96 protein-coding genes and 4 pseudogenes (1 of these 100 cut by a window edge) are annotated in these 115,343 nt (G+C 64.9%); 60 read left to right on the top strand and 40 right to left on the bottom strand.

Annotated elements, in window-relative coordinates; all coding sequences use genetic code 11:
* The 7 genes and pseudogenes from FNL56_RS26370 to FNL56_RS26340 all read left to right on the top strand — a co-directional run.
* Positions 1-630, top strand: the 3' portion of a protein-coding gene (locus FNL56_RS26370; protein WP_143576395.1) for an ABC transporter permease. 129 nt of this gene lie to the left of the window's left edge; 630 of the gene's 759 nt are visible here — the last part of the coding sequence; its start codon lies beyond the left edge, outside the window; its stop codon occupies positions 628-630.
* A gap of 12 nt (positions 631-642) precedes the next feature.
* Entirely contained in the window at positions 643-1,680 is a 1,038-nt protein-coding gene (locus FNL56_RS26365; protein ID WP_143575758.1) for an NAD-dependent epimerase/dehydratase family protein, read from the top strand.
* Positions 1,667-2,488 carry a GNAT family N-acetyltransferase gene (locus FNL56_RS26360; protein WP_143578430.1) on the top strand — a complete coding sequence of 274 codons (822 nt, stop codon included), beginning with the start codon at positions 1,667-1,669 and terminating at the stop codon, positions 2,486-2,488. The genes FNL56_RS26365 and FNL56_RS26360 overlap by 14 nt, the downstream gene beginning before the upstream one ends.
* Before the next feature lie 4 nt (positions 2,489-2,492).
* Entirely contained in the window at positions 2,493-3,548 is a 1,056-nt protein-coding gene (locus FNL56_RS26355) for a dihydrodipicolinate synthase family protein (protein WP_143575756.1), read from the top strand.
* Positions 3,548-4,322: pseudogene (locus tag FNL56_RS26350) on the top strand (ABC transporter ATP-binding protein). Before FNL56_RS26355 ends, FNL56_RS26350 begins: the two are co-directional and overlap by 1 nt.
* Positions 4,323-4,506: 184 nt before the next feature.
* Complete coding sequence (locus FNL56_RS26345) at positions 4,507-4,833, top strand: (2Fe-2S) ferredoxin domain-containing protein (protein ID WP_143575754.1); 327 nt, start codon at positions 4,507-4,509, stop codon at positions 4,831-4,833.
* A gap of 10 nt (positions 4,834-4,843) precedes the next feature.
* On the top strand, positions 4,844-5,572 hold the full coding sequence (locus tag FNL56_RS26340) for a DUF2786 domain-containing protein (protein ID WP_143575753.1): 729 nt from the start codon (positions 4,844-4,846) through the stop codon (positions 5,570-5,572).
* 3 nt (positions 5,573-5,575) lie between these two features.
* Here FNL56_RS26340 and FNL56_RS26335 read toward each other — a convergent pair whose 3' ends face one another.
* Positions 5,576-5,776, bottom strand: a complete 201-nt coding sequence (locus FNL56_RS26335; protein ID WP_143575752.1) for a hypothetical protein — start codon at positions 5,774-5,776, stop codon at positions 5,576-5,578.
* Between the two features lie 281 nt (positions 5,777-6,057).
* Between FNL56_RS26335 and FNL56_RS26330 the strand changes: the two genes are divergently transcribed.
* The gene (locus FNL56_RS26330) at positions 6,058-7,038 is read left to right on the top strand and encodes a tripartite tricarboxylate transporter substrate binding protein (protein ID WP_441351317.1); all 981 of its coding nucleotides are present in this window, start codon (positions 6,058-6,060) and stop codon (positions 7,036-7,038) included.
* 26 nt (positions 7,039-7,064) lie between these two features.
* Positions 7,065-7,982, top strand: a complete 918-nt coding sequence (locus FNL56_RS26325) for an NAD(P)-dependent oxidoreductase (RefSeq protein WP_143575750.1) — start codon at positions 7,065-7,067, stop codon at positions 7,980-7,982.
* A 9-nt stretch (positions 7,983-7,991) separates the two neighbouring features.
* Here FNL56_RS26325 and FNL56_RS26320 read toward each other — a convergent pair whose 3' ends face one another.
* A complete protein-coding gene (locus FNL56_RS26320; protein ID WP_143575749.1) occupies positions 7,992-9,968 on the bottom strand; it encodes an AI-2E family transporter in 1,977 nt (658 codons plus the stop codon).
* A 77-nt stretch (positions 9,969-10,045) separates the two neighbouring features.
* Positions 10,046-11,902, bottom strand: coding sequence for a DNA helicase RecQ (gene recQ / locus FNL56_RS26315; RefSeq protein ID WP_246660799.1), 1,857 nt, complete (start codon positions 11,900-11,902; stop codon positions 10,046-10,048).
* A 162-nt stretch (positions 11,903-12,064) separates the two neighbouring features.
* On the opposite strand from recQ, the gene FNL56_RS26310 reads away from it, so the two are divergent.
* The 3 genes from FNL56_RS26310 to uvrA are packed head-to-tail and all read left to right on the top strand — an operon-like array spanning position 12,065 to position 15,291.
* The gene (locus FNL56_RS26310) at positions 12,065-12,406 is read left to right on the top strand and encodes a hypothetical protein (RefSeq protein ID WP_143575748.1); all 342 of its coding nucleotides are present in this window, start codon (positions 12,065-12,067) and stop codon (positions 12,404-12,406) included.
* 60 nt (positions 12,407-12,466) lie between these two features.
* Positions 12,467-12,760, top strand: a complete 294-nt coding sequence (locus tag FNL56_RS26305) for a hypothetical protein (protein ID WP_143575747.1) — start codon at positions 12,467-12,469, stop codon at positions 12,758-12,760.
* 2 nt (positions 12,761-12,762) lie between these two features.
* Complete coding sequence (uvrA, locus tag FNL56_RS26300; protein WP_143582465.1) at positions 12,763-15,291, top strand: excinuclease ABC subunit UvrA; 2,529 nt, start codon at positions 12,763-12,765, stop codon at positions 15,289-15,291.
* 119 nt (positions 15,292-15,410) lie between these two features.
* Here uvrA and FNL56_RS26295 read toward each other — a convergent pair whose 3' ends face one another.
* Positions 15,411-15,680, bottom strand: a complete 270-nt coding sequence (locus FNL56_RS26295; protein ID WP_143575745.1) for a SemiSWEET family sugar transporter — start codon at positions 15,678-15,680, stop codon at positions 15,411-15,413.
* Positions 15,681-15,822: 142 nt separating this feature from the next.
* On the opposite strand from FNL56_RS26295, the gene FNL56_RS26290 reads away from it, so the two are divergent.
* From FNL56_RS26290 to FNL56_RS26280, 3 genes are all read left to right on the top strand, one after another.
* Entirely contained in the window at positions 15,823-16,170 is a 348-nt protein-coding gene (locus tag FNL56_RS26290) for a RidA family protein (RefSeq protein WP_143575744.1), read from the top strand.
* Between the two features lie 5 nt (positions 16,171-16,175).
* Positions 16,176-16,991: a 3-keto-5-aminohexanoate cleavage protein gene (locus tag FNL56_RS26285; protein WP_143579240.1), complete on the top strand. Its 816-nt coding sequence runs from the start codon at positions 16,176-16,178 to the stop codon at positions 16,989-16,991.
* Between the two features lie 68 nt (positions 16,992-17,059).
* Positions 17,060-17,569 (top strand): NUDIX hydrolase, encoded by a 510-nt coding sequence (locus FNL56_RS26280; protein WP_143575742.1) that lies wholly within the window; start codon positions 17,060-17,062, stop codon positions 17,567-17,569.
* A 180-nt stretch (positions 17,570-17,749) separates the two neighbouring features.
* On the opposite strand, the pseudogene FNL56_RS26275 reads toward FNL56_RS26280, so the two are convergent.
* Both FNL56_RS26275 and FNL56_RS26270 read right to left on the bottom strand, forming a co-directional pair.
* Positions 17,750-18,272 (bottom strand): annotated as a pseudogene (locus FNL56_RS26275) (hypothetical protein).
* 107 nt (positions 18,273-18,379) lie between these two features.
* Entirely contained in the window at positions 18,380-18,832 is a 453-nt protein-coding gene (locus FNL56_RS26270; RefSeq protein ID WP_143575741.1) for a response regulator, read from the bottom strand.
* Between the two features lie 269 nt (positions 18,833-19,101).
* On the opposite strand from FNL56_RS26270, the gene htpG reads away from it, so the two are divergent.
* Both htpG and FNL56_RS26260 read left to right on the top strand, forming a co-directional pair.
* Positions 19,102-20,973: a molecular chaperone HtpG gene (htpG, locus tag FNL56_RS26265; RefSeq protein ID WP_143575740.1), complete on the top strand. Its 1,872-nt coding sequence runs from the start codon at positions 19,102-19,104 to the stop codon at positions 20,971-20,973.
* A gap of 258 nt (positions 20,974-21,231) precedes the next feature.
* On the top strand, positions 21,232-22,428 hold the full coding sequence (locus FNL56_RS26260) for an ABC transporter substrate-binding protein (RefSeq protein ID WP_143582464.1): 1,197 nt from the start codon (positions 21,232-21,234) through the stop codon (positions 22,426-22,428).
* A 198-nt stretch (positions 22,429-22,626) separates the two neighbouring features.
* Here the strand turns inward: FNL56_RS26260 and FNL56_RS26255 are convergent, their stop codons facing one another.
* Genes FNL56_RS26255 through FNL56_RS26240 form a run of 4 tightly spaced genes read right to left on the bottom strand, consistent with a single transcriptional unit; the run spans position 22,627 to position 28,085 of the window.
* On the bottom strand, positions 22,627-23,709 hold the full coding sequence (locus tag FNL56_RS26255; RefSeq protein ID WP_143575738.1) for a lipocalin-like domain-containing protein: 1,083 nt from the start codon (positions 23,707-23,709) through the stop codon (positions 22,627-22,629).
* Positions 23,699-26,161: an ABC transporter permease gene (locus tag FNL56_RS26250; protein WP_143582463.1), complete on the bottom strand. Its 2,463-nt coding sequence runs from the start codon at positions 26,159-26,161 to the stop codon at positions 23,699-23,701. The genes FNL56_RS26255 and FNL56_RS26250 overlap by 11 nt, the downstream gene beginning before the upstream one ends.
* Complete coding sequence (locus tag FNL56_RS26245; RefSeq protein WP_143575736.1) at positions 26,158-26,811, bottom strand: ABC transporter ATP-binding protein; 654 nt, start codon at positions 26,809-26,811, stop codon at positions 26,158-26,160. Before FNL56_RS26245 ends, FNL56_RS26250 begins: the two co-directional genes overlap by 4 nt.
* Before the next feature lie 50 nt (positions 26,812-26,861).
* Complete coding sequence (locus FNL56_RS26240; protein WP_143578424.1) at positions 26,862-28,085, bottom strand: MFS transporter; 1,224 nt, start codon at positions 28,083-28,085, stop codon at positions 26,862-26,864.
* 320 nt (positions 28,086-28,405) lie between these two features.
* On the opposite strand from FNL56_RS26240, the gene FNL56_RS26235 reads away from it, so the two are divergent.
* On the top strand, positions 28,406-28,669 hold the full coding sequence (locus tag FNL56_RS26235; RefSeq protein WP_143575734.1) for a hypothetical protein: 264 nt from the start codon (positions 28,406-28,408) through the stop codon (positions 28,667-28,669).
* 4 nt (positions 28,670-28,673) lie between these two features.
* Here FNL56_RS26235 and FNL56_RS26230 read toward each other — a convergent pair whose 3' ends face one another.
* Complete coding sequence (locus FNL56_RS26230) at positions 28,674-28,922, bottom strand: hypothetical protein (protein ID WP_143575733.1); 249 nt, start codon at positions 28,920-28,922, stop codon at positions 28,674-28,676.
* On the bottom strand, positions 28,922-29,188 hold the full coding sequence (locus FNL56_RS26225) for a transcriptional regulator (RefSeq protein ID WP_143575732.1): 267 nt from the start codon (positions 29,186-29,188) through the stop codon (positions 28,922-28,924). Before FNL56_RS26225 ends, FNL56_RS26230 begins: the two co-directional genes overlap by 1 nt.
* A 213-nt stretch (positions 29,189-29,401) precedes the next feature.
* Here FNL56_RS26225 and FNL56_RS26220 point away from each other — a divergent pair, with 213 nt between their 5' ends.
* The gene (locus FNL56_RS26220; RefSeq protein ID WP_143575731.1) at positions 29,402-30,451 is read left to right on the top strand and encodes a HoxN/HupN/NixA family nickel/cobalt transporter; all 1,050 of its coding nucleotides are present in this window, start codon (positions 29,402-29,404) and stop codon (positions 30,449-30,451) included.
* Positions 30,452-30,472: 21 nt separating this feature from the next.
* Here FNL56_RS26220 and FNL56_RS26215 read toward each other — a convergent pair whose 3' ends face one another.
* Entirely contained in the window at positions 30,473-31,279 is an 807-nt protein-coding gene (locus FNL56_RS26215; protein WP_246660798.1) for a class II aldolase/adducin family protein, read from the bottom strand.
* Between the two features lie 208 nt (positions 31,280-31,487).
* Between FNL56_RS26215 and FNL56_RS26210 the strand changes: the two genes are divergently transcribed.
* From FNL56_RS26210 to FNL56_RS26200, 3 genes are all read left to right on the top strand, one after another.
* Entirely contained in the window at positions 31,488-32,165 is a 678-nt protein-coding gene (locus FNL56_RS26210; protein ID WP_143575730.1) for a DUF938 domain-containing protein, read from the top strand.
* A gap of 120 nt (positions 32,166-32,285) precedes the next feature.
* Positions 32,286-33,521 carry an MFS transporter gene (locus FNL56_RS26205; protein WP_143575729.1) on the top strand — a complete coding sequence of 412 codons (1,236 nt, stop codon included), beginning with the start codon at positions 32,286-32,288 and terminating at the stop codon, positions 33,519-33,521.
* 185 nt (positions 33,522-33,706) lie between these two features.
* Entirely contained in the window at positions 33,707-34,921 is a 1,215-nt protein-coding gene (locus tag FNL56_RS26200; protein WP_143575728.1) for an MFS transporter, read from the top strand.
* 13 nt (positions 34,922-34,934) lie between these two features.
* Here FNL56_RS26200 and FNL56_RS26195 read toward each other — a convergent pair whose 3' ends face one another.
* Positions 34,935-36,248: an ActS/PrrB/RegB family redox-sensitive histidine kinase gene (locus tag FNL56_RS26195; RefSeq protein WP_143575727.1), complete on the bottom strand. Its 1,314-nt coding sequence runs from the start codon at positions 36,246-36,248 to the stop codon at positions 34,935-34,937.
* Positions 36,249-36,355: 107 nt separating this feature from the next.
* Between FNL56_RS26195 and FNL56_RS26190 the strand changes: the two genes are divergently transcribed.
* From FNL56_RS26190 to FNL56_RS26175, 4 genes are all read left to right on the top strand, one after another.
* Positions 36,356-37,141 carry an ABC transporter ATP-binding protein gene (locus FNL56_RS26190; RefSeq protein ID WP_143575726.1) on the top strand — a complete coding sequence of 262 codons (786 nt, stop codon included), beginning with the start codon at positions 36,356-36,358 and terminating at the stop codon, positions 37,139-37,141.
* A complete protein-coding gene (locus FNL56_RS26185) occupies positions 37,138-37,962 on the top strand; it encodes an ABC transporter permease (protein WP_143575725.1) in 825 nt (274 codons plus the stop codon). Before FNL56_RS26190 ends, FNL56_RS26185 begins: the two co-directional genes overlap by 4 nt.
* A gap of 123 nt (positions 37,963-38,085) precedes the next feature.
* Complete coding sequence (locus tag FNL56_RS26180) at positions 38,086-39,405, top strand: polyhydroxyalkanoate depolymerase (protein ID WP_143582462.1); 1,320 nt, start codon at positions 38,086-38,088, stop codon at positions 39,403-39,405.
* 241 nt (positions 39,406-39,646) lie between these two features.
* Positions 39,647-40,486, top strand: a complete 840-nt coding sequence (locus FNL56_RS26175) for a M48 family metallopeptidase (protein ID WP_143575723.1) — start codon at positions 39,647-39,649, stop codon at positions 40,484-40,486.
* A 283-nt stretch (positions 40,487-40,769) separates the two neighbouring features.
* On the opposite strand, the gene FNL56_RS26170 is transcribed toward FNL56_RS26175, so the two are convergent.
* Positions 40,770-42,983, bottom strand: a complete 2,214-nt coding sequence (locus tag FNL56_RS26170; RefSeq protein WP_143575722.1) for a transglycosylase domain-containing protein — start codon at positions 42,981-42,983, stop codon at positions 40,770-40,772.
* Between the two features lie 210 nt (positions 42,984-43,193).
* Between FNL56_RS26170 and FNL56_RS26165 the strand changes: the two genes are divergently transcribed.
* A complete protein-coding gene (locus tag FNL56_RS26165; protein ID WP_143582461.1) occupies positions 43,194-44,327 on the top strand; it encodes a histidine kinase dimerization/phosphoacceptor domain -containing protein in 1,134 nt (377 codons plus the stop codon).
* Between the two features lie 697 nt (positions 44,328-45,024).
* On the opposite strand, the pseudogene FNL56_RS26160 reads toward FNL56_RS26165, so the two are convergent.
* Positions 45,025-45,213 (bottom strand): annotated as a pseudogene (locus tag FNL56_RS26160) (transposase); the annotation flags it as partial.
* Between the two features lie 304 nt (positions 45,214-45,517).
* On the opposite strand from FNL56_RS26160, the pseudogene FNL56_RS26150 reads away from it, so the two are divergent.
* Positions 45,518-47,203: pseudogene (locus FNL56_RS26150) on the top strand (methyl-accepting chemotaxis protein).
* Positions 47,204-47,721: 518 nt separating this feature from the next.
* A complete protein-coding gene (locus FNL56_RS26145; protein WP_246661607.1) occupies positions 47,722-48,699 on the top strand; it encodes an IS110 family transposase in 978 nt (325 codons plus the stop codon).
* A 37-nt stretch (positions 48,700-48,736) separates the two neighbouring features.
* On the opposite strand, the gene FNL56_RS26140 is transcribed toward FNL56_RS26145, so the two are convergent.
* Positions 48,737-49,975 carry an ABC transporter substrate-binding protein gene (locus FNL56_RS26140; RefSeq protein WP_168204699.1) on the bottom strand — a complete coding sequence of 413 codons (1,239 nt, stop codon included), beginning with the start codon at positions 49,973-49,975 and terminating at the stop codon, positions 48,737-48,739.
* Between the two features lie 221 nt (positions 49,976-50,196).
* On the opposite strand from FNL56_RS26140, the gene FNL56_RS26135 reads away from it, so the two are divergent.
* Positions 50,197-50,511, top strand: coding sequence for a protein YbgS (locus FNL56_RS26135; protein ID WP_143575718.1), 315 nt, complete (start codon positions 50,197-50,199; stop codon positions 50,509-50,511).
* 201 nt (positions 50,512-50,712) lie between these two features.
* Here the strand turns inward: FNL56_RS26135 and FNL56_RS26130 are convergent, their stop codons facing one another.
* The gene (locus FNL56_RS26130; protein WP_143575717.1) at positions 50,713-51,075 is read right to left on the bottom strand and encodes a DUF1304 domain-containing protein; all 363 of its coding nucleotides are present in this window, start codon (positions 51,073-51,075) and stop codon (positions 50,713-50,715) included.
* A 204-nt stretch (positions 51,076-51,279) separates the two neighbouring features.
* Between FNL56_RS26130 and FNL56_RS26125 the strand changes: the two genes are divergently transcribed.
* Both FNL56_RS26125 and FNL56_RS26120 read left to right on the top strand, forming a co-directional pair.
* Positions 51,280-54,006 carry an ATP-binding protein gene (locus FNL56_RS26125; RefSeq protein ID WP_143578422.1) on the top strand — a complete coding sequence of 909 codons (2,727 nt, stop codon included), beginning with the start codon at positions 51,280-51,282 and terminating at the stop codon, positions 54,004-54,006.
* A gap of 276 nt (positions 54,007-54,282) precedes the next feature.
* Entirely contained in the window at positions 54,283-57,021 is a 2,739-nt protein-coding gene (locus tag FNL56_RS26120; RefSeq protein ID WP_143582457.1) for an ATP-binding protein, read from the top strand.
* Between the two features lie 175 nt (positions 57,022-57,196).
* Here the strand turns inward: FNL56_RS26120 and FNL56_RS26115 are convergent, their stop codons facing one another.
* The 3 genes from FNL56_RS26115 to FNL56_RS26105 form a co-directional block, all read right to left on the bottom strand.
* Positions 57,197-57,886, bottom strand: a complete 690-nt coding sequence (locus FNL56_RS26115) for a type 1 glutamine amidotransferase domain-containing protein (RefSeq protein ID WP_143575714.1) — start codon at positions 57,884-57,886, stop codon at positions 57,197-57,199.
* Between the two features lie 87 nt (positions 57,887-57,973).
* A complete protein-coding gene (locus tag FNL56_RS26110) occupies positions 57,974-58,786 on the bottom strand; it encodes a TetR/AcrR family transcriptional regulator (RefSeq protein WP_368039321.1) in 813 nt (270 codons plus the stop codon).
* An 89-nt stretch (positions 58,787-58,875) separates the two neighbouring features.
* Positions 58,876-61,665 (bottom strand): [protein-PII] uridylyltransferase, encoded by a 2,790-nt coding sequence (locus FNL56_RS26105; RefSeq protein ID WP_143575712.1) that lies wholly within the window; start codon positions 61,663-61,665, stop codon positions 58,876-58,878.
* A gap of 339 nt (positions 61,666-62,004) precedes the next feature.
* On the opposite strand from FNL56_RS26105, the gene FNL56_RS26100 reads away from it, so the two are divergent.
* Complete coding sequence (locus tag FNL56_RS26100) at positions 62,005-62,802, top strand: hypothetical protein (protein WP_143576392.1); 798 nt, start codon at positions 62,005-62,007, stop codon at positions 62,800-62,802.
* A gap of 1 nt (position 62,803) precedes the next feature.
* Here FNL56_RS26100 and mutS read toward each other — a convergent pair whose 3' ends face one another.
* On the bottom strand, positions 62,804-65,533 hold the full coding sequence (gene mutS / locus FNL56_RS26095; RefSeq protein ID WP_143582456.1) for a DNA mismatch repair protein MutS: 2,730 nt from the start codon (positions 65,531-65,533) through the stop codon (positions 62,804-62,806).
* Between the two features lie 107 nt (positions 65,534-65,640).
* Here mutS and FNL56_RS26090 point away from each other — a divergent pair, with 107 nt between their 5' ends.
* The 8 genes from FNL56_RS26090 to ispG all read left to right on the top strand — a co-directional run bounded on the left by FNL56_RS26090 (position 65,641) and on the right by ispG (position 72,310).
* The gene (locus FNL56_RS26090) at positions 65,641-66,018 is read left to right on the top strand and encodes a type II toxin-antitoxin system RelE/ParE family toxin (protein WP_246660797.1); all 378 of its coding nucleotides are present in this window, start codon (positions 65,641-65,643) and stop codon (positions 66,016-66,018) included.
* Positions 66,018-66,356: a helix-turn-helix domain-containing protein gene (locus FNL56_RS26085; protein ID WP_168203033.1), complete on the top strand. Its 339-nt coding sequence runs from the start codon at positions 66,018-66,020 to the stop codon at positions 66,354-66,356. Before FNL56_RS26090 ends, FNL56_RS26085 begins: the two co-directional genes overlap by 1 nt.
* 135 nt (positions 66,357-66,491) lie before the next feature.
* Positions 66,492-67,700, top strand: coding sequence for a 3-oxoadipyl-CoA thiolase (gene pcaF, locus FNL56_RS26080; protein WP_143575710.1), 1,209 nt, complete (start codon positions 66,492-66,494; stop codon positions 67,698-67,700).
* A 120-nt stretch (positions 67,701-67,820) separates the two neighbouring features.
* Entirely contained in the window at positions 67,821-68,522 is a 702-nt protein-coding gene (pcaH, locus tag FNL56_RS26075; RefSeq protein WP_143582455.1) for a protocatechuate 3,4-dioxygenase subunit beta, read from the top strand.
* Positions 68,522-69,100: a protocatechuate 3,4-dioxygenase subunit alpha gene (pcaG, locus tag FNL56_RS26070; RefSeq protein WP_143578419.1), complete on the top strand. Its 579-nt coding sequence runs from the start codon at positions 68,522-68,524 to the stop codon at positions 69,098-69,100. Before pcaH ends, pcaG begins: the two co-directional genes overlap by 1 nt.
* 208 nt (positions 69,101-69,308) lie before the next feature.
* Positions 69,309-69,806: a Fur family transcriptional regulator gene (locus FNL56_RS26065; RefSeq protein WP_441351254.1), complete on the top strand. Its 498-nt coding sequence runs from the start codon at positions 69,309-69,311 to the stop codon at positions 69,804-69,806.
* A 111-nt stretch (positions 69,807-69,917) separates the two neighbouring features.
* Positions 69,918-70,772 (top strand): DMT family transporter, encoded by an 855-nt coding sequence (locus tag FNL56_RS26060; RefSeq protein ID WP_441351316.1) that lies wholly within the window; start codon positions 69,918-69,920, stop codon positions 70,770-70,772.
* Between the two features lie 242 nt (positions 70,773-71,014).
* Positions 71,015-72,310 carry a flavodoxin-dependent (E)-4-hydroxy-3-methylbut-2-enyl-diphosphate synthase gene (gene ispG / locus FNL56_RS26055; RefSeq protein WP_143575705.1) on the top strand — a complete coding sequence of 432 codons (1,296 nt, stop codon included), beginning with the start codon at positions 71,015-71,017 and terminating at the stop codon, positions 72,308-72,310.
* 19 nt (positions 72,311-72,329) lie between these two features.
* Here the strand turns inward: ispG and FNL56_RS28905 are convergent, their stop codons facing one another.
* The 6 genes from FNL56_RS28905 to FNL56_RS26025 form a co-directional block, all read right to left on the bottom strand.
* Positions 72,330-72,623 (bottom strand): type II toxin-antitoxin system RelE/ParE family toxin, encoded by a 294-nt coding sequence (locus FNL56_RS28905; RefSeq protein ID WP_168203032.1) that lies wholly within the window; start codon positions 72,621-72,623, stop codon positions 72,330-72,332.
* Entirely contained in the window at positions 72,620-72,850 is a 231-nt protein-coding gene (locus FNL56_RS26045) for a hypothetical protein (protein WP_143575704.1), read from the bottom strand. The genes FNL56_RS28905 and FNL56_RS26045 overlap by 4 nt, the downstream gene beginning before the upstream one ends.
* A 46-nt stretch (positions 72,851-72,896) precedes the next feature.
* Entirely contained in the window at positions 72,897-74,174 is a 1,278-nt protein-coding gene (locus FNL56_RS26040; protein WP_143575703.1) for a mannosyltransferase family protein, read from the bottom strand.
* Positions 74,175-74,260: 86 nt separating this feature from the next.
* The gene (locus FNL56_RS26035; RefSeq protein ID WP_143575702.1) at positions 74,261-75,865 is read right to left on the bottom strand and encodes a Na+/H+ antiporter; all 1,605 of its coding nucleotides are present in this window, start codon (positions 75,863-75,865) and stop codon (positions 74,261-74,263) included.
* A gap of 251 nt (positions 75,866-76,116) precedes the next feature.
* On the bottom strand, positions 76,117-76,812 hold the full coding sequence (locus FNL56_RS26030; RefSeq protein WP_143575701.1) for a DUF1345 domain-containing protein: 696 nt from the start codon (positions 76,810-76,812) through the stop codon (positions 76,117-76,119).
* A 2-nt stretch (positions 76,813-76,814) separates the two neighbouring features.
* A complete protein-coding gene (locus tag FNL56_RS26025) occupies positions 76,815-77,738 on the bottom strand; it encodes a polyprenyl synthetase family protein (protein ID WP_143575700.1) in 924 nt (307 codons plus the stop codon).
* 169 nt (positions 77,739-77,907) lie between these two features.
* Here FNL56_RS26025 and mtgA point away from each other — a divergent pair, with 169 nt between their 5' ends.
* The 3 genes from mtgA to FNL56_RS26010 all read left to right on the top strand — a co-directional run bounded on the left by mtgA (position 77,908) and on the right by FNL56_RS26010 (position 79,968).
* Entirely contained in the window at positions 77,908-78,567 is a 660-nt protein-coding gene (gene mtgA, locus FNL56_RS26020) for a monofunctional biosynthetic peptidoglycan transglycosylase (RefSeq protein ID WP_143575699.1), read from the top strand.
* Between the two features lie 283 nt (positions 78,568-78,850).
* Entirely contained in the window at positions 78,851-79,036 is a 186-nt protein-coding gene (gene rpmF, locus FNL56_RS26015) for a 50S ribosomal protein L32 (protein ID WP_143575698.1), read from the top strand.
* Between the two features lie 209 nt (positions 79,037-79,245).
* Positions 79,246-79,968, top strand: coding sequence for a hypothetical protein (locus tag FNL56_RS26010; RefSeq protein WP_143575697.1), 723 nt, complete (start codon positions 79,246-79,248; stop codon positions 79,966-79,968).
* 4 nt (positions 79,969-79,972) lie between these two features.
* Here FNL56_RS26010 and FNL56_RS26005 read toward each other — a convergent pair whose 3' ends face one another.
* The gene (locus tag FNL56_RS26005; RefSeq protein ID WP_143575696.1) at positions 79,973-80,293 is read right to left on the bottom strand and encodes a hypothetical protein; all 321 of its coding nucleotides are present in this window, start codon (positions 80,291-80,293) and stop codon (positions 79,973-79,975) included.
* Positions 80,294-80,488: 195 nt separating this feature from the next.
* Here FNL56_RS26005 and FNL56_RS26000 point away from each other — a divergent pair, with 195 nt between their 5' ends.
* The gene (locus FNL56_RS26000) at positions 80,489-82,213 is read left to right on the top strand and encodes a bifunctional diguanylate cyclase/phosphodiesterase (RefSeq protein WP_143582454.1); all 1,725 of its coding nucleotides are present in this window, start codon (positions 80,489-80,491) and stop codon (positions 82,211-82,213) included.
* A 187-nt stretch (positions 82,214-82,400) separates the two neighbouring features.
* On the opposite strand, the gene phaR is transcribed toward FNL56_RS26000, so the two are convergent.
* The gene (gene phaR / locus FNL56_RS25995; RefSeq protein ID WP_143575694.1) at positions 82,401-83,009 is read right to left on the bottom strand and encodes a polyhydroxyalkanoate synthesis repressor PhaR; all 609 of its coding nucleotides are present in this window, start codon (positions 83,007-83,009) and stop codon (positions 82,401-82,403) included.
* Positions 83,010-83,324: 315 nt separating this feature from the next.
* On the opposite strand from phaR, the gene FNL56_RS25990 reads away from it, so the two are divergent.
* The 4 genes from FNL56_RS25990 to FNL56_RS25975 all read left to right on the top strand — a co-directional run bounded on the left by FNL56_RS25990 (position 83,325) and on the right by FNL56_RS25975 (position 87,749).
* Positions 83,325-84,503 (top strand): acetyl-CoA C-acetyltransferase, encoded by a 1,179-nt coding sequence (locus tag FNL56_RS25990; protein WP_143575693.1) that lies wholly within the window; start codon positions 83,325-83,327, stop codon positions 84,501-84,503.
* Positions 84,504-84,654: 151 nt separating this feature from the next.
* On the top strand, positions 84,655-85,380 hold the full coding sequence (gene phbB, locus FNL56_RS25985) for an acetoacetyl-CoA reductase (protein ID WP_143575692.1): 726 nt from the start codon (positions 84,655-84,657) through the stop codon (positions 85,378-85,380).
* A gap of 184 nt (positions 85,381-85,564) precedes the next feature.
* On the top strand, positions 85,565-86,431 hold the full coding sequence (gene yddG / locus FNL56_RS25980; protein WP_143575691.1) for an aromatic amino acid exporter YddG: 867 nt from the start codon (positions 85,565-85,567) through the stop codon (positions 86,429-86,431).
* Positions 86,432-86,810: 379 nt separating this feature from the next.
* Positions 86,811-87,749 carry an IS110 family transposase gene (locus FNL56_RS25975; RefSeq protein ID WP_143572486.1) on the top strand — a complete coding sequence of 313 codons (939 nt, stop codon included), beginning with the start codon at positions 86,811-86,813 and terminating at the stop codon, positions 87,747-87,749.
* Positions 87,750-87,808: 59 nt separating this feature from the next.
* Here FNL56_RS25975 and FNL56_RS25970 read toward each other — a convergent pair whose 3' ends face one another.
* Both FNL56_RS25970 and gloB read right to left on the bottom strand, forming a co-directional pair.
* Entirely contained in the window at positions 87,809-88,237 is a 429-nt protein-coding gene (locus FNL56_RS25970; protein ID WP_246660796.1) for a cupin domain-containing protein, read from the bottom strand.
* Positions 88,234-89,001, bottom strand: coding sequence for a hydroxyacylglutathione hydrolase (gloB, locus tag FNL56_RS25965; protein ID WP_143575690.1), 768 nt, complete (start codon positions 88,999-89,001; stop codon positions 88,234-88,236). Before gloB ends, FNL56_RS25970 begins: the two co-directional genes overlap by 4 nt.
* Positions 89,002-89,113: 112 nt before the next feature.
* On the opposite strand from gloB, the gene FNL56_RS25960 reads away from it, so the two are divergent.
* Complete coding sequence (locus tag FNL56_RS25960; protein WP_143576387.1) at positions 89,114-89,890, top strand: methyltransferase domain-containing protein; 777 nt, start codon at positions 89,114-89,116, stop codon at positions 89,888-89,890.
* A 118-nt stretch (positions 89,891-90,008) separates the two neighbouring features.
* On the opposite strand, the gene FNL56_RS25955 is transcribed toward FNL56_RS25960, so the two are convergent.
* Positions 90,009-90,917: a site-specific tyrosine recombinase gene (locus FNL56_RS25955; protein WP_210245544.1), complete on the bottom strand. Its 909-nt coding sequence runs from the start codon at positions 90,915-90,917 to the stop codon at positions 90,009-90,011.
* A gap of 243 nt (positions 90,918-91,160) precedes the next feature.
* The gene (locus tag FNL56_RS25950; RefSeq protein ID WP_143576386.1) at positions 91,161-91,307 is read right to left on the bottom strand and encodes a histidine kinase; all 147 of its coding nucleotides are present in this window, start codon (positions 91,305-91,307) and stop codon (positions 91,161-91,163) included.
* 206 nt (positions 91,308-91,513) lie between these two features.
* On the opposite strand from FNL56_RS25950, the gene FNL56_RS25945 reads away from it, so the two are divergent.
* The 3 genes from FNL56_RS25945 to FNL56_RS25935 all read left to right on the top strand — a co-directional run bounded on the left by FNL56_RS25945 (position 91,514) and on the right by FNL56_RS25935 (position 94,884).
* Positions 91,514-92,152 (top strand): shikimate kinase, encoded by a 639-nt coding sequence (locus tag FNL56_RS25945; protein ID WP_143575688.1) that lies wholly within the window; start codon positions 91,514-91,516, stop codon positions 92,150-92,152.
* 8 nt (positions 92,153-92,160) lie between these two features.
* Positions 92,161-93,303, top strand: coding sequence for a 3-dehydroquinate synthase (aroB, locus tag FNL56_RS25940; RefSeq protein ID WP_143575687.1), 1,143 nt, complete (start codon positions 92,161-92,163; stop codon positions 93,301-93,303).
* Between the two features lie 231 nt (positions 93,304-93,534).
* Positions 93,535-94,884, top strand: coding sequence for an HlyC/CorC family transporter (locus FNL56_RS25935; protein ID WP_143578418.1), 1,350 nt, complete (start codon positions 93,535-93,537; stop codon positions 94,882-94,884).
* A 233-nt stretch (positions 94,885-95,117) separates the two neighbouring features.
* Here the strand turns inward: FNL56_RS25935 and FNL56_RS25930 are convergent, their stop codons facing one another.
* Positions 95,118-95,390, bottom strand: coding sequence for a BolA family protein (locus FNL56_RS25930; protein WP_143575685.1), 273 nt, complete (start codon positions 95,388-95,390; stop codon positions 95,118-95,120).
* Positions 95,391-95,518: 128 nt separating this feature from the next.
* On the opposite strand from FNL56_RS25930, the gene FNL56_RS25925 reads away from it, so the two are divergent.
* The 3 genes from FNL56_RS25925 (at position 95,519) to FNL56_RS25915 (ending at position 98,761) form a co-directional block, all read left to right on the top strand.
* On the top strand, positions 95,519-96,175 hold the full coding sequence (locus FNL56_RS25925) for a J domain-containing protein (RefSeq protein WP_143575684.1): 657 nt from the start codon (positions 95,519-95,521) through the stop codon (positions 96,173-96,175).
* Between the two features lie 428 nt (positions 96,176-96,603).
* A complete protein-coding gene (locus FNL56_RS25920) occupies positions 96,604-98,079 on the top strand; it encodes a L,D-transpeptidase family protein (RefSeq protein WP_246661606.1) in 1,476 nt (491 codons plus the stop codon).
* 280 nt (positions 98,080-98,359) lie between these two features.
* A complete protein-coding gene (locus FNL56_RS25915; RefSeq protein ID WP_143582453.1) occupies positions 98,360-98,761 on the top strand; it encodes an endonuclease domain-containing protein in 402 nt (133 codons plus the stop codon).
* Between the two features lie 103 nt (positions 98,762-98,864).
* Here the strand turns inward: FNL56_RS25915 and secA are convergent, their stop codons facing one another.
* On the bottom strand, positions 98,865-101,708 hold the full coding sequence (gene secA / locus FNL56_RS25910; protein ID WP_143575682.1) for a preprotein translocase subunit SecA: 2,844 nt from the start codon (positions 101,706-101,708) through the stop codon (positions 98,865-98,867).
* A 363-nt stretch (positions 101,709-102,071) separates the two neighbouring features.
* On the opposite strand from secA, the gene FNL56_RS25905 reads away from it, so the two are divergent.
* Positions 102,072-103,019, top strand: a complete 948-nt coding sequence (locus FNL56_RS25905; RefSeq protein WP_143575681.1) for a peptidylprolyl isomerase — start codon at positions 102,072-102,074, stop codon at positions 103,017-103,019.
* A gap of 265 nt (positions 103,020-103,284) precedes the next feature.
* On the opposite strand, the gene FNL56_RS25900 is transcribed toward FNL56_RS25905, so the two are convergent.
* A complete protein-coding gene (locus tag FNL56_RS25900) occupies positions 103,285-104,247 on the bottom strand; it encodes an acetyl-CoA carboxylase carboxyltransferase subunit alpha (protein WP_143575680.1) in 963 nt (320 codons plus the stop codon).
* 198 nt (positions 104,248-104,445) lie between these two features.
* On the bottom strand, positions 104,446-105,102 hold the full coding sequence (locus FNL56_RS25895; RefSeq protein ID WP_143575679.1) for a DedA family protein: 657 nt from the start codon (positions 105,100-105,102) through the stop codon (positions 104,446-104,448).
* A 286-nt stretch (positions 105,103-105,388) separates the two neighbouring features.
* Here FNL56_RS25895 and cobS point away from each other — a divergent pair, with 286 nt between their 5' ends.
* The 3 genes from cobS (at position 105,389) to FNL56_RS25875 (ending at position 109,684) form a co-directional block, all read left to right on the top strand.
* On the top strand, positions 105,389-106,396 hold the full coding sequence (gene cobS / locus FNL56_RS25890; RefSeq protein WP_143575678.1) for a cobaltochelatase subunit CobS: 1,008 nt from the start codon (positions 105,389-105,391) through the stop codon (positions 106,394-106,396).
* Between the two features lie 218 nt (positions 106,397-106,614).
* Complete coding sequence (gene cobT / locus FNL56_RS25885; RefSeq protein WP_143578416.1) at positions 106,615-108,516, top strand: cobaltochelatase subunit CobT; 1,902 nt, start codon at positions 106,615-106,617, stop codon at positions 108,514-108,516.
* 184 nt (positions 108,517-108,700) lie between these two features.
* Positions 108,701-109,684, top strand: a complete 984-nt coding sequence (locus FNL56_RS25875; RefSeq protein WP_143575676.1) for an esterase-like activity of phytase family protein — start codon at positions 108,701-108,703, stop codon at positions 109,682-109,684.
* Between the two features lie 44 nt (positions 109,685-109,728).
* On the opposite strand, the gene FNL56_RS25870 is transcribed toward FNL56_RS25875, so the two are convergent.
* On the bottom strand, positions 109,729-112,434 hold the full coding sequence (locus FNL56_RS25870) for a bifunctional diguanylate cyclase/phosphodiesterase (RefSeq protein WP_143575675.1): 2,706 nt from the start codon (positions 112,432-112,434) through the stop codon (positions 109,729-109,731).
* 232 nt (positions 112,435-112,666) lie between these two features.
* Entirely contained in the window at positions 112,667-115,327 is a 2,661-nt protein-coding gene (locus FNL56_RS25865; RefSeq protein WP_143576384.1) for a bifunctional diguanylate cyclase/phosphodiesterase, read from the bottom strand.
* Positions 115,328-115,343 lie beyond the last annotated feature (16 nt).

Raw genomic sequence — 115,343 nt, 5'->3', positions numbered from 1 at the left:
ACGCTCGGCCAGTCGAACTATTCCTGGCTTTCCAACACGTTGGTCACGGCCGCAGAAATCGCCGGCGGCTTCGCCCTCGGCGCACTGGTCGGCGTCGGCATGGCGGTATTGTTCTGCTGGTCGCCGCTTCTCAGCCTCGCGCTACTGCCGCTGTTCGTCACGCTTAACATGATTCCGAAAGTGGCGCTGGGGCCACTGTTCATTGTCTGGTTCAGCTACGGCATCTTCCCCAACATCCTCATTGCCTTCAGTATCTGCTTTTTTCCGATCCTGCTGACCACCGCGCGTGGCCTCAACGAGGTCGAACCCGACCTGCTCGATCTCGTCAAATCTCTGCGCGGCTCGCGCTGGACGCTGTTCCGCAAGATCCAGTTGCCCGGCGCGCTGCCTTACGTGTTTTCCGGCATGAAGGTCGGCGCGGTGCTGGCGGTGGCCGGGGCCGTGGTCGGCGAGTTCATCGCCTCCGAACGCGGCCTCGGCTACCTGATGATCCAGGTGCAGGCCTCGCTCGATACGCCGGCAATGCTGATGGCGGTGGTGCTGCTGACGCTGCTTGGCGTCGCTCTCTACGGCCTGGTGCTCGGCTGCGAGCGGCTGTTCGTGGTGCGCGATGTCCGGCTACAACAATAATAGGAAGACGACATGCTGCTGACCCGCGACACGCTGCCCGACACCATCCCCGATCTCGAAGCGCTCGATGATCTGTTGTGCCGGCCGAGCCAGGCGCTGATCGACGATCTCGCCGGCCTCGACGGCGACATCATGATTTTGGGCGTCGCCGGCAAGATGGGGCCGACGCTGGCCGGGCTTGCCAAGGCCGCACAGCCGGACCGTCGTGTGATCGGCGTCGCGCGCTTCAGCGATCCCGAGGCGAAAGCCTGGCTCGAGGCGCGCGGTATCGAAACCATCAGTTGCGACCTGCTCGACGAGGACGCGATCGCGACCTTGCCCAAGTCCCCCAACATTATCTTCATGGCCGGCCGCAAGTTCGGCGCGGAAGGCGACCTCTCGCTGACCTGGGCGATGAACGCCTACGTCCCGGCCATGATCGCGCAGGCGTTTCCGAACAGCCGCATCGTCGCGTTCTCCACCGGCTGCGTCTATCCCTTCGTCCCAGTGACGGGCAAGGGCGCCGATGAAAGCCTGCAGCCCGATCCGCCCGGCGAATATGCGCAATCCTGCGTCGGCCGCGAACGGATGTTCGAGTATTTTTCGCGCAAGTTCGAGACGCCGGGCCGGCTGTTCCGGCTGAACTATGCGATCGACATGCGCTACGGCGTCCTGCACGACATCGCGATGAAGATCGTGCAGGGCAAGCCGATCGATGTCAGCCTCGGCCACGTCAATTTCATCTGGCAGGGCGACGCGGCCGCGCAGGCGCTGCGTTGTCTCGCGCATTGCGACGCGCCGACCACCCCGATCAATGTCAGCGGCCATGAGATTCTCACGGTGCGCGACCTCGCCACCCGGATTGGCGCGCGCCTGGGTCGTGCCCCGATCATCACCGGCAGCGAGCAGCCGACCGCCTGGCTCACCGACGTCTCGCTTGCGACAAGCCTGTTCGGCCTGCCGATCGTCGATGTCGACCAGATGATCGCCTGGACTTGCGACTGGGTAGCGAGGTCGATGCCAAGTCATGGCAAGCCGACCAAATACGAGGTCCGCGATGGCCGCTACTGACAGCGTTGCGATCGTCCACCTGCAGCCCGGCGATGCGGCGGCGGCATTGGCGTTGTCGACCGAGGCTCAATGGAATCAGAACGAGGCCGACTGGCGCTTCTTCCTGGCGAGCGGCATCGTGTTCGGCATCGTCGAGCGCGACGTCGGCCTGATCGCCACTGCAGCCCGTCTGCCCTATGCGCAGGGAAATGCGTGGATCAGCATGGTGCTGGTCACCGCAAGCCGTCAGCGCCGGGGGCTTGCCACCCGCCTGGTCGATGCCTGCATCGAGGAGGCGACGCGGCAGAGCCGCACCGCTTGGCTCGACGCAACGCCGGCGGGCGCGGCCGTCTACGGCGGGCTGGGTTTCACGCCGACGGGCAGGATGCTGCGGATGCGCCATGCTGCGGCTATGGCGACGAAAGTGCCGCTGCTAGCGGGAGACTTCGAGGAATTGGTGGCGCGTGATGGGCGGGCAACGGGTTTTGACCGCCGCGCAATGTTGCAGGAATTGTGTGGACGTGACGGCTCGCGCCTCGTCGCGCAGGGCGGCGCCATCGCGCTGATCCGCGACGGCCGCAGCGCGCGCCACGTCGGCCCGCTCCTGGCCGATGACGCCGCTTCCGCCGCGCGGCTGCTGGCGGCGATCGTGCAATCGGAGAATGTCGCGCTGCTGACCGACGTCAATGGCGACGACCACGGCTTCATCGACAACCTGACCGCGTCCGGCTGGAGCGCCGAACGTCCGTTCCAGCGCATGCGGTTCGGCCGCAGCAACGTCACAGCATCAGCGCCGGCCTTCGCCGGCGCCGGCCCGGAATATGGATAGCGCCATGCATCACAGCGAGATGAAGTCCGACGTCCGCGGCCTGATCGCCGAAGGCACGGTGATCCCCGCCCATCCGCTGGCGCTCGATGCGACGCGACAGCTCGACGTCTCGCATCAACGCGCGCTGACGCGCTATTACATCGACGCCGGCGCGGGCGGCCTCGCGGTCGGCGTCCACACCACGCAATTCGCCATCCGCGAGGTCGGGCTGTATCGGCCGGTGCTCGAGCTCGCCGCCGAAACCGCTGCGGCCTGGACGAACAACCCGCTGGCGCTGGTCGCCGGTCTGGCCGGTCCCACGGCGCAGGCCGTGGCGGAAGCGCAGACCGCGCGTGGCATCGGCTATCATGCCGGCCTGCTCAGTCTGGCCGCGATGAAATCCGCTTCGGAGGACGACATTATCGCGCATTGCGAGGCCGTCGCTCGCGAAATCCCGCTGATCGGTTTCTACCTGCAGCCCGCCGTCGGCGGGTTGCTGTTGAGCTCCGACTTCTGGCGCCGCTTTGCCGCGATAGATAATGTCATCGCCATCAAGATGGCGCCGTTTAACCGCTACCGCACGCTCGACGTGCTGCGCGGCGTGCTGGCGGCCGGCGCGCTCGATCGCGTCACGCTCTACACCGGCAATGACGACCACATCCTGCTCGATCTCACGCTGCCGTTCGACCTGCGCGACCAGGGCGTCACCACCCGCGTCAACATCCGCGGCGGGCTGCTCGGCCACTGGTCGGTGTGGACCGCCAGCGCGGTGATGCAGTTCAAACGCTGCCAGGCGGCGCGCGGGGGCGATCACCTGCCGGCGGATCTGCTGGCGCTCGATGCCCGCGTCACCGACTGCAACAGCGCCTTCTTCGACGTCGCCAACAATTTTCACGGCTGCATCGCCGGTTGCCACGAGATCCTGCGTCGGCAGGGCCTGCTGCAGGGCATCTGGTGCCTCGATCCGGCCGAGGGTCTCAGCCCCTGCCAGATGCAGGAGATCGATCGCGTCTGCCGCGAACATGCCGACCTCAGCGACGACGACTTCGTCGCGACCAACCTGTCGAAGTGGTTGTCGTGATGGCCGAGCGCGAGCCCTTCATCCGCCTGCGTAACGTGCGCAAGGTCTACCGTTCGCAGGGCAAGGAATTCCTCGCGGTATCCGACGTCACGATGGACGTTGCCGAGGGCGAACTGGTTTCGCTGGTCGGCCCGTCCGGTTGCGGCAAGACCACGGTGCTGAAAAATCCTCGCCGGCCTGCACAGCGCCGATGGCGGCACCATCGAGATTGGCAATGCGACCACGCCGTTCGATCCCGGCCGCGACATCGGCATGGTGTTCCAGCAGGCGCTGCTGCTGAAATGGCGCACCATCCTGGACAACGTTCTGCTGCCTGCCGAAATCGTCGGCCTGCCGATGAAGGCCGCCCGCGCCCGCGACCTGCTCAACATGGTCGGCCTGGCCGGGCATGAGGACAAATACCCGCAGCAGCTTTCCGGCGGCATGCAGCAGCGCACCGCGATCGCCCGCGCCTTCATCCATGATCCCAAGCTGATTCTGATGGACGAACCGTTCGGCGCGCTCGATGCTTTGACGCGCGAGCAGATGAACCTCGAAATGCTGCGGATCTGGCGCGAGAGCGGCAAGACCATCCTGTTCGTCACCCACAGCATCCAGGAAGCGGTGTTCCTCGCTTCGCATTGCGCCGTGCTGACCGCGGGGCCGGCGCGTATGGCGGAGTATTTCCCGATCGACCTGCCGGCGGAGCGCACGCTGGACATCAAGACCACCGACGCGTTCGGCGTCTATGCCCGCCGCATCTATGCCGGGCTGGGGATGAGTTCCGGACACTGACCTCTCCTCGTCATTGCGAGGAGCTTTTGCGACGAAGCAATCCAGTTCTTGTTGAATTCGCTGCTTTCTGGATTGCCGCTTCGCTTCGCTCCTCGCAATGACGAAGGATAGGGCGGGGCCAACCATTCGGGTTCCCCAACTTCCTGCCCTACCGAGAAGCGGCGCGCGTTCCTATATCCCGGCCATGCCCAAATCCTCTCTCGTCACCATCGCGCCGCGCCGTCCCCAGCCCATCTTCGTCTGCAAGAAATGCCTCGGCCGCATCGACGACGGCAAGGCGTTGCGGCGCGGGCTGAAATCCGAGGCCAAAAGGCTGGCGCAGGAGCGCGGCGAAAAGCCGGCGCGGGTGGTGTTGACGTCGTGCCTCGGAATCTGCCCGAAGCGCGCGGTTGTGGTCGCTAGTGCCGCGACGTTGCAGCGGGGGGAGTACCTGCTGTTGGCGGATGGCGATTCAGCCGCTAAGGCTGCCCCGATCCTGATGCCGGAAGCCGGCGCGCAGGGCGGCAAATAGGGGCTTGTCCGTGGACGCACATTCCGACCCCACCGCGCTCGACAAACTGCGCTCGCGGATCCAGGCGCTGCGCGCCAAGACCATCGACAATGGCTGCACCGAGGACGAGGCGCTGTCGGCCGCCGCCAAGGTCGCCGAGCTGCTCGACCGCTACGACCTGTCGCTGACCGATGTCGAGATTCGTGCGGCCGCCTGCGAGCGGCGCAGCTTCGAGACCTATCGCAAGAAGCGCATCCCGCTCGACGACTGCATCGGCGCCATCGCCAAATTCTGCGATTGCCGGGTATGGCGCGAAAAAAACGAGTCCGGCGAGAGCCGCTACGTGTTCTTCGGCCTGCGCGCCGACATCGAGGTCGCGCATTATCTGACCGAACTGGTCGACACCGCCGTGCGTACCGAGACCGGTCGCTTCAAGACCTCGCGCGAGTACCAGAAGTTCCGTCACAACGAGCGGCATCTGGCCAATTCGTCATTCTCGCTGGGCATGGTGGCGTCGATCGCCGACAAGCTGATGGCCATGAAGGCCGAACGCGACCATGTCGGCGAGACCACGGGTCGGGCGCTGGTGATGGTCAAGGCCTCGGTGGTCGAGGCCGAATTCGCCAAGCTCGACATGAACCTGAAGACGTCGCGCGGCGGTCGCCGCATGGTGTCGATGACCGCCTATGAAGCCGGCGGCGTGGCCGGCGCCTCGCTGGCGATCCATCCGGGCATCGGGGCGGGGAAATCCCGGAACTAGCGCTTACCGCACCGCCGAAGTGCCGGACGTCGTCACCATCACCGGCTTGCCGGCCTTGATGACCTTGGCGGTCTGGGTGGCGCCGTCCTGGTTGCCGCTGCGGGCGGCGACGCCGAACCCGGCGAGGGCGATACCGGCCACAACGGCCATCGCCACGATCTTCAGATGCGTGGAGCGGTCTGCACTGTGAAGCGAGTGGTTCATGGCGGCCTCCTGCCGTCTTCGCGGCGTCTATGGATGGATTCATAGAATTCGCCGGTTTCCGGCCGATGGCGTCCGGCTGCAAAAGTGTTTCGTTTGCGTGTCGTTCTGTTTCGTGTGTCGTGCGGCGCGCGCCGCCCGCGGTCCAGACGCGCGGTATTTCAGTGCGCCGATCTTCCCATCGACGATTTTCCCGCTACAACCGCCGCAAGAAATGCGGTGCGATAGGCACGGCCGACAACGGGAGAATGCGGACGGTGGCACATCGGAACAGAGTGATCGGCATGCTGGCGGTGGTCGCCGCGATCTCCTGCGCGGCCTTGTCGGCCCAGGCCCAGGCCCAGTCACAGGCCCAGTCACAGGCGCCGGCTTGGCCGAAGAAGCAGGTCACCTTCTTCGTGCCCTATGCGCCGGGAGGCGCCGTCGACGTGGTGGCGCGGACCATCGGCCAGTCGCTGTCGAAGAGCTGGGGCCAGACGCCGGTCGTCGAGAACCGGCCGGGCGCCGGCGGCACCATCGCCTCCAAGGCGCTGACCCAAGCCGCGCCGGACGGCTACACGCTGATCCTGGTCGCGTCGGGCCACCCGCTGAACCAGTTTTTCTATCCGAGCCTGCCTTACGACACCTTCAAGGATTTCACCGCGATCAGCGAAGTCGCCTATTCGCCGCTGGTCATCATGGTGTCGAAGGACAACCCCGCCAGGAACCTGCAGGAGCTTTTGGCGCAAGCGAAAGCGAAGCCCGACTTCCTGTCCTATGGCATGTCCGGCAACGGTACCTCGGCGCATCTCGCCGGCGAACTGCTCAACCACATGGCCGGCGTCAGGATCGTCTCGATCCCGTTCAAGGGCGGCGCGCCGGCGCTGACCTCGGTGATGGCCGGCGACATCCCGATGAGCATCAACCCGTTGCCGGAAGTGACCGGCCAGATCGACGGCGGCGCCGTGCGCGCGCTGGCGGTGACCACGGCAACCCGTTCAAAGGTTCTCCCGGAGGTGCCTACCGTCGCGGAATCCGGCGTGGCGGGTTATGACACCGCGGTCTGGTGGGGCTTTCTCGGACCCGCCGGCATGGCGCCGGAGGTAGTGGCCAGGATCCACGCCGATCTGGCAATCGCGCTGAAGGATCCCGCCGTGCTGGCGACGCTCGACAAGATCGGTGCTGTGCCGGTCGGCAGTTCGCCGCAGGAGTTCGACGCCTTTATGCGCGCTGAAGCCGCCAAATGGGGACCGATCCTCAAAGAGGCCAACATCAAGGCCCAGTAAGACGCAGCTATGGAAGAAATCGCATCATGACCCCGTCCAACCAATGGCATGTCGGCATCGTCGGCTATGGCGAAGTCGGCCGCATCCTCGGCGAAGATCTGCGCGCGCAAAACGTCCCTGTCAGTGCTTATGACATCAAGCTGGACGGCGAACAGGCGGGCGACTTGCGCAACCACGCCGCAGCGCACGGCGTGACCCTTGCGGCATCGCATGCGGAGCTTGCCGCGCGCGTTGATTTCATCCTGTCGGCGGTGACGGCCAGCCAGGCGGTGCCGGTGGCGCAGGCCTGCGCGCCCGCGATCCGGCCGGGCGCCTGGTTTCTCGATTTCAACTCCGCTTCGCCTGGAGCCAAGCAGCGTGCCGCTGCCCTGATCGACGGCGTCGGTGGCCGCTATGTCGAGGGCGCTGTGATGACCTCGGTGCCGCCCTATCGCATCCGGGTGCCGCTGCTGCTTGGCGGCTCAGGCGCAGCTGAGCTCGCGCCCCTGCTTGCGGCGCTCGGCTTCGATGCCAGGGTGGCGAGCGCCGAACTCGGTACGGCGTCCGCGACCAAGATGTGCCGCAGCATCATGATCAAGGGTCTGGAAGCCATGGTGATCGAGAGCTTCACCACCGCGCGTTTTTATGGCGTCGAGGACGCCTTGCTGGCCTCGCTCACCGAGACGTTTCCGGGCATCGACTGGGAAAAACAGGGCGCTTATTTCTTCCAGCGCGTCATCGAGCACGGCCGCCGCCGCAGCGAGGAAGTTCGCGAGGTCGCCGAGACGGTACGCGACGCCGGCCTGACGCCGTGGTCGGCCTCGGGCACCGCCGAGCGTCAGGCCTGGATGGCGGACCTCGCCGATGACGGGCTGTTCGGCGCGCGCGGGACGGATGATTTTGCGCGCAGCGCGGACTGGCGCATCGAAGCGGACCGTATCCTTGAGAAGCAGGGTGCGAAGTAATCCGATCCGTCATGCTGCGTTGACGATGCCGGCAGCGGGCTTCTCCAGCAGGCCATGCGTGGCGCCTGGGCTGACGGCCTCCAGACAAGCGGCCAGCGCCTCGACCAGACTTGGCGCGGTGCGATCCACCTTTGCACCGTCCAGCAACTGCTCCAGTTCGGCGTCTGTCATTTCTCGGCCGAAGCAGCACAGCACGATCTGGGCTTGCGGCGCCTTCCGGCGCATCCGCCGCACCGCGTAACGGACATGGGCCAGCGCCGTCGTGTCGAGACAGACCAGACAGATCATCGCGACCCCTGAGGTATCCAGGGCAAAGATGTTCTTGGTCGATAGCGCCTGCGCCGGCTCTACCCGCGCCGGCAGTCCGTGGGATGAGATCAATTGCGCCAGCAGAATGCCGGCGGCTTCGTCGAGCGTGCTTCGCGCGGCGATGCACAGCACCGGGTTCGCGCTCTGCCATTCGGCCGGCAGCTGCTCGCGTTGGAGAACCGGCAGGCCTGGCATCGGCACTTCCTCGATCGTGGAGTCCAGCGCGGCGTTGGCTTCCACATCGGTGGTTGCGTCCTCGGCAGGGGCCGGGCGGGGCTCCTCCTCCGCGAGGTCGCTGGCAAATTCGGCGACGGTATCGCGGATCTTGTCGAGCCGTTCTACCGTCAAGGCGCCGCGCTCGTGATCGGTCTGCGCCAGCCGCAGGCCAGCCATCGCGACCTGGTCATAATAGGAAGTGAGCGACTTGGTCTTGAGATATTCCTCGGCCTTGTCGGCGGCCTCGGTGGGATCGCCGGCGAGCATGCGCTGATAGAAAATTTCGGGCGGTGACAGCGCCGGTCGATCGCCGAACATGATGTCGAGAAACGCCAGCCTTTCTACGTGACGACCGATCACCACGAGGCACACCGTAAGAGGGGTGGCGAGCACCAGTCCGATCGGCCCCCACAGCGCCGTCCACAGCGTCGCGGAGGTCACCACGGCGATCGGCGACAGGCCGGTGTTGTGGCCATAGAGCATGGGCTCGATGACATGGCCGACGATCGGCTCGACCAGGATGAACAATGCCGCGGTCCAAATCACCATGGTCCAGCTCGGATCGACGGCGATGGCCAGGGTCAAAGGGAAGGCTGCGCCGATGAACGCGCCGATATAGGGCACGAAACGCAAAACGCCTGCGAGGATCCCCCACAAAATCGCGCTGGGTACGCCGATGGCCCAGAGTCCGAGGCCGATCGCGATTCCGAAACCGGAGTTGACCGCAAGCTGGATCAGGAAGAACCGGCTCAATCGGCGGGCTGCATCGTCCAGCGCCGCCGTGGTGCGCTGCAGGTCATGCGACCCTGCCAGCCGGATCAGCCGGTTTCGCAAGTCCTCCCGCTGCAGCAGAATGAAGATCACGAAAATGACGATGATGAACGTCGTCGCGAGCGGGTGGATCAGCGGTGAAATGAGCGTCCGCAGGCTTTCCAGCGCGCCGGGATCGGGCTGTCGGACCTCGACGGGCACGGGCTGGGCCGGAGGAGTGGCCGGGAGCGCGGCCGGCGTTGCGGGCGCGGTCGGTCCCGCTTTCGGCCGATCGAGTTCCTGTCCAAGATCCTTCAGCATTTCGGAGGCGCGCTCGAGCGTGCCGCGCCCTGCAGTCTGCTGCCGGAGCGATGAAATCTTCTCGCTGATGGTGGTCTGATATTTCGGCAGGTCGCCTGCCAGCTGGCTGAGCTGGCCGGCCAGAAGGCTTCCCAGCGCGAAGATGACGGTAAAGGCCAGCACGACGACGGTTACGACGGCGACGCCCCGTGGGGCTCGCAGGTGCTGCACCAGGCCCACCAGGGGCGCCAGCACGAAGCTCAACAGGACTGCCAGGGCGATCGGCACGAAGACTTCCCGACCGAAATAGAGAGTCGACAGGATCAGGGCGGCGATGATGCCGTTGGCGGCCATCCGAATGACTGATCGAAGATCGTCACCGTCCTGGTCCTTTGGCGTCCGCAACAGCATCTCGAGCATCCCACTCTATAAGACCCAACGGCCGATAATGGGATTGCGAGGATTTCGTTCCGGCCCGCGGGCGCCGACTAGACGGAAGCCTTCACCAGCGCGACGATCTCGTCGCCGTAATGCTCCAGCTTCTTGTCGCCGATCCCCGGGATGCCGCGCAGTTGCGCCAGCGAGACCGGCTTGGCGGTGGCGATGCCGTCCATCGTGGCGTCGTGCAGGATGACATAGGCCGGGACGTTGCGCTTCTTGGCCTCTTCGGAGCGCCAGGCGCGCAGCACTTCGATCAGGTCGGGATCGCCGCTGGCGCTGCGCGGCGCCGCGAGATCGCCGCGGCGCGATTTGGCGCGCGGCGCGCGGCCGACGCCCAGCGACTCTTCGCGCAACATGACTTCGGTCTCGCCCTTCAGCACGCCGCGCGCGGTCTCGGTCAGCTTCAGCGCGCCGTAGGCCTCGCCATCGGCATAGAGATAGCCGAGCGCCACCAGCTGTCGCGTAACCGCGCGCCACTGCTTCTCGTTCAGGTCGGCGCCGATGCCGAACACCGAAAGCTTGTCGTGGCCGAACTGCTTGATCTTGTCGGTGAGCCGTCCGATCAGCACGTCGATCAGGTGCATCGCGCCGAATCGCTGCCCGGTGCGGTAGGCGCAGGACAACAGCTTCTGTGCAGCGACGCTTCCGTTCCAGACCTTGGGCGGTGACAGGCAGTTGTCGCAATTGCCGCAACTGGTCGTCCCGGTGGTTTCCTCGCCGAAATAGCCCAGCAGCCGCGAGCGCCGGCAATGCACGGTCTCGGCGAGGCTGACCAGCGCGTCGAGCTTGGCGACCGAGACGCGCTTGAAGGCTTCCGCGCCGGTGGATTCGTCGATCATGCGGCGCTGCTGCACGATGTCGGACAGGCCATAGGCCATCCAGGCGTTCGACGGCTTGCCGTCGCGGCCCGCACGCCCGGTTTCCTGATAATAGGCCTCAATGCTCTTCGGCAGATCGAGATGGCAGACGAAGCGGACGTCGGGCTTGTCGATGCCCATGCCAAAGGCGACGGTGGCGACGATCACCACGCCGTCCTCGTTGATGAATCGGTCCTGGTTGCGAGCGCGCACATTGGCGTCGAGCCCGGCGTGGTAGGGCAGCGCCAGCACGCCGGCCTTGTTCAGGGCCTTGGCGGTGTCCTCGACCTTGGCGCGCGACAGGCAATAGACAATACCGGCTTCGCCCGCGTGGCGCTCGGCGATGAAGGCCAGGAGTTGCTTCTGCGCGTTGGTCTTGTCGACGATCTCGTATTTGATATTGGGCCGGTCGAACGAGGCGACGAAGCTCGGCGCGTCGGTGAGGCCGAGCCGGTGCACGATCTCCTGCCGCGTCAGGTCATCAGCGGTAGCGGTCAGCGCGATCCGCGGCACGTTTGGAAAGCGTTCGGCGATCACCGAAAGCCCGATATATTCCGGGCGGAAGTCATGGCCCCATTGCGACACGCAATGCGCCTCGTCGATGGCGAACAGCGCGATTTTCGCGCGGCCGAGCATGGCCAGGCAGCGCGGGTTCAAGAGCCGCTCGGGCGCGACATAGAGCAGATCGAGATCCCCGGCCAGGAGCCGCTGCTCGACCTCGTTGGCCTCGTCCCAGGATAATGTGGAGTTCAGCACCGCCGCCTTGACGCCGGCCTCCAGCAGGCCCGCGACCTGGTCGCGCATCAGCGCGATCAAGGGCGACACCACGATGCCGCAGCCTTTGCGCAGCAGCGATGGCAACTGGTAGCACATCGACTTGCCGCCGCCGGTCGGCATCAGCACCAGGCAGTCGCCGCCAGCGGTGACGTGGCGGACGATCGCCTCCTGCGCGCCGCGGAACCCGGGCAGGCCGAATACCGAATTCAGGACGGCAAGCGCGTCCGGTTCGGCGTCGGTCATTGCGGTGCGGGCGGGGGAAGCGGACATAAGGGGGGAGGGTCCTGATTCGTCGGTCCGGTATATCAGACGCCACGTCATTCGCGCGTCGCATCCTCCGCAAATCCGGTGTAGACTGCAATTGTTGCCGCTTCGCAGGGGCCTGTCCCACAGATCTTGCGCGCGCCGCCCAACAGATCGCCGAAGTCAGCTATGTCCCTCATCCTGCGTATCTTTTCATGGCTTCTCGGGCGCCGTCGCGGCGTCACCCCGCGCTGGCGCGCGGCCAATGAGAACGTGCTGTCGAAGTCCGCGCCGCGGCCCCGCAAATCAGGCGCCAAGCCGCCGAAATGGACCGTGATGGTGCATCTCATCGCGCACGATCCTAAGGTGAAGCTGCTCGGTCATCGCACCGCGCTGGAAGTCTGGAACCTGTCGGATCCGACCAGGCTGGCCTTCCTCTATCTGCAGCACGGCCGCCGCCTGCGGCTGCCGGCGCCGGCCGCGATCGTCGAATTCGGCAAGGCCGCGCGACGCAGCCGGAGCGCGGAATAGCCAGCGGAACCAACAGGCTTCCGGTAGATTGATGGGCAGCATCAACCCGAGAGGCCCGCCATGACCGACGACACCTTCATCGACGCAATTCCCGAAATGGCCGAGCGCGCCACCAACGGCGCCAAGAAAGCAGCCCGCGGTGCCGCCAGGAGTGCCGCCGGCAGTGCGTCCGAGGCCGGTGCGATGGTCAGCGACATGTTCTGCGCCGCGGTCGACAGACTGACCACCGTCGTCGACGACGCCCGCCGCCCCGGCAAGCCGCTCGACACCGTCTCCAAGATCACCCGCGACGCCCCGCTCGGCGCGCTGTTCGTGGCCTTCCTCGTCGGCGTCGCGATCGCGCGGCGGCGCTAGAAATGGACGCGCGCAGTCCCAACAAGGGCGCGCTGAACTTCGACGATCCCGAAAACTTTGTCCGCGTCCGCGGCGCCCGCGAGCATAATCTAAAGGACGTCTCGGTCGTGATCCCGCGCAACGCGCTGGTGGTGTTCACCGGCGTATCCGGCTCCGGCAAATCCTCGCTTGCTTTCGGCACGCTCTATGCCGAGGCGCAGCGGCGCTATCTGGAATCCGTCTCGCCCTATGCGCGGCGGCTGTTCAACCAGATGGCGATTCCGGAGGTCGACGAGATCGAAGGCCTGCCGCCGGCCGTGGCGCTGCAGCAACAGCGGGGATCGCCGACCACGCGCTCCTCGGTAGGCAGCGTCACGACGCTCTCGAACCTGCTGCGCATGCTGTATTCGCGCGCCGGCGATTATCCGCGCGGCCAGCCGCTGCTGTACGCGGAATCGTTTTCGCCGAACACGCCGGAGGGCGCCTGCGAACGCTGCCACGGCATCGGCCGTGTCCACGGAGTCACCGAAAAATCCATGGTGCCGGACCCCGCGCTGACGATCCGCGAACGCGCCATCGCGGCGTGGCCGACCGCCTGGGGCGGGCAGAACCTGCGCGATATCCTGGTGACGCTCGGGTACGACGTCGACACGCCGTGGCGCGACCTGCCGAAGAAGGATCGCGACTGGATCCTGTTTACCGACGAGCAGCCGACGGTGCCGGTATATGCCGGCTATACGCCCGCCGAAACGCGGCGCGCGCTGAAGCGCAAGGAAGAGCCGAGTTACCAAGGCACGTTCACCGGCGCGCGAAAATACGTGCTGCAGACCTTTGCCACGACGCAGAGCGCGATGATGAAACGCCGGGTGTCGCAGTTCATGCTGGGGAGTGAATGCCCGGTGTGCCACGGCAAAAGGCTGAAACCGGAATCGCTGTCGGTGAAATTCGCCGGCTTCGATATCGCCGAGCTGTCGCGGCTGCCGTTGAAGCGGCTTGACGCGATGCTGCGGCCCTATATGGGCGAGACCAACAAGGTTTCCGCCGACCACCCGGAAAAGGCGATGGTGATCCATCGCATCGTCGAGGATCTGCTGGCGCGGCTCGCGGTGCTGCTCGATCTCGGCCTCGGCTATCTCACCCCGGAGAGGAGCACGCCGACGCTGTCGCCCGGCGAATTGCAGCGGCTGCGGCTGGCGACGCAGGTGCGCTCCAACCTGTTCGGTGTCGTCTATGTGCTGGATGAGCCTTCCGCCGGCCTGCACCCCGCCGATACCGAGGCGCTGTTGCGCGCGCTGGATCGGCTGAAGGCGGCCGGCAATTCGCTGTTCGTCGTCGAGCATGAGCTGGACGTCGTGCGCCATGCCGACTGGATCGTCGATGTCGGTCCCGGCGCCGGCGTGCATGGCGGCGAGGTGCTGTACAGCGGCCCGCCCGATGGCCTGGCGGATATCGAGGCTTCGCAGACGCGGCGCTATCTGTTCGACGATGGCGAGCGAACAGCGCGCAAGCCGCGGCCGCCGCGCGACTGGCTGAAGCTGCGCAATGTCACCCGCAACAATCTCGACAAACTCGACATCGATATTCCGCTCGGCGTGTTCACCTCGCTCACCGGCGTCTCCGGCTCCGGCAAATCGAGCCTGATCAGCCAGTTTCTGGTCGAAGCGGTATCGGAGCGGCTCGGCCAGCGGCACGAGCCGATCGAAGAAGCTGCGGACGCGCTCGATGAGAGCGTCGAGACACTGGGCGGTGATATCACAGCCGGCATTGACAGCATCAAGCGGCTGGTGGTGGTCGACCAGAAGCCGATCGGCCGCACGCCGCGCTCCAATCTCGCCACCTATACCGGCCTGTTCGACCACGTGCGAAAACTGTTCGCGGCGACCAAGCAGGCCAAGGCGCGGCGCTACGATGCCGGACGGTTCTCGTTCAACGTCGCCAAGGGGCGTTGCGAGACCTGCCAGGGCGAAGGCTTCGTCAGCGTCGAACTCCTGTTCCTGCCGTCGGTCTATGCGCCGTGCCCGACCTGCCATGGCGCGCGCTACAATGCCAAGACGCTGGAGATCAGGATCCGCGACCAATCGATCGCCGACGTGCTCGGCATGACGGTGGACGCCGCCTACGACTTCTTCGCGGAGGATGTCGCCCTGCGGCGTTCGCTCGGCGTGATCCGCGAGGTCGGGCTTGGTTATATCCGGCTTGGCCAGTCCGCCACCGAATTGTCCGGCGGCGAGGCACAGCGCATCAAGCTGGCGACCGAACTGCAGCGCGCCCAGCGCGGCGCGACGCTTTATGTGCTGGACGAGCCGACCACCGGTCTGCATCCGTCGGATGTCGAAAAACTGATGAAACAGCTCGACGGCCTGGTGGCGTCGGGAAACACGGTCGTGGTGGTCGAGCACGACATGGACATGGTCGCATCGAGCGACTGGGTCATCGACATTGGCCCCGGCGCCGGCGACGAAGGCGGCCGCGTGGTCGCCTCGGGCCCGCCGGCCGACGTCGCTCGCGTGAAAGAGAGCCGCACGGCGAAGTATCTCGCGCGGGTGATTTAACCGATACGCGCGATCTCGGCCGTCATTGCGAGGAGAAGTTGCGACGAAGCAATCCAGTCTTCGCCCGTGGCTTCTGGATTGCCGCGTCGCTTCGCTCCTCGCAATGACGGCTGAAAGGCCTAAGCCTCCGCCCGCATGTCCCGCAGTTTGCACGCCAGCACCGTGCCGGACAGCGTGCCGCCGACGATGTTCGCGAGCACCAGGATCCAGTCGCCGTTGATCACGCCGTAGCAGACCCACAGTGCGAGGCCAGTGGTCAGCACCGCCAGCATCCTGACCGAGAGATCGCCGGTCGAGCCGCGCGGCAGCGCCTTGCGGACTTGCGGGATGTAGGAGAGCGAGGTGCAGGTTGCGGCGAGCGCGCCGATGAGCGACATGAGGCTGAACATCAAGGACATTCCCGAGGCTTGGGGCAGGTGACGTCCCCCTTCAACAGACTCTTTCGATGCGGGTTCCGGCGGCTTGACGGCGGCGGGCGCAGCGGGGAATGTGCCCGCCGTTTCCCTTAGCTTTCGAACGAAAGAATTCCGCATGATCAAGCGTCTCATCCCCGGCAAGCGTCTCAGCCAGGCCACCATCCACGGCAACACGGTCTATCTCGCCGGCCAGGTGCCGGATGATTACACCGGCAATGTCGAGGCCCAGACCACGCAGGTGCTGGCCAAGATCGACGCGCTGCTGAAAGATGCCGGCACCGACAAGACCAGAATGCTGTCGGTCACCGTCTGGCTGCCGAACATGGGCGATTTCGCCAAGTTCAACACCGTGTGGGACGCCTGGGTGCCGGCCGATGCCACGCCTGCGCGCGCCTGCGTCGAGGCCCGGCTCGCCGATCCCTCGATCAAGGTCGAGATCGCCGTCATCGCCGCGATCGGCTGACACCGATGATCCCGACAGCAATCGCAGTCGCCCCCAATGGCGGCCGCAAGATCAAGGCCGACCATCCCGCGGTGCCGCTGACGCCGGCGGAACTGGCGGTCACCGCCGCGCGCTGCCGCGATGCCGGCGCGTCGATGATCCACGCCCATGTCCGCACCGCGGACGGGCACCATCTGCTCGACGCCGATGCCTACAAGGATGCGATTGCGGCGATTCGCGGCGCGGTTGGACAGGATCTCGTGATCCAGATCACCAGCGAGGCGCTCGGTAAATACAGCCCGGCGCAGCAGCGCGCGGTGGTGCGCGACGTCCGCCCGGAGGCCGTATCGCTGGCGCTGCGTGAGCTGGTGCCGGACGCGACGGAGGAGGCCGCCTTCGCCGATCTGCTCGGCTGGATGAAGGCGGAGAACGTCACGCCGCAGATCATCCTCTACGAAGTGGCGGAAGCCGTTCGTCTGGCCGATCTGCGCCGGCGCGGCCTGGTGCCGTTCACGCATCTGCCGGTACTTTATGTTCTGGGCCGCTACACCGCGGGTCAGATCTCGGCGCCCTCCGACCTGCTGCCGTTCCTCGATTCCACCGCACCCGTCTTCGAGCACTGGAGCCTGTGTGCCTTTGGCGCCCGGGAGGCGGCCTGCGTCACCGCCGGCGCGCTGCTCGGCGGTCATATCCGGGTCGGCTTCGAGAACAATGAGTCGCAGCCGGACGGTACTCGCGCACAGGGCAATGAGGATCTGGTCGCCGCCGCCCGCCGCGCCATCGCGGCCGTCGGCCTCCGCGCCGCAACGGCTGACGAATTGCGTGCGGCGACTATGAAATAAGCCGCTTGGAACATGTCAAAAAATGACGAATTTAGGTGAATGTCACCATACATCTTTATATCTCCTGGATGGCCGATAAAATTATCAATATTTCAAAAGACGTTATTTCAGCAGCAGGCGGTATTGTCGTGCAACGGGGCGAGCCGCCACTTTTTGCAGTGGTATGCCTGCGCAAGCGCGGCGACTGGGTGCTGCCGAAGGGCAAGCTCGATCCCGGCGAAACGCCGCGCGCCGCCGCGCAGCGCGAGGTTCTGGAAGAGACCGGCCACGATACCGTTGTCGGCGAATTCCTGGGTACGCTGGCGTACGAAGTCGGCCTCCGCATCAAGGTCGTGCATTACTGGCGAATGGAAGCCGACGCCGAACCCAGCCGTTCGCTGATGAAGGACATCACCGAAGTGGAATGGCTGCCGCTCGACGAGGCTTTGGCGCGGCTTACCCGCAGTCACGAACAGGCGTTCCTGGCACAAGTCGGGCCGCTGGCCCTGCAGGCGCGGGCCGGCGTCCGCGGCAATGGCCCGACGGGCACGCCGCCGGCCGGCCTGCTGCAGAAGTTGCGACGCTGGCTGAAGGGTTAATCGCGCCGCGCTCTTTCTTCACCTCCCCCTCGTGGGGGAGGGTAACCGCGCGACAGCGCGGACGGGAGAGGGGAAGTGTTTGGCGCCGCCCCCTCTCCCGTCGCGGACTTCGTCCGCGCCACCCTCTCCCGCTAACCGCAGCTTCGCTGCGGCCGTGGGAGACGGGAAGAAAAGCCATCGCTACGCGCTGCGCAGGATCACGCCGTACCAGCCCAATCCGCGGTAGGTCTCGTAGCCGGGCGTCGCATGGAACGCGACCAGCGTGCCGGCGCGGTCGTGCTGGAAGCCGCTGCGGGGGCCGTTTGCGGCAAGCGCGACCTTCTCGGTCAGCAGACCCTGCCCATCGGACGCCGCGATCACGCGAAAATCCCTGTCGACCAGCAGCACGCGGGTCTGCGACACATGCGCCACGCTGATATCGTTCGGCGCGGCGGCGCAATCCACCACCGCCGAATCCGTCGCCCACCAGCGCACGTCGCAGGTCCGCTCATAGAGGTTGCGGTCGATCAGCTCGACGGCGTCCAGCGCCAGGTCGACCATGCGCTCGCCGCGCAGCATTCAGCGCCAGCATCTTCATCTGGTTGGTGATCGACTGGATCGACCTGGTCTTCTCGCAGGCGATCTGGTTGACCTCGGCCGTCAGCCGCGCGATCAGGGCCGAAATGTCAGAGGCCTCGTTGCTGCCATCGGTTGGGATTGCCAAACGAGTTGTCTCACCAGCGCCATCGTAAACCTCTTGCGTCCGGGTGGTGCCCCTCGCCGATGCAGGCGGGCGACCGTAACGGATTCCGCAAGATGGTATTTGAATGCTTAATTTGAGTTTAATTTTTCGTGTGGCGGGCATTCTTGCCCTGATCGGCCGTCGGGTTCGCGGCGCGCCTCTCTCTCCATCAGGCATTCCTCGACGATGGTCAGCAGGGTCTGCGGCTTGAACGGTTTGCGCAAGCATCGAGCGGCGCCAAGCCCCAGCGCCATGCGCAAAAAATCCGGCGCCGGCGACAGGCTCTCCGCGAAGGCGTAGCCGGAGATCGCAATCAGCGGCACCGCCGGCGCGCATTCGTGAAACCGCCGCACGGATTCGAAACCATTCATGTCGGGCATGAAGATATCGACGATCATCAAGTCGAAGTCGCCGCGTCTCAGCGCCGACAGGCCGGACGCCGCGCCATCCGCGGTCACGACGTCGAAGCCTTGCCGTTTGAGCCACAGCTGCATGGTCTGCGACACCATCGGATCGTCGTCGACAACAAGTAAGCGCAGCATCGCGCAGCTCCCAGCCGTGATCCCGGGAGGCGTCATTGTCGCCCGGGTTCCGCCGGATCCCGGCGAATCAACCCGCAATCTGGAAAATTACGCGACCGCGTGTCTGTATCAAATGGTGCATATTCAGGTTGTACGGGCGCGATTGTTCTGGCTATTTTGCGGCCGTGGTATCCAGCGACCCGCTTGTGGTATCCCCATGGAATCTTGCGGTTTCCGCCCGCCATGCCATATCCGGCTCACCCCCGCTCCATGACCTGATCGAGTGACCCATGACTGACACCGCGACCACCTCCGCCCCGACCTCACAGCCGTTCCAGGCCGAGGTCGCCGAACTACTGAACCTGATGGTGCACTCGGTCTATTCCGAGACCGACATCTTCTTGCGCGAACTGATCTCGAACGCCTCCGACGCCTGCGACAAGCTGCGCTACGAGGCGATCGCCAATCCCCATCTGATCGCCGAGGGAGCGTCGCCGAACATCACCATCGCGCCGGACAAGGAAGCCAGCATCCTGTCGGTGATCGACTCCGGCATCGGCATGGACCGCCAGGAACTGATCGACAATCTCGGCACCATCGCTCGCTCCGGCACCAAATCGTTCCTGTCCCGCCTCACGGAGGCCAAGGACGGCGTCGGGCTGATCGGCCAGTTCGGCGTCGGCTTCTATGCCGCCTTCATGGTCGCCGACAGGATCGTCGTGACCTCGCGCCGCGCCGGCGAGCACGACGCCTTCACCTGGACCTCGTCGGGCGGCGCCGGCTTCGAGATCGCCCAGCTGGAGGACGGCATGAGCCAGCCTGCCGGCACCCGGATCGACCTGCATCTCAAGGAAGACGCCAAAAAATATCTCGAGGCGCACGAGATCGAGCGCATCGTGTCGGCCTATTCCGACAACATCCAGTTCCCGATCCTGCTCAAGGACGGCGATACCGAGCCGCGCCAGATCAATTCCGCCAGCGCGCTGTGGCAGCGCTCGAAATCCGAGCTGACCGCGGAAGACTACACCCAGGCCTACAAGTCGATTGCGTCGGCCTGGGACGAGCCGGCGATGACGCTGCACTACCGTGCCGAAGGCCGCTATTCCTACGCCGTGCTGCTGTTCGCGCCGTCCGCCAAGCCGTTCGACCTGTTCGAGCCCAACCGCAAGGGCAAGGTGAAGCTCTACGTCCGCCGCGTTTTCATCACCGACGACGCCGATCTCCTGCCGACCTATCTGCGCTTCATCCGCGGCGTGATCGACGCCGAGGACCTGCCGCTCAACCTGTCGCGCGAGATGCTGCAGAACAATCCGCAGCTCGCGCAGATCCGCAAGGCGGTCGCCACCCGCGTGGTCGGCGAACTCGACAGCATGAGCGAGAAGGAGCCGGAGGCCTTCGCCAAGATCTGGGACGCGTTCGGCCCGGTGATCAAGGAAGGCCTGTACGAGGATTACGAGCGCCGCGAAAAGCTGCTGTCGTTGTCGCGCTTCACCACCACCACCGGCGAGAAGCGCTCGCTGAAGCAGGTGGTCGCCGACTTCAAGGAGAACCAGACCGAGATCTATTATCTGGTCGGCGACAGCATCGAGCGGCTGAAGTCGAATCCGAAGCTGGAGGCGGCAAAGTCGCGCGGTCTCGAAGTGCTGTTGCTGACCGACCACGTCGATGCGTTCTGGACTTCGGCGCCGACCGATTTCGAGGGCAAGCCGCTGAAGTCGCTGAGCCAGGGCGAGGTCAATCTCGACCTGATCCCGCGGATCGACGAGGAGCCGAAGGACGAGAGCGCGCCGGAGACCGACGAGGCTGCGACCATCGCCGTGATCAAGGACACGCTCGGCGAGCGCGTCTCCGACGTGAAGGCCTCGACGCGGCTGACGACGTCGGCGTCCTGCCTGGTCGCCGGCGGCTTCGGGCCGGACCGCGAGCTGGAGCGCATGCTGGCGATGCAGAACAGGGGCGCCGGCACCAAGCCGATCCTCGAGATCAACCTGCGCCACCCGCTGGTGGCGCGCATCGCCGGCGCCGACAAGGCCGCCCGCGGCGACGCCGCGGATCTGTCGTTCCTGCTGCTGGAACAGGCGCAGATTCTGGACGGCGAGCTGCCGGAAGACCCCGCGGCCTTTGCGGCAAGGCTCAACCGGCTGGTGCTGAAGGCGATGTAGTTTGTTCCCTTTCCTGCTAGCGGGAAAGGCAGGCAAGCCATTGACCCAACCCGTCATTGCGAGGAGCGAAGCGACGCGGCAATCCAGAAAGCCATAAGCGAAGACTGGATTGCTTCGTCGCAAGGGCTCCTCGCAGCGACGGGGGAGGGGCCGTTGCTTCCTTCCAAGGCTGTTCCCTTATCCGAAAGATTAGCTGTCCCTCCGCGATATTCTAAAATAGCTTCCCGGCAACGTTAAAAACCATCGGGAGGCTACCTCATGAAGTTCGGGCATTTGCTGTCGGCGGCTGCGCTGTCCAGCCTGTTCATTGCTGCACCTGCGATGGCGCAGGGCGTCAAGATCGGCATTCTCAACGACCAGTCCGGCGTCTATGCCGATTACGGCGGCAAGTACTCGCTCGAAGCCGCCAGGATGGCGATCGAGGACTTTGGCGGCGAGGTGCTCGGCCAGAAGATCGAATTGATCACCGCCGACCACCAGAACAAGCCCGATCTCGCCGTCTCGATCGCGCGCCGCTGGTACGACGTCGAAGGCGTCGACATGATCACCGAACTCACCACCTCCTCGGTGGCGCTCGCGGTGCAGGAACTGTCCGCGCAGCAGAAGAAGATCGATATCGTGGTCGGCGCGGCGTCCTCGCGCATCACCGGCGATGCCTGTACGCCCTATGGCTTCCACTGGGCGTTCGATACCCGCGCGCTCGGCGTCGGTACCGGCGGGGCTTTGACCGAAGCCGGCGGCGACACCTGGTTCTTCCTCACCGCGGATTATGCGTTCGGCTATTCGCTGGAAAAGGACACCGGCGACATCGTCAAGGCCAAGGGCGGCAAGGTGCTCGGCGCGGTGCGCCATCCCTTGAACTCGTCGGACTTCTCCTCCTTCCTGCTGCAGGCGCAGGCCTCCAAGGCCAAGGTGATCGGGCTGGCCAACGCCGGGCTCGACACCACCAACACCGTGAAGCAGGCTTCCGAATTCGGCATCGTCGCCGGCGGCCAGAAGCTTGCCGGGCTGTTGCTGACGCTCGCGGAAGTCAATGGCCTCGGCCTGCAGGCGGCACAGGGCCTGGTGCTGACGGAATCGTTCTACTGGGACCGCGACGACAAATCCCGCGAATTCGCCGACCGCTTCTTCAAGCGCACCCAGCGCATGCCGAACATGATCCAGGCCGGCACCTATTCATCGACGCTGTCCTATCTCAAGGCGGTGAAGGCCGCCGGCACCAAGGATTCGGACGCGGTGGTGACGAAGCTGAAGGAACTCCCGGTCGACGACGTCTTCGCGCAGGGCGGCAAGGTGCTGGCCAACGGCCGCATGGTGAAGGACCTATATCTGTTCGAGGTCAAGAAGCCGTCGGAGTCCAAGAAGCCGTGGGACTATTACAAGCAGCTCGCGACGGTGTCCGGCGACAAGGCCTACCCGACTGCGGCAGCGAGTGGTTGCCCGCTGACGAAGTAGGAGAGGACGCAAGCGCCGTCTTTCTTACTCTCCCCTGGAGGGGGAGGGTCGCTCCGCAGCGTGCGAAGCACGATGTGGAGCGGGGTGGGGTGACAGCGGTGGAGACGCGCGCATCACGTCCCCCCACCCCGTCTCGCATCCGCTTCGCGGACTGCTCGCCGACCCTCCCCCTCCAGGGAGGGTGAAGGAAGTGCTCCCTCAATACCCCGTCATTTCCAGATAGCCGACGCCGCTCTGGCTGCCGGCGAAGGCGATCGGGCCTTCCCAATAGGGGAAGCTCGTTCCCATCCACGCCTGTGCGTTCAGCGGTACGGTGTCGATCTGCAGTCCGCGGGCGGCGATGCCGACCTTCCATGCGGTCGGGATCTTCTTGCCCGCAACTTCGCTGAAGGCCGTCGGCGTCATCGCGATCTCGCTGGATGCGATCTGCTCGGAGCGACCATCGCGACGAATCCAGTTGCCGGAAAAGTAGTTCGCGCCGTCCTTCTGCCGCAGCCGGAACAGCATCAGCTTCTCGCCGGAGGCCAGATGCAGTGAGAACCAGTCCCAGCCGGTCTGGTCGGAGGCGAGCGGCTGGCTGGAGAATTCGCGGTCCATCCAGGCGCGGCCTGTGACCTTGACGGTGTTGCGGTCGATGGTGAGCTGGCCGCGCGCGGCGAAATACGGCTGGCTGTAATAATACGACGCCTGGCCGCGTTCGGATTTCTTGCTGTAGCCGGCGTCGCCCTGCAGCACCAGACCTTGTTGCGCCTCCAGCTGCAAGGCGTAGCTGAACGCCGGGCCCGACGCCGTGACGTCGAGCGGTGCGGCGGTCGCATCATTGAAGCCATCGCCGCCGCGCATCTCCCACGCATCGATCCAGGCGCGGAACGGTGACGCCGTGACGCCGGCCTGGCCGACGCCGCCGCGTGCAAACGCTTCCGCATAATGATGTGTGGAGGCCGACGTCACCGCGGCATGGCCCATCCAGATCTGCGGATTGGCCCAGCCGTCGCCTTGCGCGCCGGGCGTCATCGCCTGGCGAAACAGCGTCCATTGCGCGCCATAAGCGTTTCCCGCAGCGTCGGTGAGATTGGCGGTGAGGTACCACCATTCGATGCGAAACTCCGGATGCGCGCCGTGATCGGCCGGAAAACTCAGCACGCGTCCGGGCGTCACCGCGGCAAAACCCTCGGCGTCACGACCGAGGCCGGCAAATCCCTGCGCGACTGCGCGCGGACTGCCGAGGCCGAGCAGAGCCAATCCACCGACAAAACCGCGTCGCGAGAGACTACCGTTCATTGGCGAATACTTTCACCAGTTGCGCCGGCTGCATCCGCAACAGCTTGATGATCGGCAGCAGCGCTGCCAGCAGCGAGGCCAGCATCGCCACGCCCAGCAATTGGATCAATTGCAGCGGGAACACATGGAACGGCAGCCGCCAGCCGAACGCTTTGACATTCACCACAGCGATCAGGCACCACGCCACCGCGAGGCCGAGCGGCAGCGCCAGCAGCGCGGTGATCAGCGCCACCGATAGTGTCTTCAGTAGTTCGATCCCGGCCAGCCGTTTGCGCGTGATGCCGATCGCCCATAGCGGCGCCAGTTGCGGCAGCCGCGACTGGCTCAGCGTCAACAGGCTAGTCAGCAGCGCCACGCCGGCGACCGCGAGCGTGAAGGCGTTGAGCGCTGCGGTCACCGCGAAGGTGCGGTTGAAAATCTTTTGCGATTCCGTCTTCACGGTCGACTGGTCGGCGAGGCTGCGGCCGTCGAGCCCGAATCGTTCACGGATCGCCGTCATCATCGCCGGCACATCGGCGGGGGCGACGCGCACGCCCATCCTTGTCTGCGAGATGTCCGGAAAGCGCGCGATCAGCGCGTCGATGGCGACGCCGAGCTGCCCCTTCGGATTGCCGTAGTCGGCATAGATCGCGACTACCTCAAGCTTCCACGCGCCGGCCGGCGTCGGCGCGGTGACGGTGTCGCCGATGCCGAGCTTCAGCCGTCGCGACAATTGTTCGCTGATCAACGCGGCGTTGCCGGTCTTGACGCGGTCCCAGGCGTCCCTGGTCGATTCCAGCAGCGGCCATTGGTTGGGATAGGTGGCGTGATCGGCGAACCCCAGCAGTTCGACGGGCAGGCCGGCGATCGGCACGTCGGTGCGGCTGCCGGGCAGCACGGCCTGCACCTCCGGCCGCTGCTTCAGCCAGGAGCGTATCTCCGCGCCCTGCTTTTCGCTGGAGGCGGCGAGATAGATTTCGGGCGCCAGCCGGCCGTCGAGCCATCCCGTAAAGGTGCGGCTGAAACTTTCGACCATGGTGCCGACGCCGACATTGACGGCCAGCGCCAGCAGCAGCGCCATCAAGGCCAGCGACAATCCCGAGAGTTGCAGCCGGCTGTCGGCCCAGAACCATTTGGCCAGCGGGCGTTGCGTGCTGCGCTCGCCAGCGGCCAGCACCAGCCCCAGGATTGCGGGCAGCGCCAATGCTGCGCCAATCAGCAGTGCTGCGAGCACAACGAAGCCGGCGACCAGTGAATCGCCGAGCCACAGCACGCCGGCCGCGCCAAACAGGATGATCACCGCGAAGCTGCCCTGCAGCGTCAGCCAGCGGCCCTGCGCCTGCTGCCACGCATACGGCTGCGCCGCCGCGAGCAGCGGCAATCGTACCGCCTTCAAGAGGCTCGAGATTGCTGCCGCCAGCGCGCCGAGGATCGAGATCGCCAGGCCCGCCAGCCACCATTGCGGCTTCAGGGTCAGTTGCCCCGGGATTGTCGCGCCATACAATCCGCGCAGGCTGGCGGCGACATCGGGCAGCAGCGACGCGGCGATGAAGTAGCCGCAGACGAGGCCGACCAAACCGGCGATCACCGCGATCGAGACCAGTTCGACGAGCAGCACGGCGTTGAGCAATCTCGCCGAGACGCCGCAGGCGCGCAGCGTGCGCAGCATCGGCCGGCGCTGCTCGAAGCCGAGGCCGATCGCCGAATTGACGATGAAAAGGCCGACCACGAAGGACAGCAGCCCGAAGGCGGTGAGGTTGAGATGGAAGCTGTCGGTCAATCGTTCGAGATCGGTCTCGGCATCGGGCTCGACGAGGCGCAGCTGATCGCCGGTGACGCCTTGCAGCGCGGCGCGCGGACCGCTTGCCTTGCCGATCAAGAGCCGTGACACCTCGCCCGGCATTTTCAGCAGTTGCTGGGCGATGCCGATATCGACGACCACGACGCCTTGCGTCAGTTGCGGCTGCACGCGCAGCGGCGGCAGTCTGAGCGTGGCGTCGATGGCCGAGGTCGCGCCTTCCGCGAGGCCGAGTTCCGCCAACGTCTCTGCCGACACCAGCGCCTGGCCGGGCGGCGTGATGAAACCCTGCACGCCGGCTTTGCCGACTTCCGCCGTCGCGCTTGCTTCCACCGGGAGAGTTACGGGCTCGATTCCGAGCAGCCGCACCGAACGGCCACCGATCGCCACGCGGCCCTCCAGCATCGGCGAGACCGGCCAGCCGGCGCGGCGCAGATCGACAAAAAGAGATTCCGAGAACGTCGCGCCGTCGCGGCCGACCAGCATCGCGGTGCGTGCGCCGCCGAACGTTGCCGCGGCGCGATCATAGCTGGTGCGCGCCTGCTCGTTCAGCGCCTGCACGCCGCTCCACAGCGCGGTCGCGGCAATCAGCCCGACCAGCAGGGTGGCGAGTTGCATCGGATGCCGGCGCCAGTGGCTCAGCAGCACCGCGAGGATCCACAGCGCGCGTTTCACCGGATCAGGCCGGCATGGAGCTGCACCTGGCGGTCCAGCGTCGCGGCCAGCCGCGCGCTGTGCGTCACCATCAGGAAGCCGCAGCCGGTGCGCTGCACGAGATCGCGCGCCAGCGCCAGCACGTCGTCGGCGGTGTCCTCGTCGAGATTGCCAGTCGGCTCGTCCGCCAGCAGCAACAGCGGCTTGGAAGCCAGCGCGCGGCCGATCGCGACGCGTTGCTGCTGCCCGCCGGAGAGCTGTTCGGGGTATCGCTTCAGCAGCGCGGCGAGCCCGAGCCGCTCGATCAGCTCGCTGTGCCAGGCGGCATCGTGCTTACCCGCAATGCGCGACTGGAAGGCGAGATTGTCGGCGACGTTGAGCGAGGGGATGAGATTGAATTGCTGGAACACCAGGCCGAGCCGGTCGCGGCGCAATTGCGCGCGCTCGGCGTCCGGCATGCCGGTGATCAGCTTCTCCTCGAGCCGGATCTCGCCACCATCGGCGGCGTCGAGCCCGGCGATCAGATGCAGCAGCGTGCTCTTGCCGCTGCCGGATTCACCGGTCAGCGCCACGCTTTCGCCGCGCGCGACATCGAGATCGACGCCGCGCAGCACTGCGACCTGTTCCTGTGCCGAACGATAGGATTTTGTGAGGTGGCGGACGGTGAGCATGCCGCCGCACTGTAGCAGATTGTTGTCGTCCCGGCGAACGCCGTGGCGCGCTAGCGCTCGCTGGTCCGGGACGATAGCGTTGGTCGCTTCTCCGACACCAGCGCCAGCACGACCGTCGCGGCCATGAACGCCGCCGAGGCGCCGAATACCCAGCCGGGCAGGGCGCTGTCCATCAGCCAGCCGAACAGAATCGGGCTGACGATACCGCCGAAATTGAAGCCCGTCGAGACAATGCCGAAGGCCCGGCCGGCGGCGCCCGGGGGCGCAGCGTTGCGCACCAGCATGTCGCGCGACGGCACGATCACGCCGCTCAGGAACCCGGCCACGGCCATGGTCAGCGTCAGGAGCAGGAGCGGCATGGTCACCGAGGCGATCGTGAAGACGATCGCGGCGTTGATGGCGAAGCAGCCGGCGGCGATCTGGCCGTGACGCACCGTGCGATCGGCCAGCACGCCGCCGACCAGCACGCCGGCCGCGCTGCAGCCGAGATAGGCGGTCAGCGCGATATTGGCGGCCGAGAACGAAATGCCGTAGCCGCTGATCAGCGCGACAATGCCGAACGAGTTGATGCCATTCTGCGACAGCGCCAGCAGTGTGAAGAACAGCGTCAGCAGCAGGATCGCCGGATTCATCATGCTAACCTTCGCCGCGGGCTCGCCCTCGGTCGCGTCATGCATCGCGCCGGCGTCGGGAATGCCGACCACGACCAGCATCAGCACCACCGCGAGTCCGATCAGCCCCGCCACGATCAGCGCCGACGCGCCGCCGATGCCGGCGACCAGCGCGGCCATGATCGCCGGCGCCACCGCCCCGCCGAGGAAGCCGGCAAAGCTGTGGATAGAGAACGCCCGCCCCATTCGCGTCTCGTCCATATGCGCGGAGAGGATCGCATAGTCGGCGGGATGATAGACGCTGTTGGCGAGACCTAGCAGTGCGGCGCAGACGATCAGCGTGGGGTAGCTGAGATGCAGGCCGAGCGCGATCAGCGCAGCTCCGCCCAGCGTCATGCCGAGGATCAGGATTTTTCGCGCGCCGATGCGATCGACGAGATAGCCGATCGGCGCCTGGGTCAGGCCGGAAACGACGGCGAACACGGTGAGGGCGAGGCCGAGGTCGACATAGGAGACACCGAGCCGGTCCTTGAGAAACGGAAACAGCATCGGCAGTACGAAAATGTGGAAGTGCCTGACCCAATGCGCCACCGAAATGGCGCCGAGCGTCCGCCGCGCCGTATCGATCCGTACCTGATGAGAGCCGGCCGGAATATCGACCATCGCGTTTCCGCCCGTTATTTTGTCGCAGCTCTGGCGTATCCGTAGGGCTGCACTCGGGCCTTGTCTATGAGCGTTGCCGCATGTAGCCGTTGCATCGGCGACAGGGCGCGCGCCACCAGCCCATTCCGCGCACGATCAAGTTGATCGTGGCGGGCACGGCCGTTCGTCCGGTGATCGACCCGCCGGCACCTCAATTGCACCGTGATTGAGGCCCATCCTGTTCGCATCCCGCAATTGCCGATGCCAATTTCCGCCATTCCGTGTAAACGGGGCGCATCCTCACCAAATCCCACCCCAGCCCATCCCCACCCGGAGCGACGATGAAAAAGCCGAAAATCGAAATGGACGAACCGCAGGCCCGCAAGATCGTTCGCGCCGATCGCGCGCCGACGGAGGGCTATTCGCTGGTCGTCGATGGCCATTTCAAGTCGCATCACGACACGGTGGAAGCCGCTGAAGAAGCCGGCATGAAGCTGAAAAACGCCTATCAGATGCTGCAGATCCAGGTCTACGATTCCGCGACCAAGACCCGCACCATGATCGAATGGCCGGCCCCGGCCGCCAAAGCGCCCGAAGCCGTCTAAACGATCAGGTCCGGCGCCCGCCGCTCTGCTGGCCTGCCAGCCAGGCGGCCAGCGCCGGGCTTTTTTCTTTCGGCTTGGCACCGGGCTTGGTCGCGGCCCCGGCAGAAGCCTTCTTCTTTGCCTTGGCGACGACCGGTGGCGCCAGCGCCTCGCGGGCCAGACGTGCCGCGCGCAGCTTGGCCATGTTGTCGGTCACGGCCTTGGTCGCGGCGTCGCGCTCGGCGCGGCCCGATTTGTCTTCTTCCCGCGCCATCAGACGGCTTTCTTCTTGGCGACGGCCTTTTTGACGACGGCCTTCTTGGCCTTGGCTTTCGGCTTCGGCTCGACCGGATTGGCCAGCGCCTCGGCCTCGCGGGCCAGCCGTTCGGCGCGCAGCGTCTCGGTGCGCTTGCGAATCGCGATATCGGCGGCGGCGATGTCGGCCATTGCCTTGATGCCTTCGGTCTCCTGCGCCAGCTTGCGGCTGAGGCGGATTTCCTTCATTTCGGCGGGGGTCTTCGGTTCCGGTTCGGTATCCATGACTGCCTCAAATTGGGCCGCGCCACGCAGGCTGCGGCTATTGCTGCCACCACCCTATCAGAAACGGCCGGCAAAGGCACCCCGCCGGGTCATTAAACGGGGCATCCGGTTTAGTGCGTGCAGGAAAGGCGGCGTTTTCCCGCCCGATATGGTGCGTTGCGCGCGATCCGCCTTCCTGAGAGAATGTCCGTGGAACTGGACTGCATCACCCCCATGCTCAGCAAGCTTTTCGACGATGGCCCGGATAATCAGCGCGGCCGCATCATCACCATGTACGCCATCCTGATACCGGCCAATATCCTGGCCTGGCTATGGGCATGGATCGCGTTCCAGGATCAGCCGGTTCTGCTTGGCACCGCCGTGCTCGCCTATACGTTCGGCCTGCGCCATGCCGTCGATGCCGACCATATTGCCGCGATCGACAATGTGACGCGCAAGCTGATGCAATCCGGCAAACGGCCTTTGTCAGTCGGACTGTTCTTTTCGCTCGGGCACTCCAGCGTCGTCGTCATTGCCTCGATCTTCGTCGCGCTGGCTGTGGCGACCCTGCAGACCCAGGTCGCAGGCTTCAAGGAGATCGGCGGGCTGATCGGCACCGGCGTCTCGGCGTTCTTCCTGCTCGCCGTCGCCGCGGTGAATATCGTGATCCTGGTGTCGGTGTTCCGGCTGTTCCGGGCGGTGAAGCGCGGAGAGCGCTTCATCGAGGAGGACTTCAACATCCTGATGTCGCAGCGCGGCCTGCTCGGCCGGATGCTGCGCTCGCTGTTCGGCATCATCACCAAGAGCTGGCACATGTACCCGCTCGGCTTCCTGTTCGGCCTGGGCTTCGATACTGCGACGGAAATCGCGCTGCTCGGCATCGCGGCGTCGCAGGGCGCCGAGGGCATGTCGATGTGGACGATCCTGGTGTTTCCGGCGCTGTTCACGGCCGGCATGACGCTGATCGACACCACCGATGCGGTGCTGATGGTGCGGGCCTATGGCTGGGCCTACATCAAGCCGATCCGCAAGCTGTATTACAACATGACCATCACGCTGGTGTCGGTAATGGTGGCGCTGTTGATCGGCGGCGTCGAGGCGCTCGGCCTGATCGGCCGCAAACTGGATCTGACCGGCAGCTTCTGGACCGGCATCGAGGCGCTGAACGAGAATTTCGGCGCGCTCGGCTATGTCATCATCGTGATCTTCCTGGTGAGCTGGATGGTCTCGGTGATCGTCTATCGCCTCAAGGGCTATGACGACATCGAGGTCCGCGTCCACTGACGGCCGCGGACCCGGCGCCGGCTATTTGCCCGGCATCTTCTCGAGCGCGGCGCGCTTCCAGAGGTCCCAGGCGCGGCCGTGGATCTGCTCGATCACGCCGAGCGTCTTCTGGCTCTCTTCGGCTTCCATGAACGTCACCGGGCCGCCGAGCGACATCGCCTGCATCTGCAGCTGCGCATTGACGTTGCTGTAATGCGCCCGGAACACGGCCATCGGCACGGTCGCTGCGACCACGACGCTGCCATGGCCGCGCATCAGCGCGACGTTGCGGTCGCCGAGTGTCGCCGCCAGTGCCTTGCCGAGCTGCGCGTTGCTGACCAGCATGTTGCTCTGGCCCGCGGTGTCGCGGATCTCGAACACCGGGACGCCGGGCGACAGGAAGGCGCCGAGGTGAAACACCGGCCGCAGCGGCACGCCGGAGACGCTGAACGGAATGACGCCGGGCGAATGGGTATGGACGATGGCCATCACGTCCGGCCGGGCCTTGTAGATTTCGCCGTGAATGAAGCGTTCGAGGAAGCTGTTGCGGCCACGGGCATCGACGGGATTCGAATCGAGATCGTATTCGAGGATGTCGTCGGCGACGACCAGCGCCGGCGCCACCGAGCGCCCCATCAGATAGCGGTTCGGATTGCTGGGATGCCGCATGCTGACGTGGCCGAAGCCGTCGATCACATTGAGGTCGGTCAGGACGCGATTGGCGAGCACCAGATCCTGCATCGCGGCCGGATCGATCGGGCCGCCCGAAGCGGGCGCGGTCTGCGCATGCAGTGGCGAGATGCCCCCGGTCAGCAGCAACATAAACAAGGCGAATCGGGGCAGTCTCATCGGGCGTCTCCATCGGATGGCGGTTTGATTCCCGCCTTTCCGGCAAACTGACACCGTCGCGGTCAGCCGGCAACCGCAGCCCCCGGTCTTCCCACGCCGCCTTCGAGATGCGCCACGGCGAAGCGGCCCGGGCATGTGCAGCGATGCGTTTTCGCCGAACGGCAATGCTGCTAGACAGGCTCCGAAGACGATCCAGCGAGGATGTGGCATGGCGGACTATGTGGTGCAATTCGGCCAGGACGGCCGCCGCGTCGAAGCCGATGGCCGGCTGGACGCGCCGGCGTATCACCGCAATTTCGAGGCGATCTGGCAGGCGCTGGCGCCGTATCTCGACCGCGCGGCGGGCGACGTCGTCGAGGTCGGCAGCGGCACCGGCCAGCATGTCGTCGAGTTCGCGCGGCGCAGCCCGGACGTTACATGGTGGCCGAGCGACCTTAACGAGGCGCATCTGAAAAGCATCGACGCCTGGCGCATGCATGCGCAGGCCGGAAACGTCCGCGCGCCTGTTCGAATCGATCTCACCGATCCCGCGTGGTGCCCGCAGATGCAGGACGGCTCCGGTCCGGGACCGCTCTCGGCCGTTTTCTGCGCCAACGTCGTGCACATCGCGCCGTGGAATGTCGCAGAAGGGCTGCTTGCCGGCGCCGCGAAATATCTGCAGCCGGACGGGCTGCTGTTCCTATACGGCCCATTCAAGCAGGGCGGCCAGCACACCGCGGTGAGCAATGCCGTGTTCGACACCAGCCTGCGCAACGGCAATCCGGAATGGGGCGTGCGCGATGTCGCGGATCTGGAAGAGGTGGCTGCCGGCGTCGGCCTGGCGCTGCAAAATACCGTCGCGATGCCGGCCAACAATCTCATCCTGGTATTCGGCCGCGCCGGCTGACGCCCCGCGCATGGCGCGCCTGCAGCGGCGGACGTTGATCGGCGGTCCGGCTGCGGCCATAGTTCCCGCTTGGAGTAACAGGCACGGACTTGACCGGGCCATGCCCGGTTGGAATTGCTCATGAATGACGTTGCCGCTGCCGACCTTTCCGGCGATGCCCTTGCACGCTCCAACGTGAAAAAGCTGGCGGTCGCGCAGGCACTCGGCGGCGCCAATTCGGCGGTGATCTTCGCCACGGGCGCTATCGTCGGCGCGACACTGGCGCCCAGCGTGGCGCTCGCCACCGTGCCGATCTCGGTCTATGTCGTCGGCCTCGCCTGCGGCACGCTACCGGTCGGCATGATCTCGCGCAGCCATGGCCGCCGCGTCGCCTTCCTGCTCGGCGGCGGCTGTGGCGTCTTATGCGGCTTGCTCGGCGCCTTCGCTTTGCTCTCCGGCTCGTTCGCGCTGTTCTGCTGCGCCACGTTTTTTGGCGGGCTCTATGGCGCGGCCACGCAGTCCTACCGGTTTGCCGCCGCGGACGGGGCCAGCGCGGCGTACCGGCCAAAGGCAGTGTCCTGGGTGATGGCCGGCGGCGTGTTCGCCGGCGTGCTGGGTCCGCAGCTTGTGCAGTGGACCATGGATATCTGGCCGCCATATCTGTTTGCCGCCAGCTTCGCCGCGCAGGCGGTGGTCGCATTGATCGCCATGGCGCTGCTCTCCACCGTCGATGCGCCGAAGCCGGCGCCGGCCGATCTGCATGGTGGCCGCCCGTTGCTGGAGATCGCCCGGCAGCCGCGCTTCATCGCGGCGGCGATCTGCGGCGTGGTATCCTATTCGATGATGAACCTGGTGATGACCTCGGCGCCGCTGGCGATGAAGATGTGCGGGCTGAGCCTGAGCGATTCCAATTTCGGCATCCAGTGGCACGTGGTCGCGATGTACGGCCCGAGCTTCTTCACGGGATCGCTGATTGTTCGCTTCGGCGCTTCGCGCGTTGTCGCCGCAGGCCTGGTGCTCGAAGCCATCGCGGCGGTGATCGGCCTGTCCGGCGTCACGGCGATGCATTTCTGGGTCGGCCTGGTCGTGCTCGGCGTCGGCTGGAATTTCGGCTTCATCGGCGCGTCCGCGCTGGTGCTGGAGACTCATCGTGCGCAGGAACGCAACAAGGTTCAGGCGTTCAACGACTTCCTGGTGTTCGGCGTGATGGCAGCCGGATCGTTCTCATCCGGCCAGTTGCTGGCCAGCTTCGGCTGGTCGACGGTCAACGCCGTGGTGTTTCCGCCGGTCCTCCTCGGCTTGGCGATGCTGGCGCTGACCGGCTTTGTCCGGCGGCGCGCTGCGCAGCGTGCGGGGATGCCCGGCCCGGCGATCTGATCAGCCGGCCATCGGCCGACATTGATCGATGTCATGGTGGCGATCGCCGATCGCCGCATATTGCCCGTCGGTCCGTAACCGTCGGCGGCGTCTGGCGTGCAGGCGTCGGCGCGCGATGCGCGGGCGGTCGCGTCTCCTGCCGCGCGCCTGCAGGCCGGATCAACCTGGTCGAGGCCCGGGCGCGAATGCCGATGAGAACCAGCTCCATATCCGCCCCATCGTCCGGCGATACCCGGGCGCTGGCCAATGTGCGCAAGCTCGCGGTCGCGCAGGCGCTGGCTGGCGCCAATGCGGCGGTCATTTTTGCCACCGGCGCGATCGTCGGCGCCATGCTGGCGCCGCGCCTGTCGCTCGCCACCTTGCCGATCTCGGTCTATGTCGCAGGCTTGGCCTGCGGCACGCTGCCGGTCGGCGCCCTCTCGCGCGCCTATGGCCGCCGCGTCGCCTTCCTGATCGGCTCGGGCTGCGGCGTGATATGCGGCGGGCTCGGCGCGCTGGCGATTCTGCAGGGCTCGTTCGCGCTGTTCTGCATCGCCAATTTGTTCGGCGGCTTCTACGGCGCGGCGGCGCACGCCTATCGCTTTGCCGCCGCCGATGGTGCCAGTGCGAGCTATCGGCCGAAGGCCTTGTCGTGGGTGCTGGCCGGCGGCGTGTTCGCCGGCGTGCTCGGCCCGCAACTGCTGCAGTGGACGATGGATGTCTGGCAGCCTTACCTGTTTGCCTTCAGCTTCTGTGTTCAGGCCGCCATCGCGCTGGTCGCCATGGCCGTACTGGCCACGGTCGATGCGCCGAAGCCGGCCGCCTCCGAGTTGCGCGGCGGACGGCCGCTGCTCGACATCGTCCGGCAACCGCGCTTCATCGTCGCCGCCATTTGCGGCGTGGTGTCGACCGCGATGATGAACCTAGTGATGACCTCGGCGCCGCTGGCGATGAAGATCTGCGGCCTCAGCCTCAGCGATTCCAATTTCGGCATCCAGTGGCATATCGTGGCGATGTATCTGCCGAGCTTTTTCACAGGCACACTGATCGCCTGGTTCGGAGCGTCGCGTATCGTGGTGGTCGGTCTGTTGATGGAAGCCGTTGCGGCGGTGATCGGCCTGTCGGGCACCAGCGCGATGCACTTCTGGGTCGGCCTCGTCGTGCTCAGCGTTGGCTGGAATTTCGGCTTCGTCGGCGCCTCCGCGCTGGTGATGGAAACCCACCGGCCGTCGGAGCGCACCAAAGTGCAGGCGTTCAACGACTTCCTGGTGTTCGGCGTGATGGCGGTGGGTTCGTTCTCGTCCGGTGAATTGCTGGCCAATTATGGCTGGGCCACCGTCAACGCCGCGGTATTTCCGCCGGTGGTGTTCGGCCTGATCGTGTTGGCCTGGAGCGGCTTTGCCAAACGGCGGCCGGTGTAACATCTCCCGGCGCTCAGTCGTCGAAGGCGCGTTCGGCGGTCTCGAAACTGTCGCGCGGCCAGGCGATCTGCACCACGGCGCCATGATCCGGGAATACGCGGTTGCTGAACGACACCTTGGCCCCGGTACGCTCCAGCAACGTGCGGGCGATGAAAACGCCGAGCCCGAGCCCGCCGCGTTCGCCGCCGTCATCGCCGCGCCGCCGCGACAGATAGGGCTCGCCGATCCGCTTCAATAGGTCCGGCGGAATGCCCGGCCCGTCGTCGGAGATCGAGATCGCGACGCTGTCGGCATTCCACCACGCATTGACCTCGACCCGCTCGCGGGCGAAATCGACGGCGTTTTCCAAAAGGTTGCCGACGCCGTAGAGAATCGCCGGGTTGCGCATCGATGTCGGCTCCGACGCGGTGGCGACCGCAATACGGACCTTGATCGCGATGCCGAAATCGCGGTGCGGCGCCACCGCTTCCTCGATGAGCGTCGATAGCTGCATCCGGTCGAACGGTGCCCCGGCGGAATTGAGCTGCGTGATCTTGGAGAGAATTTCGCGGCAGCGCTGCGCCTGCTCGCGCAGCGTCTTAAGGTCCTCGGCCAATTCCGGCGTGTTGCCCACGTTCTTTTCCAGCTCGCGTGAGATCAGGAAGATGGTCGAGAGCGGCGTCCCCAATTCATGCGCGGCGGCTGCGGCAAGGCCGTCGATCTGGGTCAGATGCTGCTCCCTGGTCAGCACCAGTTCGGTGGCGGCCAGCGCATCGGACAGCTTGCGGGCTTCTTCGGTAACCTGGAAGGCGTAAAGGCTGGTGACGCCGATCGCGGTGAGGATCGAGAGCCAGACGCCCAGCATGTAGATCTGCGGCAGCACCAATGGCTCGCTGGCGTCCCACGGCAGCGGCAGATGGAAAAAGGTCAGCGCCGTGGCGCAGATCGCGGCCAGTACGCCGAGCGATATGGTCAGCCGCGTCGGCAGTGCGGTGGCCGAGATCAGCACCGGTGCCAGGAACATGAATGAAAACGGATTCTGCAGCCCGCCGGTGAAGTATAACAGCGCCGCCAGCTCGGCAATGTTCAGCGCCAGCAGGGCTGCCGCCCAGCGCGGCTCCAGTCGCTGCATCGGGTTGAACACGATCTGCAACACCAGATTGAGCCCGGCCGACAGGCCGATCACGGTGAGACAGGGCAGCACCGGGACTTCGAAGTCGAGCCCTTGGGCTACGATGAAGATGGCGGCGAGCTGTCCCAGCACCGCCAGCCAGCGCAGCCGCAGAATGGTGTCGAGCCGCACATAGCGGCGCGGATGGCGGAAATCGGACGGCGCGACATCGGTCATGCGGGCGACATTAGACGGCCGGCGGTCCGATCACAAACCGGCAATGCCTGCGACAAGTTGCAGGCAGGGCTTGCCTATCCGGCTGCGATCCCGCTAGGACGGCAGATATGACCAGTGAACCCGCCTTGCGCGCCGACCCCGCGATCAGCCCGTCCTCCGGCGCGGCGATCGCCGTCGATCGGCTCGTCAAACTCTACAAGACGACGCGTGCGGTCGACGACGTGTCGTTCGCGATCGCGCGCGGCTCGATCACCGGGCTGCTCGGCGGCAACGGCGCCGGCAAGACCACCACCATCGCCATGATCATGGGCCTGGTGCTGCCGACCTCCGGTCGCGTCTCCGTGCTCGGCCATGCGATGCCGGCGCAGAGCGCCGAGGTGCTCGGCCGAATGAATTTCGAAAGCCCCTACGTCGACATGCCGATGCGGCTTACCGTGCGGCAGAACCTCACGGTGTTCGGCAAGCTCTATGCGGTGCCGGATCTGCGCGGCCGCATTGCGCAGCTCACCGAGGACCTCGACCTCGCAGACTTCCTCGACCGCGCCAGCGGCAAGCTGTCGGCCGGGCAGAAGACCCGCGTGGCATTGGCCAAGGCGTTGATCAACGAGCCGGAATTGCTGCTGCTCGACGAGCCGACCGCCTCGCTCGATCCCGACACCGCGGACTGGATTCGCCAGCATCTGGAGACCTATCGCCGGACGCACAACGCCACCATCCTGTTGGCGTCGCACAACATGCTGGAGGTCGAGCGATTGTGCGACCGCGTCATCATCATGAAGACCGGGCGCGTCGAGGACGACGACAGTCCGGCCAACATCCTGGTCCGTTATAACCGGACGACGCTGGAAGAGGTGTTCCTCGACGTCGCCCGCGGCCGGGAGCGCGTGTCATGAGCCTGCTGGATCACCGCGAGTTCCGCGGCATCGCCTTGCACCGCATCAACGCGATGGTGCTGCGCTATTGGTACCTGCTGGTGTCGTCCTGGCCGCGAATGCTGGAGCTGATCTACTGGCCGGCGCTGCAGATCGTCACCTGGGGGTTCCTGCAGAACTACATCTCGCAGAATGCCGGCTTCTTCGCGCAGGCTGGCGGCACGCTGATCGGCGCCGTGATCCTGTGGGACATCCTGTTCCGCGGCCAGCTCGGCTTTTCTATCTCCTTCCTCGAGGAAATGTGGGCGCGCAATCTCGGCAACCTGATGATGAGCCCGCTGAAGCCGATCGAATTCCTGATCTCGCTGATGATCATGAGCCTGGTCCGGCTGGCGATCGGCGTGATCCCGATGATCATCCTCGCGGTGGTGTTCTTCCAGTTCAACCTGTTTGCGCTCGGCCTGCCGCTGATCGCCTTCTTCTGCAACCTGATCTTTACCTCGTGGTCGGTCGGCATTTTCGTGTCCGGCCTGGTGTTGCGCAACGGGCTGGGTGCGGAGAGCATCGTCTGGACGCTGATGTTCGGGCTGATGCCGCTGGCCTGTGTGTACTATCCCGTGTCGGTGCTGCCCACTTGGCTGCAATATGTCGCCTGGACGCTGCCGCCGACCTATGTGTTCGAGGGCATGCGCGCGCTGTTGTTCGATCACACGTTCCGCACCGACCTGATGGTCACCGCGCTGGCGATCAACGCCGTGCTGTTTATCGCATCATTTGCGAGTTTTCTTGGGCTGCTGCGCAGCGCCCGCCGCGCCGGTTCGCTGGTATCTGGCGGCGAATAGCCTTCATTTCTGGCAGAAATTGCCGGTTTGGCCGACATTTGGATAAACATCCACCGTGCCCTGCATTGACGCTTTCTTATGCAGGGGCCACACTCCCGCACAGCAACAACGTTGGGAGTTCAGATGCCGATCGGTGAATTTGGCAGGCCGCCGGCCTTGCCGTCGGAAGTTAGCCCGGCGCTGACCACGCCGATGTACTGGATGCACGAGATGGCCCGCGCCTCGCTGAATCCGGCGCGGATGCTGACCGATGCCACCAAGGTGCTGTTCCAGAACCCGTTCAATCCGCTGACGCATACCGATTTCGGCAAGCAGGTCGCCGCCGGCTGCGAGGTATTCGAGCGCACCACGCGCCGCTACGGCAAGCCGGAATGGGGCCTCGACGACACCGAGGTCAACGGCGTGCGAACGCCGGTGGTGATCCGCACGGTCTGGGAGAAGCCGTTCTGCCGGCTTTTGTATTTCGACCGGGACCATCCGCGGCCGCTGAAGCATCCGCAGCCGCGCGTGCTGATCGTGGCGCCGATGTCCGGCCACTACGCCACGCTGCTGCGCGGCACCGTTGAGGCCTTCCTGCCGACCCACGAGGTCTACATCACCGACTGGACCGACGCCCGCATGGTGCCGATCGCCGAAGGCCGCTTCGATCTCGACGACTATGTCGACTACATCATCGAGATGCTGCATGAGCTGGGCGGCAACATGCATGTCATTGCGGTTTGCCAGCCATCCGTGCCGGTGCTCGCCGCCGTTTCCGTGATGGAAGCCGACGCCGATCCGTTCGTGCCGGTGTCGATGACGCTGATGGGCGGCCCGATCGACACCCGCCGCAATCCGACCGCGGTGAACAACCTCGCCGCGGAAAAGGGCATCGACTGGTTCCGCAGCCACGTCATCACCAAGGTGCCGTTTCCGCATCCCGGCCTGATGCGCGACGTCTATCCCGGGTTCCTGCAGCTCAACGGCTTCATCAGCATGAATCTCGACCGCCACATGGACGCGCACAAGGATCTGTTCAACCATCTGGTCCAGGGCGACGGCGACCTCGCCGACAAGCACCGCGATTTCTACGACGAATATCTGGCGGTAATGGATCTGACGGCCGAGTATTACCTGCAGACCGTGGACACGGTGTTCATCAAGCACTCGCTGCCGAAAGGCGAGATGACCCACCACGGCAAGCTGGTCGATCCCTCGAAGATTCACAACGTCGCGCTGATGACCGTGGAAGGCGAGAACGACGACATCTCCGGCATCGGCCAGACCGAAGCGACGCATGCTTTGTGCACATCGATCCCCGACGATCGCCGTGTGCACTACGTGCAAAAAGGCGTTGGACATTACGGCGTGTTCAACGGCTCGCGGTTCCGGTCCGCGATCGTGCCGCGCATCAATGACTTCATGCACAACGCAACCGAATCCAAGCGCGTCGCTGCGGAGTGATGGATAGCGCAACGACGAGCTTCACGAAGGGGAGCTCATCGTTGTTCATCGCTGCGAGTCGAACGCGCCGTTTCCAAGCCTTTGAAAATAGCCATAAAATCCGCATTTCCCCGGTATCCTTAGAAATGAGGCGAGGTTCACTTAATTAACGGCGCCTGTCCGGTGATTCTGAACCAGGATTCTGGTTCCAAGGCCCATTGGATAGGGGACATGCATTCGTGAAACCCCGTATATTGGGCAAATGATTTGTTTTTCTGCGGGGCCATTCTCTTGGCGGCGGATATGGCAGAATCCGGTCGATCTCCTGACGACCGGACATGTAGATATGGCATTTCGCGCACTTCTCTATCGCCGCCCCACTGAACCCGACACGCTGGCCATCAAGCATGGCAGCCAGATTTTTGCCGTTCGCCTGCGACGGCATCGCCGCGCGCGGCGCTACACGCTGCGCATTCATCCGAGCGATCGCGAAGCCATCCTGACGATGCCGCCGCGGGGCACGCTGGCCGATGCCAAGGCGTTTGCCGCCGGCCACGGCGCGTGGATCGCCGCGCGCCTCGGCCGTCTGCCGAAAGCCGCGCCCTTCGAGGCCGGCACCCTGCTGCCGTTGCGCGGCACGATGCACAAGATCGTGCATCGGCCGGGCTCGCGCGGCACGGTGTGGACCGAGGCGCGCGACTCTGGCGAGAAGATCCTGTGCGTCGCCGGCGAGGCCGAGCATGTCGGTCGCCGCGTGCACGATTTCCTCAAGCGCGAGGCGCGCGCCGATCTGCAGAAGGCGTCGACGCATTATGCGAAGGAACTCGGCGTCAAGGTGACGCGGCTGACGATCCGCGACCAGTCGAGCCGGTGGGGGTCGTGCACCTCGGCGGGGTCGCTGTCGTTCTCGTGGCGGCTGATCCTGGCGCCGCCCTACGTGCTCGACTATCTCGCCGCCCATGAAGTCGCGCATCTGGTCGAGATGAACCACTCGGCGAAGTTCTGGAAGGTGGTGGCCAAGATCTGCCCGGCCACCGAACGCGCCAAGACCTGGCTGGATACGCACGGCAACGATCTGCACCGTTATGGGGTGCAGGACTGAGCGGCATTCACATGACAGGGGAGGGTGGGGTGATCTCATTCTCGCTCCTCCTCTTCCCTGCCTATATTCCTATAGCTTTATATTCCTAATTATGACGTTTGGCTAGGGGTGATCGCCTTCCCGCGGGTGGCTGTCGTTCCGGGGCGCGAGCGCACCAGCGCGAGCGAACCTCAGCCACTCCAATTGGAGTAGCGGGGGATCCCGACATGTTCAGCGTGCCGCAACTTCGGGATTCCGGGTTCGCGCGCAGCTATCGCTGCGCACGCCCCGGAATGACAGGGGGCTATCGCCCGAACAGCCGGTCCGTCAGCCAGCCGTCCAAACCGCTCGCGGCCTCCGGGCGGACGTTGTCGCGCGGCGGCGGGGCTTGCCGCGCAGGATAGGAGGTCGGCGTCGGCGGCGCGCTCGGCTGTGGCCTCGCGCCAGTATAGACCGGCGCGCTCGGCACGTAGCCCGGCTGCGGCCGCAACTGCTGCGGCTCGGCTGTGCCCGGCATCACCTGCGACACCGCCGCGGCGACCGAGTTGAAGAAGCTGCTCGGCGCCGCTCCGGGGATCGGCTCCGGCGCAGCACCCTGATGCGCGGTCTTCATGAAGCGCGTCCAGATCTCCACCGGCAATCCGCCGCCGGTCGCTTTCTTGGTCGGCGAGTTGTCGTCATTGCCGAGCCAGACCCCGGTGACGAGCTTCGAGGTGTAGCCGATGAACCAGGCGTCGCGGAAATCCTGGCTGGTGCCGGTCTTGCCGGCGGCCTGCCAGCCCGGCAGCTCGGCCTTCCTGGCGCTGCCGGAGATCAGCGTCTCGGTCATCATCGTGTTCATCATCGCCACCGCGCGGGCATCGATCACCGCGGCCGGCGTGTCCTTGGTGCGGCGATACAGCGTCTTGTTGCCGTCCACGGTGCGGATCCGCTCGACGACATAGGGCGAAGCGGACAGCCCGCCATTGGCGAAGCTCGCATAGGCCCCGACCATCTCGGTCAAGGACACTTCGGAGGTGCCGAGCGCGATCGAGGCGTTGGCCTCCAGCTTCGAGGCGATGCCCAGCCGATGCGCGGTCCGCACCACGCTTTTCGCGCCGACCTCGAGCCCAAGCCGCACGGCCACCGTGTTCAGCGACATCGCCAGCGCCTGCGTCAGCGTCACCGGACCGAAATATTGATGCGTATAGTTCTCCGGCTTCCAGCCCTTGACGTCCAAGGGCGCGTCGGAGCGGATCGTCTCCGGCGTCAGCCCCGCCTCGATCGCGGTAAGATAGACGAACGGCTTGAACGAGGAGCCCGGCTGACGCTTGGCGGTGACCGCGCGGTTGAACTGGCTCTCGGCATAGTTCCGCCCGCCGACCATCGCGCGCACCGCGCCGTCGGGCGTCATCGCCACCAGCGCGCCTTGCGAGACGTTGAACTTGACGCTCTTGGCCGCCAACTCGTCGATGATCGAGGCTTCCGCGAGACTCTGCAGCTTCGGATCGAGGGTGGTCTCGACCACGATGGATTGATCGACCTGGCCGATCAGATCGTCGAGCACCTCGCCGATCCAGTCGGCGACGTAGTTCACGGTGCCGGCGCCGACCGCCTTTACATTATACGACGCATGCCCCGTCGAGGCCTGCGCCTGCGCCTGGGTGATGAAGCCGGCGTCCTGCATCGCCGCCAGCACGGTGCGCGCGCGCACCTCGGCCCCTTCCGGATTGCGGTTCGGCGCCAGCCGCGACGGCGACTTGACGAGGCCAGCCAGCATAGCGGCCTCCGCGATCGTGACCTCCTTGGCCGGCTTGCCGAAATAGCGTTGCGCCGCGGCTTCCACGCCGTAGGCGCCGGAGCCGAAATAAACGCGGTTGAGATAGAGCTCCAGTATCTCCTGCTTGGAATGCTTGCGCTCCAGCCAGAACGCCAGCTCGACCTCCTGCAGCTTGCGCTTCAACGTGCGTTCTTCGGAGAGGAACAGGTTCTTGGCGAGCTGCTGGGTGAGCGTCGAGCCGCCCTGCGCTACGCCGCGATGCATCACATTGGTAACCGCGGCGCGCGCGATCCCTAAGGGATCGACGCCGTAATGCGAATAGAAGCGGCGATCCTCGATCGCGATGAAGGCGTTCGGCAGATAGGCCGGCAGATTCTTCAGCGCGACGGTGCCGCCGGCCATTTCGCCGCGCATCGCCAGCACGCTGCCGTCGAGGCCTGTGATCTGGATGGTCGGCGGCCGCTTCGGGATTTCCAGCGACTGGATCGGCGGCAGATGCGCGCCGACATAGATCACCAGGCCAATCACCGCGATCGCGCCCCACAGGCCAACCACCGCGCCCCAGTAGAAGATCTTCTTGAAGAAGCCGGTGATGCCGCCGCGCGACTTGCTCGACTTGCGCTTGCCGGGTTTTCGCGGACTTGGCTTGGGCTTGTCGTCGGAACCGGCGACGCGGTCCTGCGGGTTCATCCGCAGTTCCGACAGCGAAGACGGCAGCCCGAACGTAGGCTCCTTGCGACCGCTTTTTTTCTTCGCCATACGCCACACCGCCCGCTCGATGCCGGACCGTACTGTTCCCGGTTTAAAGCGCGGTTAAGCGGGGCTTAACGGGATCGAAGGAATTGACGGCTAGCCGCGTCGGCGCCGAAATCGACAAGACACACAGGGTGACCAAATGCGGCTTGGACGGGCTCGCCGGAGATGCCATAAATGCGAGGGATTACCGACAGTTCGTGATCAGGACCGCCCGTGAAAGCAGCGTTGCACGCTTCAGAAGATCAGCGACTTGCGGCGCTTCGCAGCTATGGCATCCTGGACACGCCGCGCGAACGCGAGTTCGACGACGTGGTGAAGCTGGTGTCCGAGATATGCAACGCGCCGATCTCGGTGATCAATCTGATCGATGACGGCCGCCAGTGGTTCAAGGCCGAGGTCGGGCTCGGCGTGCGCGAGACGCCGATCGACAGCTCGCTGTGCGCCCATGCGATCCTGCAGCCGGGCCTGTTCATCGTTCCCGATACCACGCTGGACGACCGCTTCTGCGATAATCCGCTGGTGATCGGCGATCCCCGGCTGCGCTTCTATGCCGGCGCGCTGCTGCAGACTTCCGACGGCCTGCCGCTCGGCACCTTGTGCGTGCTGGACTTCATGCCGCGGCAGCTCGACGATACCCAGAAGGCGCTGCTGCAGGTGATGGCCGGCCAGGTCATGAAGACGCTGGAGCTGCGCCGGCTGATCGCCGTCGAGCGCGCCGGGCGTCTCGCCGCCGAACTCGTGGTCGAGGAGAACAAGGTGCTGGCGCGCGAGGGCGATCACCGCGTGATGAACTCGCTGCAGCTGGTGCAGTCCGTGCTCAGCCTGCAGATGCGCAGCGCCGACAGCGCGGACACCCGGTCGCATCTGGAATCCGCTCGCAACCGCGTGCTGGCGATCGCCTCGGTGCACAAGGAGCTGCATCTTGGCGGCAGCCTCGAGGACGTCGAGGCCGGTGCCTTCCTGCGCCGCATCTGCGACAGCCTGAAGCTGAACGCGCCGGCCCGCATCGACGCCATCCATGTCACCACCGACGTGCTGATGATGCGCTCCGATCTCGCCAGCACGATGGGCCTGATCTTCGCCGAGCTGGTCACCAACAGCTTCAAATACGCCTATCCGGAACACGGCCGCGGCGCCGTCGACGTCGCGTTCCGGCGCACCGCGCAGGGCTGGACGCTGACCGTGAGCGACGCCGGCCAGGACCTGCCGCCCGGCTTCGACCCCGCCCGCAGCCACGGCGTCGGCATGCGCGTCGTCAGCGCTCTGGTCCGCCGCCTCAACGCCACGCTGTCCTTTACCGGCGCCCCGCCGACCACGAGCTTCACGGTGGCGTTCGGGCGCGGATGATCGCGCCGCGGAGGACGCGTCGCCGATCCGCGCTGCGCGGGCTGACATGACATTCGCCCACGCGCCGTCGGCATCGCGCCGCCGCGCCAATCGAGCCTTCCGGTGTGCCCCTCGACAACCGAGGGGAATGGCGCGCCGACAGGCGCAGTTGGGTAGTTCGTCGCGCTCCGGATGCGGCGTGCGAGGCCGCAGGCGGGACGCGTCGCCTCTCGGCGCGCCATTGCGGGACTTGTGTCCGGAGCACCGCTTCCGTCGGCACCGGCGCGTCCTCCGCTTCGCCTTGCGAAGCCGAAGTCCGCCATCCCGGCGGCTTTCGCCGCCGTTCACCGATGCCGCCAGCGCACTAGCGCGGCCCCTCCTAGTGGGGGCGGACGGCCACCTCCGGCCTCCCGGGTCCATGGTTGCGAGCCACGTCCGCAGGCACCGCATCCCGCTCCACATCCAGAACGCCTCTAGAAGCGCCCCTCGATGAGCAGGACAGCGAGGATTATAGTCAAAATTCTCTGGGCGTCAACCATAGAAAGACAAAATACCTATAGCTTTTGCTAAGATGCTTTGCCAACAAGCTGTGCCGCCCTTGCATGCATAAGCGAGGCGCGTCGAGACATAAATCCGGCCCCGTTGTCACTGACTAGGGCGTGGACTCACAAGCGCGCAGCCAAATCCGAATCGCAGCGAGTTTGATGAAGGCAAAGTAGAACCGGTTGTAGCAGGTCGTGTAAGGCCCAAAGCTCTCCGGCAGATCGCGCCATGGCGCTGCCGACCGCAATATCCAGAAGATGCCGTTGAGGACCCGCCGGTCGTCCACCCTCGGCACACCGCGCGGCTTGTTCGGAAGGAACGGCCTGATGGCATTCCACTCATAGTCCGTGAGTTCGTATCTCATGATCCGAGGCCCCGATTCGGGAGTTTGAATCATGTCTATCTCAGTGCTCGCAACACGAAACGGAGGGTCCGGAATCGGTCGGATAGCGGACATGCCGCTGACATGTTAAAAACGAAGCGAATGACCCAAAGCTGAAATCTGACAGGCACATGCCGCGAAATCGCTGATGCAGCGATCCTCACTGCGCACACCGTATTTCTACGGGATGTCCGCCAAGCGTAATTAACTCAATTTGGAGGCTGCTGAGCGCATTGTAGAGCGGAGCAGCCCGATCAGGACTGCATTGTAGTTTGGAAATAATGTCATGAAGCTGCGCTTTTCGCTTGGCCTTCGTATTTACTGCATCATCGGTCTGAGCTTTTGCGGCCTGATCGGGCTTTCCGCGCTGCAGATCAACACTCTTTCGACTTCCCTGAAAGCGCAGCGCCAAGCTGAACTTGGCCATTTGGTGGAGCTCGCGGTCGAGGTCGCCAAGGAGGAATATGATTGGGCGAAGCGGGACAAGACCTCAGAGGAGGCGGCAAAGTAGAGGGCTGCGGCTCGCATCGGCAAAATGCGCTACGGGAACGGCGATTACTTTTGGATCAACAATCTGAGCCAGATGATCATGCACCCGACTAAGCCGGAGCTGATCGGCCGAGATATCAAAGAAATCAAGGACCCCGCCGGTAAGCCGTTTTTATATGACGCTGCGGTGTTAGTGAAGCGGGATGGCAGTGGCTTCGTGGAATATGAGTGGCCAAAGCCGGGCAAGGAGGCAGCGCAGCCGAAGCTGTCCTTCGTGACCGGCTTCGCGCCTTGGGAATGGACCATCGGCACGGGCGTGTACATTGACGATTTGCAGGCCCAAGTGTGGGAGAACGCGAAGATTGTCGGTATCGCGGCGCTGATCGTTATCGCCCTAATAGGGATGGTTTCAATCATCATCGCGCGCAAAATGTCATCCGCGCTGGTCGCGATGACATCGGTTGTCACGAAGCTCGGTGAAGGTGACTTCAACATCAAATTACCGGGCCTTGATCGCGGCGACGAGCTTGGCGACATGGCGCGTTCAATCGAACAATTCAAGATCAAGGCTGCTGAGAAAGCCCAGGGCGAGGCGGAAACTATAAAGCAGCAGGAGCAGCTTGCTAAAGAACGGCACAAGCGCGATATGAACAAGTTCGCCGACGATTTCGAAGCCGCCGTCGGAAACATCGTCGAGACCGTATCGTCGGCCTCGACCGAGCTCGAAGCCTCTGCAGGCATACTGACCGCGACGGCCGAACGATCGCAGGTGCTGACCACGAGCGTGGCGGCAGCCTCCGAACAAGCGTCCGCCAATGTGCAGTCCGTGGCATCTTCCACCGAAGAGATGTCTTCGTCGGTCAATGAGATCAGCCGTCAGGTGCAAGAATCCGCCCGAATCGCCAACGAGGCTGTTGACCAGACCCGCAAGACGAATGATCGCGTTAGTCAGTTGTCCAAAGCTGCCGCCCGAATTGGGGACGTGGTCGAACTCATCAACACCATTGCTGGGCAAACCAATCTGCTGGCGCTCAATGCGACCATCGAGGCCGCCCGCGCCGGGGAAGCTGGCCGAGGTTTTGCGGTGGTGGCCTCTGAAGTGAAGGCGCTGGCCGAGCAGACCGCCAAGGCGACCGGCGAGATCGGTCAGCAGATCACCGGCATTCAGGCGGCGACGCAGGAATCGGTCGGCGCGATCAAGGAAATTAGCAGCACCATCGAACGACTGTTCGAGATTTCCTCGACCATTGCGGCGGCGGTGGAAGAACAGGGCGCGGCAACGCAGGAAATCGCGCGCAACGTGCAGCAGGCGTCGCAAGGTACCCAGCAAGTGTCTTCCAACATCGCCGACGTGCAGCGGGGCGCCAGCGAGACTGGCTCGGCCTCGTCCAAGGTGCTTTCGGCAGCTCAGTCGCTGTCGGGGGACTCCAACCGCCTCAAGCTCGAAGTCGGCAAGTTCCTCAATACGGTACGCGCCGCTTAAGCATCGGGTATCGGATCAGAAAAAATGAGAAGCCGCCTACGGGCGACTCTTTCTTTGGGTCAAGGCTCAAGTTCTTTGGGTCAAGGCTCAAGCCGTGTCTCTTCATGGCACTTTTCGGACCTGAGGCGATCTCCAATTTAAGTCTGTAATACGTCGGATGGCGGAGATGCCTCAAGCTCCCACACAGACGCGCGATTTATGAGTACACGCCCTAGCCCGTAGGGCGGATTAGCCTGTCCGCCCACCGGCGGTCAGGCGTAATCCGCCGCGATGAGCTTGGCGGCGCATTACGCTTCGCTAATCCGCCCTTGTAATAGCAAATCGGGATATTGTCAGCTCGTTCCGAGAGGAATGCTCTGCCGCGGACGGCCATCCGCGGCAGAGCGGCTGGCGATCGGATCGTATCCGCCCTGAGTCGTCTGAGACTGCCCCGTAGCGGGATCGCGCCAGCTCCTTCATCGGACCCGGATGGTTGCCGGAACAAGTTGGTTCGCTTCACAAGGCAGGGGTCGACGAAGATGACGAACAATAACACGGAAACGGCCGGCATCGATACGGCCAAAGACAAGCTCGACATTGCGGTGCATGGCCGGGAGCAGCGATGGCAGGTGCCCAACGTAGCGGCGGGATGGCGGCAGTTGGCGGCCGATCTCGGTAAGGCAGGCGTCACCAAAGTCGGTATCGAGGCCACCGGTGGTTATGAACGTGGCGTGGTTACGCATTTGCGCACCAAAGGCTTCGTCGTGCTGGTGCTGCAGCCGATCCAGGTCAAGAACTTTGCCAGGCTGCATCTGCGGCGCGCCAAGAACGACGCCCTGGATGCCGTGCTGGTCGCCGCCTGCGCGGCGGTGCTCGATCCTCCATCTGTCGACGCGGATCCAAGGCTCACGGAGCTGGCAGATCACCTGACCTTCGTCGAACAGATCGAGGAAGACATGGTCCGCCTCAAGACTCGGCTCGAACATATCGACGAGCCACGACGGCGGCGTCTGGTCCTCAACGACATCGATCGGCTGAAGGCGCGCCGAGCCACCGAACTCCTACGAATCGCGGGCCAACTGCGCGACCATCCGGATCTGGCGCGGCGCCTCGATCTGGTGCTCAGCGTCCCCGGCATCGGCGAGCGGACTGCGCTGGCGCTGATCATCCGCATGCCTGAGCTCGGCCAAATCAGCCGGGAGAAGGCGGCAGCTCTTGCCGGCCTTGCGCCGTTCGACGATGACAGCGGCAAGCATAGGGGGCAGCGCCACATTGCAGGTGGTCGAAGCCGCCTGCGTCGCTCGCTGTTTGCTGCGGCGCTGCCGGCCTCGTTCCGCTGGAACAAGGCCCTGTGCGCGCTCTACGAGCGCCTGAAAGCCCGCGGCAAGGCCACAACGAGGCGCTCATCGCCTGCGCTCGCAAGCTCCTCATCTACGCCAACACCGTCGTCGAGCGCGGCACGCCATGGGTTGAAAAGCAGGCCGCGCTTTAATGGTTGCTACGCTTGCTGCCGATGAAAGATGTGTTTCCACTGAATAATCTCCACAACAGTCCTCACCCCGCCGCATCGTCCTCGATGATCGGCCCGAACAGCTCCCACCTCTCGCCGTTAAACCGCTGCATCTGCAATTGCTTGTTGACGCGGTAATCCGTCGGCGAGCTGGAGTAGGTGATGCCGGGGAGCAGCAGGTCGCTGCCGTAGCCGGACAGCGACGTCGCCTGCTTCATCACATTGGCGCGGGTCAGCTCGTTGCCGCAGCGCTCCAGCACCTTCACCATCAGCTGCGCATTGTCATAGGCGTAGGTGTTGAAGTTCGAGTTCTTGTCGCCCTCGGGATAGTATTTGTCCATGAAGGCGAAATAGCGCTTCATGCCTGCATCGTCCTTCCATTGCGGGTCGAGCGGGTCCTTGCCGTAATTCGTCGAGATCAGCCCCTTCGAATTCTCCAGTCCCGCGGGCACCAGCACGGCGCCGACCGAGGTGGCGTTGATGTCGACGATGTGCACGGGCTTCCAGCCCAAGTCGGCCACCTTCTTGATGGCTTGTGCTGCGAATTTCGGCGTCGAGGCCGAGAACAAGAGATCTGCGCCGGAGGATTTCAGCTTGACGATCTGCGAGTCGATCGTCGGGTCGGCGAGTTCGTAGGAGGCGTCGGAGACGATCATGCTCGCGGCCTTGTCGCCGAGCCCGGCCTTGATGCCGTTGACATAGTCGCGGCCGAGGTCGTCGTTCTGCCAGAGGATAGCGATCTTGGCGGCGGGATAGTTTTTCAGAATGTACTTGCCGTAGATCCGGCCCTCGCTGTGGTAGTTCGGGTTGTAGCCCATCGTCCACGGAAAGTTCTTCGGATCGGAGAATCGCGTGGCGCCGGTGGCGGAGAACAGTTGCGGCACCTGTTTCTGGTTGAGATATTTCTGCACGGCGGCATTGGACGGCGTGCCGACGATCTGGAACGTCAGCAGCACCTCGTCGCTCTCGACCAGCTTGCGCACCTGTTCCACCGCCTTGGGCGGCGAATAGGCGTCGTCATACTGGATCAGATTGATCTTGCGGCCGTTGACGCCGCCCTGTTCGTTGACCATGCGGAAATACGCCGCCTGGGTCTTGCCGATCGAGGAATAGGCGGACGCAGGCCCGGAGAACGGCACGGTCTGGCCGATCCTGATCTCGCTGTCGGAGGCGCCGGAATCGTATTTCTTTTGCGCTGCAGCGGGTGCGGCGGATAAAGCGACGGCTATCGTCGCGGTGGCGAGCAGATGCGCGAACGAAGTCGCGGCGTGTGAATTCCTCATGGCCATGCCTCCCTGATGTGTCGCCGACGGTCGTTCCATTGCTGGCGCCATCGTTGCGGACAGTGTGACGCAGGGAACTAGCGAAGGCAAGTTGACCTGCGCCGTGGGAAATGTGGCGGCATCTGGAGTTTTCGGAGGTGGTTTTGCTATCAGCGCAAAGATCGGAACGGATAACGTTGTTCATCATTGTCGAGGCAAGCAACAACCAACCGGAGGTCACCATGAAGAAGATTATTCTCGCTACCGCCATCACCGCCCTGATGACCGGCGCCGCTTTCGCGCAGGCCAATCCGAACGCGCCGCAGCCGTCCTCGACCGGTGCCGGCATCAACCAGCCCGGCACGACCAGCACCGGCGTCGCCGTTGATCGCTCCGACAGCGGCAAGATGGGTACCACCACCGGCATGAAGAAGGACAGCATGAAGAAGGATGGCATGCATAAGGACGGCATGGCCAAGGACGGCATGGCCAAGGACGGCATGGCCAAGGACGGCATGGCCAAGGATGGCATGTCCAAGGGCAGCATGAGCAAGTAAGCTCTGCCGAACTAGAAAAAGCCGCGCTGGCAACAGCGCGGCTTTTTGTTTTCTTCCCCTCTCCCCTTGTGGGAGAGGGTGGCCGCGCGTCAGCGCGGACGGGTGAGGGGTAGTGTTGCGCTCCGTCGCTCCCTCTCATCCGACGCCGACTTCGTCGGCGCCACCTTCCCACAAGGGGAGAAGGAAAAGAGGTCGCGCTGCTCAAGCCAGCGTGACCACGGCGAGTGCGATCGCCGCGGGCAGCGCCTGCACGAACAGGATCTTGCGGCTGACGCTCCAGGCGCCGTACAGGCCTGCTGTGATCACGCACAGCAGGAAGAAGACTTTCAGCTGCCAGGCGAAGGCCGGCGCGGCGTGCAGCAGGCTCCAGACGAGGCCGGCGGCGAGGAAGCCATTATACAGACCCTGATTGGCGGCGAGCACGGCGGATGCTTGCGCCTTGGTCAGCGTGTTGCCGAAGGTCTTCAGGCCATAGGGCCGGGTCCAGAGAAACATCTCCAGCACCATGAAATAGACGTGCAGCGCCGCCACCAGCGCCACCAATAGGTTTCCAGTCCAGACCATTGCCCTGCCTCCGTCGACGCCTCGGCGCCAGTTGATCCCGGGCGCCGATTGCGCGCCATTTGCGTATCCAGATACCGAATTTCGGCCTGGCCGGCCATGCCACGGTATTTCACCTTGTGGAATCGCCGTGGCATGCCAGCATGGAACCTACCATCATGGTACCTTATTCGGAGCGCCGCAGGCGCTTCGCCCGGCGGAATCGCCATGAAGCTCTCGACCAGGTTGATGTTGGCCATGACGGCGCTGGTGCTGATCGCCGTGGGCGCCGTCAGCGTCACCGCTTATTACAATATCGGACGAACGGTGGTCCCGACCGGGCTGACGCAACTGGCGCTGCACGTAAAGGCCCGGCTCAGCGGCTATGAATCGATCCTGCGCGTGGTCCGCAACGAGGTGCTGTCGACCCGCAGCCTGTCGGCGCATCAGGGGCTGATCCGGGCGCGCCGCCATGGCGGCATCGATCCGCAGGACGGGCTGAGCGAAGAGCAATGGCTGCATCATGTGACGGCCGATTATGTGGCCATGATGGGCGCCAAGCTGGGACTGACGGCCTATCATCTGCTCGACGCCAGCCATGGCGGCCGCGAACTGATCCGGGTCGAGCGGGAAGGCGCCGAGGGCGTGCTTCGCATCGCCCCCACCGCCGAACTCACGCCGCGCGACCACGACCTGCTGCGCAGCGCGCTCACGGTGCCGGACACTGAACTGTATTTCTCGCCGATCAGCTTTCTGCCGCCGCGCACCGTGCACGGGCCGGCGGTCCCGTCGATCTCGGTGGCCGCGCCGCTACGCGGGCCGGCCGGCGAAGCGTTCGGCGCATTGGTGCTCGAATACGATCTGCGTCCGATCTTCGAGCGGATCCGCGAGGCGCTGGGCAGCGACACCGAAGTCCATTTCGTCGATGCCAGCGGCCCGTATCTGATGAACTACAAAGGCGGGCAGATCGAGCAGGCCGATCCCAACCGGCGCTGGCAGGATGATTTTCCGAAGCTGGCTGCGTCGCTCGGCGACAAGCAGGGCACCGCGACCGTGTTCACCGCGGCCGACGGCCAGCAGGTCGCCGCCGCCATGGTGGTCGCGCCGCTTTCCAGCGGTTTGCGAACCGGCGTGATCGAAACCGAGCCGTTCAACCGGATCATGGCGCCGGCCATCGCGCTGCAGAACGCCGGGTTGACCGTCGCTCTGTTCGCGGTGATCGGCGCCGTGATGCTTGCGATGTGCCTGTCGCGCTCGCTGGCGGGTCCCGTGGTCCGTATCACCGGGGCGGTGGACGAGTTTTCGAGGACCGGGCAGCTCACCGTGCCGAGCGGGTTGAGCGGCGAGACCGGCATCCTGGTCGACGCCTTCGTCCAGGCGGTCGGCAAGATCGAGCGGACCTCGGCGGCGCTGCTGATCAAGTCGGAGCTGCTCGACAAGATCATCGCCAGCATGGCCGATGCGCTGGTGGTGATTGACGCGAAGGGCGGGCGGATTTTTGCCAACCCGACCTGCGTCGCGCTGTTCGGCGCGGCCGAGGACATCGGCTCGACGCGCTGGCGGCAGAAATACAAGCGCTTTCTCTGCGACGGCGTGACGCCGATGCCGGAAGGCACCAGCCCGGCCGAGCGGGCGCTGCGCGGCGAGAGCTTCGACAATGTCGAGCTCGGGATCCGGTTTGCGGACCAGGCGCTGATCCAGGTGGCTGCCAGCGGCCGCCCGATTCTCAATGCCGACGGCTCGTTCGGCGGCGCCGTGATCCTGTACCGCAATGTCACCGCACTTCGCGAGACCGAACGCCAGCTTCGCCAGGCGCAGAAGATGGAAGCGGTCGGCCAGCTCACCGGCGGCGTGGCGCACGACTTCAACAACATCCTCACCGTGCTGACCGGCGGCGTCGAGATCATCAGCGAAGGCGTCAAGGACCAGCCGATGCTGGCGCGGGTGGCGCAGATGCTGAACGACGCGGTCGACCGCGGCGCCGATCTCACCCACCAATTGCTGGCCTTCGCCCGCAAGCAGCCGCTGCAGCCGCGCCTGATCGAGATCAATGCGGTGGTCACCGACTCGGCGCGGCTGCTGCGGCCGACACTCGGCGAAAAGGTCGATATCGAAGCCCGGCTGATCGCGGAGCCCTGGCCCGTGCTGGCCGACCCGGCGCAGCTCTACAGCGCACTGCTCAATCTGGCGGTCAACGCCCGCGACGCGATGCCCTCGGGCGGCCGGCTGACGCTGGAAACCGGCAATGTCATGCTCGACGAGGCCTATGCCGAGCAGAACGCCGAAGTCGTGCCCGGCCCCTATGCGATGATCGCGGTGAGCGACACCGGCACGGGGATGCCTGCCGCGATTCTCGACCGCGTGTTCGATCCGTTCTTCACCACAAAGCCGATCGGCAAGGGCACCGGCCTCGGCCTCAGCATGGTTTACGGCTTCGTCCTGCAGTCCGGCGGTCACATCAAGATCTACAGCGAGGAAGGTTATGGCACCACGATCAAGATCTTCCTGCCGTGCGCCGAGCTGGCCGGCCCGGCACCGGCGGTGACGCAGGCGCCCGAGATCACCGGAGGTCAGGAGGTTCTGCTGGTGGTCGAGGACGATGAACTGGTGCGCAGCTACGTCATCACCAATCTGGTCAGCCTCGGCTACCGGGTGCATACCGCCACCAACGCCGTGGAAGCGCTGGCAATGGTGCAACAGGGGCTGGCGTTCGACCTGCTGTTCACCGATATCGTGCTAGGCGCCGGCATCAACGGCCGCCAGCTCGCCGACGAGATCCGTGCGCTGCGGCCGGGGCTGAAAGTGTTGTACACCTCCGGCTACACCGAGGATGCCGTCGTTCATCACGGCCGGGTCGAAGCCGGGGTCCGGCTGCTGACCAAGCCCTATCGCCGCGCCGATCTGGCCCGGATGCTGCGGCTGGCGCTGGACGGGGAGGGGATGGCGGTGACGTAGGTCGTCCCGGCCAGCTCTGCAGCCGTGTCGGTCGTTCGGTTCATGATACGGGTGCAATGCTGCCCGGGTGGCCATCCCTGGCCTGGCGCGCAGCCAGCACCGTTTGGCGCGCGAGGCCAGGAACCGACTGCTGCGCGGGCGATCCGTTTGGACACTTAAATGCTGCGGAGGGTCACTCTGTGTGCAATTCATCTTGTTAAATCGCCGGTGCAGGCGAACATGGCCTATTGATCGAACACCGCGCCCTCTGCTGGCGCGGGCGACGCGGAATTTTGGATGAGACTGTCGACCCGCCTGATCCTTGCAATGACGGCGCTGGTGCTCGGCATGGCGGCGGTCGGCCTGCTGGGCTACCGCAATGTCGAATCCGCCGTGCTGCCGGTCAGCCTCGACCGGCTGATGACGCAAGCGCGGGCGCGGCTCGGCGTGCTCGACATCCTGCTGCGCGACGTCCGCGGCGACGTGCTGACGCTGCGTGCCAGTCCCTCGCATGACGGGCTGGTGCGGGCCAGGCAGGCCGGCGGCATCGATCCCGTCGAGAATATTTCGGCGGCGAAGTTGCAGGAAAGGATCGAGGCTATCTATGTCGGGCGGTTGCGCTTCCAGCCGGAGGTGCGGCAGTTGCGCCTGATCGGCATCGCCGACGGAGGTCGCGAGATCATCCGGGTGGACCGTCTGGGTCCGGGCGGCACGATCCGCGTCGTGCCCCAAGCCGAACTGCACCGCATCGGCGATCGCGGCTATTTCCGCGGCGCCATCGCTCTGCCGGTGGATCAGGTCTATGTGTCGCCGATCGAGTTCAATCAGGAAGATGGCAAAGCCGACCTGCCCGAGATCCCGGAGCTGCGCTTCGCCTCGCGTATCAACGATTCCGAAGGCCGCCCGTTCGGCATCTTCATGATCAGTATCGATGTCCGGCCGACCTTCGACAGTATCCGTGCCGCGATGGACGATCGGTCGATGATCTACGTCGTCAATACTGCCGGCGATTTCCTGCTGCATCCCGACCCGTCCCGCGCCTTCGGATTCGAATTCGGACGGCGCTACCGCTGGCAGGACGAGTTGCCTGGCCTGGAGGCGGCGATCGGCCCGGAGGGCAGGGGAGCCGCGTTGGTCGAGGGCGCGCAGGGCAAGCGGGTCGCGGCGGCGATCGCAACGGCGCATGTGGCCGGCGGTCCGCTGCTCGGCGTCATCGAGACGGCATCCTATGACAGCATCATGGCGCCGGCGTTGGCGCTGCGGCGGTCCAATTTGTGGATTGCGTTGGGCGCGGTCGGCGTCGCCATCGTGCTGGCGACCTGGATGGCCCGCGTCCTGACGCGGCCGCTGCGTCAGATCACGGCGGCGGTGGAAGGTTTCGGGCGCGGCGAGCCGATCCAGCTGCCGGACGCGGGCAACGGCGAAATCGGCATCCTCTCGGCGGCCTTCGCCCGCATGGCGCGCGATGTCTGCGCAGCCAATGCGGCGCTGCGCGAAAAATCCGAGGTGTTCGACAAGACTATCGAGAGCATGTCCGATGGCATCCTGATCGTGGATGCGCAGGGCCGCACGGTGTTCGCCAATGCGGTGTGCAGGGCGCTGTTCGGCCACAATCTGCCGGTCGGCGTCTCGGCCTATCAGCAGGGCCATCAACGTTTCCAGACCGATGGCGTCACGCCGTTGGCGGCGGAGGACGCGCCGCTCGCCCGCGCGCTGCGCGGCGAGCGATTTGAAAACGTCGAGTTTGTTTTTCGCCGTGGCAGCGACTCAAATCTGATCCATGTCACCGCCAGCGGCGGCATCCTGTCCGGCCCGTCCGGCAGGATGGACGGCGCCGTCGTCGTCTACCGCAACCTGACACGGTTCAAGGAAACCGAGCGCCAGCTGCAGCAGGCGCAGAAGATGGAAGCGGTCGGCCAGCTCACCGGCGGCGTGGCGCACGACTTCAACAACATCCTCACCGTGCTGACCGGCGGCGTCGAGATCATCAGCGAAGGCGTCAAGGACCAGCCGATGCTGGCGCGGGTGGCGCAGATGCTGAACGACGCGGTCGACCGCGGCGCCGACCTCACCCACCAATTGCTGGCGTTTGCCCGCAAGCAGCCGCTGCAACCGCGCCTGATCGATATCAATGCGATGGTCACCGACTCCGCGCGGCTGCTGCGGCCGACACTCGGCGAGAAGGTCGATATCGAAGCCCGGCTGATCGCGGAGCCCTGGCCCGTGCTGGCCGACCCGGCGCAGCTCTACAGCGCGCTGCTCAATCTGGCGGTCAACGCCCGCGACGCGATGCCCTCGGGCGGCCGGCTGACGCTGGAAACCGGCAATGTCATGCTCGACGAGGCCTATGCCGGGCAGAACGTCGAAGTCGTGCCCGGCCCCTACGCGATGATCGCGGTGAGCGACACCGGCTCGGGAATTCCCGCCGCGATTCTCGACCGTGTGTTCGATCCGTTCTTCACCACCAAGCCGATCGGCAAGGGCACCGGCCTCGGCCTCAGCATGGTCTATGGCTTCGTCCGGCAGTCCGGCGGTCATATCAAGATCTACAGCGAGGAAGGTTATGGCACCACGATCAAGATCTTCCTGCCGCGCGCCGAACTGGCCAGCCCGGCACCGGCGGTGACGCAGGCGCCCGAGATCACCGGAGGTCAGGAGGTTCTGCTGGTGGTCGAGGACGATGAACTGGTGCGCAGCTACGTCATCACCAATCTGGTCAGCCTCGGCTACCGGGTGCATACCGCCACCAACGCCGTGGAAGCGCTGGCAATGGTGCAACAGGGGCTGGCGTTCGACCTGCTGTTCACCGATATCGTGCTCGGCGCCGGCATCAACGGCCGCCAGCTCGCCGACGAGATCCGTGCGCTGCGGCCGGGGCTGAAAGTGTTGTACACCTCCGGCTACACCGAGGATGCCGTCGTCCATCATGGCCGGGTCGATGCCGGGGTCCGGCTTTTGACCAAGCCGTATCGCCGCGCCGACCTCGCGCGCATGCTGCGGCTGGCGCTCGACGGCGACGGCACGGCGGCGACGTAGGGGATCGACCCAGCAAGCGATTTAGTCACTGCGGCCCGCGACCCTTTCCAGCTGTCTCCCCGCTTTCGCTGCGACGACAGCTGATAGGTGGCGGCAGGACTACGGCTGCAGAGACAGCTGCCGCCTTACGCCGCCGGATCCGCCGCGGCTTTCAGGTGCCGCGGCGGATTGCGTTTTACTTCGCGCGGCCGGCCAATTGCTCGAGCAGCACCTTCGCCGCCGGGCCGGACGACGCCGGGTTCTGGCCGGTGATCAGCAGGCCGTCGGTCAAAACATAGGAGCCCCAGTCCGCTCCCTTGGAGTAGAGGCCGCCCTTGGCCTTCAACTCGTCCTCGACCAGGAACGGCACAATCTCGGTCAAGCCAACGGCAGCTTCCTCGGTGTTGGTGAAGCCGGTGACCTTTTTGCCTTCGACCAATGGCTTGCCGTCCGGCGTCTTGACGTGACGAAGCACGCCCGGCGCGTGGCAGACCAGCGCGACGGGCTTACCGGCGGCGACGAAGGATTCGATCAGGGCGATCGAGTTCTTGTCTTCGGCAAGATCCCACAACGGGCCGTGACCGCCGGGATAGAACACGGTGTCGAAGTCGGCCTGCGCGACGATGTCGAGGCGCAGCGTGCCGGCGAGCTGGGCCTTGGCCTTGGCATCGGCCTCGAAGCGGCGCGTCAGGTCGGTCTGGCTGTCCGGCTCGTTGCTCTTCGGATCGAGCGGCGGCTGGCCGCCCTTGGGCGAGGCCAGCACGATCTCGGCGCCGGCATCGAGGAACGCATAATACGGCGCGGCCAGCTCTTCGAGCCAGAAACCGGTCTTGCGGCCGGTGCTGCCGAGTTCGTCATGCGAGGTCAGGACCATCAAAATCTTCATGTCAGTTCTCCATTGGTAAGGTTTTAGTAGACCGGTCGTCTTTCAATCGGGAACAGTTGTCCCCGATGGCGTTGCGTTGTCCGTCGGTCAGGACGACAGATGCAGGATCTCGCGGGTGGTCCTCTGCGCGGCGTCGAACGGGTCGGTCGTGCGCACGATCTTGGCCATCACGCTGGCACCGAGCCACGACTGATACAGGCTTTGCGCCACCTCACGGGGCTGGCCCCTGACCGACAGCGAACCTTCCTTCAAGCCCGTCTCGATGGCCCGTCCGAGCCGGTCGATGATCCCTGCCGTGCCGCGGTTCAGCGCCGCCCGCATCGTTTCCGACAGGTCCGCGACCTCCGCGCCCAGCTTCACCGCCAGACACTTGCCCTGACAATCGAGCTGCGACTGGGTTTGCCGAAACTGCTGAAAGTAATTCATCAGGCGCTGCGCCATCGTCTGGCCGGGCAGTTGGAGCGTCGCATCGATCTCGGCGAGATAGTCCTTGAAATAGCTCTCCAGCAGCGCCTCGCCGAACGCCTCCTTCGATCCGAAATAATGGTAGAATGACCCCTTAGGCACGCCGGCGCTGCTCAGGATCTCGTTCAGGCCGACCGCAGAAAACCCCTTGGCGGCCATGATGCGTTGGCCGGTTTCAAGGATACCCTGCCGGACATCCGCGGGTTCATAGCCGATCGACTGCTTCATGCGGCGTGTATAGGATGTATTAGACCGGTCGTCTAGTATTTGTTGCAGGTTGGCTTTGAAAAGGGCTGCCGGTGCGCCGACCTCGCCCGCATGCCACGGCTGGCGCTGGACGGCGACGGGGCGACGGGGCGGCGGGCACACTGTCATTCCGGGATGTGACAGACGGCGAAGCCGGATGGCGCAGACCCGGAATCCCGAAATGTTCATCGTCTCATGTCGAGATTCCCCGCCACTCCAATTGGAGTGGCTGAGGTTCGCTCGCTGCTGGCGCGCTCGCGCCCCGGAATGACAAGAGCTTACGCCGAATGCTCCGCGGCGTCGCCATGCGCCAACAGATGGATCAGTGCGCGCTTGATCGCGGCCTGCCGCGTGGGCGCGTTGATCTGCGCGCCCAAAAGATCCGTGACGTAGAACACGTCGCGGGCGCGCTCGCCGAAGGTCGCGACATGGGCCGAGGCGATGTTGAGGTTGAGCTTCGAGATCGAGGTGGTGAGCTGGTACAACAGGCCGGGGCGGTCGAGGCCGGAAACCTCGATCACGGTGTAGCGGTCCGACCAGTTGTTGTTCAGCGTGACTTCCGGCTCGACCACGAACGGCTTCAGCTTGCCCTTCGACGCCGCGCGCTTGGCGACGGTTTCCGGCAGCCGCAACTTGCCCTCCAGCACGTCCTCGATCATGTCGCCGATCCGGGTCGCGCGGCGCGCCTCGTCGTCGTCGCGGTCGTATTCCCGGGAGATCGCGATGGTATCGAGCGCGCGGCCATCCGTCGTGGTGTAGATCTGTGCATCGACGATGTTGGCGCCGGCCGCGGCACAGGCGCCGGCGATGATCGACAGCAGCCAGGGATGGTCGACCGCCAGAATGGTGAGTTCGGTAACGGCGCGGGCCTCGTCGAAGCCGACATTGATCGCGAGCTTATGGCCGGCCTCCTCGGAGGCCCGCAGGAAGCGGGCGTGGCGGATCTTGCGGCCCAGTTCGACCTTGAGCCAGTACGCCGGATAATGCCTGGAGATATAGGCGTTGAGCTCCTGCTCCGGCCATTCGGTGAAGACGCGGCGGAATTCCGCCTGCGCCACCGCGATGCGCTGGGCGCGGTTGACCTCGGAGAAGCCGCCGGTCAGCACCGGCTCGGTCTCGTAATACAGCGTGCGCAGCAATTGCGCCTTCCAGCCGTTCCAGACGCCGGGACCGACGCCGCGGATGTCGGCGGTGGTGAGGATCGTCAGCAGCTTCATTTGCTCCACCGACTGCACCACGGCGGCGAAGTTCTCTATCGTCTTTGAGTCCGACAGGTCGCGCGACTGCGCTACTGTGGACATGGTCAAATGTTCCTCGATCAGCCACGCCACCAGTTCGGTGTCGGCGGCGTTGAAGCCGAGCCGCGGGCACAGCCGTCGTGCTACCTTGGCGCCGGCGATCGAGTGATCTTCCGGCTGGCCCTTGGCGACGTCGTGCAGCAACACCGTGATGTAGATCACCGCGCGGTGCTCGGGCTGGATCTTGCGCATCAGGTCGGAGGCGACCACGAACTCGTCATTGCCGCCGCGCTCGATCTCCTGCAGGATTCCGACGCAGCGCAGCAGGTGCTCGTCCACCGTGTAGTGGTGGTACATGTTGAACTGCATCATCGAAACGATGCGGCCGAACGAGCGGATGAAATGGCCGAGCACGCCGGCCTCGTTCATTCGCCGCAGCACGGTCTCGGCATTGTCCGAGGTCAGGATCTCCATGAACAGCGCGTTGGCTTCGGGATCCTCGCGCATCTCGGCATTGATCAGCCGCAGCGAGCGGGTCGCGGCGCGCATCGCGTCGGGATGGAAGGCGAGGTTGTTCTTCTGTGCGAGGCGAAAAAGCCGGATCAGGTTGACCGGGTCTTCCTTGAACACGTCGGGCGCGGCAAGGTTGATGCGGTTGTTGTCGATGATGAAGGCATCCGAGCCCGGCACGCGGCGGCGTTGCAAATCGGGCCGCAGCTTGGCCATCATCCGGCTCAAAGCCGGCACCGGCTTGGTCTGCTGGTCTTCCAGCTTGGCGCACAGGATCGCGGTGAGGTCGCCGACCTGCTTGGCGATCAGGAAGTAGTGCTTCATGAAGCGCTCGACGTCCTGCATGCCGGGATGCGAGGTGTAGCCGAGCCGGACCGCGATATCGCGCTGCAGGTCGAACGACAATCGCTCTTCCGGGCGATTGGTGACGAAGTGGATGTTGCAGCGCACCGTCCAGAGAAAGTCCTCGCAGCGCTTGAAGACGCGGTATTCATGTGCGTCGAACACGCCGCGCGCCAGCAGTTCCTTGGTATCGCGGACGCGGTAGACGTATTTCGCGATCCAGAACAGGGTGTGCATGTCGCGCAGCCCGCCCTTGCCGTCCTTGACGTTGGGCTCGACCAGATAGCGCGACTGGCCGCCGCGGCGGTGGCGCTCCTCGCGCTCGGCGAGCTTGGCCGCGACGAATTCGGTCGCGGTGCCCTGCACCACCTCGGCGTCGAAGCGGGTCATCAGCTCGTCGAACAAAGCCTGGTCGCCGGTGAGGAAGCGCGCCTCCAGGATGCCGGTGCGGATCGTCATGTCGGCGCGCGACTGGCGGATCGACTCGTCGACCGAGCGGGTGGCGTGGCCGACCTTGAGCCCCATGTCCCACAGGCAATACAGGATCACTTCGGCGACCTGTTCGCCCCAGGCGGTCTGCTTGTAGGGCAGGATGAACAGCAGATCGATGTCGCTCTCCGGCGCCATCAGCCCGCGGCCATAGCCGCCGGTGGAGACCACCGCCATGCGCTCGGCGGTGGAATGATTGGTCGAGGGATAGAGATGTTTGGTCGCCGAGGCGAACAGCATGCGGATGATCTGGTCCTGCACGTAGCACAAAGTCTCGGCGCAGCGCCGGCCGTGGCGGTCCTTCAACAAAATGGTCTCGGCAGCCTGCCGCGCGGCCAGCAACTCAGCCTTCAAAAGCTTGGCGACGGCGGCGCGAAACAAATCGTGGCGGCCGCGATGCTCGGCGGCCAGCGCGTCGATCGCGGCGGTGATGCGCAACGTGTCGAAACGGGGGTCGGCCGATGGGCGCGTGGCGATTGCAGTTTCCATGACTAGCCGGGATATCGGACGGCGCGGGCGCTGTCACGGGCAATGTGACATATCGTCGTCCGATCCCGGTCAATTCACTTAACGAACTGGTGTTGTTCGGATTTCGGCGAGGTATCGGAGTTGAACCGCAAGGTGTCGATAGCGGCGGCGCTTACCCTCCCCTGGAGGGGGAGGGTCGATGCGCGCGAAGCGCGCGTCGGGGTGGGGTGGGTGTTCAGATCCGCCGCTGCCCCTGTCACCCCACCCCGACGTCCGTCACGCTTCGCGTGCCGGGCGCCGACCCTCCCCCTCAAAAGGGGAGGGTGAGAAAGTGCCGTTGCCTTGATGCCTGCCGATCTTATCCCTCCCGACCTCGCTGTCGCGCTGACGCTGCTGCTGCGCATGGCGGTGACCGCGGCCTTCGTCGTCACCGCCTCGATCATCACCGAACGCTCCGGTCCGGTGATCGGTGCACTGGTGGCGACGCTGCCGATCTCCGCCGGGCCGTCCTACGTGTTTCTCGCGCTGGACCACGATGCCGCTTTCATCGCGCAGGGCGCGCTGGCCAGCCTGCCAGTCAACGCCGCCACCATGTCTCTCGCGCTGACCTATGTGTGGTTGGCGCAGCGCTGCAGCACCGTGGTCAGCCTCGGCGCGGCGGTACTGGTGTGGTTCGCGCTGGCGGCTGTGGTGCGAAGTACCGAGTGGTCGCTGATGTCGGGCATCGCCGTCAATGCAGTCGCCTTCGCCATCGTGCTGCCGCTGATGGCGCGGTTTCGTCATGTGAAGATGCCGGTGATCGTCCGGCGCTGGTACGATATCCCGCTGCGCGCCGCGCTGGTGGCCTCGCTGGTGGCGACCGTGGTGACGCTGTCATCGACCATCGGGCCGGCCGGCAGCGGCATTCTCGCGCTGTACCCGGTGGTGCTGACCAGCCTGATGCTGCTGCTGCAGCCGCGCATCGGCGGGCCCGCTACCGCCGCGGTGATCGCCAATGGCGGCTGGGGCCTGATGGGCTTCGGCCTGTCGATCGTGGCGTTGCACCTCACCGCGGTGCGGCTGGAATCCGCGCTGGCGTTGAGCCTCGCGCTGGCGATCTGCGTGGCGTGGAATCTGGCGCTGTGGACGTGGGGGCGGCGACGCAGGGGCGCTGTGTAACTTACCCCTTCGGCAGCTTGGCCTTCAGCGCATAAAGCGCCTCCAGCGCCTCGCGCGGCGACAATTCGTCGGGGTGGATCGCGGCGAGGGCCGCAATCAGCGCTTCGGCCTCGGTCGGCGGCGCGGGCTCCGCGGCGGCGCGGGAGGGGATGGCGAACAAAGGCAGGTCGTCCATCAGCGCCCTCGTATTCTGGCCGCGGTCCTGCGCTTCCAGCTTGGCCAGCACCGACTTGGCGCGCGCGATCACCGCGGCCGGCAGGCCGGCGAGCTTGGCGACCTGGATGCCGTAGGAGCGGTCCGCCGAGCCGGGCAGCACCTCGTGCAGGAACACCACGTCGCCATGCCATTCCTTGACGCGGACGGTGGCGTTGAACAATCGCGGCAGTTTGGCGGAGAGCGCGGTGAGCTCGTGATAATGCGTCGCGAACAGCGAGCGGCAGCGGTTTGACTCGTGCAGGTGCTCGATCGCCGCCCAGGCGATCGACAGACCGTCGAAAGTCGCGGTGCCCCTCCCGATTTCGTCGAGGATGACGAGCGCGCGCTCCGAGGCCTGATTCAGGATCACCGCGGTCTCGACCATCTCCACCATGAAGGTGGAGCGGCCGCGCGCCAGATCGTCGGCGGCGCCGACGCGCGAGAACAATCGGTCGACGATGCCGATCCGCGCGCGCCCCGCCGGCACGTAAGACCCGATCTGCGCCAACAGCGCGATCAGCGCGTTCTGCCGCAGGAACGTCGATTTACCGGCCATGTTGGGGCCGGTGATCAGCCAGATCTGGCCGGATTTCTGCGCCGGCCCCGGCGACAGGTCGCAGGCATTGGCAATGAAGGGATGGCCGTCGCGGCGCAGCGCCTGCTCGACCACGGGATGGCGGCCGCCCTCGATGGCGAAGCCCAGCGAATCATCGACTTCGGGGCGGACATAGTTGTCGTCGATCGCGAGCTTGGCCAGGGCGGTCGCGACGTCGAGCAGCGCGAAGGCGTGTGCTGCGGCATGCAGATCGTCGGCGTCGTCGGCGACCATCAGTGCCAGGCGCTCGAAGATTTCGAGTTCGAGGCCAAGCGCGCGGTCGCCGGCGTTCGCAATCCTGGCTTCGATCTCGCCGAGTTCGGCGGTCGTGAAGCGGGTCTGACCGGCCAGCGTCTGGCGGTGGATGAAGGTGGCGTTGAGCGGCGGCGTCATCAGTCTGTCGCCGTGCTGCGCGGTGACCTCGACGAAGTAGCCGAGCACGTTGTTGTGGCGGATTTTCAGGCCCTTGACGCCGCAGTCGTCGGCGTAGCGCGCCTGCATCGCGGCGACCACGAGGCGCGAGGCATCACGCAGATTGCGGGTCTCGTCGAGCGCGGGCTCAAAGCCTTCGCGGACGAAGCCGCCGTCGCGCTTTTGCAGCGGCAGCTCGTCGGCGAGGGCGCGAGAAAAAGTGCGGGCCAGGTCGCGCGACGGCCGGCGCAGCGCGTCCATCGCGGCCGTGATGTCGGTCGGCAGGTTGTCGATCACAGCCAGCCGCGCCAGCACCTGGTCGGCGGCGAGCACGCCGTCGCGCAGTGCGGCGAGATCGCGCGGGCCGCCGCGGCCGACGGCGAGCCGCGCCAGCGCGCGCGACATGTCGGGCGCGGCCTTCAGTGCCGAACGAATATCGTCGCGCACGCCGGCATCAGTTACGAACACCGCGACCGCGTCGAGCCTGCGCCCGATCGCGGCAGCGTCGGTGAGCGGCGCCGCAAGGCGCTGTGCGAGGAGGCGGGAGCCCGCGGCGGTGACGGTGCCGTCGATGGCATCGAGCAAGGATCCCTTGCGTTCGCCGGATAGCGTCCGCGTCAGTTCGAGATTGGCGCGGGTGGCGGAATCGATCGCCATCGTGGTGCCGGCGGCCTCGCGCGACGGCGGCGACAAAGGCGGGCGTTTGCCGAGCTGGGTGCGGTCGATATAGGTCACGGCGGCGGCGGCGGCGGTCGCCTCCAGCCGCGACATCGCGCTCAAGCCGTCCATCGTGGCGACGGCGAAATAGTCGCACAATCTGCGCTCCGCGGTGGCGCCGTCGAACACGTCGCGGGTCACCGGCGTCACCGCCGGCAGTTCGCGCAGCAACTGGGCTATGTCAGCGTCACTGTATAGCGCGTCGGTGACCACCGCCTCGTTGGGATTGATCCGCGCCAGCGTGGCGCCGAGCTCGGCCACGCTGCATTCGGTGACGTTGAATTCGGCGGTCGAGATGTCGATCCAGGCGAGGCCAATGCGGTCGGCGCCGGCCGCGCCCTTCGCCCGCGCAATGGTCAGCAGATAGTTGTTGGTGCGGGCGTCGAGCAGCGTGTCTTCGGTCAGCGTGCCCGGCGTCACCAGCCGCACCACGTCGCGCTTCACCACGCTCTTGTTGCCGCGCTTGCGGGCCTCGGCCGGGTTCTCCATCTGCTCGCACACCGCGACGCGGTGGCCGAGCGCGATCAGCCGGTGCAGATAATCGTCGGAGCGCTCCACCGGCACGCCGCACATCGCGATGTCATTGCCCTGGTAACGGCCGCGCTTGGTCAGCACGATGCCCAGCGCCCTTGATGCCGTCTCGGCGTCCTCGAAGAACATCTCGTAGAAATCGCCCATCCGGTAGAACAGCAAGAGGCCGGGATTGGCGGCCTTGATTTCAAGGTACTGCTCCATCATCGGCGACACTTTGGTGGTGTCTTCGACGGGTACGGCGGCGGGCTCGGGAGCCGGGATGTTTTGCTGGATCGTCATGGCCGCGAACGCTAGCAAATTTAGGCCGGGAGTTCACAGGGCGGGACGGCGTTTTCCAGTGCCTAAGCGATCTTGCGAGATTATAGGGATTTCCCTATAATCTCGTTGTGGGCGATGATCGACCAGACACAAAAGCCTGTATCTTCATTGGCTCCAGCCTGAAGGACCTGAAGCGATTCCCCGCGAAGGTTCAGAACCGGATCGGTTATGCGCTGGGGCAGGTTCAGGACGGCGACGAACCGAATTCGGCGAAGGCGCTGAAGGGATTTGGCGGGCGTTCCGTCCTCGAACTGATCGATGATTTCGACACCGATACGTACAGGGCGGTCTACACCGTGCGTTTCGAGGGCGTCGTATACGTGCTGCACGCCTTCCAGAAGAAGTCGAAAAAGGGTGCCGCTACGCCGCATCACGACATCGACCTGATCAAATCGCGATTGCGCGACGCCGAAGCGCACTTCCGCGCCCGCCAAGGAGAAGGCTGATGAACAAGCGTGAAATCGAGGCGACCGAGAGCAGCGGCAACGTGTTTGCCGATCTCGGCCTGCCGGATGCCGAACAGCGGCTGCTGAAGAGCCAGATCGTTGCGCAACTGCAGCGGCTGATCAAAGGCCGTGGGTTGACCCAGGTGAAGGCCGCCAAGTTGCTGGGCATCCATCAGCCGGATCTGTCGCTGCTGTTGCGCGGCGATTTCGACGACTATTCGGCGGAGCGGCTGATGAAAATGCTCACGGTGTTCGCGCAGGACATCGAAATCACCATGCGGCCGAACCGCGACGCCGGGAAGCCGGGGCGCATCACCTTCAAGACGGCCGCCGCCTAGCTACCTTGCGCATATCCGCCCCGCCTGCGGCGCGGCGCTGGCGCCCAGCCAGCATTTGACGGCCCGCTTGGGCCTTCCTACAACAGCCGCCAAATCCGGCGGTCCAACGCGGATGGCGCCTTCAGGGAGAATTTCATGAGCGATGTCTTTATCTGCGACGCAGTGCGCACCCCGATCGGCCGCTTTGGCGGTTCGCTGGCCAAGGTCCGCGCCGATGACCTCGCCGCCACCCCGATCAAGGCGCTGATGGAGCGCAATCCGGGCATCGATTGGACCGGCATCGACGAGGTCTATTTCGGCTGCGCCAACCAGGCCGGCGAGGACAACCGCAACGTCGCCCGCATGGCATTGCTGCTGGCCGGACTGCCGGAACAGGTTCCCGGCCTGACGCTGAACCGTCTGTGCGCGTCCGGCCTCGATGCGGTCGGCGCCGCCGCCCGCGCCATCCGCGGCGGCGAGATCGATTTCGCCATTGCCGGCGGCGTCGAATCGATGACCCGCGCGCCGTTCGTCCAGGGCAAGGCCACCGAAGCCTTTTCGCGCTCGGCCGAGATCTTCGACACCACGATCGGCTGGCGCTTTATCAATCCCTTGATGCGCGAGAAATACGGCGTCGACGCGATGCCGGAGACCGGTGAGAACGTCGCACAGGATTTCCAGATCTCGCGCGCCGACCAGGATGCCTTCGCGATCCGCTCGCAGCAGGCCGCCGGCCGCGCCATTGCGTCCGGCTATTTCGCCGAGGAAATCGTCGCGGTGCATGCGCCGGGCGGCAAGGCCGGCCCGATCGTGGTCGACAAGGACGAGCATCCGCGCCCCGAGACCACGCTGGAGGGCCTCACCAAGCTGCGCCCGATCGTGCGCAAGGACGGCACGGTCACCGCCGGCAACGCCTCGGGCGTCAATGACGGCGCCGCCGCCATGATCCTGGCCTCCGCCGCCGCCGTGAAGAAGTATGGCCTGACGCCGCGCGCGCGCATTCTCGGCCTCGCCTCGGCCGGCGTGGCGCCGCGCATCATGGGCATCGGCCCGGTGCCGGCGACGCAGAAGCTGATGGAGCGGCTCGGCCTCAAGATCTCGGACTTCGATTTGATCGAGCTCAATGAAGCTTTCGCGTCGCAGGGCATTGCTGTGCTGCGCCAGCTTGGCGTCAAGGAAGATGCCGACTTCGTCAATCCGCATGGCGGCGCGATCGCGCTCGGCCACCCGCTCGGCATGAGCGGCGCGCGCCTCGCGATGACCGCGGTGCACGGCATGGAAAAGCGCGGCGGCAAGCTGGCGCTGGCTACGATGTGCGTCGGCGTCGGCCAGGGCGTGGCGATGGCGATCGAGAAGCTGAACTAAGTCCCTCATCCTGGGGAGCGGCCCCTGGGCCGCGTCTCGAAGGATGAGCGCCACACTCCTCATGGTTCGAGACGCGCGAAGACGCGCTCCTTACCATGAGGGCACCGTCCCGGAGGAAGCATGACGCTAATCTATCCCGTCGAGAGCAACGAAGCGCACGCACCGCGCCTGTCGCCCGGCTACAAGAGCACCATCAAGCGCGCGCCGCAGAAGGCGCGCATCCTGATGCCGCAGACGATCTCGGAGCTGACCGGCCCGGTGTACGGCCACGAGACCGTGCGCCCCGGCGATCACGACCTGACCACGATGCACACCGGCGAGCCGATCGGCGAGCGCGTCATCGTGCATGGCCAAGTGCAGGACGAGGACGGTCGCGGCCAGCCGAACGTGCTGGTCGAATTGTGGCAGGCCAATGCCTGCGGCCGTTACGTCCACGTCTGGGATCAGCACCCTGCGCCGCTCGATCCGAACTTCACCGGCGCCGGGCGCACCGTGACGGACGCCGAAGGCAACTACAAATTCATCACCATGAAGCCCGGCGCCTATCCGTGGGGCAACCACCCCAACGCCTGGCGTCCTGCCCATATCCACTTCTCGGTGTTCGGCCACGCCTTTATCTCAAGGCTGGTTACGCAGATGTACTTCCCCAACGATCCCTTGTTCCCGTATGACCCGATCTTCAATTCGGTCACCGACGAGCGCGCCCGCAACCGCATGGTGTCGGATTTCGATCTCGACAAGACCGAGCCCGGCTGGGCGCTGGCCTATCGCTTCAACATCGTTTTGCGCGGGCGCAACGCCACGCCGCTGGATAATCACTGATGTCAGGTCTAACCTCCTCGCAAACCGTTGGCCCGTTCTTCGCCTATGGCCTGACGCCCAATGGCAACTACGCCTGGAACGACGCCTTTACCAATAATTTGCTGACGGCCGACGTCACCGGCGACCGCATCCGGATCGAAGGCTTCGTCTATGATGGCGACGGCGTGAATGTGCCCGACGCCATGCTGGAAATCTGGCAGGCCGACGCGCAGGGCCGGTTCTCGGACCCGCAGGATTCCCGCGCGCTGTCCAATGCCAGCTTCAAGGGTTTTGGCCGCTGCGGCACCGGGACCGAAGGCTTTTCGTTCGAGACGATCAAGCCCGGTGCCGTGCCTGGCCTGGACGGGAAACCGCAGGCGCTGCATATCGTGCTGGCGGTGTTCGGCCGCGGCATGACGATGCAGAGCATGACGCGGATCTATTTCGACGACGAGCCGGCCAATGCCACCGACGGCGTGATGGCGCTGGTGCCGGAAGATCGCCGCGTCACGCTGATCGCGAAAAAGACCGCACCGGGCGTCTATCGCTTCGACGTCCATCTGCAGGGCGACAACGAGACGGTGTTTTTCGACGTGTAGGTTCCTGACCTCTCCTCGCAAAGGGCGCAGAGAGGTCGGACCCATTCCATTCGCGGTTCCGGCATGAGTGGAAAAGCCATTCCTCATGTCGCGCCGGGCGAACGGCTCTGCGCACCCGGCATGGCCGCCGGCCCAAGAAACTTGTGCCGCGACGTCTAAAAAGCGAGCCAAGCGGCGCCCGACGCATTACATTATCGGTATGACCGCCTTGAAATCGAAATCCGTGGCGAAGCCGAGCTTTCCGCACCCCGGCCATGACCACGACCGCTGTACGGCCGACGCGATCCGGCATGCCGAAACGGTATGTGCCGGCCGGTCGCAGAAATTCACCCCGATCCGCCGCGCCGTGCTGGAGGCCCTGCTGGCCAGTCACCGGCCGCTCGGCGCCTATGAGGTGATCGACGAACTTGCCAAGGTGACCGCGCGTCCGGCGCCGATCACGGTGTACCGGGCGCTGGATTTCCTGATGGAGAACGGCCTCGTCCACCGCATCGAGAGCCGCAACGCCTTCCTGGCCTGCGCCCACGACCATGGCGAGGCCTCGATGGTGGCGTTTTTGATCTGCGACCGTTGCGGCTCGGTCGGCGAGGTGCCGGCCACCCGCGTGGCGCAGAGCCTCAACGACGCCGCCCGCACCACCGGCTTCGTGCCGAAACTGTCGGTGGTGGAAATCACCGGCACCTGCGCGCATTGCCACGCCAGCTAGCTACCCCGACAACGACAACACGGCGACAAGCCGGCACGAGGCACCATGTCCGTCACGCCCGATAAGGTCCCGCCCGGCGGGCGTTCGCTGACCATCGGCGCGGTCGCTCTGATGCTGATGCTGTGCCTGACCTGGGGCTTCAACCAGATCGCCATCAAGCTGGTGCTCCCCGAAATCCCGCCCTATCTGCAGGCGATGATCCGCTCGTCCGGCGCGCTGGTGGTAATCCTGCTGATTGCCGCCGTCCGCGGTACCAAATTGTTCGAGCGCGACGGCTCGCTGCCGGCCGGGCTGCTGTGCGGGCTGATGTTCGGCGTCGAATTCGTGCTGATCTTCCACGGCCTGCAATATACCTCGGCCAGCCGCGCCTCGGTGTTCCTGTACACCGCGCCGTTCTTCGTGGCGGCGGGGGCCTATCCGTTCCTGGGCGAGCGGCTGCGCGCCGTGCAATGGGCCGGGCTCGCGGTCAGCTTTACCGGCGTGGCGTTTGCGATCGGCGTGCCGCAGCCCAATGTCGATGCGCAGGTGCTGATGGGCGACCTGATGGTGGTGGCCGGCGCGGCGCTGTGGGCGGCCACCACCTTGTGCGTGAAGGCGACCCGGCTCGGCCGCTGCCCGCCGGAAAAAGCACTGGGATATCAGGTGGCGATCTCGATCCCGGTTCTCGGTCTCGCCGCCTGGCTGGCCGGCGAGACCATCCCCCGCATGCCCGGGACGCTGACGCTGTCCTTGATGGCGTTTCAGGCGATCTGGGTGGTCGGCATGACGTTCATGATCTGGTTCAGCCTGGTCCGGGTCTATTCCGCCAGCAAATTGTCGGCCTTCACCTTCATCACCCCTTTGATCGGCGTCGCCGGCGGCTATCTGATCCTGCACGACCCGCTGACCCCGGCCTTCGGGGTCGCGGCGGTGCTGGTGATCGTGGGGCTGTATCTGGTGAACAAGCCGGCAGCGCGGGCGGTTTAGATATTCGACGCGCTCTTACCGGCATTTAAGCAACTGTTCTGTAAGAGTATTTTTTCGATTTCAATGTGCCGGCGCGGTGCGCCCGATGTGCCGATATCCGCCGCGTCGTCAGCAAATTGTCAGCTTTTACCGCTATACCCCCTTAACCTCAGTGCCCCGACTGGCTATTTCAGGGCCGGTGCACGACACGGTGACCATTGATCCATTGCTGAATGTCACCAAAACCTGATATTCGAGACCCCATGAACATGCTTGAAAAACCGCCGCAGAGAGATGTCGCCGGCCCGATGGCCCGGCATCGCAGCACCCAGGTCATGGTCGGCAACGTCGCCGTCGGCGGCGGCGCCCCGATCGTCGTGCAGTCGATGACCAACACCGACACCGCCGACATCCAGGGCACCATCGAACAGGTCGCAGCCCTTTCGCGCGCCGGTTCGGAAATGGTCCGCATCACCGTCGACCGCGATGAGGCGGCGGCCGCCGTGCCGCATATCCGCGACGAGCTGCGCAAGCGCGGCATCACCACGCCGCTGATCGGCGATTTCCACTACATCGGCCACAAGCTGCTGGCCGACCACCCGGCCTGCGCCGAGGCGCTCGACAAGTACCGCATCAATCCGGGCAATGTCGGCTTCAAGGCGAAGCGCGACACCCAGTTCACCGACATCGTCGAGATGGCGCTGAAGTACGACAAGACGATCCGGATCGGCGCCAATTGGGGCTCGCTCGATCAGGAACTGCTGACCAAGCTGATGGACGAGAACGCGCTGCTGGCCGAGCCGAAGGACGTTCGCGCCGTGACCCGCGAGGCGATGGTGCAGTCGGCTTTGCTGTCCGCCGCGCGCGCCGAGGAAATCGGCCTGCCGAAGAACCGCATGATCCTGTCGGCCAAGGTTTCTGCCGTGCAGGACCTGATCGCGGTGTACCAGACGCTGGCGGAACGCTCCGACTACGCGATCCATCTCGGACTCACCGAGGCCGGCATGGGCTCGAAGGGCATCGTCGCATCCAGCGCGGCGCTCGGCATCCTGCTGCAGCAGGGCATTGGCGACACCATCCGTATTTCGTTGACGCCGGAGCCCGGCGGCGACCGCACGCTGGAAGTCCAGGTCGCGCAGGAACTGCTGCAAACCATGGGTTTCCGCACCTTCGTGCCGCTGGTCGCGGCGTGCCCCGGCTGCGGTCGCACCACGTCGACCACGTTCCAGGAACTGGCGCGCTCGATCCAGGACTTCATCCGCGTCGAGATGCCGGGCTGGAAGACCACCTATCCGGGCGTCGAAGCGCTGAACGTCGCGATCATGGGCTGCATCGTCAACGGCCCCGGCGAATCCAAGCACGCCGACATCGGCATCTCGCTGCCGGGCACCGGCGAAACTCCGGCCGCGCCGGTGTTCGTCGATGGCAAGAAATTCCGCACGCTGCGCGGGCCCAACATCGCCGCCGACTTCAAGGCGATGGTGATCGACTATATCGACCACCGCTACGGCTCGGGCGCGGCATTGCCGGCACAGGTCGGCGCGGACGCGGCGGAGTAACTCGGAGCGCCGGCGGAGGTTAGTCTTCTGCCGGCGGTTGCTTGCGGGCCGTGTGCCGCACGCTGACGATTAGCACTTCGTCATCCGATTGGTGGATCTCGTAAAGGATCACGTAGGGGTAATTAACGACGAAAAGTCGACGCACGCCGGCAACCTGCGACTCTTTGCCTGAAAACGGAAACTCACGCAAAAATCGGGCTCGATGAAGAATGCGCTGGGCAACGGATCTGGCCGACGCCGGACTTCGCTCCCTGACAAATGCGAAGATTTGCTCAAGTTCTCGTCTCGCGGTGTCCGACCACCGCAGCTTCACGGGAAATATCGATTGAACAACGCTGTGACTTCTTCGTCGCTGACGATCCGCCCAGCGCGGATGTCAGCCTGGCCACGTTCGATGGCCGCTCGATCTTCATCCGTCAATTCGTAATCCTCGGCATGCCGGGTTTCGATCTCGACAATCGACTGGGCGAGCTCTTCCTTGGCCTCTTCCGACCAGGTCGAAACCCGCGCTATCAGCTCTGCCAGTGCTTCATTTGTCATGCCGGGATATTACCAAATCTCCCGGAATTCCGCATCTGGTTTTGGATCACCCGACCCACTGCCATTGCGAGAACAAAGCCGCGTAGACCAGCAGCAGGCCGCCGAACACGCCGACCATCGCCGGCGCAGCCCAGCGCCAGCGGTTGCTCAACAGGGTCAGCGTCAGGAACAGCGGAAACGAGACGATGTTGAAGCGGGCCATCGAGGTGAAGCCGGCGGGACCGCCGCTCAGGGTCAGATAGGGCAGCAACAGCAGCAGGCTGGCGAACAGCGCCATGCCGCGGCCGATCCCGGCGAACCAAGCGCGCACGATCAGTCCGATAAAGATCAGCGTGAACCACTGGTCGAGCCCGGCGGGGCTCATGTCGGCGAGATTGATGTTGCGCAGCGGCTCCAGCAGCAGCGCCGACACGATGCGCGTCAGCATCGACGTGTTCTCGTGAAACGCCGCCTGTCCGTCTGAAAATGCCATCGGGTTACCGAATGTGGCGCTCAGATAGGCCATGTAAAGCCACAGGCCGGAAGTCGCGATGATCGCCAGCGGCACGGCCTCGATGAGGAACCGGCGCGGCGACCGGCTGCGCCACAGTTCGAACAGCAGCACGGGACACAGCACGACGCCGCTGGATCGGGTGGCGATGGCAAGCCCGGCCAGCACCGCCGCCGCCAGGAAGTGCTGGCGGCCGACGGCGTAGAAAAAACAGACCATCAGCAGCAGCGCCAGCGGTTCGGTATAGCCGGCAGACAGGAAGATCGACGACGGAAAGAACGAGATCATCGCCACGGTGGTCAGTGCGGTGCGGTCGTCGAACCGTTCGCGTATCAGCCTGAACAACATCAGGATGGCCGCGACGGACGCCAGGTTGGCGACCAGCAGTAGCGCATCGTAGATCTCGATGCGCAGCACGCCGGCCACAAATCGCGACAGCATCGGATAAAGCGGATAGAACACCACAGTCTGGGTCTGGCCGGGATCGCCGTTGTATTTGTAGCCTTCGCGGGCGATCAGCCCGTACCACTCCGAATCCCAGCGCAGCAGCCGGTGATACCAACTGGCGCCACCGAGCCAGGTGTCGTTGCCCAGCGGAACATAGGTCCGTCCGAACACCACGCCGAAAAACACCAGCAGCCGCGAACCGAGATAGATCACCAGTGCCTGGGCATAGGGAACGACCCGGCGCAGCCGCTCGGTCCAGCCGTCGAGCATCACCGTGGTCAGCCGATCGGCAGTGGTGCCGGTCAGCGTAGTTACGCCCGCGCTTTCAAGCATTTCAGACCGATCGGCGACGCCATTGTCGAAAGCGAGTGGTGCGGGCGGTGACAAGACCGTCTCCGGACCAGGGCAGGGTCGTATGGTCCTATGTTGCTAACACAACATAGGCTGAAACCGCAGTAATATGCGTGCCAGCGCTAGATCGGCATCCGTCGGTATTCCCGGTTGATCAGTCCTGCCTCTTCCAGATCGAGATCGCGCTCGATCCGGCGGCGGCTTTCGTCGGTGATCTTGCCGTCGCGCAGTTGCATGTGGATGAACTTGCGTTCGGCGGCGATCAGTTCGCGCACCAGATCGGTCCCCAACGCGGAATTGTCCGCGTCGGGATCGAGCTGCTCCGGCAACTGCCCGGAGCGCACCTCGTGCCTCTTGCGCAACAGCTTCAGGACTTCCTCGGACAGTTCGCGATCGTCGGTCATGGCGTCGAGCGAGGCGAGTGCGGCGCTCAGCGCCTCGCGGCGGGCTTCGAGTTCGGCCTCGTGCTCGGCGATGTGCTCGTCGCGGCCCTCCTTGCCCAGGCCCAGCAGCTTCACCACGACCGGCAGGCCGAGCCCGAAGCCGACCAGCGTGATCAGGATGATGTTGAAGGTGACAAACAGGATCAGGTCGCGTGACGGAAAGCCTTCGCCGGACGGCAGCGCGAACGGCAGCGCCAGCGCCGCGGCCAGCGACACCGCGCCGCGCACGCCGGTGAAGGCCACGACGAAGGTCCACTTCCAGTTCGGCGCCGGATCGGATTTGCGCAGTTTCGGGTTCAGCCAGCGCGGCAGGTAGATCGCGGGATATACCCAGGCAAAGCGCGCAATCACGATCACCACGCCGACCAGAGCGGTCGCGAGCAGAATGTCGCCGATGACGAATGCCTTGGACTTTTCGATCAATAGCCGCATCTGGAAACCGGTGAGCAGGAACAGCATGCCCTCGATCAGGTAGACCACGAGGTCCCAGAAGAAGATGCCCTGCAGGCGGGTCGCGGCCGAGATCAGCAGCGGGCCGTTCCACGAAATGTAGAGGCCGCAGACCACGGTGGCGATGATGCCGGAGCCGCCGAAATGCTCCGGGATCAGATAGGCGACATAGGGCGTCAGCAGCGATAGCGTGATCTCGACCTGCGGGTCGCGCGCGGCGTGGCGCAGCCGCAGGCTGGCCCATCCGATCAGAAGGCCAAAGGCAAATTCGCATGTCAGGATGGCGGCGAAGGTGCCTGCGGCGACCGGCAGCGAGAACGCGCCGGTGGTGATGGCGACCACGGCAAAGCGGTACAGGATCAGCGTGGTGGCGTCGTTGGCGAGGCCTTCGCCTTCCAGCACCGTCAGCATGCGCCGCGGCAGGCCGAGCTTCTTGGCCACCGCAATGGGCGCCACGACGTCCGGCGGCGCCACGATGGCGCCGAGCAGGAAGCCCACGCCCCACGGCAGGCCGATCAGGAAATGCGTCGCGGTGGCCACCGCGCAGGCGGTGAAGATCACGCAGCCGACGGCGAGCAGCGTGATCAGTCGCAGGCTGGCGCGGAACTCGCGCCAGCTCATCGCGACCGACGCCGAATAGATCAGCGGCGGCAGCACGCCGAGCAGCACCGCTTCGGGCGGCAGCTCGATCGCCGGCATGCACGGCACGAAGGCCAGCGCGCCGCCGGCCAGCAGCGCCAGGATTGCATGCGCCATGTTGATGCGGCGTGCGAGATAGGCGGTGCCGGCGAGCACGGCGAGCAGTACCAGGAAGATAGGGAACTTGGTTTCCACGCAATGTCCTCTAAAAGTGTAGTTTGCCCGTCAAGGCGTCGAGGTCAATGCGGTGCGCGATCTTGTTTCCCTCTCCCCTTGTGGGAGAGGGTGGATCGACCGCTCTAGCGAAGCTTCGCTTCGCACGGGCGGTCGAGACGGGTGAGGGGGAGCCGCGAGTTCAGTCGCCAAGAACCCCCTCATCCGACCGCGCTATCGCGCGGCCACCTTCTCCCACAAGGGGAGAAGGAAGTAAGAAAGAGGAAAAGAGCTCAGATCGCACTCGCCGCGATGTTGACCATCAGCGCCACCAACGCGGTGTTGAAGATGAACGAGACGATGCCGTGCGCCGTGGCGATGCGGCGGATCGGCTTGTCGGTGATACCGACGTCGGAGGTCTGTGCCGTCATCCCGATGACAAAGGCGAAATACACGAAATCCCAATAGTCGGGATGGTCGGGTGTATCGTCGTCGCCGGTGGGAAACGCCAGCCCGCCGGGTTTTTCGTCGCGGTAGAATTCGTGCGCGTAATGCAGCGCGAAGGTGGTGTGCACCGCGGCCCATGACAGCGTGATGGTGTGCACGGCCAGCGCGAGAGCCGGCGGCGCGTGCTTGCCGGCGCCGAGTTCGAACACGATGGCGGCGATGCTGGCGAAAGCGCCGAGGGCTGCCACCAGCAGGATGATGATACTGCCGTCGTCCTGCAGCACGGCGTTGCGGCGGATGTTGCTGCGGTCGCAGCGCGCCATCATGCCGAACACCAGCGCCAGATAGGCGGCGACGAAAATGTCCCAGCCAATCAAGAGCCGGGTTACCAGCCGCAGCTCGCCGGGCAGCAGGAAGAAGGCCACGACGCCGATCGCCATCGCGACGAAGGTGCGCGGCCGGGCGTACACGATGCGCAGCGGTCGCGGCAGTTTTTCGAAGCGGGCGACGAGCTGGTCCAATTCTTGGCCCGGCTTTGTCATGCTCAGTTCTTGCGGTCGGCGACGAAGCGGGCGGCAGCGCGCAGCACGTCGCCGCGGGCGCCGAACACCGCCAGCGCGGCATCCGCGGTGGCGATCAGGTCGCCGACCCGCGACTTGGCGCCTTTGAGCCCGAGCTGCGTCACGAACGTGGTCTTGCCGAGGGCTGCGTCGGCCCCGGCCGGCTTGCCCAGGGAGGCGGCGTCGCCCTCGACGTCGAGCAGGTCGTCGGCGATCTGGAAAGCTTCTCCGAGCGCGCGGCCGTAATCATCGAGCGCCTTGTACTGGTCGGGCGTCGCCTGGCCGAGCAGGGCGCCGGCGATGCAGCCGAAGCGGAGCAGGGCGCCGGTCTTCATCTGCTGCACCCGGGCCACATCGACCGGCCCGGTATCGCCGAACCGGCCTTCGCCGGCGAGATCGAGCATCTGGCCCCCGACCATGCCGCCGAGGCCGGCGCAGCGTGCCAGCGCGCGGGTCAAGAGCAGGCGGACGGTGGGGTCTTTATGAATTTCGTCGCGGGTGATGATGTCGAAGGCCAGCGTCAGCAGCGCGTCGCCGGCCAGGATCGCGGTGGCGTCGTCGGTGGCCTTGTGCAGGGTAGGACGGCCGCGACGCAGGTCGCTGTTGTCCATCGCCGGGAGATCGTCATGGATCAGCGAATAGCAGTGGATGCATTCCAGCGCGGCGCCGACCAGAAGTGCCGCGTCGCGCGGCACGCCGAATACCGCCGCACTCTCCACCACCAGGAACGGCCGCAGCCGCTTGCCGCCGCCGAGGCTGGAATAGCGCATCGCGTCCATTAGCCGCTTCGGGCGCGCAATCTCGTCCGGCAGCAGGGTGTCGTCGAGCAGTCGGGCCAGCACGGCTTCGGTGTCTTCGGCGGTCTGGTCGAGGCGGGTGGCGAAATCAGTGGGGGCGCCGGTCGTCATTTCAGAATAGCTCCAGATCAATTCGGCGGGACAATCCTCCATGGCAGGCGCGGCGTCAATTCCGCGGTGGCGTCCCGCAGCATATCCCGCATGCTTGCTTAACCGCCTTGAAAAGCCCGAGGAATCCCCGCTCTATCGGCGCAGCCGAAGCAACCCGGAAACCATCGCCTTGCGCATCCTTCGCCGCCTGATCCTGATCGTCGTGCTGCTGCTGGCGCTGCCTTACCTGCTGACGCCGCTCTACAGCCTCGGCCACCCCGTCTCGGCGCTGATGGCATGGCGCTTCGTGACGGGATCGCCGGTGGAGCGGAGCTGGGTGGATCTTTCGGCGATGTCGCCGGCGCTGCCGCGCAGCGTGGTGGCCTCCGAGGACGCCAGTTTCTGCAAACATAACGGGATCGACTGGAATTCGCTGCAGAACGCCATCGAGGACGCGCAGGACGGGGAGGTATCCGGCGGCGGATCCACCATCACCCAGCAGGTCGCCAAGAACCTGTTTCTGTGGCCGGGCCGCAGCGTGGTTCGAAAGGGGCTGGAGATCCCGCTGGCGATGTGGATCGACCTGGTGCTGACCAAGGCGCGGATCCTGGAAATCTACCTCAACATCGCCGAAATGGGCCCGTCCGGCCAATTCGGCGCCGAATCCGCCGCCAAATTCGCCTTCGGCCGATCGGCCACCAATTTGTCGGCGCGCGACGCGGCCTTGCTGGCGGCGGTGCTGCCGAACCCGATCACCCGCAGTGCGAAGACGCCGGGTCCGGGCGTCCGGCGCCTGGCCTCGACCTATCAGGCCCGCGCGCAGGCGGCGGAATTGCAGAAATGCTGGTGATTAAGGCTGTCATTCCGGGGCGCGGGCGGCGTCAGCCGACCGCGAACCCGGAATCCCGGAGTGTTTGAACATGTCGAGGTTCCGGGTTCGCTCGCGCTGGAGCGCTCGCGCCCCGGAACGACAGTGAGAGGCGGTCCGAAATTCCGCTCGCGCCGCCCTAGCCATTCCGTCCCCGTTCCGTTATAGACACCGCCTTATCGACGATTTTGTCCGCGCCCCGGCGCCGGGCCGTCCGTCCGCGGATGCCGATCGAACACTCTGACATCACTGCAAGGACCATCCCATGGCCGTTCCCAGAAGAAAAACATCGCCGTCGCGGCGTGGCATGCGCCGTTCGGCTGACGCGCTCAAGACCCCGACCTATGCGGAAGACAAGGATTCCGGCGAACTGCGTCGCCCGCATCACCTCGACATGAAGACCGGCATGTACAAGGGCCGTCAGGTTCTGACGATCAAGAAAGAATCCTGACCGCCGCCCGAAGGCGCGCCGCTCCCCGCGGCGCAGCTCTCGAGGTGAGCCAAGGTTCAGGACAAGCGGGTCGAAGCGTCGGGCGGGTTCAGTAAAACTGCACTTCCGCCCGAATTCGCTCCAACTCTGGAGCTAATCGCTGGATTCCAGTACGCATCGGCGTCGCCGGACGGCGCGTCCGATTCTCTCGCTTGCAAAGAAGGCCCAAGATGGCGTTTCCGCTGCTGCTGATTCCGCTGGCGATCTGCAACATCATCGTTTTCCTGATGCCCGACCTGGCGCTGTCCGTGCCGGTGCCGCTGTTTTCGATCACCCTGATGTCGAAGGACGTCTGGACGGTGACGCTGAACGACATGCTGGTCGCGCTCGGCATCTTGCTGTTGCTGCTGGAAGTGATGCGCGCGGCGCGTCCGGCGGCGAAATATTTCACCGATCACCTGCTGTCGCTCTTGGTGTTCGGCGGCGCTGCCGCCGAATTTGTCATGCTGCCGAAATTCGGCAACTCGACCTTCTTCCTGATTACCCTGATTGCGATGGTGGATTTCTTCGCCGGCATCTCGCTGCGGGCGCGTCGCCCCCGACGCGTGGCTGTGGCGGCCGAACCGGTGCGACCCGCGCCGGCCCCGCGCTCCGAGCCGTCCGAACTGGTCGCCGTCCCGCCGGCTCCGGTGATGCCGCCGCCGGCCGCTGTGGTTCCGCCGGCCACGTCGGTCGCCGAAGCAGCACTGCTGGAAAATTCGACGCCGCCACCGGTGCCCGCGGTCGAACCGCGGACCGAGCCCAGGCTGGATGCGACGTCCGCGCCGCGGCCGGATGCCGAGCCGATCCCTCCGGAAGTCGTCGCCCACACCTCGCCGCAGATCACGTCACCCGACCTGCAGCCCGGCAATGGCCCGCATCCGTCCAAAGATATCCCCCCGACGACGCGCTGAACCGTCAGCAGATCCGGCGCGTGACGCCGGCCACGGCTCGGCGGTTTGCGACGGCCCGATAGGCCGCGTCCACATCCGCCGCCTCGGCGCGGCGCAGGCTGCGGGTTTGCGGGCTCTGTTCGGCGGTCGCAATCAGCTGGATGATGAAATAGGGGTCCGGCCGCGACAGGCTGTAGCTTGGCGGTGCGGTTCGCCGCGGCGCTGTCGTCTCGATGATCGCGCCGGACGCCTCAGGCACAGCCGTGCCATCGCGCCGCGATCGCGGCGGGGTCTGGCTGATCCGACTGATTCCAACGATCCGCATAGCGATCAGCGTCCGCTTCAATTCGGGACAGGAACGTCCCCCTTGAGAGCTGCTTCGCAAGGCACATGCCGGCGCGCGCATGCGGCCCGGCCGGCATCCACTCGGCGTGCAAACCCGGCCTTTCTCGAATTGTTCAGAAACTTTCGCTAGAATCGACGCATCCGCGCCGTCACAATCTGACGCGAACCCGCGAAGGCGTCCCACAATGAGGCGACTGTGATATCCGGCCCATTACCGATCAGCGGCGCCCCAAGCCCCGATGATATTCTGGCCGCGCTCGGCCAGGCGGCCTTTGTCTGGGATGTCGCCACCGACACGATCGTCTGGACCGACCAGGCGGCGGCGATCTTCAGGGACGTGCCCGCCGCCGCGCTGGCGACCGGCGCCGGCCTGTCGGCGCTGATCGAGCCTCATCGCACGGTGCGGACCGAGGCGCTCAGCCAGGCGATCGCCGCCCGCGAGGCGGGCGCGGCGCCGGACCAGGGCGGCTGCTACCGGATCGAATATGGCATCCGCGGCAGCACCGCGGACACCGTGCTGTGGATCGAGGAAACCGGGTACTGCCTCGGCGCCACGGGCGAGACGCTGCGCGTGCAGGGCATCGTCCGCATCAACAACGAGCGGCACGCCCGCGAGGAGCAACTGCTCAAGCTGTCGCAGCATGATCCGGTCACCGGCGCGCTCAATCGCGCCAATCTGCTGATCGCGCTGGCCGAAGCCATCGAGGAGAGCTCCCGGTTTCGCTCTTCCTTTGTTTTCATGCTGGTCGGCATCGACCATCTGGCGCGGATCAATGACGCCTTCGGCTTCGACGTCGCCGACGAGGTGATCGCCGAGATCGCGAAGCGGATCGGCGTGCGGCTGCGCGGCGGCGATGTGATGGGGCGGTTTTCGGGCAACAAGTTCGGGCTGATCCTGAAGAATTGCAGCGTCGACGAGGCCAATGTCGCGGCCGAACGTTTCCTGCAGGTCATCCGCAGCGACGTGATCCTGACCCGTTCCGGCCCGGTGTCGGTGACGGCGTCGATCGGCGCGATCGCGGTGCCGCGCTATGCCCGCACCAATGACGAGGCGATCAACCGTGCGCAGGAAGCGCTGGAGATGGCCAAGCGCCGCCGCAACGGCAGTTCGGCGATGTGGCGGCCCAATGTCGAGCGCGAGGCGCAGCGCCGCGTCAACATCCGCGTCACCGACGAGATCGTCACCGCGCTGAACGAGCGCCGCATCGTGGTGGCGTTCGAGCCGGTGGTGCATGCCGGCTCGCGCCATCCGGCGTTCTACGAATGCCTGGTCAGGATGCGGCAGGAAGACGGCGAGGTGCTGCTGGCGCCGGACGTGGTGCCGGTGGCCGAGAAGCTCGGCCTGATCCGGCTGGTCGATCACCGCGTGCTGGAACTGGTGATGGCAGAACTGTCGGCGTCGCCGCACGTCCAGCTCAGCCTGAACATTTCGCCCGATACCACGATGGATTCGGACTGGTGGTCCTCGATCGAGTCGATGATGCGCGCCCATCCCGGCGTGGCCGAGCGGATGATCGTCGAGATCACCGAGACGGTGGCGATCCAGGATCTCGATGACGTCCGCGGCTTCGTGACCCGGGTGAAGAATTTCGGCGGTCGCATCGCCATCGACGATTTCGGCGCCGGCTACACGTCGTTCCGCAACCTGCGCAAGCTCGGCGTCGATATCGTGAAGATCGATGGCGCCTTCGTGCAGAACATCGCGCGCTCCGCCGATGACCGAGCCTTCGTGCAGACCATGATCGATCTCAGCCGCAGGCTGGGCATCAAGACGGTGGCGGAATGGGTGCAGGACGAAATATCCGCCGATCTGCTGCGCGACTGGGGCTGCGACTACATCCAGGGCAAACTGATCGGGCTGGCCGCCCCGGAGCGCCCTTGGCTGGACGACACCGCCGCGCCACGACCGGCGATGGGATAGCTCTTACTTCTTCCTTCTCCCCTTGTGGGAGAAGGTGGCGCCGACGAAGTCGGCGTCGGATGAGGGGTCTCTGGGCGACGGCGTTTGAGGCTACCCCTCACCCGGATCGAACCGCTTCGCGGTTCGATCCACCCTCTCCCACAAGGGGAGAGGGAAGAAAGTGAGTCTGGCTGCTATCTCAGCTCACCTACTCCGATTTGTGCTCCGGCTTCACCTCGTGCGACATGCGCTCGAGGCGATCCTGCATATCCTTCATCTGGCGGCGCAGATCGTCGATGTTGCCGGCGTCGGGCGCCGGCTCCTGTGGTGCTTCCGGCTCGCTCATCGGCATGCCGGCGCGATTCGGGACAAACGGTTTGAACATCGAGAAGGTCTGCTGAAACATTTCCATGTTGCGACGGACATGTTCTTCCAGCGGCGCGAAGGGCGTCATGCTGAACGTATTGGTGAGCTGCTTGCGGAATTTCTCCTGCTCGCGCGTCAGCGAATCGATCGACTGCTCGAGATATTTCGGCACCACCATCTGCATGCTGTCGCCGTAGAAGCGGATCAACTGGCGCAGGAAGGTGGTCGGCAGCAGGCTCTGGCCAGCCTTGTTTTCCTGTTCGAAAATGATCTGGGCCAGCACCGAGCGGGTGATGTCGTCGCCGGTCTTGGCGTCGTAGACGAGGAAATCCTCGCCGTCCTTCACCATTGTCGCAAGGTCCTCAAGCGTCACATACGTACTGGTTCCGGTATTATAGAGCCGGCGGTTCGCGTATTTCTTGATTGTCGTGGGCTGATCTGATTTCGCCATGGGGCTCACACATACACCGAGGACAGGGATCCGCTGACAGTGCGCCAACGGATTTAATTAGGGGGTTAACCAACGCATTGCAGCAAAGAAAGCACTTTCGCGAAGCTTCGGCTACCGTTTTGTGCGGCACGGTTAAAATCGCAGCATGGCTGTGCTATGCAAACGGACATTGGTGGTAATTTGCGTGCGCTGCAGCAAATCCGCTATGGCTAATTGACAGTGCTCGCCTACGTTAACAGGATGGACACCAGTCGAATTTCGCCGAAATCCGGCGATCTCGTTTCATAAAAAACTTCAGCAACAGGAGAGATGCCCATGTCCGACGATGTCGTCATCGTCAGCGCTGCCCGCACCCCGGTCGGCAGCTTCAACGGCGCGTTCGCCACCATGCCCGCCCATGAGCTCGGCGCCATCGCGATCAAGGCCGCGCTGGAGCGCGGTGGTATCGAACCGGGCCGCGTGTCCGAAGTCATCATGGGCCAGATCCTGACCGCCGCGCAGGGCCAGAACCCGGCGCGTCAGGCCTCGATCGCCGCCGGCCTGCCGGTGGAAACCTCGGCCTGGGGCGTCAACATGCTGTGCGGCTCCGGCCTGCGCACCGTGGCGCTCGGCTATCAGGCGCTGCTGAACGGCGACTCCGAGATCGTCGTTGCCGGCGGTCAGGAATCCATGAGCATGGCGCCGCATGCGCAGTATCTGCGCGGCGGCGTGAAGATGGGTCCGGTGGAATTCGTCGATACCATGATCAAGGACGGGCTGTGGGATGCCTTCAACGGCTATCACATGGGCAACACGGCCGAGAACGTGGCGCAGAAGTACCAGATCACCCGCCAGCAGCAGGACGAATTCGCGGTCGCTTCGCAGCAGAAGGCGGAAGCCGCACAGAAGGCCGGCAAGTTCGCGCAGGAGATCATCCCGGTCACCGTCAAGTCGCGCAAGGGCGACATCATCGTCGACACCGATGAATATCCGCGCCACGGCGCGACCATCGAGGCGATGGCCAAGCTGAAGCCGGCCTTCCTGAAGGACGGAACCGTCACCGCGGGCTCCGCTTCGGGCATCAATGACGGCGCCGCCGCCGTAGTGCTGATGACCGCGAAGCAGGCCGCGAAAGAAGGCCGGACCGTGCTTGGCCGCATCGTGTCGTGGGGCCAGGCCGGCGTCGATCCGTCGATCATGGGCACCGGGCCGATCCCGGCGTCGCGCGCCGCGCTGAAAAAGGCTGGCTGGAAGATCGAGGACCTCGATCTGATCGAGGCCAACGAGGCCTTCGCGGCACAGGCCTGCGCGGTCAACAAGGACCTCGGCTGGGATCCCTCGAAGGTCAACGTCAATGGCGGCGCGATCGCGATCGGCCATCCGGTCGGCGCGTCCGGCGCGCGCGTGCTGGTGACGCTGCTGCACGAGATGGCGAAGCGCGACGCCAAGAAGGGGCTTGCGACGTTGTGCATCGGCGGCGGCATGGGCATCGCGATGTGCATCGCTCGCGACTAACCACCAGGCGTCACGCACTGGACACATCGTCGCGCGATTGCACTGCACACTACTAACAAAAGGCCCGGCGCACTCGCGTCGGGCCTTTTTGCTTGAAGTTCATCGCACAGCCCTATTTATTCGCTACATAAGAAGAAGCGGGAGGACGGTCATGGGACGTGTTGCGTTGGTGACGGGCGGAACGAGGGGTATCGGGGCGGCGATCAGCAAGGCGTTGAAGGGCGCGGGTTACAATGTTGCGGCATGTTACGCCGGCAATGACGCGGTGGCGGAGAAGTTCAAAAGCGAGACCGGAATTCCGGTCTACAAATGGGACGTCTCGTCATTCGAGGCCTGCGCCGAGGGCGTCAAGCAGGTCGAGGCCGATCTCGGTCCGGTCGACGTGCTGGTCAACAATGCCGGCATCACCAAGGACGGCGCGTTTCACAAGATGACGTCGGAGCAGTGGAGCGCGGTGATCAACACCAATCTCGGCTCGCTGTTCAACATGACGCGCCCGGTGATCGAAGGCATGCGGTCGCGCAAATTCGGCCGCATCGTCAGCATCTCCTCGATCAACGGCCAGAAGGGCCAGTTCGGCCAGGTCAATTATTCCGCGGCCAAGGCCGGCGACATCGGCTTCACCAAGGCGCTCGCGCTGGAGAATGCCAAGCTCGGCATCACGGTGAACGTGATCTGCCCGGGCTACATCAATACCGAGATGGTGCAGGCGGTGCCGAAGGACGTGCTGGAAAAAACCATCCTGCCGCAGATCCCGGTCGGCCGCCTCGGCGAACCCGAGGAGATCGCCCGCGCCGTGATGTTCCTCGCCGCCGACGAGGCCGGCTTCATCACCGGCTCGACGCTGACGGTGAATGGTGGGCAGTATCACGCATAGGATGTCTCTTTCTTCCCCTCTCCCCTTGTGGGAGAGGGTGGCCGCGCGAAGCGCGGACGGGTGAGGGGGGCCGCACGCGACGTCGCCAAACGCCCCCTCATCCGACGCCGACTTCGTCGGCACCACCTTCTCCCACCGAGCGAAGCTCCGCTTCGCGCGGGGGAGAAGGAAGAAACGAGACTTCATGACTCCCCGCACTGCCACCATGATCGGGCTCACCGCCATCCTGATGTGGTCGCTGCTCTCCGTGATGACGGTGGCCACCGGGACGATGCCGCCGTTCCAGCTGATGGCGATGACGTTTGCGATCGGGGCCATGGCGAGTTTCGCGGTGAGGCCGCGGGCGTTGCGCGCGCTCAGGCAGCCGTGGCGGGCCGCGATGGTCGGAATCGGCGGGCTGTTCGGCTACCACGCTTTGTATTTCGTAGCATTGCGGCTGGCGCCTCCGGCGGAAGCCGGCCTCTTGAACTATCTGTGGCCGCTGTTGATCGTGTTGCTGTCCTCCTTCCTGCCCGGCGAAGGGCTGCGCGCGCATCATGTGATCGGCGCGCTGCTCGGGCTGGCCGGCACGGTCGTGCTGCTGTGGGGCAATATCGATCTGGTCGCGACGCCAACGCAATTGGCCGGCTACGCCGCGGCGCTGGCGGCGGCCTTCGTCTGGGCCGGCTATTCGGTGCTGTCGCGCCGCTTCAAGGCGGTGCCGACCGATGCGGTGGCGGGCTTCTGCGCCATCACCGCGCTGCTGGCCGGGGCGGTGCATGTCGTTGCCGAAACCACGGCCTGGCCTGCGTCGCCGCTGGCCTGGATCGCTGTCGCAGCACTCGGCGTGGGTCCGGTGGGGGCGGCGTTCTTCGCCTGGGACATCGGCATGAAGCGCGGCGACATCCGCGTGCTGGGGGCTGCGTCCTACGCGACGCCGCTTTTGTCGACGTCGTTTCTGATCCTGGCGGGCTATGCGCAGCCGAGCGCCAACCTCGCGCTGGCCGCGGCCTTGATCGCCGGCGGCGGGCTGATCGCGGCGAAGGAGTTGCTGCGGAAGAAAAGCGCATAGGCGCGGCTCTTTTTTCCCTCCCCCAAAGCGAAGCGAAGCTTCGCGTGGTGGGGAGGGTGGCCGCGCGAAGCGCGGTCGGGTGGGGGGGCGCCACATGCGCTATCGAGCATGCTGCCACACCCCCCACCCGTCACGTTTGTTCGCGGAGTTTATCATCGGGCCGGCGAAGCCGGACCCGTTGGCTCTCAAACGCGCCACCTCTTGTAATTTGCCGAATGCCGTTTCTGCTAAGCTTGGCGGAGCGGTGGCAGGCGAAAGACCGCATCACCTGAGGGACACCAAGCCCGTTGGGGAGCGTGGGTCTTCGCCTGCCGTTCCATCGAACCCGAACAGTCGCTTGGGCCGCTTTGCGAGCCCGCTTGCGCAAGGATGGGATCAGATGGACGCGATTTACGTTGGCATCGATGTTTCGAAGGACCGGCTGGACGTAGCGGTACGCCCAACGGGCCAGAGTTTTGCGGTCGCCCGAGATGGCGCGGGGATCGACGAACTGATCGGACGACTGAAGGCGATCTCGCCACGGCTGGTAGCCATCGAGGCGACCGGCGGCTTCGAGACGGTTGTCGCAGCGGGCCTCGGCGGAGCAAGCCTGCCGGTGGTGATCGTCAATCCGGCGCAGGTGCGCTTCTTTGCCAACGCGGTTGGCAAGCGCGCCAAGACCGATCCGATCGATGCCATGGTGATCGCGCATTTTGCCGAGGCGACCAAACCGCAGCTGCGTCAGCTGCCCGACGAGATGACGCGCCTGCTTGCCGATCTGGTCGCGCGCCGGCGCCAGATCGTCGAGATGATCGCGGCGGAAAGCCAGCGTGCCCGTCGCGTCAGTAATCCGCGGTTGAAGAAGAGCATCGCCCGGCTGCGCAAGGCGCTGGAGAAAGAGCTGGCTGAACTGGACGACGATATCCGCGATCACGTCCAGGGCACGCCGGCCTGGGCCGAGAAGGAAGATCTGCTGGCCTCGGTCCCGGGCATCGGGCCGACGATTGCCCGCAGCCTAATCGCCGAATTGCCGGAACTGGGCACGCTTGATCGCCGTCAGATCGCCGCGCTTGCGGGTCTGGCGCCATGGACCCGGCAATCCGGCCAATGGCGCGGCAAGAGCTTCATCGGCGGCGGCAGAGCCAGCGTGCGCGGCGTGCTGTTCATGGGCGCCATGGTCGCCGCTCGCTTCAATCCGACGCTCAAACTGTTTCGAGACAAACTCGTTGCCGCCGGCAAGCCCAAGCTGGTGGCGATCATTGCGGTCGCCCGCAAGCTACTCACCATCCTCAACGCCATCCTCCGGGACAAAACGCCATGGCAGCCCAAAAACGCTTGACCCGAAAGACAGTCGCTCCCCACCGCGAAGACGCGGGTGGGAGGGAAAAGAACCGCGTTTCAGCTAGAAGGCATCCACCCCGGCGGCGCCAGTTCGAAGGTTGCGAAATCAAATCCTGGCGCCACGGTGCAGCCGACCAGGGTCCAGTCGCCAGTGGTGCTCGCGGCCTGCCAGGCGTGCGGCGGCACGATGCCTTGCGGCAGTTCGCCGGCCGCGAGATCGGCGCCGAGCCGCAGCACGCGCGAGCCGCTGTCGTCGGCAATGCTCAGCTCCAGCGCTGCGCCGGCGTGCCAGTGCCAGATCTCGACGGCATCGATGCGGTGCCAGTGCGAACGCTCGCCTTTTGCCAGCAAAAAGTAGATCGCGGTCGAGCGCGACCGCCCGTTCGCATCCACCGCAGAATCGCGAAAGGTCTCGCGAAAATGCCCGCCTTCGGGATGCGGCTTGAGGTCCAGCCGGGCGATGATCTCGGCCGCCGTCTCCGTCACGATTTGTTCTTGCGCTCGCGCAACTCGGCGAACACGTCCTCGCCGCTGGCGCCCTTCAGCCGCACGCCGGCCGCGACCGACGGTTCGTCGGCGCGCAGGAACACGTTCCACTTCTTTTCGTCGCCGAGCAGAGTCGGGATGGTCGGCTGGTTCGCCGCGCGCAGCTCCGTGACCTTGGCGGCCCAGGCCTGAAGGTCCGGATTGCCGGGCTCGATGGGCAGCGCGAATTTGACGTTGGAGGCGGTGTATTCATGGCCGCAATACAGCCGGAAATCGTCCGGCAGCGCGCGCAGCTTCAACAGCGACTGCCACATCATCGGATAGGTGCCCTCGAACACCCGGCCGCAGCCTACCGAGAACAGGGTGTCGGCGGCGAACAGCGCCTTTTCATTGTCGAACACGTAAGCGATGTGGTCGAGCGTATGGCCGGGCGTCTCCAGCACGCGGGCCAGCATGTCGCCGACCCGCACCACGTCGCCATTGGCGACGCGCAGATCGACATCGGCGATCGCCGCCGTCTGGTCATGCGGCGCCACGACGCGGCAATTGTACTTGTGCTTGAGCTCTTTGACGCCGCCGACATGGTCGGCGTGGTGGTGCGTGATCAGGATGTCGGTGAGGATCCAGCCTTCGCGCTCCAGCACCTTGATGATGGGCGCGGCCTCCGGCGCGTCGATCGCGGCCGTCATGCGGCTCTGCGGATCGTGGATCAAATAGCCGAAATTGTCGGACAGGCAGGGGAACACGCGAATTTCGGCGGCCATGATATCTCCGGGAATCCTGAACGGTGCTGGGTTCTGACATATGGCGTTAACGTTGCCCCGGCAATGCGAGAATCGGGGCATGCCGACTCCTGCCGACGTGGTAGAAACATTCATGGCCATCGACGTCATCGACCTCCGGGATTTCTATTCGCGCCGCCTGGGCCTCGTGGCGCGGCGGCTCATCAACCGCGGTATCCAGGCGCACTGGCCGGACGCGCACGGGCTGCGCGTGCTGGGGCTGGGCTATCCGACGCCCTATCTCGGCCTGTTCCGGGAGACCTCGGAGCGTTGTATCGCCTTCATGCCGGCGGCGCAGGGCGTCTTGAAATGGCCGACCGACAAGCCGGCGCTGGCCACTTTGGTCGACGAGTTCTCGCTGCCGCTGCCGGATGCCGCGGTCGACCGCATCATTCTGGTCCATGCGCTGGAAATGTCGGACGATCCCGGCGGGTTGCTGCGGGAGATATGGCGGGTGCTGGCGCCGTCCGGCCGGCTGCTGGCGATCATCCCGAACCGCCGCGGCGTCTGGACCCGCACCGAGCACACGCCGTTCGGCCACGGCCGGCCCTATTCGCGCGCGCAGATCACGGACTTGCTGCGCCAGACCTGGTTCACGCCGTCGGCCTGGAGCGAGGCGCTGTTCATGCCACCGTTCGGGGGGGGGTGGTTCCTGCAATCGGCGATGGCCTGGGAGAAGCTCGGCGCCGCGATGGCACTGCCCTTCGCCGGCGTGCATCTCGTCGAGGCCACCAAGCAGGTCTATCGCGCGATCCCCGCGCATCGCGAGCGGACCCGGCTGATCCCGGCGCTGCAGCCGGTGCTGGTGCCGTCGCGGTTGCAGCGCGACGAGGAGGAAGAACTGCCGGAGCCGAAGCCGCAGGGAGGGTGAGGCGCTTCCTGTAGCCCGGATGACAATCCGGGGCCGGCGCATCACATGACGTCCTTTCCCGGATTGCGTCACCGACCCGCGCAAGGCGCGGCCCGCTGACTTCATCCGGGCTACGTCTTCACTTCTCCGCCAGCGGATGCAGGTCGCGCACCAGGCTCTTCAGGCGTTCTTCCACCACATGGGTATAGATCTGCGTCGTCGAGATGTCGGTATGCCCCAGCAGCGTCTGCACGATGCGCAGGTCGGCGCCGTTGTGCAAAAGGTGGCTGGCGAAGGCGTGGCGCAGCACATGCGGGCTGACCAAAGCCGGTGCAATGCCGGAGGCGGCGGCGAGTTCTTTCAGATCGCGGGCGAAATGCTGCCGGGTCAGATGCCCGCTCTCGCCGAACGACGGAAATAGCCATTTCGACGCCGCGGTCTTCTTCGGCTGGGTGGCCTGCAACTCGGCCATCGCGGCGAGATAGGCCGCCATCGCCTGTTTGGCGGTCTCATTGAGCGGCACCAGCCGCTCCTTGTTGCCCTTGCCGCGCACCACGATCATGCGCGCGTCGCGCCTGGCCGCCGTCAGCGGCAGCGACACCAGTTCGCTGACGCGCAGTCCGGTGGCGTACAATACCTCCAGCAGGCAATAGAGGCGCGCCTCGCGCAGCCGCTGGGCGATCGGCGTCGCCAGATTTTCGGCCTGCGATTTCGCCTGCACCAGCATGCGGTCGACGTCGGCGATCGACAGCACCTTGGGCAGGCTGCGGCCGCGCTTGGGGCCGGACAGGATCGCGGCGGGGTCGTCGCTGCGCAACCCTTCGCTGAGCAGGAAGCGGAACAAATGGCGCAGCGCCGACAGCCGGCGCGCCACGGTGGTCGATTTGAAGCCGCGGCCGTCGAGATCCTCGAGGTAATCGCGCAGCAATTGGGTATCGGTGGCCTTGAAGCTGGAGCGGACCCGGCAGGCGAAGTCGGAGAAATCGGCGAGATCGCGGCGGTAGGCGTCCAGCGTGTTCTCGCCGGCGCCCTGTTCGGCGGCCAGCATGTCGAGAAACAGCCCGGCCCATTTGGCATCGGAGGTAGGATTGGTGCTCAACAGAAGACCCTTGCTTGCCAGTGAAGCGGTGCGGCCGTGCGCTCCCTCTCCCATAGGGAGAGGGCTGGGGTGAGGGGTTACGCTCTCTCAATGGCGCAAAGCCCCCTCACCCGGCGCTTCGCGCCGACCTCTCCCCAACGGGGAGAGGTGAAGCAAAGCCGCTCCGCCGGTAATTCTTGTGCAGCCTAGCCGCTATTTCTTGAGAAACTTGTCGGGCTGGATCGTGACCGTCATTTCCCGTGGGCCCGGATTGACGAAATTGGCCAATGCGAACACCACGCCATAGACGAGGCCGCCGATGAGGGCGACGATCGTCAGGAAACGGAACAGGCTGGGCATGGCCGGGGACTCAAAGCGGGTCGAAGGGGGCATTGCGGTGCAGCGCACCCGCCGGGTCGCCACTTCTGTCGGATACAGTTTGACACTCTCGCTGGCAACGCTTGTCGCAGGGCTGGTATAGGTGACGAAAATGCGGCAATCCTTCGTCATCCCAATGCTTTGCCCGCGCAATCCGTTGGCCGCGCATCGTTTTTGCAGGTGAGTTGATGTCCGATACCGTCTTGCCGACCCACAGCACTGCCCAGGAGGCCGCGATCGTCGCGGGCCTCGGCAAGCGCTCGGTCGTGCTGGTCGGCATGATGGGCGCCGGCAAATCGACGATCGGCCGCCGGCTGGCGATGCGGCTGCGGCTGCCCTTCATCGATGCCGACAACGAGATCGAGGCCGCCGCCGGCATGTCGATCCCCGACATTTTCGAGGTCCATGGCGAGCCGCATTTCCGCGACGGCGAGGCGCGGGTGATCGCCCGCCTGCTGGAAAGCGGGCCGATCCTGCTGGCCACCGGCGGCGGCGCCTTCATGCGCGAGGACACCCGCGCCAAAATCCGCGACAGGGCGATCTCGATGTGGCTGAAGGCCGATGCCGACGTGATCCTGCGACGGGTCAAGCGCCGCGCCGACCGGCCGCTCTTGCAGAACGCCGATCCCGCCGCGGTGATCGCCCGGCTGATCGAGGCGCGGCATCCGTTCTACGAGCAGACCGACATCCTGATCGATTCGCGCGACGTGCCGCATGACAGGATCGTCGATGAATGCGTCGTCGCCCTGCACGAGCACCTGTTCCGGCCGCGCCCGGCCTCCGCCATTATCGAACCGACAGGCGATCCCTTGAGCCCGATTTTATGACCTTGCCTATGACCGCCCCCCTGAACCATTCCGCGCCGATCACGGTCGAGGTCGCGCTCGGCGAGCGGGCCTATGACATCATCATCGGCCGCGACGTGCTGCCCTCGCTCGGCGCCCGCATCCTGGCGCTGCGGCCCGGTGTGCGGACCGCCATCATCACCGACCGCACGGTGGCCAGCCACTGGCTGGCGGCCACCGAAGCCTCGCTGGCGGAAGCCGGCATTGCCACCTCGCATTTCATCGTCGAGGACGGCGAGGGCTCGAAGAGCTATGCCGGGCTGGAAAAGGTTTCCGAGGCGCTGGTCGCGGCCAAAATTGAGCGCAACGACCTGGTCATTGCGCTGGGCGGCGGCGTGGTCGGCGATCTCGCCGGCTTTGCCGCGGCGATCCTGCGCCGCGGCGTCGATTTCGTGCAGGTGCCGACCTCGCTGCTGGCGCAGGTGGATTCCTCGGTCGGCGGCAAGACCGGGATCAACTCGCCGCACGGCAAGAACCTGATCGGCGCGTTCCACCAGCCGCTCTTGGTGGTCGCCGATACCGCGGTGCTCGACACGCTGTCGCCGCGCCAGTTTCGCTCCGGCTATGCCGAAGTCGCGAAATACGGCGTGCTCGGGGATGAGGCGTTCTTCGCCTGGCTGGAGGCCAACCATGCCGAGATCGTCCGCGGCGGCGCGGCGCGCGAGCATGCCATCGCTACCTCGTGCCGCGCCAAGGCGGGCGTCGTCGCGCGCGACGAGCGCGAGAACGGCGAGCGCGCGTTGCTCAATCTCGGCCACACTTTCGGCCATGCGCTGGAGGCCGCAACCGGCTTTTCCGACAGGCTGTTCCACGGCGAGGGCGTCGCGGTCGGCATGGTGCTGGCGGCGCAGCTCTCCGCGCAGCTCGGCATGATCGCCGACAGCGACGCCGCGCGCGTGCAGCGTCATCTCGTCGAGTTCGGCCTGCCGACGCGGCTGCAGGACATCGCCGGCTTCACCCAGGAAGGCCTGGCCGACGCCGACGCCCTGATGGCGCTGATGGCGCAGGACAAGAAGGTGAAGCGCGGCAAGTTGACGTTCATTCTGCTCGAAGCGATCGGGCAGGCGGTGATCGCCAATGACGTCGAGCCGGCGGTGGTCAGGAACTTTCTGCAGGCAAAACTGTCGGCATGAGCCTCCCTTGCGTTTTGGCTCGGGCGAACCCACAAGCTCCGTCATTGCGAGGAGCGAAGCGACGCGGCAATCCAGAAGCGGCAAACGCGGCAAGAACTGGATTGCTTCGTCGCAAGGGCTAAGGGGAAAGCCAATTGGCTTTCCCTGACCTCGCAATGACGGCTGAAAAGCCGGTACTTTAATTCAGCCGACCGTCGGCCGCATGAGGCAGCCCGCAGACGTGAAAGAAATATGACTTCCAACGTTGCCAATCTCCTGATCGCCGTGCTGCTGCTGGCGGCCAACGCCTTCTACGTCGCGGCGGAATTCGCGCTGGTGTCGAGCCGCGGCTTTCGCGTCAAGGCGATGGCCGAGCAGAACCGTTTTGGCGCGCGTTTGCTGCAGCAGATGATGAACAACGTCGAGGCCTACCTCGCTTGCTGTCAGCTCGGCATCACCATGGCCTCGCTGGGGTTGGGCTGGGTCGGCGAGCCCACCGTGGCGGCGCTCTTGAAGCCGCTGCTCGAGCCGCTCGGCCTATCGGAATCGGCGGTGCATTTCACCTCGTTCCTGAGCGGCTTTCTGGTGTTCTCCTCGCTGCATATCGTGATCGGCGAGCAGGTGCCGAAGACGCTGGCGATCCGCCAGCCGGAGCCGGTGTCGCAATGGATCGCCTATCCGCTCTATGTTTCCTTCGTACTGTTCTGGCCGCTGAACTGGCTGCTCAACAATGCCTCGCGCGCCACGCTGCGCATGCTCGGCGTGCAGGAAGTGTCGAGCCACGAGATCCTCACTGGCCGCGAGATCCAGGGGCTGGTCGGCGAATCCGCCGAGCACGGCAAGATGGAATCGGGCGAGGCCGAATATATCCAGAACGTGTTTCGCTTCGGCGATCTTGCCGTGTCCGACGTGATGGTCCACCGCACCGCGATGGTGATGCTCAACGCGGATCTGCCGTCGGAAGAACTGGTGCGTGAGGTGCTGACCACCGAATATACCCGCATCCCGCTGTGGCGCGACAAGCCGGAGAACATCATCGGCGTGCTGCATGCCAAGGATCTGTTGCGCGCGATCCGGGCCGTCGACGGCGACACCTCGAAGATCGATGTGGCTTCCATCGCGCTGCCGCCATGGTTCGTGCCGGAGATGCGCCCGCTGTCGGATCAGCTGAAGGCATTCCGCCGCCGCAAGACGCATTTCGCGCTGGTGGTCGATGAATATGGCGAAGTCGAAGGCATGGTGACGCTGGAGGATGTGCTGGAAGAGATCGTCGGCGATATCTCCGACGAGCACGACGTGGTGGTCGCCGGCGTCCGCGCCCAGCCGGACGGTTCCGTGGTGGTCGACGGCTCCGTCCCGATCCGCGATCTCAACCGCGCGATGGACTGGCACCTGCCCGACGAGGAGGCGACGACCGTGGCGGGCCTGGTGATCCACGAGGCGCGCTCGATCCCCGAGCGCGGCCAGAGCTTCACCTTCCACGGCTTCCGGTTTCGGGTGCTGCGCCGCGAGCGCAACCGCATCACCGCATTGCGCATCGGCCCGGTGCCGGTGGAGCCGGAGCCGGTCGGGAAGAAGCCAAGGGCCGGGACGTCGTTCTGATTTTCTAACGAGATAAGAGCAATGGCAGCAGTGCTCCCTTCCCCCTTGCGGGGAAGGGTCGGGGATGGGGGGCCCCACGCGCTGAACTTTCAGCGACGCTCTGTAAAACCTGAATGAAGAAGTCGTTGCTGCATCGCCTGCGCGACATCGCAGAGGTCGTCGCTCGCGGCACCCCCATCCCCGGCCCTTCCCCGCAAGGGGGAAGGGGGCACTACCGCCGGTGTTCGGACCAATTAGCCCGCCTCGCCCTTCGTTCGCGCCTTCAGCGCCAGCGCGTGGATCGGGCCGGCGAGTTCCGCAGCCAGCGTCGCATTGATCATTCGGTGGCGTTCGATCCGGCTCTTCCCTTCGAAGCCGTCCGACACAATATCAACTCGGAAGTGCGTCTCGCCGCCGGGCTGATGGCCGGCGTGGCCTTCATGCAGATGCGACTCGTCGGTCACCTCAAGGCGATCGGGCGCGAAGGCGTCCTGCAGTTTCTTTGAGATGATGTCTTTGACGGTCATGGCAGTTCCTCGCATATCGGCTTAACGTCTTTGCCGCATCATCGTCAATCGCTGGAAATCGGCGCCACTGGGATCATATCCGAATGTCAAGACTTGAAGCTTTTCGCGCGGCGTTGTCATAGTCCGCCATGGCCATCGACTCATCCAAATTCTTCGACTCCATCCGCATCAAGCCCAATAAGCTGAGCGCCAAGCAGCAGGCCGCCGCGCGCGAGGAAGCCGCGATGTGCGAGTGGCCGGAGTGCAAAAACAAGGGGCCGCACCGCGCCCCCAAGGGCCGCGCCAACGACAAGGAATACTGGCACTTCTGCCTGAACCATGTCCGCGAGTACAACCAGTCCTATAATTTCTTCTCCGGCATGACGCTGGACGCGGTGGCGAAGTACCAGAAGGACGCGCTGACCGGCCACCGTCCGACCTGGAAGATGGGCGCCAATGGCAGCAAGGGCAAAGGCAAGTCGCCCGAGGCCGACCTCGAAGGCGCCGCCGATCCGTTCGCAATGTTCTCTGAACTCAACGGCCGCAACCGCTGGCGGCCCGGTCCCGGCGCCAAGGCCGAAGCGCCCAAGGCCGAGACGCGCAAGATTTTCAACGCCGAGCGCAAGGCGCTTCAGGTGATGGGCCTCGGCCCCGACGCCACGCTGGAAACCGTGAAATCGACCTACAAGGCGCTGGTCAAGCAGCACCACCCCGACGCCAATGGCGGCGACCGCTCCACCGAGGATCGCCTGATCGAGATCATCAAGGCGTATAATTATCTGAAGACGGTGGTCCGGGGCTCGTAGGCTCTGTCGTCCCGGCAAGCCCGCGCGTCAGCGCGGGCGCAAGCCGGGACCCATACACGCCATCGACAAGTGGCGGCACGGCCGCAGCGGCCTTCCGTCTCTTATCTCTGGAGGCTATGGATCCCGGCGTTCGCCGGGACGACGGCGGAGAGGGCGGTGGACTTCACAGCTTGCCCGCATTCCCGCCCTCCGTAACATTTGATTAAACATGTCGGCACTCCAGCCGCCTTTATTCCGCCGCATCGCGGTTTCGGCCGCAATTAAGCCCCGCCACCAAGTTTTAACCGTTCGGGTCCAAGGGTATTTGCGCCCGCTTCGCGCGGCCGGGTCGGCTTGCGAGCAGGGGGTGTTGGGGATAATCTGCGGCCCGCTTTGGGCGTAGACGGTTGTTTCGGGGTGAGTTCGCCCCTCGGCTGCGGAGTTTCGTCTTGATATATCGCTCGGACTTTCGCGGCTCGGACCTTCGCGGCCCGCTCGTTCGCGCGCTGGTCATCTCCGCCGTTCTGGCGGCTGGTCTGGCGCTGTCCGGCTGCAACACCGACGAGATGTCGCTCGCCAGCAACGCCAAGGCCAACAAGCCGATTCCGGAAAAGCTCGTCGCCGAGATCGCGGCCAAGGACATGGACCTGCAGTCGCCGATGCTGGTGCGGCTGTTCAAGCAGGAGGCCGAGCTCGAGGTCTGGAAACAGAATCGTTCCGGCCAGTTCGCGTTGCTGAAGACCTATCCGATCTGCCGCTGGTCCGGCGACCTCGGTCCGAAGATCAAGGAAGGCGACCGCCAGGCGCCCGAGGGCTTCTACAACATCACGCCGGCGCAGATGAATCCGCAGTCGTCGTATTATCTGTCGTTCAACATGGGCTACCCCAACGCGTTCGACAAATCGCTGGGGCGCACCGGCTCGCAGCTGATGGTGCATGGCGACTGCTCGTCGCGCGGATGCTACGCGATGACCGACGAACAGATCTCGGACATCTACGCGTTGGGGCGCGAATCCTTCTTCGGCGGCCAGCGCTCGTTCCAGGTGCAGGCCTATCCGTTCAAGATGACGCCCGTGAACATGGCCCGCCACCGCAACAACCCGAACATGCCGTTCTGGAAGATGATCAAGCAGGGCTACGATCATTTCGAGGTGACGAAGCAGGAGCCGAAGGTCGAGTTCTGCGAGAACAAGTACGTGTTCGATCCGGCGCAGCCCGCCAACATGTCGCGCGCGCCTGTCTTCAACGCATCCGCCAAGTGCCCGGCCTATACGGTGACGCCGGAGATCGCCGACGCGGTGGCGCAGAAGCAGCGCGCCGACGACGCCAAAACGGCTGAGCTGGTCGCCAAGGGTGTGGCGATCGCGGCGCGCCGTCCGGACATCGACGGCGGCATGAACCGGATCTTCGCCTCCAAGCTGCCGGAAGCCTCGACCGGCCTGTCGGACCCGATCGTCCCCGGCATCGAAAGCGTCCGCGCGCCGGGCACCATCCCACCGCACGTCAATCCGCCGAAGCCGAACCTTGAGCCGTCCTCGGCGTCGCTGCTGGCGTCGGCGTCGTCGGAAGAGCCGGCGGTCGCCGTCACCCCCGGCACCAAGGTCGCCTCGGCCTCGTCGGAAGGCGGCTTCTTCAGCAACCTCGCCAAGAAGGTCGGCATCGGCGGCTCCTCGGAGACCACGGCGAGCGCCACGCCGGCTTCGACCGCAGCCACCATTGCCGCCAAGTCCAAGCCAACGCCCGCGGCCAAGCCTGCTGTTTCTGTGGCCGCCAAGCCGGTGCTGACGCCGGCCGACGCCACCAAGCAGGCCAGCGCCGCCCCGCGCCCGCCGTCGAAGCCGACTGAGCAGGGCGCTTTGCTGTCCGGCGCAGCCTCGGTGGTGCCCGCCAACAGTTTTGATACGCGGTTCTCGGCCGCCAAGTAGGGCTGATGGTCCGGAGCGACGATCGCTTCGTTCGAGCCCGCGGACCCCCATCCCCGACCCTTCCCCGCAAGGGGGAAGGGGGCATTAGCCGCGGTGCTTCTTAGCGAGCAAGCTAAGTGCATCGCGTGTAAGCTCATGAGACCTAGCTGATCCGACTTCGTCAGTTCGCTTATATTAGTTCGCAGTAATTTCGCTTTGGCAGCAGTGCTCCCTTCCCCCTTGCGGGGAAGGGTCGGGGATGGGGGCGCCACGAGCGCTTTCGCCAGAATTAGGCTCGATCATGCAAGATCGACAACGACAATTTGCCAAGCAGTTAAGGGCCGATCCGACGGATGCCGAGCGCGTGCTGTGGCCGCGGTTGAAGCACGATATCGAGCTTGGTGGATCGCACTTCCGGCGGCAGGCGTTGATCGGGCCGTTCATTGTCGATTTCGTAAGTCGCAAGGCCAGGCTGGTGATCGAGCTCGATGGCGGGCAGCATCACGAGAACCGCGCGGCGGATGATTGTCGCACGAGATTCATCGAAGCCCGTGGCTACCGGGTGCTTCGGTTCTGGAATCACGAGGTGCTGGGGAATCTGGATGGCGTGCTTCAGGTCATCCAGAGCGTGGTGACCCCCATCCCTGCCCCTTCCCCGCAAGGGGGAAGGGGGCACGACGCGCGGCGTATCGGGCTAAAGTAATCAAAGCGAAGGCCCATCAGCTCCCTTCCCCCTTGCGGGGAAGGATTGGGGATGGGGGTGCCGCAGGCGACAGCTTCTCAATAAGAACCCGTAACCTCAGCCCTCACGCATACCTTCCGTGGCAGTGCTTGTACTTCTTGCCGGAGCCGCACGGGCAGTCTTCGTTGCGGCCGACCTTGCCCCAGGTGTCCGGCCTGTTCGGATCGCGGGCGGCGATCTGCTCGGCGGTGGGCGGTGCCAAAGCGGCGCTCGCGAATGCCACTTCGTCTTCGCCGGTATTGTAGTCGAGCTTGTGCGCTTCCATCGGTGGCAGCTCGGGCTGCACGTCCGGCGGCACGATCTCGACGCGCATCAATTGCGCCGTCACCGCCTCGCGCAGGTTGGCGATCATCGCCTCGAACAGGTTGTAGGCTTCCGCCTTGTACTCCTGCAGCGGATCGCGCTGGCCGTAGCCGCGCAGGCCGATCACCTGGCGCAGATGATCCAGCATCACCAGATGCTCGCGCCACAGATGGTCGAGCGTCTGCAGCAGAATGGTCTTCTCGACGTAACGCATCACGTCGGGACCCCATTGCGCCACCTTGGCGGCCATGTGCTCGTCGGCCTTCGCCTCGATGCGGTTCAGCAGCTCCTCGTCGGCGATGCCTTCTTCCTTGGCCCATTCCTCGACCGGCAGGTCGATGTCGATGACGCGCTGCAGCTCTTCCTTCAGACCGGCCACATCCCACTGCTCGGCATACTGGTTTTCCGGGATGTGCTTGGTGACGAGGTCCTCGACGAAAGCGCGGCGCATGTCGGCGACGGTGTCGGCGACGTTCTCGCTCTTCATCAGGTCGACGCGCTGCTCGAAGATCACCTTGCGCTGGTCGTTCTGCACGTCGTCGTATTTAAGCAAGTTCTTGCGGATGTCGAAGTTGCGCGCCTCGACCTTCTGCTGCGCCTTCTCCAGCGCCTTGTTGATCCACGGATGGATGATGGCTTCGCCTTCCTTGAGGCCGAGCCGGGTCAGCATGGAATCCAGCCGGTCGGAGCCGAAGATCCGCATCAGGTCGTCTTCCAGCGACAGGAAGAACTTCGAGCGGCCTGGATCGCCCTGGCGGCCGGAGCGGCCGCGTAGCTGGTTGTCGATGCGGCGGGACTCGTGGCGCTCGGAGCCGATGATGTAGAGGCCGCCGGGGCGCGTCGCGGTCTTGGCGGGCTTGGAGCCCTTGGCGGGCTCGATTTCGGCCGTTTCCTTGGCGGCCAGCACCATCTCGCGGAATTTGGCGATCTCGGCCTTGATCTCCTCGATCTTGGCGGTCTTCTCGGCCTCGTCGGTGATGTCGGCGGTCTCGATCTGCGAGCGCATTTCGAGGGATCCGCCGAGTTTGATGTCGGTGCCGCGGCCGGCCATGTTGGTGGCGATGGTGATGGCGCCGGGGACGCCGGCTTCGGCGACGATATAGGCTTCCTGCTCGTGGAAGCGCGCGTTCAGCACCGCGAACAGCTTGCCGGGCTTGCCGGCGCGGGCAGCGGCGTAGAGCTTGTCCATCGCCTTCGGCTTGTCGAATTCGAGCTGCTTGTAGCCGTGCTTCAAGAGGTACTCGCCGAGCAGTTCGGACTTCTCGATCGAGGCGGTGCCGACCAGGACCGGCTGCATGCGCGAATTGGCGCGCTCGACCTCGGCCATGATCGCGGCGTGCTTCTCGTCCTGGGTGCGGTAGACTTCGTCGTCCTCGTCCATGCGGCCGATGCCGACATTGGTCGGCACTTCGACGACTTCCAGCTTGTAGATGTCGAACAATTCGTCGGCTTCGGTCAAAGCCGTGCCGGTCATGCCGGCCAGCTTGGCGTACATGCGGAAGTAGTTCTGGAAGGTGATCGAGGCCAGCGTCTGGTTTTCCGGCTGGACAGTGACGTGTTCTTTCGCTTCCAGCGCCTGGTGCAGGCCTTCCGAATAGCGCCGGCCCTGCATCATGCGGCCGGTGAATTCGTCGATGATGATCACCTCGTCGTCGCGGACGATGTAGTCCTTGTCCTTGTTGAACAGCGAATGGGCGCGCAGCGCCTGGTTGATGTGGTGCACGACGGAGACGTTCTCGACGTCATACAGCGTCTCGCCCTTGAGCTGGCCGGCGTCGCGCAGCAGGGTCTCGATCTTCTCCATGCCGGCTTCGGTCAGCGTCACGGTGCGCTGCTTCTCGTCGACCTCGAAATCGGTCTTCTTCTCGAGCTTGGGCAGGAAGGTATCGATGGTGTTGTAGAATTCCGAGCGGTCGTCGAGCGGGCCGGAGATGATCAGAGGCGTGCGCGCCTCGTCGATCAGGATCGAGTCCACTTCGTCGACGATGGCGTAGAAGTGGCCGCGCTGGACCATGTCCTCCAGCCGGTACTTCATGTTGTCGCGCAGATAGTCGAAGCCGTATTCGTTGTTGGTGCCGTAGGTGATGTCGCAGGCATAGGACGCCTGGCGCTCGGCATCATCCAGGCCGTGCACGATCACGCCGGTGGTCAGGCCAAGGAAGCTGTAGATCTGGCCCATCCAGCCGCTATCGCGCTTGGCGAGGTAATCGTTGACGGTGACGACGTGGACGCCCTTGCCGGCCAGCGCATTGAGATAGACGGCGAGGGTCGCGACCAGCGTCTTGCCTTCGCCGGTCTTCATCTCGGCGATGTCGCCCTCATGCAGCACCATGCCGCCAATCAGCTGGACGTCGAAATGGCGCTGACCGAGCGTGCGCTTGGCGGCTTCGCGCACCGTGGCGAAAGCGGGCACCAGGAGTTCGTCGAGCGTCTTGCCGGCGGCGATCTGCGCCTTGAATTCTGAAGTGCGGGCCTTGAGCGCCTCGTCGGAGAGAGCGGCGATTTCCGGCTCCAGCGCGTTGATGGCGGCCACGCGCGTCGAGTAGGCCTTGATGCGGCGGTCATTGGCGGAGCCGAAGAACTTGCGGGCGAGCGCGCCGATCATAACGAAATCCTGTCTTTGCAGTTCGGCGTTGCCGCCGTGAGGTAGTCAGCGGGGCAAATGGCCCCCGGAACGCATCGGGCCAGAGGCCCGATCGGGCCGGCCATGATGTGTGGGAAAGAGGGTATCAAGGGTTCACTGGCGAAAGCGTTCCAATGGCAGGGGCACAGCCGAAAATGCGCATAGCCACCGGCCAGTTTTGCAGAGATATGGCTGGGGCAGAGGGTTGTCAACGGCGGCGCTTGGTCGCGAACCTGTCAAGGATTTCATCATTTTGACAGAGTTTTCGCGTTGCCAAGAGGGGTCGTTTAAGTGACTGTCCCGCCGACCCCGATAGCCCACCTTCCCCCGAGATAAGGATTTTCCATGACCATCGTATCGCCCGCCAAGAAACCGGGCCAGCGCCCGGGGCTCGCACTGGCCGCCCTGACCGGCGCCTTCGCGATGGCAATGCTGTCCAGCTTCCCGGTCTATGCCCAGGGGGCCGATGCCGCCAACCCCGTCCTGGCCAAGGTCAACGGCTCCGAGATCCGCGCCAGCGATGTCGCTCTGGCGGAAGAAGAACTCGGCCCCAGCCTGGCGCAGATGGATCCGGCGACCAAGAAGGACAACGTGCTGTCGTTCCTGATCGATATGAAGATCGTCGCCAAGGCGGCCGAGGACAAGAAGATCGCCGACCGCGAGGACTTCAAGACCAAGCTAGCCTTCGCCCGCAACCGGCTGCTGATGGACAATCTGCTGGCCGTCGAAGGCAAGGCCGCGGTGACCGATGACAATATGAAGAAGGTCTATGAGGACGCCGCCAAGCAGATCACCGGCGAGGCCGAGGTTCATGCAAGGCACATCCTGGTCGAGACCGAGGCCGAGGCCAAGACGATCGCGGATGAGCTGAAGAAGGGCGCCGACTTCGCCGAACTGGCGAAGAAGAAGTCTAAGGACCCAGGTGCGGCCGATGGCGGCGATCTCGGCTTCTTCACCAAGGACCAGATGGTGCCGGAATTCTCCGCCGTGGCGTTCGCCATGGAGCCCGGCAAGATCTCGGATCCCGTGAAGTCGCAGTTCGGCTGGCACATCATCAAGGTCGAGGAAAAGCGCAACCGCCAGGCCCCGGCCTTCGAGCAGGTCAAGCCGCAGATCGAGACCTATGTCGTACGCAAGGCGCAGGCCGACTACGTCACCGGCCTTCGCGCCGCCGCCAAGGTCGAGCGTATGGACCAGGCGGCAGCCACCCCGGAAGTCGCCAAGCCCGCCGAAGCCCCGAAGGCCGACGCGCCGAAGCCTGCCGACAGCAAGATGGCCCCTGCGAAGAAGTAAGCCTGAGCGTGACGCGCTGATCTTCCCTCTCCCCTTGTGGGAGAGGGTGGATCGACCGCGAAGCGGTCGAGACGGGTGAGGGGGCCACAAGCTCCGAGCCTGGAATTACCCCTCATCGGACCGCGCTTCGCGCGGCCACCTTCTCCCACAAGGGGAGAAGGGACGATGGAGCCGCTGCGTTCGAGCATCCTTGTTCAAGTGACGATCCCGACAAAAAGCCCGCTCTTTTCGCAGAAAGCGGGCTTTTTGCTGTCCGGGAGTAACCTCAGCCGATCTTGCGGCCGATATCGAGAAATTTCTGCCGGCGCTGCTGGCGGATGGTGGCGGCATCCAGCCCGCGCATGTCGTTGAAGGCCTGCGCAATGGCGTCGCCGGTGGTGGCGATCATCGAGGCGGCATCGCGGTGGGCGCCGCCGGCGGGCTCTTTCAGGATCTGGTCGATCACGCCGAAGCGCAGCAGGTCCTGCGCGGTGATCTTCATGTTGGTGGCGGCTTCCTGGGCCTTGGTGGAATCTCGCCACAGGATCGAGGAGGCCGCTTCCGGCGAGATCACGCTGTAGATCGCGTGCTCCAGCATCAACACGCGGCTGGCGGTGGCGATCGCGATCGCGCCGCCGGAGCCGCCTTCACCGATGATCACGGCGACATTGGCAACGCCGAGCCCGAGGCAGGCGTCGGTCGAGCGCGCGATGGCTTCCGCCTGGCCGCGCTCTTCCGCGCCGATGCCGGGGTAGGCGCCGGCGGTATCGACCAGCGACAGAACGGGAATGCCGAAGCGGTCGGCCATCTCCATCAGGCGCACCGCCTTGCGGTAGCCCTCGGGGCGCGCCATGCCGAAATTGTGCTTCAGCCGGCTTTCGGTGGTGTTGCCCTTTTCCTGGCCGAGTACGCAGACCGCCTCGCCGCGAAACCGGCCGAAGCCCCCGACCATCGCCTCGTCGTCACCGAACTTGCGGTCGCCGGCCAATGGCGTGAATTCGGTGATCAGCGTCTCGATGTAATTCATGCAATGCGGCCGCTGCGGATGCCGCGCGACCTGGGTCTTCTGCCACGGCGTCAGGCTCGCATAGAGCTCGTGCAGCGCGGACGCCGCCTTGTCCTCGATGCGAACGATTTCCTCGCCGATGTCGCTGCCGCCAGCGGCCAGCGCGCGCAGCTCATCCACCTTCGCGTCGAGTTCGGCGACAGGCTTTTCGAAATCGAGATAAGAGCGCATGTTTTCGGACATTCAATGGATATGGGGGCGCAGGCGGGCGGGCGAAACAGCTATCGCAGGCTTTTCAAGTCAAAATGCGGCGGAAGTCAAGCAGGCGAAGGAAATGGCGTTATAGATCAAACAGTTAATTTCATGGCGGCGATCCGCGCGGTCGCGATCGGCGGGGCGCCGCGGGCTGAACGCCGATTTCGCGGCGGTGTCGCAGAGCTCTCATCGGACGGCCGCAGCGGCTGCCTGCACCTGGCGGCGGCGACGCCACCACCACGTCGCAGCACCCGCGAGCGCGGCGATCACCATGACCGCCGGAATCCAGATCTGCTTGCCGTAGCCGGTCGCGTGCGGCAGGCCGCTATAATGGTGTAGCATCGACACCGCCAACACGCCGGGCAGGACATGCGCCGGTGCCCAGAGCATGACCGCGGAGACATTGATCCCGTAGAACTTCAGCGGGCGCATGCCGAGCGCGCCGGCGGTGACGGGCACGAAGGCGCGGATCGGCGGCACGAAGCGGCCAAACAGCACCGCCAGCACGCCGAAGCGATGGAAGAACGCCTCGCTTTGCGCGATCAGTGCGGGGTATTTCGACATCGGCCAGGCCTCGAGAATGCGCTGTTGTCGCACATGCCCGGTCCAGAACGCCACGCCGTCGCCGATCACGGCCCCGGCGGCCGCCGCCAGCAGCACGCCGATCAGGTCGAGATCGCCAGACGGCACCAGCGCACTCAGCGCCAGAATGATGGTCGAGCCGGGAATAACCGAGCCGACCACCGGCACCGCTTCCAGCATGGCGGCTAGAAACAGCACGAGATAGCCGAGCCAGGCATGCAAGGCTACGAAATGGGTCAGAGATTCAATCCAGGAAGCCACGCAATATCCGTTCCGTCGCCAGCGCGCCGTTCATTGCAGATACGAATACAACCGCTGATCGGGCGATGAGATCCGCAAATCGAGCTGCCACAACGTGGTGCGCAGCATTTCTGATTCGCAGGGCTGCCCTCCAAAAATATCCTGCCAATCTATCTTGATGATATTGCAACGGAACTTTGATGGCCGGGTGGGCTTTGTCCGGCAGCATTGGTCTGCTACGTTCGCCGCAGCACCCATTCGCAGCCATTGTGACTGGTTTCGGAAAATCCGGGACCACGGAGGATTGATGACCGCCGCCATGACCAAACCGCAAGAAATCACCGGATCGCCCAGCGGCATCCCCGACATCAAGCTGTCGGTCCGGAAGGTGTTCGGCATCGATTCCGACCTCGAAGTGCCCGCATTTTCCAACGGCGACCCGCACGTCCCGGACGTCGATTCCGATTACCGCTTCGACCGCAATACCACGCTGGCGATCCTGGCGGGCTTCGCGCGCAACCGTCGCGTCATGGTGACCGGCTTCCACGGCACCGGCAAATCGACCCATATCGAGCAGGTCGCCGCCCGCCTGAACTGGCCGTGCGTGCGCGTCAATCTCGACAGCCACATCAGCCGCATCGATCTGGTCGGCAAGGATTCGATCGTGGTGCGCGACGGCAAGCAGGTCACGGAATTCCGCGACGGTATCCTGCCCTGGGCACTGCAGAACAACATCGCGCTGGTGTTCGACGAATATGACGCCGGACGCCCCGACGTGATGTTCGTGATCCAGCGCGTGCTGGAAGTCTCCGGCCGCCTGACGCTCCTGGACCAGAACAAGGTGATCAAGCCGCACCCGTCGTTCCGGCTGTTCTCGACCGCCAATACGATCGGCCTCGGCGACACTTCGGGCCTGTATCACGGCACCCAGCAGATCAACCAGGGTCAGATGGACCGCTGGTCGATCGTCACCACGCTGAACTATCTCGCCCATGACGAGGAAGTCGAGATCGTGCTGGCCAAGGCCAAGCATTATCGCACCAATGAGGGCCGCGACATCGTCAACAAGATGGTGCGCCTCGCCGACCTCACCCGCAACGCCTTCGCCAATGGCGACCTGTCGACGGTGATGAGCCCGCGCACGGTGATCACCTGGGCCGAGAACGCCGATATTTTCAGCGACATCGGCTTCGCATTCCGCGTCACCTTCCTCAACAAGTGCGACGAACTGGAGCGATCGCTGGTCGCGGAGTTCTACCAGCGATGCTTCAATGCGGAATTGCCGGAGAGCTCGGTGAACGTCGCGCTGAGCTAAAAGACTTTTCTTGTTTCCCCTCCCCCCTTGTGGGGGAGGGTGGATCGAACACGCGTAGCGGGTTCGAGACGGGAGAGGGGGCGCAGCAGAATACGACCCCTCTCCCGCCTTAGCTCCGCCGTAGCCGATGCAATGCATCGGCGTTATTTTATAACGGCGGCCGGAAGGCCGCCTACGCACCCTCTCCCGCAAGGGGAGAGGGGAAGAAAGCGACGGCGATGAGCACGACACCCACCACCAACAAATTCCGCACCGGCGCCAAAGAAGCGCCGACCGAGCCGTTCAAGCGCGCGGTGACGTCGTGCCTGCGGGCGATCTCGAAATCGCCAGAGCTGGAAGTGACCTTCGCCGCCGAGCGGCCCGGCCTGTCGCCGGGCAAGGCGCGGCTGCCGGAGCCGGCGCGCAAGATGAGCAAGCGCGATGCCGCGATCGTGCGCGGTTACGCTGATTCCATCGCGCTGAAGCTCGCCTGCCACGATCCGAAAGTGCATCGCAAGCTGATGCCGGGCAATCCGCAGGCGCGCGGCGTGTTCGAGGCGGTCGAGCAGGCGCGTGTCGAGGCGATCGGCTCGCTCCGCATGGCAGGCGTCGCCAAGAACCTCGGCGCGATGCTCGACGATCATTTTCATCGCGGCAAGTTCGACGAGATCACCGACCGCGCCGACGCGCCGCTGGCGGATGCGCTGGCGATGCTGGTGCGCGAGCGCCTGACCGGCCTGGCGCCGCCGAACGCGGCGAAAAAGATGGTCGACCTGTGGCGTCCGATTCTCGAAGACAAGATCGGGCACCGCCTCGACCAGCTTACGGGCTTTACCGAGAACCAGGCCAAGTTCGGTGACGCCGTGCATGACCTGTTGTCCGCGCTCGAACTCGGCGACGAGCGCAACGCCGATTCCGAGGACGACCAGAGCGAGGACGACGAGCGCCAGGGCGAGAACGACCAGGCCGGCGCCGAAGGTTCGCCGGAGAGCGACGCCTCGCAGGAAATGAACGCCGACCAGGCTGAGGCGACCTCCGACGAGATGTCCGACCAGTCGATGGAAAGCGCCCAGGCCTCGACCTCCGACACCTTCGATGAAGGCGAGACGGGCGAGGACGAGACGCCGGGCGAGGCGACACGGCCGAATTCCCGCGGCGCCAACGAACTGCGCGGGCCGGAATATCATGCCTTTGCGCCGAAATTCGACGAGGTGATCGCCGCCGAGGACCTCTGCGACCATGACGAGCTGGAGCGGCTGCGCTCCTATCTCGACAAGCAGCTCGCGCATCTGCAGGGCATCGTGGCGCGGCTCGCCAACCGGCTGCAGCGCAAGTTGATGGCGCAGCAGAACCGCGCCTGGGATTTCGACCTCGAGGAGGGCATCCTCGATCCCGCGCGGCTGTCGCGCGTGGTCACCGATCCGCACCATCCGTTGTCCTTCATGCACGAGAAGGAAGCGACGTTCCGCGATACCGTGGTGACGCTGCTGCTCGACAATTCCGGCTCGATGCGCGGCCGCCCGATCACGGTGGCGGCGACCTGCGCCGACATTCTGGCGCGTACGCTCGAGCGCTGCGGCGTCAAGGTCGAGATTCTCGGCTTCACGACGCGGGCCTGGAAGGGTGGACAGTCGCGCGAGGCGTGGCTCGCCGCCGGCAAGCCCGCGAACCCGGGTCGTCTCAACGATCTGCGCCACATCATCTACAAGTCGGCCGATGCGCCGTGGCGCCGGGCGCGCAAGAATCTCGGGCTGATGATGCGCGAGGGGCTGCTGAAGGAAAATATCGACGGAGAGGCGCTCGACTGGGCGCACAAGCGCCTGCTTGGCCGCTCCGAGCAGCGCAAGATCCTGATGATGATTTCGGATGGCGCGCCGGTCGACGATTCCACGCTGTCGGTCAATCCCGGCAATTATCTGGAGCGCCACCTGCGCCACATCATCGAGGAGATCGAGACCCGCTCGCCGGTCGAGCTGATCGCGATCGGCATCGGCCATGACGTGACGCGCTATTATCGCCGCGCCGTGACCATCGTGGACGCCGAAGAACTCGGCGGCGCGATTACCGAGAAGCTGGCGGAATTGTTCAGCGAAACGTCAGGCGCCGCGCCGACCGGCCGCCGCCGGCGCAAGACGCATTAGTATACTTATGACAGCGCTCCGGCCTGAGTGCTCCCTCCCCCCTTGCGGGGGAGGGTCGGGGAGGGGGGTAACCACAAGCGACGTCGCCCGTGGCACCCCCACCCCCGGCCCCTCCCCGCAAGGGGGAGGGGGGACGATAGCGCGGCGTTTTATTCGCGCGCCGATCGTTGCCATTGCTGCTTTTATGTTCTCATCTCTCGCTCACGCCCAAACCATTCCCGCCACTCCGCCGCCGACCCGCGAGCCTGTCTCGATCGAGGTCGACGCCCGCCCGGTCCCATCCTTCGACACCCGCGATCGCAGCCATGTGCAGTTCGGCCAGTTGCGCTATCGCAGCGGCCTGATCCTCACCTCGAAATATCGCGACTTCGGCGGCCTCTCCGGCATCCGGCTGGATGCCAGGGGCGAGGGCTTCGTCTCGATCAGCGACCAGGGCAACTGGTTCACCGGCAAGATTGCGTATAGCGGCAAGGCGATGGTCGGCCTGACCGATGTCGAGGCGGCGCCGATCCTGGGCCCCGATGGTCGCGCCATCACCGCGCGCAAATGGTATGATAGCGAGTCGATCGCGGTCGATGGGCCGACCGTCTATGTCGGCCTCGAGCGGGTGCACCAGATCCTGAAATTCGATTTCGGACGCGATGGCGTGCGCGCCCGCGCCGAGGTGCTTCCGCAGCCGCCGGGCATGCGCAAGCTGCCGTCCAATGGCAGCCTGGAATCGCTGGTGGTCGGTCGCAAGGGTCTTGCGCTGGCGGGAACGTTGATCGCGATTTCCGAACGGGGCCTCGATCCCGCTGGCAACATCATGGCCTGGCTGATCGGCGGCAAGGCGACGGCGACGTTCTCGGTGCGCCGCACCGACAGCTACGACATCAGCGACGCCGCGCAGCTGCCGACCGGCGACCTGCTGGTGCTGGAGCGCAAATTGTCGCTGCTCGGCGGCGCCGGCATTCGCATCCGCCGCATCGCTCTGGCGTCGATCGCCGCCGGCGCCACGGTGGATGGTCCCTCGATTTTCGATGCCGACTTAGGCCACGAAATCGATAATTTCGAAGGCCTCGATGTTCATGTCACCGAAGACGGCGACACCGTGCTGACGCTGGTATCCGACGACAATTTCTCAATGCTGCAACGGACGCTGCTGCTGCAGTTCACGTTGGTGGAATAACGGCGCGCTGCAGTTCGCCCCGCAGCACGCCCCGCGCAGGGCGCCTAGGCCGCCCGGGTCTTGGCGTCGTGCGCTTCGATCAGGGCCCGGATCTCGGCGGCGGGTTTGGCGGCGCTGAACAGCCATCCCTGAATCTCCGTGCAGCCGAGCGTGCGCAGCAGTTCTTTCTGGGCCTGCGTCTCGACGCCTTCCGCAGTGGTGATCATGTCGCGCGAGGACGCAATGGTGACCACCGCCTGCACGATCGAGGAGGATCCTTTCGGTTCGGCGATTTCGGTCACGAAGCAGCGATCGATCTTGATCTTGTCGAACGGGAAGCGTTGCAAATAGCTCAGCGACGAGTAGCCGGTGCCGAAATCGTCGAGCGCGATCCGCACGCCAATGGCGCGAAGTCCGTGCAGAACGGTCAGGGCGACCTCGTCGTCGCGGATCAGCACGGCCTCGGTAATCTCGAGCTCGAGTCGCGCCGGTGCCAGTCCGGATGCAGCCAGCGCCGCGGCAACCTTGATCGACAAAGTGTGGCTGCGAAACTGGACCGGCGAGACGTTGACCGCCAGCTTGATGTCCTGCGGCCAACCCGCGGCTTCCTTGCAGGCGGTGGTCAGCACCCATTCGCCGAGCTGGTTGATGACGCCGATTTCCTCGGCGACCGGAATGAAATCGGCGGGCGAAACCACACCACGCCGGGGGTGACGCCAACGCAGCAAGGCCTCGCATCCCGATATGCTGTCGTCGGCCAGCTTGAGCAACGGCTGGTAGTACACCTCAAAGCCGCCCGAGGTCAGATTGCCGCCGGCGATGGCATCGCGCAAATCGTGCTCGAGGGCGCGGCGGCTTTGCACGCGCGCGTCCATTTCCGGCTCGAAGAAACGATAGGTGCGGCGGCCGTCGGCCTTGGCGCTGTACATCGCCAGGTCCGCGTTCCTCAGCAATTGGTCAAGGTCGCTGCCGTCCTGCGGCGCAAGGGCGACGCCCATGCTGGCGTCGGTCAGCAGACGATGGCCGAGACATTCGAACGGCTCGCGGATGGCCGTGTGGATGCGCTCCATCAGGTCGACGAGTTCATCGCGATTTTTCAGGTCGGTCCGTACGATGGCGAATTCGTCGCCGCCCAGCCGCGCGACCACGTCGGTGTTGCGCACGCAGTCTTTCAGCCGCTTGGCCACCTCCGTCAGCAGCGCGTCGCCGACCGAATGGCCGAGGGAATCATTGATGCTCTTGAATTCGTCCATGTCGACATAGATCACGGCGCATTGCTGGCCTCGCGAAATCCACCCCAGCTCCTGCGATAGCATCTTGTGAAACAGCGCCCGGTTGGGAAGGTCGGTGAGCGTGTCGTAATGCGCCAGATGGGCGATGCGTTCTTCCACACGGTGGCGCTCGGTGATGTCCTCGTGGGTGACGACCCAGCCGCCATCGGTGATCGGCTGGCACTGCAGATGGATCACGCGCCCGTCGTTCAGGGAAATGGTCCTGGCGTGCCGGGTCTTGACCGTTTCGAGGACCTTCATCGAGAGCGTGTCGAGATCGTCGCCGTCGCAAGCGCCGTTGATGCGGTGATGGGCCAGGGCCTCGCGCAGCGGCATGCCCTGCCAGATGGTGTCGCGGGGCAAATGATACATATCGAGATAGCTCTGATTGACGATCACGGCGCGCGCGTCGGCATCGAACATCAGCAGGCCCTGCGTCATGTTGTTGATTGCCTTCCTGAGCCGCTCCCTCTCCAGCTTGAGCTGCGCGCGCGACAATTGGTTCTGCTGGCGGACCTGGCCGATGACCAGATACAAAACGCCGATGACCAGCAACGCCGCCAGCAGGGCGGCAATGACGGTCACTCGCCTCACCGCGTACCAATCGACCAGCACGCGATCGAGTGGGGTGCTGGCGACGATTGCCAGCGGGAAGCCTGGGATCCGCTGGATCGACGACATTCGCTCGCGTCCGTCGATGATGCCGGTGTGGATCAGGGTCGACGGCTCGACGCTCGTTTCTATCCGGGACAGGGCAACATCGGGCGTGAAGCTCTTGCCGATCATGTCGTTCACGTGCGGAAAACGAGCCAGCAAAGTGAACGTCTCATTCCACAGCGCTATCGTGGAATCCTGGCTCGGCGATACCGTGGCGAAGAAGGCCTGGAATTGCTCTGGCGCCACATGGCGGGTCACCACGCCGAGGAATTCACCGTTCGGCCCCATAAGCCGTCGGGCGAACAGCAAGCGTGGCTGATCGCTGATCGGGCTGAGGATCAACTCCGAAACCTCCTCGTTGGCGTTGCCCCCGGCGTCCTTGAGCTGCTGAAAATACTTGCGGTCTCCGAAATTGACGTGCACGGCCGGCCGGCCCTGGGTGGAGTTTATCAGCCAGCCCTCGGCATCGAGGATGTTGAGGGTGCTGCTTACCTTGCTGTTCAGCTTGGCCTTCAGCCTGATGTGCTCCTCGGTCGTGCTCATGAGTTCGATGAAGCGTTCCGGCGTCACGACGCCGGCAAGCTGCAGATGGATCGAAATGTCACGCTGAACGCGATCGAGATCGCTGAATTCCTTTTCGTAGTGGCGCGTCAACAGCACCAGTCTGTTTTCCTGCTCGCGACGATGGTTCTCGAGCGCGCTGTCGCGGAAGCTGATGATCGTCAGGGTGGCCGCGAGAATGATGGCGCCCAAAAGGACGACGCCGGTCGCGATCAGCCAACGGACGGGATTTCGCCGCTTCCCCGCGCCATCCAGCCGATGCTTCCGTCCCCGCCAGCCCATGTCGTCCCCCTGAAAGTTCCAAACTAGGGTTCCATAAGTGGAGAGAGTGTTACTGAAAACGGTAAACGACGGCCATATGCGGTACCTGGATCATTTCATCCCGGTAAAAATATTTGATGAAGCGGTCGTGGCGTCAGGGTCAGGCGTGGACGCCGCAGCGCGTCTGCAGTGCTGCGGTGAGATGGTCGAGGCGAAACGCAGCGCGCGGCTGGTATCCGGGTGTCGCCAACGCTCAGGCCGCCGCAGCCCTGGTGCGGAGCGCTTCGATCAGCCGACGTACCTCGGCGGCGGGTTTCGCGGCACTGAACAGGTAGCCCTGCATCTCGGTGCAGCCCAGCGCGCGCAGCAATTCCTTCTGCTGCTGGGTTTCCACGCCCTCCGCGGTGGTCGTCATGTGCCGCGAGGCGGCGATGTTGACCACCCCCTGAACGATCACCGACGAACCGTGCGGCTCGGCGATATCGGTCACGAAGCAGCGGTCGATCTTGATCTTGTCGAACGGAAAGCGCTGCAGGTAGCTCAAGCTGGAATAGCCGGTGCCGAAATCATCGAGCGCGATCCGCACGCCGATTTCCCGCAACTGATGCAGGATCGTCAGCGCGACGTCGTCGTCGCGGATCAGGACGGCTTCGGTGATCTCCAGTTCCAGCCGTTGTGCCGGCAGGCCCGAATGGGCCAGCGCTGCGGCCACCTTCAGGGCCAGCGACTGGCAGCGAAACTGGAGCGGCGAGACGTTCACGGCGACGCGGATATCGTCCGGCCATGTCGCCGCCTCGCTGCAGGCCGTGTCGAGGACCCATTCGCCAAGCTGGCTGATGACACCGATTTCCTCGGCGACCGGAATGAATTCGGCCGGCGAGATCATGCCGCGCTCGGGATGCTGCCAGCGCAGCAGGGCCTCGCAGCCGACGATGCGGTCGTCGGACAGATCGACCAGCGGCTGATAGTAAACCTCGAAGCCGCCTTCCCGGAAGCCGCCATGGGCGATGGCCTGGCGCAGATCCAGCTCCAGCATGCGGCGGGCGCGGACCTTGGCGTCCATTTGCGGTTCGAAGAAACGATAGGTGCGCCGGCCGTCGGCCTTGGCGCCGTACATCGCCAGGTCGGCGTTCTTCAGCAGCGAATCCAGGTCGCTGCCGTCCTGTGGCGCCAGCGCGATACCGATGCTGGCATCGGTGAGCAGACGGTGGCCGAGACATTCGAATGGCTCGCGGATCGCGGCATGGATTCGCGCGACCAGATCGGTGATGTCGCTGCGTGTCGCGATGCCGGTCTGCACGATGGCGAATTCGTCGCCGCCGAGCCGCGCGACCATGTCGGAGCCGTTCACGCAACGCCGCAGCCGTTGCGCGATATACTTCAGTAATTCGTCGCCCACCGGATGTCCGAGCGAGTCGTTGATACTCTTGAATTCGTCGATGTCGATGTAGAGCACCGCGCATTGCGCGCCATTCGCCAGGTTGGCGAGCTCCCGTTCGAGCTCTTCGCGAAACAGCACGCGGTTTGGCAGGTCGGTGAGCGCGTCATAATGCGCCAGATGCGCGATCTTTTCCTCGCTGCGGCGGCGCTCGGTAATGTCTTCGTGCGTCGCGACCCAGCCACCGTCGGGAACCGGCCGCCTGCTGATCTGGACCGAACGGCCGTCGCCGGTCTGCAGCACGTCGCTGGTGGTCTGCCAGACGTCTTTCAGGACTTCGCTGACGTAGGTATTGATGTCGCCGATGAACGAGCCGTGTGCCTTTCGATGGGCAATCAGGTCGCGGAAGTGGCTGCCGGGAAGTGCGAGCTCCGGCGGGACCGTGTACATGTCGAGATAGGGTTTATTGCAGATCACGACGCGGGCCTTTTTGTCGAACAAGACCAGGCCCTGCGTCATGTTGTTGATGGCGATATCGAGCCGGTCCTTTTCAAGCGTCAACTGCGCTTGCGCAAGGCGGCTTTGCTGCTGGATCTTGCGGATCACCAGCAGCAGCAGGATGGCGATGACCAAGGCGGAGAAACTGGCCGTCACGATCAGGAACCTGGTCTGGGCGCGCCAGTCTGCCAGGACGTCGTCGGTTGCCCTGGTCGCGACCAGCGCGATCGGAAAATCCCGCAGCGAGCGGATCGATCCGATGTGCTCGATCTGATCGAAGGGGCTGATCACGCGCATCGTGACCGGCTGGCCGCTCGCTTGCAGATGTTGCAACAGCACGCCGCTGCTGGGCTCTTTCGTAAAGATCTCCCCTATGACCGGATACCGGGCCAGTAGCGTGCCGTCGCGGTGGACAATGGCGATGGCGGAATTGTCGCCGAGCGTCACGGAAGCGAGGAATTTTTCGAATTCCATCGGCTCGACGCCGCGGGTCACCACGCCGAGGAATTGTCCGTCGGGGCCGCTGATACGGCGTGCAAACAAGGTCTTCGGGCGCCCCGTGATGCGGCTTTGCATGTGCTGAACGAACTCTCCGTCGGTGATGAAATCCTGCGATTTCAAAGCCTGGAAATATTCGCGATCGGCGAGGTTGAGTTCCGGCGCCGGCCAATTGCCGGACCAGGCGACGAGGCGACCCTCGGCATCGAGCACGGTGATGTCACCGACGGCGTCATCATCGACCTTCGACGTCAGCATCACATGGGATTCATAGCTCGACATGCGGCTGGCGAAGCTGATCGGAGATCGTACGCCATTTGCAAGCAGGTCGGCGGTCAGGCTTTTCTGGATGCGCTTCAGGTCCTGGAATTGATGATCGAAATGTCGCGTCAGCAGCAACAACGTTTTTTCCAGTTCATGCGCGGAATTGGCCAGCGCACGCTCACGGAAATGATTGACCGTCATCACGGTGCCGAGCGCGATCGCGCCGATCAGCACGATGCCCGCGACGATCAGCCAGCGCACGACGCCACGCCGCATCCCCGACAGGCGATGT

Source organism: Tardiphaga sp. vice304 (genome assembly GCF_007018905.1).
Taxonomy (GTDB): Bacteria; Pseudomonadota; Alphaproteobacteria; order Rhizobiales; family Xanthobacteraceae; genus Tardiphaga.
The sequence above is the reverse complement of the archived record's forward strand: the minus strand, read 5'-3'. Positions and strand labels throughout refer to the sequence as shown.

Coding starts and splice junctions, on each gene's coding strand:
- FNL56_RS26365 (WP_143575758.1), top strand. CDS start 643: ATGCTGCTGACCCGCGACACGCTGCCCGACACCATCCCCGATCTCGAA.
- FNL56_RS26360 (WP_143578430.1), top strand. CDS start 1,667: ATGGCCGCTACTGACAGCGTTGCGATCGTCCACCTGCAGCCCGGCGAT.
- FNL56_RS26355 (WP_143575756.1), top strand. CDS start 2,493: ATGCATCACAGCGAGATGAAGTCCGACGTCCGCGGCCTGATCGCCGAA.
- FNL56_RS26345 (WP_143575754.1), top strand. CDS start 4,507: ATGCCCAAATCCTCTCTCGTCACCATCGCGCCGCGCCGTCCCCAGCCC.
- FNL56_RS26335 (WP_143575752.1), bottom strand. CDS start 5,776: ATGAACCACTCGCTTCACAGTGCAGACCGCTCCACGCATCTGAAGATC.
- FNL56_RS26330 (WP_441351317.1), top strand. CDS start 6,058: ATGCTGGCGGTGGTCGCCGCGATCTCCTGCGCGGCCTTGTCGGCCCAG.
- FNL56_RS26325 (WP_143575750.1), top strand. CDS start 7,065: ATGACCCCGTCCAACCAATGGCATGTCGGCATCGTCGGCTATGGCGAA.
- FNL56_RS26320 (WP_143575749.1), bottom strand. CDS start 9,968: ATGCTGTTGCGGACGCCAAAGGACCAGGACGGTGACGATCTTCGATCA.
- recQ (WP_246660799.1), bottom strand. CDS start 11,902: ATGTCCGCTTCCCCCGCCCGCACCGCAATGACCGACGCCGAACCGGAC.
- FNL56_RS26310 (WP_143575748.1), top strand. CDS start 12,065: ATGTCCCTCATCCTGCGTATCTTTTCATGGCTTCTCGGGCGCCGTCGC.
- FNL56_RS26305 (WP_143575747.1), top strand. CDS start 12,467: ATGACCGACGACACCTTCATCGACGCAATTCCCGAAATGGCCGAGCGC.
- uvrA (WP_143582465.1), top strand. CDS start 12,763: ATGGACGCGCGCAGTCCCAACAAGGGCGCGCTGAACTTCGACGATCCC.
- FNL56_RS26295 (WP_143575745.1), bottom strand. CDS start 15,680: ATGTTCAGCCTCATGTCGCTCATCGGCGCGCTCGCCGCAACCTGCACC.
- FNL56_RS26290 (WP_143575744.1), top strand. CDS start 15,823: ATGATCAAGCGTCTCATCCCCGGCAAGCGTCTCAGCCAGGCCACCATC.
- FNL56_RS26285 (WP_143579240.1), top strand. CDS start 16,176: ATGATCCCGACAGCAATCGCAGTCGCCCCCAATGGCGGCCGCAAGATC.
- FNL56_RS26280 (WP_143575742.1), top strand. CDS start 17,060: ATGGCCGATAAAATTATCAATATTTCAAAAGACGTTATTTCAGCAGCA.
- FNL56_RS26270 (WP_143575741.1), bottom strand. CDS start 18,832: ATGCTGCGCTTACTTGTTGTCGACGACGATCCGATGGTGTCGCAGACC.
- htpG (WP_143575740.1), top strand. CDS start 19,102: ATGACTGACACCGCGACCACCTCCGCCCCGACCTCACAGCCGTTCCAG.
- FNL56_RS26260 (WP_143582464.1), top strand. CDS start 21,232: ATGAAGTTCGGGCATTTGCTGTCGGCGGCTGCGCTGTCCAGCCTGTTC.
- FNL56_RS26255 (WP_143575738.1), bottom strand. CDS start 23,709: ATGAACGGTAGTCTCTCGCGACGCGGTTTTGTCGGTGGATTGGCTCTG.
- FNL56_RS26245 (WP_143575736.1), bottom strand. CDS start 26,811: ATGCTCACCGTCCGCCACCTCACAAAATCCTATCGTTCGGCACAGGAA.
- FNL56_RS26240 (WP_143578424.1), bottom strand. CDS start 28,085: ATGGTCGATATTCCGGCCGGCTCTCATCAGGTACGGATCGATACGGCG.
- FNL56_RS26235 (WP_143575734.1), top strand. CDS start 28,406: ATGAAAAAGCCGAAAATCGAAATGGACGAACCGCAGGCCCGCAAGATC.
- FNL56_RS26230 (WP_143575733.1), bottom strand. CDS start 28,922: ATGGCGCGGGAAGAAGACAAATCGGGCCGCGCCGAGCGCGACGCCGCG.
- FNL56_RS26225 (WP_143575732.1), bottom strand. CDS start 29,188: ATGGATACCGAACCGGAACCGAAGACCCCCGCCGAAATGAAGGAAATC.
- FNL56_RS26220 (WP_143575731.1), top strand. CDS start 29,402: ATGCTCAGCAAGCTTTTCGACGATGGCCCGGATAATCAGCGCGGCCGC.
- FNL56_RS26215 (WP_246660798.1), bottom strand. CDS start 31,279: ATGAGACTGCCCCGATTCGCCTTGTTTATGTTGCTGCTGACCGGGGGC.
- FNL56_RS26210 (WP_143575730.1), top strand. CDS start 31,488: ATGGCGGACTATGTGGTGCAATTCGGCCAGGACGGCCGCCGCGTCGAA.
- FNL56_RS26205 (WP_143575729.1), top strand. CDS start 32,286: ATGAATGACGTTGCCGCTGCCGACCTTTCCGGCGATGCCCTTGCACGC.
- FNL56_RS26200 (WP_143575728.1), top strand. CDS start 33,707: ATGCCGATGAGAACCAGCTCCATATCCGCCCCATCGTCCGGCGATACC.
- FNL56_RS26195 (WP_143575727.1), bottom strand. CDS start 36,248: ATGACCGATGTCGCGCCGTCCGATTTCCGCCATCCGCGCCGCTATGTG.
- FNL56_RS26190 (WP_143575726.1), top strand. CDS start 36,356: ATGACCAGTGAACCCGCCTTGCGCGCCGACCCCGCGATCAGCCCGTCC.
- FNL56_RS26185 (WP_143575725.1), top strand. CDS start 37,138: ATGAGCCTGCTGGATCACCGCGAGTTCCGCGGCATCGCCTTGCACCGC.
- FNL56_RS26180 (WP_143582462.1), top strand. CDS start 38,086: ATGCCGATCGGTGAATTTGGCAGGCCGCCGGCCTTGCCGTCGGAAGTT.
- FNL56_RS26175 (WP_143575723.1), top strand. CDS start 39,647: ATGATTTGTTTTTCTGCGGGGCCATTCTCTTGGCGGCGGATATGGCAG.
- FNL56_RS26170 (WP_143575722.1), bottom strand. CDS start 42,983: ATGGCGAAGAAAAAAAGCGGTCGCAAGGAGCCTACGTTCGGGCTGCCG.
- FNL56_RS26145 (WP_246661607.1), top strand. CDS start 47,722: ATGACGAACAATAACACGGAAACGGCCGGCATCGATACGGCCAAAGAC.
- FNL56_RS26140 (WP_168204699.1), bottom strand. CDS start 49,975: ATGAGGAATTCACACGCCGCGACTTCGTTCGCGCATCTGCTCGCCACC.
- FNL56_RS26135 (WP_143575718.1), top strand. CDS start 50,197: ATGAAGAAGATTATTCTCGCTACCGCCATCACCGCCCTGATGACCGGC.
- FNL56_RS26130 (WP_143575717.1), bottom strand. CDS start 51,075: ATGGTCTGGACTGGAAACCTATTGGTGGCGCTGGTGGCGGCGCTGCAC.
- FNL56_RS26125 (WP_143578422.1), top strand. CDS start 51,280: ATGAAGCTCTCGACCAGGTTGATGTTGGCCATGACGGCGCTGGTGCTG.
- FNL56_RS26120 (WP_143582457.1), top strand. CDS start 54,283: ATGAGACTGTCGACCCGCCTGATCCTTGCAATGACGGCGCTGGTGCTC.
- FNL56_RS26115 (WP_143575714.1), bottom strand. CDS start 57,886: ATGAAGATTTTGATGGTCCTGACCTCGCATGACGAACTCGGCAGCACC.
- FNL56_RS26110 (WP_368039321.1), bottom strand. CDS start 58,786: ATGAACATTTCGGGATTCCGGGTCTGCGCCATCCGGCTTCGCCGTCTG.
- FNL56_RS26105 (WP_143575712.1), bottom strand. CDS start 61,665: ATGGAAACTGCAATCGCCACGCGCCCATCGGCCGACCCCCGTTTCGAC.
- mutS (WP_143582456.1), bottom strand. CDS start 65,533: ATGACGATCCAGCAAAACATCCCGGCTCCCGAGCCCGCCGCCGTACCC.
- FNL56_RS26085 (WP_168203033.1), top strand. CDS start 66,018: ATGAACAAGCGTGAAATCGAGGCGACCGAGAGCAGCGGCAACGTGTTT.
- pcaF (WP_143575710.1), top strand. CDS start 66,492: ATGAGCGATGTCTTTATCTGCGACGCAGTGCGCACCCCGATCGGCCGC.
- pcaH (WP_143582455.1), top strand. CDS start 67,821: ATGACGCTAATCTATCCCGTCGAGAGCAACGAAGCGCACGCACCGCGC.
- pcaG (WP_143578419.1), top strand. CDS start 68,522: ATGTCAGGTCTAACCTCCTCGCAAACCGTTGGCCCGTTCTTCGCCTAT.
- FNL56_RS26060 (WP_441351316.1), top strand. CDS start 69,918: ATGCTGATGCTGTGCCTGACCTGGGGCTTCAACCAGATCGCCATCAAG.
- ispG (WP_143575705.1), top strand. CDS start 71,015: ATGAACATGCTTGAAAAACCGCCGCAGAGAGATGTCGCCGGCCCGATG.
- FNL56_RS26045 (WP_143575704.1), bottom strand. CDS start 72,850: ATGACAAATGAAGCACTGGCAGAGCTGATAGCGCGGGTTTCGACCTGG.
- FNL56_RS26030 (WP_143575701.1), bottom strand. CDS start 76,812: ATGACAAAGCCGGGCCAAGAATTGGACCAGCTCGTCGCCCGCTTCGAA.
- FNL56_RS26025 (WP_143575700.1), bottom strand. CDS start 77,738: ATGACGACCGGCGCCCCCACTGATTTCGCCACCCGCCTCGACCAGACC.
- rpmF (WP_143575698.1), top strand. CDS start 78,851: ATGGCCGTTCCCAGAAGAAAAACATCGCCGTCGCGGCGTGGCATGCGC.
- FNL56_RS26010 (WP_143575697.1), top strand. CDS start 79,246: ATGGCGTTTCCGCTGCTGCTGATTCCGCTGGCGATCTGCAACATCATC.
- phaR (WP_143575694.1), bottom strand. CDS start 83,009: ATGGCGAAATCAGATCAGCCCACGACAATCAAGAAATACGCGAACCGC.
- FNL56_RS25990 (WP_143575693.1), top strand. CDS start 83,325: ATGTCCGACGATGTCGTCATCGTCAGCGCTGCCCGCACCCCGGTCGGC.
- phbB (WP_143575692.1), top strand. CDS start 84,655: ATGGGACGTGTTGCGTTGGTGACGGGCGGAACGAGGGGTATCGGGGCG.
- yddG (WP_143575691.1), top strand. CDS start 85,565: ATGACTCCCCGCACTGCCACCATGATCGGGCTCACCGCCATCCTGATG.
- FNL56_RS25975 (WP_143572486.1), top strand. CDS start 86,811: ATGGACGCGATTTACGTTGGCATCGATGTTTCGAAGGACCGGCTGGAC.
- gloB (WP_143575690.1), bottom strand. CDS start 89,001: ATGGCCGCCGAAATTCGCGTGTTCCCCTGCCTGTCCGACAATTTCGGC.
- FNL56_RS25960 (WP_143576387.1), top strand. CDS start 89,114: ATGGCCATCGACGTCATCGACCTCCGGGATTTCTATTCGCGCCGCCTG.
- FNL56_RS25955 (WP_210245544.1), bottom strand. CDS start 90,917: ATGCTGGCCGCCGAACAGGGCGCCGGCGAGAACACGCTGGACGCCTAC.
- FNL56_RS25950 (WP_143576386.1), bottom strand. CDS start 91,307: ATGCCCAGCCTGTTCCGTTTCCTGACGATCGTCGCCCTCATCGGCGGC.
- FNL56_RS25945 (WP_143575688.1), top strand. CDS start 91,514: ATGTCCGATACCGTCTTGCCGACCCACAGCACTGCCCAGGAGGCCGCG.
- aroB (WP_143575687.1), top strand. CDS start 92,161: ATGACCGCCCCCCTGAACCATTCCGCGCCGATCACGGTCGAGGTCGCG.
- FNL56_RS25935 (WP_143578418.1), top strand. CDS start 93,535: ATGACTTCCAACGTTGCCAATCTCCTGATCGCCGTGCTGCTGCTGGCG.
- FNL56_RS25930 (WP_143575685.1), bottom strand. CDS start 95,390: ATGACCGTCAAAGACATCATCTCAAAGAAACTGCAGGACGCCTTCGCG.
- FNL56_RS25925 (WP_143575684.1), top strand. CDS start 95,519: ATGGCCATCGACTCATCCAAATTCTTCGACTCCATCCGCATCAAGCCC.
- FNL56_RS25915 (WP_143582453.1), top strand. CDS start 98,360: ATGCAAGATCGACAACGACAATTTGCCAAGCAGTTAAGGGCCGATCCG.
- secA (WP_143575682.1), bottom strand. CDS start 101,708: ATGATCGGCGCGCTCGCCCGCAAGTTCTTCGGCTCCGCCAATGACCGC.
- FNL56_RS25905 (WP_143575681.1), top strand. CDS start 102,072: ATGACCATCGTATCGCCCGCCAAGAAACCGGGCCAGCGCCCGGGGCTC.
- FNL56_RS25900 (WP_143575680.1), bottom strand. CDS start 104,247: ATGTCCGAAAACATGCGCTCTTATCTCGATTTCGAAAAGCCTGTCGCC.
- cobS (WP_143575678.1), top strand. CDS start 105,389: ATGACCGCCGCCATGACCAAACCGCAAGAAATCACCGGATCGCCCAGC.
- cobT (WP_143578416.1), top strand. CDS start 106,615: ATGAGCACGACACCCACCACCAACAAATTCCGCACCGGCGCCAAAGAA.
- FNL56_RS25875 (WP_143575676.1), top strand. CDS start 108,701: ATGTTCTCATCTCTCGCTCACGCCCAAACCATTCCCGCCACTCCGCCG.
- FNL56_RS25870 (WP_143575675.1), bottom strand. CDS start 112,434: ATGGGCTGGCGGGGACGGAAGCATCGGCTGGATGGCGCGGGGAAGCGG.
- FNL56_RS25865 (WP_143576384.1), bottom strand. CDS start 115,327: ATGCGGCGTGGCGTCGTGCGCTGGCTGATCGTCGCGGGCATCGTGCTG.